General features: G+C 31.3%; 115 protein-coding genes, 1 tRNA gene and 1 pseudogene (1 of these 117 running past the window's edge). 40 read left to right on the top strand and 77 right to left on the bottom strand.

Features of this window, described 5'->3' with window-relative positions; translation table 11 throughout:
- The 19 genes from ELQ16_RS10375 to ELQ16_RS00495 form a co-directional block, all read right to left on the bottom strand.
- A protein-coding gene (locus ELQ16_RS10375) for a hypothetical protein (RefSeq protein ID WP_279586247.1) crosses the window boundary here: on the bottom strand, positions 1 to 62 show its 5' portion. 61 nt of this gene lie to the left of the window's left edge; only the first 62 of its 123 coding nucleotides appear in the window; its start codon is at positions 60 to 62; the stop codon falls past the left edge of the window.
- 747 nt (positions 63 to 809) lie between these two features.
- Positions 810 to 1547, bottom strand: a complete 738-nt coding sequence (gene pssA, locus ELQ16_RS00580) for a CDP-diacylglycerol--serine O-phosphatidyltransferase (protein ID WP_134237640.1) — start codon at positions 1545 to 1547, stop codon at positions 810 to 812.
- An 11-nt stretch (positions 1548 to 1558) separates the two neighbouring features.
- A complete protein-coding gene (locus ELQ16_RS00575; protein ID WP_134237639.1) occupies positions 1559 to 2176 on the bottom strand; it encodes a phosphatidylserine decarboxylase in 618 nt (205 codons plus the stop codon).
- Positions 2173 to 4119 carry an ATP-dependent zinc metalloprotease FtsH gene (gene ftsH / locus ELQ16_RS00570; protein WP_134237638.1) on the bottom strand — a complete coding sequence of 649 codons (1947 nt, stop codon included), beginning with the start codon at positions 4117 to 4119 and terminating at the stop codon, positions 2173 to 2175. Before ftsH ends, ELQ16_RS00575 begins: the two co-directional genes overlap by 4 nt.
- A complete protein-coding gene (locus tag ELQ16_RS00565) occupies positions 4112 to 4951 on the bottom strand; it encodes a 50S ribosomal protein L11 methyltransferase (protein WP_134237745.1) in 840 nt (279 codons plus the stop codon). Before ELQ16_RS00565 ends, ftsH begins: the two co-directional genes overlap by 8 nt.
- Before the next feature lie 22 nt (positions 4952 to 4973).
- Complete coding sequence (locus ELQ16_RS00560; protein WP_134237637.1) at positions 4974 to 5351, bottom strand: chemotaxis response regulator CheY; 378 nt, start codon at positions 5349 to 5351, stop codon at positions 4974 to 4976.
- Between the two features lie 86 nt (positions 5352 to 5437).
- Positions 5438 to 7225 carry a UDP-N-acetylglucosamine 4,6-dehydratase (configuration-retaining) gene (gene pglF, locus ELQ16_RS00555; protein WP_134237636.1) on the bottom strand — a complete coding sequence of 596 codons (1788 nt, stop codon included), beginning with the start codon at positions 7223 to 7225 and terminating at the stop codon, positions 5438 to 5440.
- Between the two features lie 2 nt (positions 7226 to 7227).
- Positions 7228 to 8388 carry a UDP-N-acetylbacillosamine transaminase gene (pglE, locus tag ELQ16_RS00550; protein ID WP_134237635.1) on the bottom strand — a complete coding sequence of 387 codons (1161 nt, stop codon included), beginning with the start codon at positions 8386 to 8388 and terminating at the stop codon, positions 7228 to 7230.
- 95 nt (positions 8389 to 8483) lie between these two features.
- Entirely contained in the window at positions 8484 to 9101 is a 618-nt protein-coding gene (locus ELQ16_RS00545) for a hypothetical protein (protein WP_243832555.1), read from the bottom strand.
- Positions 9102 to 9689: a UDP-N-acetylbacillosamine N-acetyltransferase gene (pglD, locus tag ELQ16_RS00540; protein ID WP_134237634.1), complete on the bottom strand. Its 588-nt coding sequence runs from the start codon at positions 9687 to 9689 to the stop codon at positions 9102 to 9104.
- Complete coding sequence (pglC, locus tag ELQ16_RS00535; protein ID WP_134237633.1) at positions 9676 to 10278, bottom strand: undecaprenyl phosphate N,N'-diacetylbacillosamine 1-phosphate transferase; 603 nt, start codon at positions 10276 to 10278, stop codon at positions 9676 to 9678. Before pglC ends, pglD begins: the two co-directional genes overlap by 14 nt.
- Complete coding sequence (gene pglA, locus ELQ16_RS00530) at positions 10271 to 11401, bottom strand: N,N'-diacetylbacillosaminyl-diphospho-undecaprenol alpha-1,3-N-acetylgalactosaminyltransferase (protein ID WP_134237632.1); 1131 nt, start codon at positions 11399 to 11401, stop codon at positions 10271 to 10273. Before pglA ends, pglC begins: the two co-directional genes overlap by 8 nt.
- Complete coding sequence (locus tag ELQ16_RS00525; protein ID WP_134237631.1) at positions 11398 to 13719, bottom strand: STT3 domain-containing protein; 2322 nt, start codon at positions 13717 to 13719, stop codon at positions 11398 to 11400. Before ELQ16_RS00525 ends, pglA begins: the two co-directional genes overlap by 4 nt.
- A 3-nt stretch (positions 13720 to 13722) precedes the next feature.
- Entirely contained in the window at positions 13723 to 14820 is a 1098-nt protein-coding gene (locus ELQ16_RS00520; protein ID WP_134237630.1) for a glycosyltransferase, read from the bottom strand.
- Positions 14808 to 15743: a glycosyltransferase family 2 protein gene (locus ELQ16_RS00515; protein WP_134237629.1), complete on the bottom strand. Its 936-nt coding sequence runs from the start codon at positions 15741 to 15743 to the stop codon at positions 14808 to 14810. The genes ELQ16_RS00520 and ELQ16_RS00515 overlap by 13 nt, the downstream gene beginning before the upstream one ends.
- The gene (locus tag ELQ16_RS00510) at positions 15740 to 16807 is read right to left on the bottom strand and encodes a glycosyltransferase (protein ID WP_134237628.1); all 1068 of its coding nucleotides are present in this window, start codon (positions 16805 to 16807) and stop codon (positions 15740 to 15742) included. Before ELQ16_RS00510 ends, ELQ16_RS00515 begins: the two co-directional genes overlap by 4 nt.
- On the bottom strand, positions 16804 to 18507 hold the full coding sequence (locus ELQ16_RS00505; protein ID WP_134237627.1) for an ABC transporter ATP-binding protein: 1704 nt from the start codon (positions 18505 to 18507) through the stop codon (positions 16804 to 16806). The genes ELQ16_RS00510 and ELQ16_RS00505 overlap by 4 nt, the downstream gene beginning before the upstream one ends.
- Positions 18501 to 19487: a UDP-glucose 4-epimerase GalE gene (gene galE / locus ELQ16_RS00500; protein ID WP_134237626.1), complete on the bottom strand. Its 987-nt coding sequence runs from the start codon at positions 19485 to 19487 to the stop codon at positions 18501 to 18503. Before galE ends, ELQ16_RS00505 begins: the two co-directional genes overlap by 7 nt.
- Before the next feature lie 52 nt (positions 19488 to 19539).
- Positions 19540 to 20340, bottom strand: a complete 801-nt coding sequence (locus ELQ16_RS00495) for a 3'-5' exonuclease (protein WP_134237625.1) — start codon at positions 20338 to 20340, stop codon at positions 19540 to 19542.
- A 66-nt stretch (positions 20341 to 20406) separates the two neighbouring features.
- On the opposite strand from ELQ16_RS00495, the gene waaC reads away from it, so the two are divergent.
- Together waaC and ELQ16_RS00485 are read left to right on the top strand one after the other, a co-directional pair.
- On the top strand, positions 20407 to 21432 hold the full coding sequence (gene waaC, locus ELQ16_RS00490; RefSeq protein ID WP_134237624.1) for a lipopolysaccharide heptosyltransferase I: 1026 nt from the start codon (positions 20407 to 20409) through the stop codon (positions 21430 to 21432).
- Positions 21425 to 22303: a lipid A biosynthesis lauroyl acyltransferase gene (locus ELQ16_RS00485; protein ID WP_134237623.1), complete on the top strand. Its 879-nt coding sequence runs from the start codon at positions 21425 to 21427 to the stop codon at positions 22301 to 22303. The genes waaC and ELQ16_RS00485 overlap by 8 nt, the downstream gene beginning before the upstream one ends.
- Here ELQ16_RS00485 and ELQ16_RS00480 read toward each other — a convergent pair.
- From ELQ16_RS00480 to acpP, 3 genes are read right to left on the bottom strand one after another with little or no spacing between them, the layout of a single operon-like run.
- Positions 22300 to 23241: an acetyl-CoA carboxylase carboxyltransferase subunit alpha gene (locus ELQ16_RS00480; RefSeq protein WP_134237622.1), complete on the bottom strand. Its 942-nt coding sequence runs from the start codon at positions 23239 to 23241 to the stop codon at positions 22300 to 22302. The genes ELQ16_RS00485 and ELQ16_RS00480 overlap by 4 nt on opposite strands.
- Position 23242: 1 nt before the next feature.
- Entirely contained in the window at positions 23243 to 24457 is a 1215-nt protein-coding gene (locus ELQ16_RS00475; protein WP_134237621.1) for a beta-ketoacyl-ACP synthase II, read from the bottom strand.
- A 33-nt stretch (positions 24458 to 24490) separates the two neighbouring features.
- The gene (gene acpP / locus ELQ16_RS00470; protein ID WP_134237620.1) at positions 24491 to 24724 is read right to left on the bottom strand and encodes an acyl carrier protein; all 234 of its coding nucleotides are present in this window, start codon (positions 24722 to 24724) and stop codon (positions 24491 to 24493) included.
- Positions 24725 to 24870: 146 nt separating this feature from the next.
- On the opposite strand from acpP, the gene tenA reads away from it, so the two are divergent.
- Entirely contained in the window at positions 24871 to 25536 is a 666-nt protein-coding gene (tenA, locus tag ELQ16_RS00465; RefSeq protein ID WP_134237619.1) for a thiaminase II, read from the top strand.
- A gap of 18 nt (positions 25537 to 25554) precedes the next feature.
- Here tenA and ELQ16_RS00460 read toward each other — a convergent pair whose 3' ends face one another.
- The 3 genes from ELQ16_RS00460 to gpmI form a co-directional block, all read right to left on the bottom strand.
- Entirely contained in the window at positions 25555 to 25962 is a 408-nt protein-coding gene (locus tag ELQ16_RS00460) for a pyridoxamine 5'-phosphate oxidase family protein (protein ID WP_134237618.1), read from the bottom strand.
- 8 nt (positions 25963 to 25970) lie between these two features.
- Positions 25971 to 26714, bottom strand: coding sequence for a 3-oxoacyl-ACP reductase FabG (gene fabG, locus ELQ16_RS00455; RefSeq protein ID WP_134237617.1), 744 nt, complete (start codon positions 26712 to 26714; stop codon positions 25971 to 25973).
- Between the two features lie 69 nt (positions 26715 to 26783).
- The gene (gene gpmI / locus ELQ16_RS00450; protein WP_134237616.1) at positions 26784 to 28262 is read right to left on the bottom strand and encodes a 2,3-bisphosphoglycerate-independent phosphoglycerate mutase; all 1479 of its coding nucleotides are present in this window, start codon (positions 28260 to 28262) and stop codon (positions 26784 to 26786) included.
- 79 nt (positions 28263 to 28341) lie between these two features.
- On the opposite strand from gpmI, the gene mraY reads away from it, so the two are divergent.
- Entirely contained in the window at positions 28342 to 29403 is a 1062-nt protein-coding gene (mraY, locus tag ELQ16_RS00445; protein WP_134237615.1) for a phospho-N-acetylmuramoyl-pentapeptide-transferase, read from the top strand.
- Positions 29403 to 30614 carry a UDP-N-acetylmuramoyl-L-alanine--D-glutamate ligase gene (murD, locus tag ELQ16_RS00440; RefSeq protein ID WP_134237614.1) on the top strand — a complete coding sequence of 404 codons (1212 nt, stop codon included), beginning with the start codon at positions 29403 to 29405 and terminating at the stop codon, positions 30612 to 30614. The genes mraY and murD overlap by 1 nt, the downstream gene beginning before the upstream one ends.
- Positions 30615 to 30766: 152 nt before the next feature.
- Here the strand turns inward: murD and rsfS are convergent, their stop codons facing one another.
- Together rsfS and nadD are read right to left on the bottom strand one after the other, a co-directional pair.
- The gene (gene rsfS / locus ELQ16_RS00435) at positions 30767 to 31093 is read right to left on the bottom strand and encodes a ribosome silencing factor (RefSeq protein ID WP_134237613.1); all 327 of its coding nucleotides are present in this window, start codon (positions 31091 to 31093) and stop codon (positions 30767 to 30769) included.
- 28 nt (positions 31094 to 31121) lie between these two features.
- Positions 31122 to 31667, bottom strand: coding sequence for a nicotinate (nicotinamide) nucleotide adenylyltransferase (gene nadD / locus ELQ16_RS00430; RefSeq protein ID WP_134237612.1), 546 nt, complete (start codon positions 31665 to 31667; stop codon positions 31122 to 31124).
- Between the two features lie 59 nt (positions 31668 to 31726).
- Here nadD and gap point away from each other — a divergent pair, with 59 nt between their 5' ends.
- Genes gap through ELQ16_RS00405 form a run of 5 tightly spaced genes read left to right on the top strand, consistent with a single transcriptional unit; the run spans position 31727 to position 36928 of the window.
- A complete protein-coding gene (gap, locus tag ELQ16_RS00425; protein ID WP_134237611.1) occupies positions 31727 to 32725 on the top strand; it encodes a type I glyceraldehyde-3-phosphate dehydrogenase in 999 nt (332 codons plus the stop codon).
- A gap of 2 nt (positions 32726 to 32727) precedes the next feature.
- Complete coding sequence (locus ELQ16_RS00420; protein WP_134237610.1) at positions 32728 to 33930, top strand: phosphoglycerate kinase; 1203 nt, start codon at positions 32728 to 32730, stop codon at positions 33928 to 33930.
- Positions 33927 to 34598 (top strand): triose-phosphate isomerase, encoded by a 672-nt coding sequence (locus ELQ16_RS00415; protein WP_134237609.1) that lies wholly within the window; start codon positions 33927 to 33929, stop codon positions 34596 to 34598. The genes ELQ16_RS00420 and ELQ16_RS00415 overlap by 4 nt, the downstream gene beginning before the upstream one ends.
- Before the next feature lie 3 nt (positions 34599 to 34601).
- The gene (gene fabI / locus ELQ16_RS00410; protein WP_134237608.1) at positions 34602 to 35426 is read left to right on the top strand and encodes an enoyl-ACP reductase FabI; all 825 of its coding nucleotides are present in this window, start codon (positions 34602 to 34604) and stop codon (positions 35424 to 35426) included.
- A 2-nt stretch (positions 35427 to 35428) separates the two neighbouring features.
- Positions 35429 to 36928 carry a hydrogenase small subunit gene (locus ELQ16_RS00405; RefSeq protein ID WP_134237607.1) on the top strand — a complete coding sequence of 500 codons (1500 nt, stop codon included), beginning with the start codon at positions 35429 to 35431 and terminating at the stop codon, positions 36926 to 36928.
- On the opposite strand, the gene feoB is transcribed toward ELQ16_RS00405, so the two are convergent.
- The 8 genes from feoB to ELQ16_RS00365 form a co-directional block, all read right to left on the bottom strand.
- A complete protein-coding gene (feoB, locus tag ELQ16_RS00400; protein ID WP_134237606.1) occupies positions 36925 to 38961 on the bottom strand; it encodes a ferrous iron transport protein B in 2037 nt (678 codons plus the stop codon). The two genes, ELQ16_RS00405 and feoB, sit on opposite strands and share 4 nt — an antisense overlap.
- A complete protein-coding gene (locus ELQ16_RS00395; RefSeq protein WP_134237605.1) occupies positions 38958 to 39188 on the bottom strand; it encodes a FeoA domain-containing protein in 231 nt (76 codons plus the stop codon). The genes feoB and ELQ16_RS00395 overlap by 4 nt, the downstream gene beginning before the upstream one ends.
- 84 nt (positions 39189 to 39272) lie before the next feature.
- Positions 39273 to 39635 (bottom strand): RidA family protein, encoded by a 363-nt coding sequence (locus ELQ16_RS00390; protein WP_134237604.1) that lies wholly within the window; start codon positions 39633 to 39635, stop codon positions 39273 to 39275.
- Positions 39636 to 39707: 72 nt separating this feature from the next.
- Positions 39708 to 41039, bottom strand: coding sequence for an MmgE/PrpD family protein (locus tag ELQ16_RS00385; RefSeq protein WP_134237603.1), 1332 nt, complete (start codon positions 41037 to 41039; stop codon positions 39708 to 39710).
- Positions 41040 to 41048: 9 nt separating this feature from the next.
- Positions 41049 to 42416, bottom strand: a complete 1368-nt coding sequence (gene purB, locus ELQ16_RS00380) for an adenylosuccinate lyase (RefSeq protein ID WP_134237602.1) — start codon at positions 42414 to 42416, stop codon at positions 41049 to 41051.
- Between the two features lie 9 nt (positions 42417 to 42425).
- Positions 42426 to 43589, bottom strand: a complete 1164-nt coding sequence (locus ELQ16_RS00375) for a PLP-dependent aspartate aminotransferase family protein (RefSeq protein ID WP_134237601.1) — start codon at positions 43587 to 43589, stop codon at positions 42426 to 42428.
- A gap of 12 nt (positions 43590 to 43601) precedes the next feature.
- Positions 43602 to 45041: a C4-dicarboxylate transporter DcuC gene (gene dcuC / locus ELQ16_RS00370; protein ID WP_134237600.1), complete on the bottom strand. Its 1440-nt coding sequence runs from the start codon at positions 45039 to 45041 to the stop codon at positions 43602 to 43604.
- 3 nt (positions 45042 to 45044) lie between these two features.
- Complete coding sequence (locus tag ELQ16_RS00365) at positions 45045 to 45407, bottom strand: RidA family protein (protein ID WP_134237599.1); 363 nt, start codon at positions 45405 to 45407, stop codon at positions 45045 to 45047.
- Positions 45408 to 45570: 163 nt separating this feature from the next.
- On the opposite strand from ELQ16_RS00365, the gene ELQ16_RS00360 reads away from it, so the two are divergent.
- Positions 45571 to 46245, top strand: coding sequence for a transcriptional regulator (locus ELQ16_RS00360; protein WP_134237598.1), 675 nt, complete (start codon positions 45571 to 45573; stop codon positions 46243 to 46245).
- Between the two features lie 2 nt (positions 46246 to 46247).
- Here ELQ16_RS00360 and ELQ16_RS00355 read toward each other — a convergent pair whose 3' ends face one another.
- The 23 genes from ELQ16_RS00355 to ELQ16_RS00245 form a co-directional block, all read right to left on the bottom strand.
- Positions 46248 to 46715, bottom strand: coding sequence for a Cj1386 family hemin-binding protein (locus tag ELQ16_RS00355; RefSeq protein WP_134237597.1), 468 nt, complete (start codon positions 46713 to 46715; stop codon positions 46248 to 46250).
- 59 nt (positions 46716 to 46774) lie between these two features.
- A complete protein-coding gene (locus tag ELQ16_RS00350) occupies positions 46775 to 48199 on the bottom strand; it encodes a catalase (protein WP_134237596.1) in 1425 nt (474 codons plus the stop codon).
- Positions 48200 to 48406: 207 nt separating this feature from the next.
- A complete protein-coding gene (fldA, locus tag ELQ16_RS00345; RefSeq protein WP_134237595.1) occupies positions 48407 to 48898 on the bottom strand; it encodes a flavodoxin FldA in 492 nt (163 codons plus the stop codon).
- Positions 48889 to 49626 (bottom strand): hypothetical protein, encoded by a 738-nt coding sequence (locus tag ELQ16_RS00340; protein ID WP_134237594.1) that lies wholly within the window; start codon positions 49624 to 49626, stop codon positions 48889 to 48891. Before ELQ16_RS00340 ends, fldA begins: the two co-directional genes overlap by 10 nt.
- A gap of 3 nt (positions 49627 to 49629) precedes the next feature.
- A complete protein-coding gene (locus tag ELQ16_RS00335; RefSeq protein ID WP_134237593.1) occupies positions 49630 to 49947 on the bottom strand; it encodes a DUF2325 domain-containing protein in 318 nt (105 codons plus the stop codon).
- A 142-nt stretch (positions 49948 to 50089) separates the two neighbouring features.
- Positions 50090 to 52855, bottom strand: coding sequence for a RecB-like helicase (locus ELQ16_RS00330; RefSeq protein ID WP_134237592.1), 2766 nt, complete (start codon positions 52853 to 52855; stop codon positions 50090 to 50092).
- Positions 52852 to 55227, bottom strand: coding sequence for a PD-(D/E)XK nuclease family protein (locus ELQ16_RS00325; RefSeq protein ID WP_134237591.1), 2376 nt, complete (start codon positions 55225 to 55227; stop codon positions 52852 to 52854). Before ELQ16_RS00325 ends, ELQ16_RS00330 begins: the two co-directional genes overlap by 4 nt.
- Positions 55227 to 55787, bottom strand: a complete 561-nt coding sequence (locus ELQ16_RS00320) for a FixH family protein (RefSeq protein WP_134237590.1) — start codon at positions 55785 to 55787, stop codon at positions 55227 to 55229. The genes ELQ16_RS00325 and ELQ16_RS00320 overlap by 1 nt, the downstream gene beginning before the upstream one ends.
- Positions 55780 to 56373, bottom strand: a complete 594-nt coding sequence (locus ELQ16_RS00315) for a hypothetical protein (protein ID WP_134237589.1) — start codon at positions 56371 to 56373, stop codon at positions 55780 to 55782. The genes ELQ16_RS00320 and ELQ16_RS00315 overlap by 8 nt, the downstream gene beginning before the upstream one ends.
- Positions 56370 to 56471, bottom strand: coding sequence for a hypothetical protein (locus tag ELQ16_RS00310; RefSeq protein WP_134237588.1), 102 nt, complete (start codon positions 56469 to 56471; stop codon positions 56370 to 56372). The genes ELQ16_RS00315 and ELQ16_RS00310 overlap by 4 nt, the downstream gene beginning before the upstream one ends.
- Positions 56468 to 56686, bottom strand: coding sequence for a DUF4006 family protein (locus ELQ16_RS00305; RefSeq protein WP_134237587.1), 219 nt, complete (start codon positions 56684 to 56686; stop codon positions 56468 to 56470). The genes ELQ16_RS00310 and ELQ16_RS00305 overlap by 4 nt, the downstream gene beginning before the upstream one ends.
- Entirely contained in the window at positions 56686 to 57564 is an 879-nt protein-coding gene (gene ccoP, locus ELQ16_RS00300; RefSeq protein WP_134237586.1) for a cytochrome-c oxidase, cbb3-type subunit III, read from the bottom strand. The genes ELQ16_RS00305 and ccoP overlap by 1 nt, the downstream gene beginning before the upstream one ends.
- Positions 57564 to 57827, bottom strand: coding sequence for a cytochrome c oxidase, cbb3-type, CcoQ subunit (locus tag ELQ16_RS00295; RefSeq protein ID WP_134237585.1), 264 nt, complete (start codon positions 57825 to 57827; stop codon positions 57564 to 57566). Before ELQ16_RS00295 ends, ccoP begins: the two co-directional genes overlap by 1 nt.
- 5 nt (positions 57828 to 57832) lie before the next feature.
- Positions 57833 to 58498: a cytochrome-c oxidase, cbb3-type subunit II gene (gene ccoO, locus ELQ16_RS00290; RefSeq protein ID WP_134237584.1), complete on the bottom strand. Its 666-nt coding sequence runs from the start codon at positions 58496 to 58498 to the stop codon at positions 57833 to 57835.
- Between the two features lie 9 nt (positions 58499 to 58507).
- The gene (gene ccoN, locus ELQ16_RS00285; protein WP_134237583.1) at positions 58508 to 59974 is read right to left on the bottom strand and encodes a cytochrome-c oxidase, cbb3-type subunit I; all 1467 of its coding nucleotides are present in this window, start codon (positions 59972 to 59974) and stop codon (positions 58508 to 58510) included.
- A 117-nt stretch (positions 59975 to 60091) separates the two neighbouring features.
- On the bottom strand, positions 60092 to 60778 hold the full coding sequence (locus ELQ16_RS00280) for a response regulator transcription factor (RefSeq protein WP_134237582.1): 687 nt from the start codon (positions 60776 to 60778) through the stop codon (positions 60092 to 60094).
- Positions 60779 to 60799: 21 nt separating this feature from the next.
- Entirely contained in the window at positions 60800 to 61456 is a 657-nt protein-coding gene (locus tag ELQ16_RS00275) for a sulfite exporter TauE/SafE family protein (protein WP_134237581.1), read from the bottom strand.
- Positions 61453 to 62571: a glutamine-hydrolyzing carbamoyl-phosphate synthase small subunit gene (gene carA, locus ELQ16_RS00270; protein WP_134237580.1), complete on the bottom strand. Its 1119-nt coding sequence runs from the start codon at positions 62569 to 62571 to the stop codon at positions 61453 to 61455. The genes ELQ16_RS00275 and carA overlap by 4 nt, the downstream gene beginning before the upstream one ends.
- On the bottom strand, positions 62568 to 63119 hold the full coding sequence (locus tag ELQ16_RS00265) for a DUF507 family protein (RefSeq protein WP_134237579.1): 552 nt from the start codon (positions 63117 to 63119) through the stop codon (positions 62568 to 62570). Before ELQ16_RS00265 ends, carA begins: the two co-directional genes overlap by 4 nt.
- A gap of 96 nt (positions 63120 to 63215) precedes the next feature.
- Complete coding sequence (locus tag ELQ16_RS00260) at positions 63216 to 63755, bottom strand: MotE family protein (protein WP_134237578.1); 540 nt, start codon at positions 63753 to 63755, stop codon at positions 63216 to 63218.
- The gene (locus ELQ16_RS00255) at positions 63748 to 64173 is read right to left on the bottom strand and encodes a flagellar export protein FliJ (RefSeq protein WP_134237577.1); all 426 of its coding nucleotides are present in this window, start codon (positions 64171 to 64173) and stop codon (positions 63748 to 63750) included. Before ELQ16_RS00255 ends, ELQ16_RS00260 begins: the two co-directional genes overlap by 8 nt.
- Complete coding sequence (locus ELQ16_RS00250) at positions 64170 to 65420, bottom strand: adenylosuccinate synthase (protein ID WP_134237576.1); 1251 nt, start codon at positions 65418 to 65420, stop codon at positions 64170 to 64172. Before ELQ16_RS00250 ends, ELQ16_RS00255 begins: the two co-directional genes overlap by 4 nt.
- A gap of 76 nt (positions 65421 to 65496) precedes the next feature.
- Positions 65497 to 65591, bottom strand: a tRNA-Sec gene (locus ELQ16_RS00245).
- A gap of 160 nt (positions 65592 to 65751) precedes the next feature.
- On the opposite strand from ELQ16_RS00245, the gene ELQ16_RS00240 reads away from it, so the two are divergent.
- From ELQ16_RS00240 to ELQ16_RS00220, 5 genes are all read left to right on the top strand, one after another.
- On the top strand, positions 65752 to 66927 hold the full coding sequence (locus ELQ16_RS00240) for a capsule biosynthesis protein (protein ID WP_134237575.1): 1176 nt from the start codon (positions 65752 to 65754) through the stop codon (positions 66925 to 66927).
- A gap of 85 nt (positions 66928 to 67012) precedes the next feature.
- Positions 67013 to 68158: a DUF829 domain-containing protein gene (locus ELQ16_RS00235; RefSeq protein ID WP_134237743.1), complete on the top strand. Its 1146-nt coding sequence runs from the start codon at positions 67013 to 67015 to the stop codon at positions 68156 to 68158.
- A gap of 5 nt (positions 68159 to 68163) precedes the next feature.
- Positions 68164 to 69543 carry a cytochrome P450 gene (locus ELQ16_RS00230; protein WP_134237574.1) on the top strand — a complete coding sequence of 460 codons (1380 nt, stop codon included), beginning with the start codon at positions 68164 to 68166 and terminating at the stop codon, positions 69541 to 69543.
- Positions 69540 to 69893: a hypothetical protein gene (locus ELQ16_RS00225; RefSeq protein ID WP_134237573.1), complete on the top strand. Its 354-nt coding sequence runs from the start codon at positions 69540 to 69542 to the stop codon at positions 69891 to 69893. The genes ELQ16_RS00230 and ELQ16_RS00225 overlap by 4 nt, the downstream gene beginning before the upstream one ends.
- 167 nt (positions 69894 to 70060) lie before the next feature.
- Positions 70061 to 71335, top strand: a complete 1275-nt coding sequence (locus tag ELQ16_RS00220) for a major outer membrane protein (RefSeq protein ID WP_134237572.1) — start codon at positions 70061 to 70063, stop codon at positions 71333 to 71335.
- Between the two features lie 16 nt (positions 71336 to 71351).
- Here ELQ16_RS00220 and ELQ16_RS00215 read toward each other — a convergent pair whose 3' ends face one another.
- Positions 71352 to 72536 (bottom strand): replication-associated recombination protein A, encoded by a 1185-nt coding sequence (locus ELQ16_RS00215; protein ID WP_134237571.1) that lies wholly within the window; start codon positions 72534 to 72536, stop codon positions 71352 to 71354.
- A complete protein-coding gene (locus tag ELQ16_RS00210) occupies positions 72536 to 73747 on the bottom strand; it encodes a DUF945 family protein (protein WP_134237570.1) in 1212 nt (403 codons plus the stop codon). The genes ELQ16_RS00215 and ELQ16_RS00210 overlap by 1 nt, the downstream gene beginning before the upstream one ends.
- 173 nt (positions 73748 to 73920) lie before the next feature.
- Between ELQ16_RS00210 and ELQ16_RS00205 the strand changes: the two genes are divergently transcribed.
- Positions 73921 to 75462 carry a class I SAM-dependent methyltransferase gene (locus ELQ16_RS00205; protein WP_166739631.1) on the top strand — a complete coding sequence of 514 codons (1542 nt, stop codon included), beginning with the start codon at positions 73921 to 73923 and terminating at the stop codon, positions 75460 to 75462.
- Between the two features lie 60 nt (positions 75463 to 75522).
- Here ELQ16_RS00205 and ELQ16_RS00200 read toward each other — a convergent pair whose 3' ends face one another.
- The 3 genes from ELQ16_RS00200 to ELQ16_RS00190 all read right to left on the bottom strand — a co-directional run bounded on the left by ELQ16_RS00200 (position 75523) and on the right by ELQ16_RS00190 (position 78941).
- The gene (locus ELQ16_RS00200) at positions 75523 to 76494 is read right to left on the bottom strand and encodes an iron-sulfur cluster assembly scaffold protein (RefSeq protein ID WP_134237568.1); all 972 of its coding nucleotides are present in this window, start codon (positions 76492 to 76494) and stop codon (positions 75523 to 75525) included.
- Between the two features lie 12 nt (positions 76495 to 76506).
- Positions 76507 to 77688: a NifS family cysteine desulfurase gene (locus ELQ16_RS00195; RefSeq protein ID WP_134237567.1), complete on the bottom strand. Its 1182-nt coding sequence runs from the start codon at positions 77686 to 77688 to the stop codon at positions 76507 to 76509.
- A 110-nt stretch (positions 77689 to 77798) separates the two neighbouring features.
- Positions 77799 to 78941, bottom strand: a complete 1143-nt coding sequence (locus ELQ16_RS00190; protein WP_134237742.1) for a hypothetical protein — start codon at positions 78939 to 78941, stop codon at positions 77799 to 77801.
- 159 nt (positions 78942 to 79100) lie between these two features.
- Between ELQ16_RS00190 and rpmI the strand changes: the two genes are divergently transcribed.
- Both rpmI and rplT read left to right on the top strand, forming a co-directional pair.
- Positions 79101 to 79292: a 50S ribosomal protein L35 gene (gene rpmI, locus ELQ16_RS00185; protein ID WP_002862434.1), complete on the top strand. Its 192-nt coding sequence runs from the start codon at positions 79101 to 79103 to the stop codon at positions 79290 to 79292.
- A gap of 93 nt (positions 79293 to 79385) precedes the next feature.
- Positions 79386 to 79742, top strand: coding sequence for a 50S ribosomal protein L20 (gene rplT, locus ELQ16_RS00180; RefSeq protein ID WP_134237566.1), 357 nt, complete (start codon positions 79386 to 79388; stop codon positions 79740 to 79742).
- A gap of 42 nt (positions 79743 to 79784) precedes the next feature.
- Here the strand turns inward: rplT and ELQ16_RS00175 are convergent, their stop codons facing one another.
- Positions 79785 to 80264 carry a cysteine permease gene (locus ELQ16_RS00175; RefSeq protein WP_134237565.1) on the bottom strand — a complete coding sequence of 160 codons (480 nt, stop codon included), beginning with the start codon at positions 80262 to 80264 and terminating at the stop codon, positions 79785 to 79787.
- A gap of 2 nt (positions 80265 to 80266) precedes the next feature.
- The gene (locus ELQ16_RS00170) at positions 80267 to 81139 is read right to left on the bottom strand and encodes an HDOD domain-containing protein (protein WP_134237741.1); all 873 of its coding nucleotides are present in this window, start codon (positions 81137 to 81139) and stop codon (positions 80267 to 80269) included.
- Between the two features lie 253 nt (positions 81140 to 81392).
- On the opposite strand from ELQ16_RS00170, the gene ELQ16_RS00165 reads away from it, so the two are divergent.
- The gene (locus tag ELQ16_RS00165) at positions 81393 to 83942 is read left to right on the top strand and encodes a hypothetical protein (RefSeq protein ID WP_134237564.1); all 2550 of its coding nucleotides are present in this window, start codon (positions 81393 to 81395) and stop codon (positions 83940 to 83942) included.
- Between the two features lies 1 nt (position 83943).
- Here the strand turns inward: ELQ16_RS00165 and ELQ16_RS00160 are convergent, their stop codons facing one another.
- Together ELQ16_RS00160 and ELQ16_RS00155 are read right to left on the bottom strand one after the other, a co-directional pair.
- Positions 83944 to 85284: an MFS transporter gene (locus ELQ16_RS00160; RefSeq protein ID WP_134237563.1), complete on the bottom strand. Its 1341-nt coding sequence runs from the start codon at positions 85282 to 85284 to the stop codon at positions 83944 to 83946.
- Positions 85284 to 85433: a highly acidic protein gene (locus ELQ16_RS00155; RefSeq protein WP_208335046.1), complete on the bottom strand. Its 150-nt coding sequence runs from the start codon at positions 85431 to 85433 to the stop codon at positions 85284 to 85286. Before ELQ16_RS00155 ends, ELQ16_RS00160 begins: the two co-directional genes overlap by 1 nt.
- Before the next feature lie 92 nt (positions 85434 to 85525).
- On the opposite strand from ELQ16_RS00155, the gene moaC reads away from it, so the two are divergent.
- Genes moaC through ELQ16_RS00140 form a run of 3 tightly spaced genes read left to right on the top strand, consistent with a single transcriptional unit; the run spans position 85526 to position 87382 of the window.
- The gene (gene moaC, locus ELQ16_RS00150) at positions 85526 to 85999 is read left to right on the top strand and encodes a cyclic pyranopterin monophosphate synthase MoaC (protein ID WP_134237561.1); all 474 of its coding nucleotides are present in this window, start codon (positions 85526 to 85528) and stop codon (positions 85997 to 85999) included.
- Entirely contained in the window at positions 85977 to 86240 is a 264-nt protein-coding gene (locus ELQ16_RS00145; RefSeq protein WP_134237560.1) for a DUF493 family protein, read from the top strand. Before moaC ends, ELQ16_RS00145 begins: the two co-directional genes overlap by 23 nt.
- A gap of 11 nt (positions 86241 to 86251) precedes the next feature.
- Positions 86252 to 87382, top strand: coding sequence for a hypothetical protein (locus ELQ16_RS00140; RefSeq protein ID WP_134237559.1), 1131 nt, complete (start codon positions 86252 to 86254; stop codon positions 87380 to 87382).
- Positions 87383 to 87410: 28 nt separating this feature from the next.
- On the opposite strand, the gene ELQ16_RS00135 is transcribed toward ELQ16_RS00140, so the two are convergent.
- Positions 87411 to 88163: a HugZ family heme oxygenase gene (locus ELQ16_RS00135; RefSeq protein WP_134237558.1), complete on the bottom strand. Its 753-nt coding sequence runs from the start codon at positions 88161 to 88163 to the stop codon at positions 87411 to 87413.
- 210 nt (positions 88164 to 88373) lie between these two features.
- Between ELQ16_RS00135 and ELQ16_RS00130 the strand changes: the two genes are divergently transcribed.
- The 5 genes from ELQ16_RS00130 to ELQ16_RS00110 all read left to right on the top strand — a co-directional run bounded on the left by ELQ16_RS00130 (position 88374) and on the right by ELQ16_RS00110 (position 94840).
- Positions 88374 to 90464, top strand: a complete 2091-nt coding sequence (locus ELQ16_RS00130) for a TonB-dependent receptor (RefSeq protein WP_243832558.1) — start codon at positions 88374 to 88376, stop codon at positions 90462 to 90464.
- Positions 90454 to 91431, top strand: coding sequence for an iron ABC transporter permease (locus tag ELQ16_RS00125; protein ID WP_134237556.1), 978 nt, complete (start codon positions 90454 to 90456; stop codon positions 91429 to 91431). The genes ELQ16_RS00130 and ELQ16_RS00125 overlap by 11 nt, the downstream gene beginning before the upstream one ends.
- Complete coding sequence (locus ELQ16_RS00120; protein WP_134237555.1) at positions 91428 to 92207, top strand: ABC transporter ATP-binding protein; 780 nt, start codon at positions 91428 to 91430, stop codon at positions 92205 to 92207. The genes ELQ16_RS00125 and ELQ16_RS00120 overlap by 4 nt, the downstream gene beginning before the upstream one ends.
- Complete coding sequence (locus tag ELQ16_RS00115) at positions 92204 to 93001, top strand: ABC transporter substrate-binding protein (protein ID WP_134237554.1); 798 nt, start codon at positions 92204 to 92206, stop codon at positions 92999 to 93001. The genes ELQ16_RS00120 and ELQ16_RS00115 overlap by 4 nt, the downstream gene beginning before the upstream one ends.
- A gap of 513 nt (positions 93002 to 93514) precedes the next feature.
- A complete protein-coding gene (locus tag ELQ16_RS00110; protein ID WP_134237553.1) occupies positions 93515 to 94840 on the top strand; it encodes an MATE family efflux transporter in 1326 nt (441 codons plus the stop codon).
- Between the two features lie 26 nt (positions 94841 to 94866).
- Here ELQ16_RS00110 and ELQ16_RS00105 read toward each other — a convergent pair whose 3' ends face one another.
- Entirely contained in the window at positions 94867 to 95073 is a 207-nt protein-coding gene (locus ELQ16_RS00105; protein WP_134237552.1) for a DUF2892 domain-containing protein, read from the bottom strand.
- A 125-nt stretch (positions 95074 to 95198) separates the two neighbouring features.
- Here ELQ16_RS00105 and ELQ16_RS00100 point away from each other — a divergent pair, with 125 nt between their 5' ends.
- The gene (locus ELQ16_RS00100; protein ID WP_134237551.1) at positions 95199 to 95888 is read left to right on the top strand and encodes an aspartate/glutamate racemase family protein; all 690 of its coding nucleotides are present in this window, start codon (positions 95199 to 95201) and stop codon (positions 95886 to 95888) included.
- 18 nt (positions 95889 to 95906) lie between these two features.
- On the opposite strand, the gene ELQ16_RS00095 is transcribed toward ELQ16_RS00100, so the two are convergent.
- The 7 genes from ELQ16_RS00095 to typA all read right to left on the bottom strand — a co-directional run bounded on the left by ELQ16_RS00095 (position 95907) and on the right by typA (position 103476).
- The gene (locus ELQ16_RS00095) at positions 95907 to 97706 is read right to left on the bottom strand and encodes a sodium:solute symporter family transporter (RefSeq protein ID WP_134237550.1); all 1800 of its coding nucleotides are present in this window, start codon (positions 97704 to 97706) and stop codon (positions 95907 to 95909) included.
- Positions 97707 to 97754: 48 nt separating this feature from the next.
- Complete coding sequence (selD, locus tag ELQ16_RS00090; RefSeq protein WP_134237549.1) at positions 97755 to 98777, bottom strand: selenide, water dikinase SelD; 1023 nt, start codon at positions 98775 to 98777, stop codon at positions 97755 to 97757.
- 9 nt (positions 98778 to 98786) lie between these two features.
- Complete coding sequence (yedF, locus tag ELQ16_RS00085; protein WP_134237548.1) at positions 98787 to 99389, bottom strand: sulfurtransferase-like selenium metabolism protein YedF; 603 nt, start codon at positions 99387 to 99389, stop codon at positions 98787 to 98789.
- Positions 99389 to 100147: a winged helix-turn-helix domain-containing protein gene (locus ELQ16_RS00080; RefSeq protein ID WP_134237547.1), complete on the bottom strand. Its 759-nt coding sequence runs from the start codon at positions 100145 to 100147 to the stop codon at positions 99389 to 99391. Before ELQ16_RS00080 ends, yedF begins: the two co-directional genes overlap by 1 nt.
- Positions 100140 to 100922 carry a formate dehydrogenase accessory sulfurtransferase FdhD gene (gene fdhD / locus ELQ16_RS00075; RefSeq protein ID WP_134237546.1) on the bottom strand — a complete coding sequence of 261 codons (783 nt, stop codon included), beginning with the start codon at positions 100920 to 100922 and terminating at the stop codon, positions 100140 to 100142. Before fdhD ends, ELQ16_RS00080 begins: the two co-directional genes overlap by 8 nt.
- Positions 100923 to 101023: 101 nt before the next feature.
- Positions 101024 to 101668, bottom strand: a complete 645-nt coding sequence (locus ELQ16_RS00070; RefSeq protein ID WP_134237545.1) for a poly(A) polymerase — start codon at positions 101666 to 101668, stop codon at positions 101024 to 101026.
- Positions 101668 to 103476, bottom strand: coding sequence for a translational GTPase TypA (gene typA / locus ELQ16_RS00065; RefSeq protein WP_134237544.1), 1809 nt, complete (start codon positions 103474 to 103476; stop codon positions 101668 to 101670). The genes ELQ16_RS00070 and typA overlap by 1 nt, the downstream gene beginning before the upstream one ends.
- Before the next feature lie 134 nt (positions 103477 to 103610).
- On the opposite strand from typA, the gene ELQ16_RS00060 reads away from it, so the two are divergent.
- The 11 genes from ELQ16_RS00060 to ilvD all read left to right on the top strand — a co-directional run bounded on the left by ELQ16_RS00060 (position 103611) and on the right by ilvD (position 114931).
- Positions 103611 to 103934: a PTS sugar transporter subunit IIA gene (locus ELQ16_RS00060; RefSeq protein ID WP_134237543.1), complete on the top strand. Its 324-nt coding sequence runs from the start codon at positions 103611 to 103613 to the stop codon at positions 103932 to 103934.
- Between the two features lie 8 nt (positions 103935 to 103942).
- Positions 103943 to 105868 carry a flagellar hook-length control protein FliK gene (locus ELQ16_RS00055; RefSeq protein ID WP_134237542.1) on the top strand — a complete coding sequence of 642 codons (1926 nt, stop codon included), beginning with the start codon at positions 103943 to 103945 and terminating at the stop codon, positions 105866 to 105868.
- 53 nt (positions 105869 to 105921) lie between these two features.
- Positions 105922 to 106800, top strand: a complete 879-nt coding sequence (locus ELQ16_RS00050; protein ID WP_134237541.1) for a flagellar basal body rod modification protein — start codon at positions 105922 to 105924, stop codon at positions 106798 to 106800.
- Between the two features lie 11 nt (positions 106801 to 106811).
- A complete protein-coding gene (locus ELQ16_RS00045) occupies positions 106812 to 108443 on the top strand; it encodes a flagellar hook-basal body complex protein (protein ID WP_134237540.1) in 1632 nt (543 codons plus the stop codon).
- Between the two features lie 88 nt (positions 108444 to 108531).
- Positions 108532 to 109023 carry a hypothetical protein gene (locus ELQ16_RS00040; protein WP_134237539.1) on the top strand — a complete coding sequence of 164 codons (492 nt, stop codon included), beginning with the start codon at positions 108532 to 108534 and terminating at the stop codon, positions 109021 to 109023.
- Positions 109023 to 109586 carry a ribonuclease HII gene (locus ELQ16_RS00035; RefSeq protein WP_134237538.1) on the top strand — a complete coding sequence of 188 codons (564 nt, stop codon included), beginning with the start codon at positions 109023 to 109025 and terminating at the stop codon, positions 109584 to 109586. Before ELQ16_RS00040 ends, ELQ16_RS00035 begins: the two co-directional genes overlap by 1 nt.
- A 116-nt stretch (positions 109587 to 109702) precedes the next feature.
- Positions 109703 to 110743, top strand: coding sequence for an N-acetyl-gamma-glutamyl-phosphate reductase (argC, locus tag ELQ16_RS00030; protein WP_134237537.1), 1041 nt, complete (start codon positions 109703 to 109705; stop codon positions 110741 to 110743).
- A 19-nt stretch (positions 110744 to 110762) separates the two neighbouring features.
- Positions 110763 to 111209, top strand: a complete 447-nt coding sequence (locus ELQ16_RS00025) for a GNAT family N-acetyltransferase (RefSeq protein WP_134237536.1) — start codon at positions 110763 to 110765, stop codon at positions 111207 to 111209.
- 6 nt (positions 111210 to 111215) lie between these two features.
- Positions 111216 to 112058, top strand: coding sequence for an acetylglutamate kinase (argB, locus tag ELQ16_RS00020; protein WP_134237535.1), 843 nt, complete (start codon positions 111216 to 111218; stop codon positions 112056 to 112058).
- A gap of 13 nt (positions 112059 to 112071) precedes the next feature.
- Positions 112072 to 113265: an aspartate aminotransferase family protein gene (locus ELQ16_RS00015; protein WP_134237534.1), complete on the top strand. Its 1194-nt coding sequence runs from the start codon at positions 112072 to 112074 to the stop codon at positions 113263 to 113265.
- Positions 113255 to 114931: a dihydroxy-acid dehydratase gene (gene ilvD, locus ELQ16_RS00010; RefSeq protein ID WP_134237533.1), complete on the top strand. Its 1677-nt coding sequence runs from the start codon at positions 113255 to 113257 to the stop codon at positions 114929 to 114931. Before ELQ16_RS00015 ends, ilvD begins: the two co-directional genes overlap by 11 nt.
- Positions 114932 to 114938: 7 nt before the next feature.
- Here ilvD and ELQ16_RS00005 read toward each other — a convergent pair.
- Positions 114939 to 115343: pseudogene (locus tag ELQ16_RS00005) on the bottom strand (hypothetical protein); the annotation flags it as partial.

Below are 115343 nucleotides of genomic sequence, written 5' to 3'. Positions count from 1 at the left end.
TTAATCATCTCATTTGTTAAAGTGAAGCCATTTTGGGCTTGAAGCATAATTGCATTTGCCATTTTTCTACCTTTTTGTTGTATTTTAGTATTCTAGTGTAGTTTTAATGCCTATGAATAAAATACTTAAATACCGATAAAAAACCAAAACTATTGCTATATTCCATTAAAACTTTCTCTATTAATTCACTTGTAGCTATTTATAACAATAATTCCACAAATAGCCATACTTATAATACCCAATAGAAGAAGACTAACAACAAAAATTCCCATTTTACTCCTTTTTAGTTTTTTCTATTTCTTGTATTGTTTTTTTAATCTTAATATGCAAGATTAAAATTAAAATCATCATAACGATGATACCTATAGCACTAGCAATAATTAAATAAATTTCTGTTTTTTTGATATTGCATTGCAATAAATGCAAATAGAGCAATAAAGATTGTGATGAAATAATTTTGCCATCACCTTAATTCTGCTAATTTTTCTTTTAACTCATCTAACTTTGCGATAAAGAAATTATGGCTAAAAATTTACAATTTCACTGTTTTAACTATTAAAACCGAGTAAAAATCTTTTTATCTTGCTTTTGTGTTATATGAAGTTAAATTCCTTTGGCTATTGAGTGCATACTCAATTCATCAACACACAAAGCAAATAGTATTTAAAAATATACAAAAACATAAATTTAATTTTTTTAAATTTATCTTATGCAATGCATAAATAAAACACCAAAAATTACAAAAATATATAGGCGTCTTTACCCATCAAAAACAAAAATCTATTAAATCCAAAAAAGAATATTAAAGTTTATTTTTTTAAAGTTTTATTTGTCTTTTTTAAAATCACACTACACATGGTATAAACTGCTCTTAAAATGCCATAAAATACATAACTTGTAGCGATAACAGCCACACTTTCCAAAGGATAAAGGTATAAAAAAGAACAAAAAACCATAAGTATCACCAAAACCCTTAAAACATTCGCTCGACCAAAATCAACCTTTTTAAAACTAGGATAGCGGATATTACTTACCATCAAAAGAGCTAAAATGGCTTGTAAAATAAGAAAAAAGACCCCATAAGGTTTTAAAAAATCATAACTTAAAAAAGAAAAAGTCCAAATAGCACTTACCACAGCCGCTGTAGGTATAGGGAGACCTATGAAAACAGAAGGCTCATAAGTGCCTGTAGTGACATTAAACCTCGCTAAACGGATTGCACCAAAAACAACAAAAAAAGCTGTGATTAAAGAACCAAGTCTTCCAAATTCAGAACCTATTGCCATATAAAAAAGCACAGCAGGAGCCACTCCAAAAGCTACCAAATCTGCTAAAGAATCAAATTCTACTCCAAATTTAGAAGTGGTGTTTGTAAGTCTTGCCACGCGTCCATCAAGTCCATCGCAAATCAAAGAAAAAATAATATAAAATAAAGCCGCGCCGTATTTACCCTGCACCGAAGCTAATATGGAAATCACACCTAAAAAAGCTGAAATAGCAGTGAAAAGATTAGGCAAAATATACGCGAAATTAAATTTAGTATCCATCACACTTTCTTTTATGAAAAATATCCAAGCAAAGAACAAGCTTTAATCTCATCGCCAAGTCCTGCTAAAATCCTTGTATCTTTTGGCAATAAAAGACAAACTTTACCATTGTGAGTAAAACTAAGCTCATTGCAAGCTTCAAGCTCTTTAGAAAAATCATACAATTTTAATTTTCTATCCAAAGAGCCCGCGTAAATAATCATAGCCATTTCTTTATCCAACACGCTTAAATTAAGTCTTATATTCTCATTCAAATAAGATGAAGACTTAATTTCTGAACACAAAAACAAACCATGATTTACCTTAACATTTTGAATTTCTGCTTTTGCGCAAGATCTTATGCTCCCTACATTATAAAAAGCATTTTTTATCACAAGGCTTACACACTCGCCCAAATTCTCATCATAAGCATTGCCTATATAGACAACGCGCCCATCAATTGGTGATAATATAGCCTTTTTATCCATGCAAAATCTATCGCGCAAAGGATTTCTATACAAAAAAATCAAAAACAAAGTCAATAAAAACAAAAACCATGAAAAAGTCCAAAAAATCAGCACCAGCAAAAACAATAAAAAAACAGCAATAACACTAAAATATCCTGCTCTTGCCAAAATCATATTTTTCATTTTTCTTTGTTTTCTTCTTTATTTTCTTCGCCAATAATTTGCAAACGGCTCGGAAGATTATTTTGCACTTCGTATTCTTTGATAATCTCTCTTACTTTTGTGCCTTCTATGGTTTCTTCTTCATAAAGTGCGCTAACCATAGTTTCAATCGCACCTTTATAAGTGCTAAGCGTTTCTTTAACATCTTTATAGCGCTCATCTAAAGTTTTTTTAACATAGTCATCTAAAGACTCTGCCATTTTTTCAGAATAATCTTTTATAGTTTGCCCACCACTTAAAAATGTATTTCTTTGTTTTTCAAGAACCATAAGTCCAGCGATCTCACTCATTCCATACATAGAAATCATTGCTTTAATGATATCTGTAGCTCTTTCAAGATCATTACTTGCGCCAGTTGAAATTTCACCGATAAAAACCTCTTCTGCAGCACGACCACCCAAAAGCACATCAACTTCAGCGATCAACTCATGTTTTTGCATTAAAAATTTATTTTCTTCAGGGGTATTTAAAGTATAGCCAAGCGCTGCAAGTCCGCGAGGGATCACAGAAACTTTACTTACGCGTTTTGCACCCTTTGTTGTTTCAGCAATTAATGCATGACCGCACTCATGATAAGTCACGATTTTTTTCTCTTTATCATTAATACGGCGCGATTTTTTCTCAAGCCCAGCTATAGCTCTTTCAACCGCTTCTACAAGATCATTTTGCTCTACATATTTTTTAGAATCCCTGCCCGCCAAAAGCGCTGCTTCATTAATGATATTAGCCAAGTCAGCCCCTGCAAGTCCGGCTGTAAGTCTTGCAATATCTTCAACCTTAACATTTGGAGAAATTTTAACATCTTTCATATGCACTTTTAAAATTTCACATCTGCCTTTAAAATCAGGCTTATCCACTAAAACTTGTCTATCAAATCTTCCTGGTCTTAAAAGCGCAGCATCTAAAACCTCTGGGCGGTTTGTAGCTGCTAAAACAATCACTGGAGAACTCTCAGTACCAAAACCATCCATTTCGGCTAAAAGCTGATTTAGGGTTTGCTCTCTTTCGTCATTTCCGCCCATCATACCACTTGCCGCACGACTCTTACCGATAGCATCAATTTCATCAATGAAAACAATAGCCGGTGCTTCTTTTTTTGCATTTTCAAACAAATCCCTCACACGAGATGCACCCACGCCCACAAACATTTCTATAAAAGATGAGCCTGAAACACTAAAAAATGGTACATCAGCTTCACCAGCAACTGCTTTTGCAAGCAAAGTTTTACCTGTGCCTGGAGGTCCTACAAGCAAAAGCCCTTTTGGAATTTTAGCACCAAGTTTGATATATCTCTCAGGAAATTTAAGAAAATCCACAATTTCTTTCACTTCTTCTTTAGCCTCTTCCACACCTGCTACATCATTGAATTTAACCTTTGGCTTTTCTGAATTGACAAGCTTTTTTGAACTTCCTATACCCAGTATAGAACTTCCCATATTTTTTTGCATACGACTTGCCAAAAACATCCAAATTCCAAAGAAAATAAATACGGGTAAAACCCAAGAAAAGAAAATATCACTTAACCAATTTGTCTCAGAATATGCTCCATAAGCAATGTTTTTGCTATCGAGCAAAGCCACAAGTTCTGGATCATTAACTTTTTTAGCAATATAAATTGTATTAAGAGAATTTGAAACCGCTTTAATTGTAGTTTGCCCTATGCTAACTTGATTGATCTGACCACTTTCAACCAATTTTTTAAATTCAGAATAAGCGATATTTTTACTCGTTTCAGTTCCATTCATTGCACTGCTTAAACCACCATCGCCATCTGAAAAACTCTTAAAAAGTATCACCATAATAATCCCAAAAATCGCAAAAATCAAAATAGGATTTTTATTGAAAAAATTATTTGGATTGTTTTTTGGGGTATTGTTTTTATTGTTGTTATTTGTATTATTCATTACCTTCCTTTTTATAAACTAAACTCAGCCACTCATTGACCTTTAAACTTTCTACCAATTTTAAATCCTTAAATTTATCCTTAACTCTCTCTTCGTATTTGTCTAAAATTCCTGAAAGAATAAGATAAGCACCATCTTTTAGACTATTTTTTAAATCTTTTTCAAGTATCAAAATCACATCTGCTATGATATTTGCCACAATAAAATCGTATTTTATCGTAGCTTTATCAATAGAACCTATCCAAGAATGATTTAATGATAAATGATTTAATTTTGCATTAGATAAAGTACTCGAAATAGCTAATTCATCAGTATCGCAAGCATCAACCTTAAGTCCTAATTTTGCTAGAACTATACTTAAAATTCCGCTTCCACAACCAAGATCTAAAACTTGCATATCTTTTTTAGCATATTTTTGCAATAACTTTATACAAGAATGTGTACTTTCGTGATGACCAGAGCCAAAGGCTAAAGCAGGATCGATTTGTATATTAATTAAATTTTGTTTTGGTTCTTGCCAAGTAGTGTGTATATAAAAATTATCAATTTGTATAGGATTAACACCTTTTTTATATTCTTCAATCCAATCTTTATTTTCTTTTTGTTCTAATTTTATATCAAAACTGATTTTTTGAGATTTTTGTATTTCTAATTTTTCTTTCAAACAATTTAAAGCCCAAAATAAATCTTCCAAACTCTCATCAGATCTAACATAAATTCCCCCATCTTTTTCTTCTATAGCTTCAATACCTAAATCAAAAACAACATCGACAAAAAAGGGCAAAAAACCAATATCTACTTTAAAAAAAAGTTCATTATAATAAGATTGCATTTTTAAATTAAAAACCCAAAAATTATCCCACATTAGTACCTAAAACATCTTCAAGTTTTTCTTTTAAAACTTGCGGAGTAAAAGGCTTTACAATATAATTATTCACACCTGCTTTTAAAGCGGTAATAACCTCGGCCTTTCCACCCTCAGTTGTAACCATAATGATAGGCATATCTTCAAATTTTTTATCCGCTCTAACCTTTTTAACAAGATCCAAACCATTCATTTCTGGCATATTCCAATCAGTAATTAAAACCTTAATTGTATCATCTTTTTCAAGAATTTCCCAAGCTTCAAGTCCATGTTCAGCCTCTAAAACATCATCATGTCCAAGTCTTGAAAGCGTATTTTTAATAATCCTTCTCATAGTTGAACTATCATCTACAACTAGCATTCTCACCGCTAATCCTTTCCATAAATTCAAAAATTTATTTTAATTTGCAATTTTATCTTTTTTAAACTTATTAATCAAGTAAATATAAAAATTTATCCTTGATAATCTCCGTCCTTATTGTGATTAAATTCAGGCACAATTGTTTTTAGAATTTGAGCCGGATTTTCACTTTTTACTAAAGCTTGAATTTGATCATTTAAAATCTGCAAATCTACCTTTTGACTTGTTGTTGCGAAAATACTTTCATATTGAGTTCTCACATCATTTTCGTTAATCAAAAGTTCTTCAAAAAGTTTTTCACCTTTTCTAAGTCCTGTGATTTTGATCTCTAAATCGTTTTTATTTGAAAGCATAAGCATTTTTTTAGCCAAATCTATAATCTTCACAGGCTCACCCATATCAAGCACAAAAAGCTCCCCACCTTTAGCAATAGCCGCTGCTTGTAAAACAAGCTGAACGGCTTCACTAACTAGCATAAAATAACGCACTATATCAGGATGAGTTAAAGTCAAAGGTTCGTTATTTGCAATCTGTGCTTTAAATTTAGGTATCACACTCCCACTAGAACCCAAAACATTGCCAAAACGCACACTTGAAACTTCAAAATTTTCATCACTTGAATTTAAAGTATAAAGCTCGCAAACCCTTTTAGTGCAGCCCATTATACTTGTAGGACGCACCGCTTTATCTGTACTTATCATCACAAATTTTTTAACCCCATTTTTCTTGGCCGCATCGGTTAAAATTTTTGTCCCCAAAATATTATTAAGCACGGCAGAATGTGGATTTTGCTCGCAAAGTGGGACATGCTTGTAAGCAGCAGCATGCAAGATAAGATCTGGCTTGTATTCTTTTAATACTTCATTTAAACTTTCTTCGTCTAAAATACTAAGCATTACAGGAGTGATTTTTTCTTTATGCAAACTTAAATCTTCATTGATTTTATAAAGATTAAACTCACTATGATCTAGCATTATAAGATGTTTAACGCCAAATTTAATGCATTGCTTGCAAAGCTCACTGCCTATAGTACCCCCTGCTCCACTTACCAAAACAACCTTATCCTTTAAAAAAGTTGCCACTACCCTATCATCTAAATCTTTTGGCTTTCTAGCAAGCAAATCTTCTATACTGATATCTCTAGCCTCATTTCTTGTGAAAGAAAATATTTTAACATCACTAATACCATACGAAATCAGTTCATCGAAAAGCTTTTTTAATTCTTCTTGTTCCAATTTTAAAGCAATGATAGCCGTTTTAATTCCATCTTTAGCATAATCTTTGATTTTTTCTTTTTCTTCTACAATGAATTTATCGCAATATGTTCCAATTAGCTCTTTTCTCTCATCAACCACTGCAATAGGAAAAAGCCCCAAAGATCCCTCTTTTGCACCTTTTAATAGATGCAAAGCCTTAGAGGTTGCACCCACAACAATGCAAGGATTTTCTTCATCAATCAAATTAGAATGTCTAAAATCAACAAACATTCTTTTTGAAATTCTTAAAGTTCCTATAAACATATAAGAAAGTACAAAATCTATACCAATTACACTTCGCGGAAAAGGATTAAAAAAATCTCCATAAAAATAAAAAATTCCCAAAAAACAAAGCTCTGCTAGGGCCAAGGCAAAGAAAATTTTTCTTGCCTCATTTAAAGAAAAAAACCTCCACGCTACTTTATAAATTCTAAAAATGAATAAAAAAGTTATTTTTAAAACAAGTAAAATAAGCCCAGCTTTAATCATACCTTCATAAAAAATATCAGGAATATCTCCACTAAAACGCAAAGAAAAAGCCAAAAAAATCGATAAAAGAAACAAGAAAACATCGCAGCAAAGAAAAAAAATCAATCTTTTGCTTTTATAAAAAGTTAAATTCATTCTTATCCTTCAATGCTTTTTAAAATCAAATCTGAAATTTCGCACACATCATCTTTACTCATCGCAGTACCACTTGGCAAGCAAATTCCTTTTTGAAAAAAGAGCTCACTATTGCCATTAACATAAGCTTTGGCACCCTTAAACACTTCTTGCATATGCATACTTTTCCAAAGTGGGCGCGTTTCGATTTGCTCCTTTTTAAGATCATCTATAAGTTTTGAAATTTTTGGATGCAAATTTAAATCTTTTTTTGAAATTTCTATACATTTTTGATAAGCATTCATTTCATTTTTATCAAAATCAATCAAAGCTGTGCTTAACCAACGATTGCTTCTTGAATTTGGCAGTTCATCTAAAAAGACTAATTTGTCCCCTAAAAATTCTTTATACCACTCATAAATTTCTCTTTTTTTAAGCACTCTTTGTTCTAAAACTTCCATCTGTGCTACGCCAATAGCGCCCAAAACATTACTTAAGCGGTAATTATAACCATAGTCTAAATGCTCATAATGCAAGTAATTTTCCCTTGCTTGGGTGCTATAAAATCTCGCTTTTTCGATTTTTACCTTATCTTTCCCCACAAGCATTCCGCCACCTGAAGTGGTGATGATTTTATTGCCATTATAAGAATAAGCTCCAAATTCTCCAAAAGTTCCCAAAGCTTTGCCTTTATAAAAACTTCCTAAAGCCTCAGCCGCATCTTCAATTAAAATAATATTTTCTTTTTCGCAAATTTGGATAATCTCGTCCATTTTAGCCGCATTGCCATAAAGATGAGTCAAAATCAAAGCCTTTGGTTTTTTTTCGCATTCCTTAATGGCAAGTTTTAACAAATCAACATCAATATTAAAAGTCTCATCACAATCTATAAAAATAGGTCTTGCCTTAAGATAACAAATAGGAGCTACTGAAGCAATAAAAGTAAAAGATGAAGCCAAAACAATATCATCTTGCTCTACTCCTGCCACTCTTAAAGCCAAATGCAAAGCTGCGGTAGCTGAATTTAACGCCAAAGCATTTTCGCATTTAGAATACTCTTTTACACTCTCTTCAAAACGATTTACAAATTCACCCAAAGGGGCTATATAATTACTTTTAAATACTTCTTCTATATATTTTAACTCATTGCCACCCATATGTGGAGGAGAAAGAAAAAACCTCATTTTTTATCCTTTATTATAAAAAGTGATTTTACTAAAATGATGTATTTTATCTAAAATAATTTACTAAGTATCAAACGCTAAAAATTCTTTTGCAATCAAAGTTTATTTTCATACCAAATTTTGAGTTTTTCTAAGTCTTCTTTTTTATACATATCTTCAAAACCCTTAAAGAGTGTTTTATTTTTTGATTTGACAATAAGACAAGTTTGTGCTTGATTTAAAAGCTTCATTTTTTCTACTTCAAAAAGTTCTAAATCTTCTCGTTTTATATAAGTTTTATAAAAAAGATTATATTTAGTGATGATATAAATTCCATCTTCGCAAACTATAATTATATTAATACAAAAAAACATCAAAGTAATAGCGATAGAACAGAATAAATTAAGAAATCCCATATTAAGCTTCCAAAGATCTTGTAAATTTTCATTTTCTAATTCAAAAAAATAAGGAAGTTTATAAATCGCATCAAAATAATGCCAAATAACAAAAATAGATCCTCCACACAAAAGAGGTGTTACAAACATTATTAAGCTAAGAGCTTTAGAACTTCGTTTCATTTTAACTTTGATTTTAAAAAGAATTTTGTGTTTAATTTTATTTTTAATAGGAAATAAAAGCATTAAAAATATCAAATATCCAGCGCCACAAAATGCCCACCCCAAAAATGAGGGATATCTTACAAAATCAATCAAAAAGGTATATTCAAAACCCACTTACATCCTTTTTGCAGGCACTCCTACAAAAATGCCTTTTTCAAATTGATCTTTAATCAAAGTCGCTCCACCGCCTAAAATACTATCATCTGCCAAACTTAAATTCGGTAAGACACAAGAATTAATCCCCAAAAAACAATTTTTGCCAATTTTCACATTTCCTGCACACTTAGCCCCAACGCTTACATGGGAAAACTCGCCCACCACGCATTCATGCTCAATCACACTTGAAGTGTTTAAAATCACACCTTTTTCAATCTTTGCCTTTGCATTAACCACTACCAAAGGCATTATTAAAATTCCTGCATTTTCTTTTATATCCGCACTTTGACTGATAATCGCACTTTTATGGATAAGATTTACAATTTTAAAGCCATTTTGCAAAAGCTTTTCGTAAATTTTTTTTCTTATTTTATTATCCCCAATAGCTACAAAAATATCGTATTTTGGCAAAGAACTTTCAAATTTTTTACCCTTATTATCATCTAAAAAAATACATTCTTCATAGCCCAAACTCATAGCCACATCAGCACAAACAAGCCCATGCCCACTCGCACCATAAATGTAAATTTTTTTAGTTCTTTCCATCAAATTTCTCCGTTGTCACGCATCCTTCTTTACTCACTCCACTTCTTTTTAAAACCTTTAACGCCGTTAAAAACATAATTTTTAAATCAAACAAAAAAGAAATATTTCCAACATAATACACATCAAGTTCAAATTTTTTCTGCCAAGAAATAGCATTTCTACCATTTACTTGCGCCCAGCCTGTAATGCCTGGACGCACTTTGTGGCGGAGTTTTTGCTCTTCATTATAAAGAGGTAGATATTCCACTAAAAGTGGTCTAGGTCCTACAAAACTCATATCGCCTTTTAAGACATTAAAAAGTTGCGGTAATTCATCTAAACTTAAGCTTCTAACGATTTTTCCAAAGGCCTTTAAACGCAATTCATCGCTAAGCAATTCCCCATTTTCGTCTTTTTCATCACTCATTGTTTTAAATTTATAAATTTTAAAGATTTTTTCATTAAGTCCTGGACGGTTTTGAGTAAAAATTACACTGCCTTGAGTAATTTTTAAAAGCAAAGCGGTAATAATAATAAGGGGTGAAAAAAGCATCAGGAGAATTAAAGCTAAGCAAAAATCAAGCATTCTTTTTAAAAATTTTTCATACATTTTTCATCACCTTTTCATAAAGTTTTAAATAAGTCTTTGCAATTTCGTTTTCATCGTAATTTAACGCATCTTTAGCTGCATTTTTACCCAAATTCATTCTTAAATTTTTATCGACCAACAAAAGCTCGATTTTTTGTGCTAAGTCCTTACTATCTTTAGTTTTGGCCCAAAGTCCATCATAAGCGTTTGAAATCGCTTCCACGCAGCCTTCACACTCACTTACCACAATAGCCTTTCCACAAGCCTTAGCCTCCAAAACGCTTACGGGAAAACCCTCTTTATAGCTTGGTAAAACAAAAATATCACAATTTTGCAAAAGCTCCACTATATCGCTTCTAGCACCCAAATAATGCGCTTTACCAGAAGTTAAAAATTTCAAACTCGCACAAGAAGGATTATCATCTCTTCCACCTACTAAAACAAAATTTGCTCTATCTTTTAAAAGCTCTGCGCTTTCATAAAATTCTTTTACACCCTTATGCCACAAAGCTCTTGCTATCATTAAAATAATAGGCTTTTCATCGATATTTAAATTACGCCAAAAAGCTTTTTTAGCTTCCTTTTCTACTCTCATAGGAAAGAATTTTTTAAGATTAATACCCACAGATTTAATCACACAAATTTTATTTTCCTTAAGTCCTAAATTTCGCATAAAATCAGCATTTGAAGAATTGACAAAGATAAAACAATCAGCGATTTTAAAGCTTAATTTATAAAGAGTATTAATGATAAAACGCACCAAATTTTCCTTAAAACCTTGCTCGATATAAAAAGATCCAAGCCCTTCAACAAGCCCAATTTTATAAGGAATTTTTGCAAATTTTGCTGCGATTAAACCAAAGGTATTGCTTTTATGTGCCCCACTTTGTAAAAGATCTAAATTTAAGCTTTTTAAAACATTTTTAAGATGTAAAAAATTTTTAAAAACCACAAAAGGATTCAAGCTCGCTCTTGAAAGATCATAAATGACAACATTTAAATTTAAATCCTTTAATTTTTGCGTGTATTCATCTTGCGGCACAATGATAAAAACCTCATCTCCTCTAGCTATCAAAGCCTTTATTATAGGCATTCTAAAATGATATATGCTTGCCCCTGCGTGAGATAAAAACCCTACTCTCATTTTTTTATTTTAAAAACCTTTGCATTTTTATCATTAATAATCAAATCATACAAATCTTTATCATAATTGTTAAAGAAAAACATTTGAACAAAAGCACTATTAAACATTTTTTCATCCATAATGATAAATTGACCTTGCGCGGTTTGAAATTGCTCTTTTAAGAAAAAGACATAAACTTTACCTTGTGTATCCATAGGAGTAACCTTATAATCGCCAGTTGTTACGGAATTTATCTCGATAATTTCTTTTACCGCATAAGTATTATTCTCATCGTTTCTCCAAATTCTAAAATCTTCAGAAAGCTTAGATCCATCACTAAGTATAAATTCTCCATTATTTTGAAGCACAGCTCTTGTAACTCTAAATATAAAAGGATTTACCTCTCCTGTGCTTAAATCAATATTTGAAAAAGTTGCAACAGTAGAAAAAATATTCATCATTCTTGCTGGCATATAAATATAGACATCTCGCGTTTTTGGTGTTGAAATATTATAATTCTTATCCCTTAAATCGTATAAAAATAAATCAACATTGCTAGCATTATAATCTTTCATCATAGCCCGCAAGAGATCATTTCTTAAAATATCATTTTGTGGAGCATAAAAACCTTTTTCTGTATATTCAACACTAAGTCTTGCCATATTTGCAGCCGAAATTTGATCTTTGCTTAAAACAAAAGAAGGAAAGAAATTATCCTTACCCAAATGCTTTCCCCCATCAACCAAAGTTTTTACATCGCTATAATAACGGATAGGATAACCATAATCCCACCAAGCCACAACATAATCTTCCCTATCCGCTATACCTTTAAGCCTATTAAGAATTTCGGTTTCACTTTGAATAAACACACTAGGAGCTTTGTATTCATAGATATGTTTTAAGCCAAATACTAAACCCAAACTAAAAAGAAACGATAAGGTAGCAATTTTTACTTGTTTTTGTTTTTTTTGAATCAAAAATTCCATAATCGCTACCATAAAACAAAATAATAAAATAAAGGCAAGCAATAAGGAATTAAAATAGGTGGTATAAAATAAATTCAATACTAAATAAACAACAGAACAAAGTGCAAACAAGATTAAAGAAAAAAGTTGATATTTTCTTATTTTTTCTTCTTTTTTAAGCTCTATATTTTGTATAAAATTCAAGATTTTAACACCAATATAACCATAACCCAAAGCCATAATAGGCACAGCATAAATCGTAAATCTAAGTCCACCTTTAAGTGCTAAAAATCCAAGTGCTAACATTGGCAAAGCTAAAATCATACTTTTATGTTCCCTTAAAAGCCAAATAAGACCGATAAAGGCAACAATAAAAGTAAGCTCGTTAGTGCTAATTCTTTGCATAAAAACCGTCCAATCAATATCCCCAACCTCTTGAATAGTTTCATTAACATTAAAATAAACGAAATTTTGAGCCAAACTTCCTATGGCATCATTTTTAAAAATATAAAACTGCAATTGATAAATAATAGGATCAAGTCCTCCGCTAAAAATCAATAATATTAAAGTCAAAGCCCCTAAAATAGCAATAAGTCTAATTTTAAACCACTCATTTTTAAAAGCAAATAAAGCAAAAATCAAAGCCAACAAAGCTAACTGATAGAACCAAGCAAAAGGCGCAAGAGCTATCATCATAAAAATAATTGCCAGATAGGCTATATTATCTTTTCGGTGAAAGACATAAGTGTAAATTAAAAAAAGCCCCATAAAAGCACAATTTAAAGTATAACTTGATGGATACCACCAAAGATAAAAAATCATCGTAATAGGAAGCAAAATGAGTGATAATAAATCCTTATGTATAACCAAACGAATAATAAAAAACAATACAAACATTGGTAAAACAATCACAAGCATATCCGTATCATAATACCCACTCATCGTGCGATTATAATAACTATTTGCAATACTAGCTAAAGTGGCAGCGATAAGTCCCATTAAAGGTTGTTTGTATTCATTGGCAATTAAAATAATAGGAATGACAATCAAAGAAGAGAAAAAAGTACTCATATACAAAATAATAGTTTCAAAGCTAAAAGGAGTAAATTTATAAATATAATAAGTCAAAGTCGAAAGCGAAGAACCATAATAACTTAAATCATTTGGCTGATGAAAGCCTGCTAACATATCTCTTGCACCTTCAGCAAAGACATAGCCATCATTAGACATAATCATTAATTGATGATTAAAATAAAACTCATCAAAATCACTTGCCCACCAAACCCAATAAAATCTACATAAAACACTAAACGAATATGCAAGAATGATAAATAAAAATAAATGATAATTTTTAAAATTTTCTTTTTTAAACATTTTTTATCCTAATAAATATTTTAAAGCATCGCGTGCGATTTTAACTTTATCAAAATCAAGTGCTCTAGTTTTAGCCTTTTGTTTATAAGTTTTTCTTAAATTCTCATCTTCAAGCATGATTTTTAAACCTTTAAACATAGAATTTTCATCATCAACTTCAACCAAAAACCCAAATTCATCATTGCCAAAAAGCTCTCTTGCTCCACTTTTATGGTCAGTGCAAACCACAGCACAACCACAAGCAAGACTTTCGATTAAAACATTTGAAAAGCCTTCAAAAACAGAGGCAAAAGCAAAAAATTCGCACTTGCTCATATATTTATAAGGATTATTATCAAAACCTAAAAGCAAAACCTTTTCTTCCAAATTTAATTCTTTAATTAAATTTTCCAACTCATTTTTAAGCACGCCTTCACCCAAAATCACAAGTTTTATATCGGTTTTTAATCTTGCATAAGCACGGATTAACAAAGCATGATTTTTGCCCTTATCAAGCCTACCCACACTTAAGATAAATCTATCTTTTAAGCCGATTTCTTCTAAGGATTTTTGTTCTATATTTTCTAAATCAATGGCATTATATAAAATTTCGCATTTATTCACATCGATTTTAAAATTTTTAACTAAATCTTCCAAATTTCCCTTAGAATTTGGCAAAATCAGATCTGCCTTTGGATAAAGTAAAGTTATTAAAAATTTATTCACCAAAGAATTAAAATTATTTTTTGCATACATCACGCTTGGAGTAGTGCATTCATTGATCACAAGACGAGTTTTGTTACCAAAAATTCTTGCCATTAAAGCGATATAATTGGGACGATTTAGAAAAACAAATTCAGTGTCAATGTTTAAATTTTTACAAAGTTTTTTGTATTTTAAAGCCAAAAAAGGCAGTTTTAAAAATTTAAAAATAGGATTTTCACTTGGGTGCGAATGCTCTAAAAAATGAATATTGCACTCAGGAATTTCATAAGAAATTTTATCATTCATTAAAATCACATGCACTTCAAATTTTAAACTCAAAATAGGCAACAAAGTCGCCACAACCCTTTCAGCGCCACCACTTCCCAAAGAATAAATAAAAATCGCTAATTTTTGCATGCTAATCTCACTCTAATTTTTGATAAAAAAATAATTAAGCTATTTGGCACTATGCTTAATGCTAAAAGAATCAAAGCAGGGGTATTAAATTTGATTTTTAAACTTTTAAACAAGCAAAAATACATTTTCTTAAATTCTTTTGCCAATTTTGCATAATAAGCAGCCATTTTATAATACATCGCACATTGGCTTTTATAGTCATTATCTTTAGAAATTTGAAGTTCTTTTTCTAAAATTTTAGCCAGTTCTAAATAACCAAGATAAACCCTAAAAGCATTTTTTGATGCAGCTTTTGTTACACTATCATCGCGGTTAATCCTATAAATTCTAAAAGCCTTATGAATATAAAAACTTTTGCTCTCATATAAATGTACCCAAAGAGTGGCTTCATTGCCATAAAAATTTTCATTAAAACGATGATTTTTAAGCAAAGACTTTCTAAAAACAGATAAAAATTCCCCGCTAAACTTTGCCATCAAAAAGTCTTTTTTGCTTACTTCGCAATCTTTTTCAAGACCTCTTCCGCTAAATTTATCACTAAGTTTTGAATTCTCTTCAATCAAACAATTGCCAAAAACATGATCGTATCCTGATTTTAACTTTTCAATTAAAATATCAAGTGTATATGGCAAAAGTTCATCATCATCATCTAAAATCATAACAAATTCGCCCCTAGCCTCATCAAGACCGTTGTTTTTATTACCATTAGGACCTTGCTTGTATTTTGTATTTAAAACATACCTAATGCGCGTATCTTCTTTTTGCAATTCTTGCACAAGTTTAGCACTTTCATCTTTAGAATGATCATCACTTATTATAATTTCTAGGTCTTTAAAATCTTGATTTTGCACACTTTTTATAGCTTTTTTTAATAAATTCGCACGATTAAAAGTAGGGATAATAACGCTTAAAAACACACTCATTTTCTAACCTCTTCAATGAGATCTAGCCATTGACTGGCTATAAAACCAGTATCAAATTCTTTGCATTTTTTACTAGCATTTGCAAGTATTTTTTCTCTTAAATTTTTATTTTCCATTACACGAGTTAGGCTTTGACTTAAAGCTAAATCATCATCCTTAGGCACGATAAAACCATCTTTTTCATCAGCAATTAAATCTCTTGCCCCATCCGTATAATCTGTGCTAATTCTTAATACATCAAAAAACAAACTTTCTATCAAAACTGTAGGCAAACCTTCCACAAAAGAACAAAGACAAAGAATTTCAGCCCTTTGATAAAGACTTTTCATATCCTCAACACGCCCTAAAAATTCTATATTCACACCAGCAATTTTTGCTTCATTTTCCAAATTTTGCCTTAAAACACCCTCTCCTGCAATGCAAAAACGATATTTTTGCCTAAGCTCTAAATTCAAATTCTTCACCGCTCTAATAAACATGGAGGCATTTTTATTCTCATCTAATCTTCCTACAAAAATAACCATTTTTTCCTTTTTTATATCCGTTTTATCACTCAAAGTAAAATGACAAGGATTTAAAAGAACTTTTACATTTTTAACAAATTTTTCATAATATTTTTTATCACTACTTCCCAAAACACACAAAGCATTGCAATACCCAAAGCTTATTCTTCTTAAAAAACGCCAAATTTTAGACTTTAAATAACTTTGATGACTATGCTCGCTGATAATCAAAGGGGTTTTTATACCCCATTTTGCAAAAATACAAGCAATATTTGTCGTATCCAAAAAAGAAATAAAAATATCTGCATTATCTTCTAACATTGCTTTTCTTAGGGCGAAAAACCTATAAATTCTAGCCAAAATTCTATCCTTTAAATTTTGGTTTTTAAAATAAGGTAGAGATTTTACTTCTACGCTTTCATTTAAAGGATAGAAAGATTTTTCTTGATTGAATTTAATAATTTTAACTTCATGATTTTTGCAAAATTCATTTGCTAAAGTAACCAAAACCCTTTCAGCTCCTCCCGAATTTAAAGTTGAAATGATAAAAGTAATTTTCATAACAAACCCTGTTCTAATGTTAATTTTCCATGCTCTATCTTATAAATTTTATCGCATTTTGTTATGGTAGAAAGTCGGTGCGCAATGATAATTACGGTTTTATCTTTTGAAATTTTATAAATTTCATCCATAATTTTTTCTTCACTTTGAGTATCAAGCGCAGAAGTGGCTTCATCAAGAACTAAAATTTCAGGACTTAAATAAAGCGCTCTTGCAATGGCAATGCGTTGTTTTTGTCCTCCGCTTAGATTATTTCCCCCATCGCCAACTTTTGTCTGCGCTTTGTGAGGTAAATTGTTTATAAATTTGTCTAAATTAGCTTGCAAAATAACCTTTTGCATTAATTTCTCATCTACTTCATCACCAAAAGTGATATTTTTAGCAATGCTATCATTGAAAAGATAAATATTTTGCGGAATATAACCTATTTTTTGGCGATATTTTTTAAAGGTGTTAGAATTTAATTTTTTATCATCAATTAAAATTTCTCCCGAACTTGGATTTAAAAGCCCAATGATTAAATCAACCAAAGTACTTTTCCCACAACCACTCTCGCCAATGAAAGCTATTTTTTCTCCTTTTTTTATCTCTAAATTAATATCTTTTAATAAATTTGGCTTACCCTCATAAGCAAAAGAAAGATTTTTTAATTTAATATGCTTTTTAAATTCTATATTTTCATTACCTAAATGCTCTTCTTTCTCTTTTAAAACATCATAAATTATATCAAGTGAATTCCTATAATATAACAAGTCATGATAAGCATTAATGATGCGATTTGCACTTGGCATCAAACGATAAAGTGCTAGAACAAACATAGAAATCATAGCCAAAATACTTGAAATATCACTCTTAGTCTTTAAAACCAAAAACACAACAATAAACACCAAAACACAAAAACCCACACCTTCAAGATAAATTCTAGGCATAGCATTAACACTTTCATTGGTAATATTTGCCCTTGAAAAATCCATACTTTGATTTTCAAAGAGTTTTAATACCCCATCTTCTTTGGTTTTTAATTTGATTAATTTAAAATTATTTAAATTTGTTGCTAAAATTTCAAAAAAATTTCTCATAGCCTCTTCGCGTTTTTTACCTGCTTTTTTAATCATAGGAGAAAGCACTTTTACTAAAATAAAACCATTTAAACCCAAAAAAATGCTTAAAAATAAAGTGATTTTATAATCAATCAAAAGCATTAAACTATAGATCAATAAAATCACAAAAATTTCACTCATCATAAGCAAAAACGATGCTATCATCGTGCTTAAATTATACGCTTCTTGAGTGATGGTTTTTAAGAGATCAGAATGATTTTTTTGTGTGAATTTTTCATAATCAAAATGCAAAAATTTAGCAAAAACCTTATGAGCAATAGTATGATATCTACCCTTAGAAAATTTAGCCAATAAATGAAAATAATAAGCATTCAACAAAGCTCTAAAAATATAAAAAACAATTAAAGCGAAGCCAAAATACACCACAAATTCATAAATTGGCACATTAAAATGAGAATAAAAAGCTTTTAAATACTGATTTTTTTCAAACAAGGAAAAATCACTTGCTATGGACACAAAAGGCATAACTAAAGAGATCGCAAAGCTTTCCATAAAAGAAATGAGTATAGAAAAAAGCAATAAAAAAAATAAAAATTTCTTATCTTTTTTACTTAAAATAAAAAATAATTTTTTTAGCACTGCTTCTCCCACTCATAAGCACTTTTACAAATTAATTCCAAATCATCGTATTTTGGTTTCCACGAAGTTTTAGATCTTATTTTCGAAGCATCAGAAATAAGTACCGATGGATCTCCTGCACGACGCGGAGCAAGCTCAACCTTAAAATCTACCCCGCTAACTTTTTTCATCGTTTCTATCACTTCTTTAACGCTAAAACCATGACCATAACCGACATTAAAAATATCGCTTTGATTATTTTGTAAATATTCAAGCCCTGCTAAATGCGCACTCGAAATATCATCAACATGGATATAATCTCTAATACAAGTGCCATCTTTAGTATTATAATCATCGCCAAAAATAAACAATTTATCCCTTTTGCCTGCAGCACACTCAGCAGCTACTTTAATGAGTAAAGTCGCCTTAGGATAGCGTTGGCCAATAGGATAAGTATTACAAGCTCCTGCGACATTAAAATATCTTAAAATACAATACTTAAATTCAGGATGTGCCATATTAGCATCTTTTAAAACTTTTTCACTCATCAATTTACTCATACCATAAGGATTGATCGGCGCTAAAGGACTATTTTCATTCACAACAGAATTCTGTGGCTCGCCATAAGTGGCCGCAGTAGAAGAAAAGATGAAATTATTAGTATTATTTTCTATACAAGTTTGAATTAAATTTGTAGTATTAACAGTGTTATTCATATAATATTTCAAAGGATTTTGCATACTTTCAGGCACTTCAATGCTTGCTGCAAAATGCACAACAGCATCAAATTTTTCTTGCTTAAAAATTTCTTTAACACCCACAAAATCACTTAAATCTTGTTCGAAAAATTTAAATTTCTTTATTTTTTGCAAATCATCTAATGCGATTTTAGAACCCTTAGATAAATTATCCAAAACACAAATTTCATGATTTGTTTCTAAAAATTGTTTTAAGGTATGCGAGCCTATATAACCTGCTCCGCCTGAAATTAAAATTTTCATAATTAAATCCTTGCGATAATAAAGATAAAAAAAATATTCTATTATATTTTTCTTAATCATCTTTCTTTAAAATAAATTTCTCAATCTCATTTTGAACACAAGTAGAGAAAATCTCGACATAATTTCTATGTTTTTTTTTCTTTTTTAAGTATTCAACCATTAAATTTAAAAAATCCACATAATCACTTTCACATAAATTTCCCTTAATTAATTCATATTTTAAATACAGCATATAAGTATTTAAAACATCACTTTCGCAGTATTCATGAATTTTTTCATATTCTTCATTATAAAATAAAGTCATCACTTCATCGCCATGCACTTCATACTTCCCAGGAAGCCCTGCCATAGAACAAATCAAATCAAGCCTTAAACCCCTTGTACCGCCCAAAGATTCAAACAAATCACAATGCTTAAGCTCTGAAAAACGCGTTTTGTAATTATTCCATTTATCGCTTATTGTATCAAGATAGGTGCTTGCCTTAATATTGTATTTTAATGCCCTTAAAACCAAAACAGGCATATCATAATTTTTACCATTAAAGCTTACAAGCTTGGGTTGTTTTTCGATGAAATTGAAAAAATTCCTTATCATGCTCTCTTCATCATCGCCATCAATTTTATTCACCTTAATAAATCTACCAAAACTATCACTCACAACAGCACAGATGCTGACAATTTTATGAAAAGGCAAAGGTAAAAATTCATTTCCGCTTTGTTCTTTTTGCCACTCAAGCGCCTTTAAACTTACTTCTAAATCACTACCTTCAAAAGCTAAATTTTTTCTAATGAGTTCAGTATCAGGAATGCTTTCACAATCAAACACACAAATATATCCTTCATTTTTTGCCATTTTTTACCTTTCTTTAAAATATTTTGTTAAAATCATAACAAAATTTCAAGACAAAGTTATCAATTAATGAAAATAGCAATTATTCGACTATCTGCTCTAGGCGATATTATACAAACGAGTATAGTTTTACAATTTATAAAAAAAATTAATCCAAAAGCTAGCATTGACTGGTTTGTTGACGAAAGATTTAAAGATTTATTGCAAAATCATTCTCTTATCGATCATATTTACGCTTTACCTTTGAAAGATAAAAAAATTCAAAAAACTTTAGCTTTGATTTTAAAAGCACGAAAAAACCATTATGATATGATCTTAGATTTTCAAGGGCTTATCAAATCAGCACTTAGTGCAAAAATGCTTGGTTCAAATATCTTTGGATATGATAAAGTAGGTCTTAAAGAAGCATTCGCGAGCAATTTTTATGAATATAAACTAGATATTAGCTATAATGAAAATGTTTTTATCCGCTATCTTTCTTTAACTTCTTTTGCCTTTAATCAAGAATTTACTCTACAAGATATCAAATTTAAAAACCCTTGTTTTAAAGCAGATGAGGAACTTAAAGAAAAACTTTCAACAACACTAAAGCTTTCAGAAAATCAACATAACATTCTTATCCATGTGGGCTCAAGCGAGGAAAATAAAATTTATCCTAAAGAAAAATTAGCCATACTTTGCAAACTCATTATTGATAATTATCCCGAGTCAAAAATTTTCTTAGCTTGGGGCAATGATAAAGAATTAAAATTTACACAAGATCTTGTTGCTTTTAATCTTATTGCACAAAATCAAATTTCTATCTTGCCAAAACTCAATTTACAGGAATTAATAGCTGTTACAAAAATAATGGATCTTATTATTGGCAATGATAGTGGTCCTACTCATCTAGCCTTTGCTATGAATAAGCCGTCAATTACCATTTTTGGTGCAACTCCAAGCCAACGCAATGCTTTTGCAACACCCACCAATAAAATCATTGATTCTGGTAAAAAAATCCCCAATGCTAAATATCTTGATAAAAGTGATTTTTGTATTTCGCGTATTGATGAAGAAGATATCTTAAAGCTTGTTAAGGAGCTTTTAAATGGATAAAAATTACTTATACTTAAGTCTTTATTGTATTTTAAAATTCTGTGTGAATTTTTTTCCTGATTTTATTTTAAATTTCATTGCCAAAACCATTGCTAGAATCACCTTTTGGTGCAATAAAAAACACAGAAAAATCATTGATACAAATTTGCAATTTTGCTTCCCTGAAAAAAATAAAAAACAAAGAGATGAAATCGCGTTAAAAATTTATCAAAATTTCGCTGATTTTGGCATTGATTTTATTAAAAATCAAAATATCAGTAAAGAAGAAGTATTAAAAAAAGTTATTTTTGAAAACGAAGATTTTCTAAAACAATCTTTAGAAAGCAAAAAACCCATCATTTTAATAACAGCTCATTATGGAAATTGGGAATTAAGCTCTTTGGCCTATGCAGCCAAATTTGGTGCTATTTCCATAGTTGGGAGGGCTTTAGATAGTAAAATTATGGATAAAATTTTAAGCAAAAATCGCACCCAATTCAATATTGAACTCATTAATAAATTTGGTGGATTGAAAAAAATGTTTTCTTGTTTAAAAAATAAAAGAACTTTGGGAATTTTAACCGATCAAGATGCGACGGATAATGAAAGCATGGTGCTTAATTTTTTTGGTCATAAAGTTAATTTTATAGTTGGTGCTAGTGTTCTTGCAAAAAAAACCAATGCCTTAATCATTCCTTCTTTTATCTATAAAAACGAAAATAAGGGTTATAATATCAAATGTTTTAAGCCTATGGACGCGAATAATCATAGTATTGAAGAATTAACTTTATACCAAGCAAAATGCTGCGAAGAAATGATTAAATTTAAACCTGACGAATACTTCTTTTTTCACAAAAGATTTAAAAGATTTCATAGTCAAGCTTATGATTAATCTTCTTCTTTAAAAGCTCCAAGTTTTAAAATTTTTTGCATTCTATTGGCAACCAATTCTCTTTTATCTGTATTTTCTAATTCTTCGATAGCTTTAACAACATAATTCACTATAGCCACCGCTGCTCCATCTTTATCTCTATGAGCTCCATTTATAGGCTCTTCAATCACATCATCAATCAAACCTTGAGTTTTAAGATCATCAGCTGTAACTTTCATTGCCTTAGTTGCAGCTTCACTTTTTGTCGGATCATTCCAAAGTATAGCCGCACAACCCTCAGGAGAAATGACAGAAAAAACAGAGTTTTTCATCATAGCGAGCTTATCAACAACCCCAATAGCCAAAGCTCCACCACTTCCACCTTCGCCAATAACAACTGCGATAGTAATGGTCTTAAGATCACTAAGTTCATATAAATTTGTTGCGATAGCCTCACTCTGCCCACGCTCTTCAGCTCCAACACCAGGATAAGCACCTGGAGTGTCAATTAAAAACAAGATAGGAATTTCAAATTTTTCGGCAAGTCTTGCAACCCTTAAAGCCTTGCGATAGCCTTCAGGATGAGGCATACCAAAGTTTCTTGCAATTTTCTCCTTGGTTCCACGCCCTTTTTGCTCTCCTATAACTATAATCTTTTTTCCACCCAAATAACCTGCATAACAAACTATAGCGGGATCATCTCTATAAGCTCTATCTCCATGTATCTCATAAGCATCAGTTAAAATTGCATTAATATAATCCAAAGCATAAGGGCGATCTGGATGTCTTGCGAGTTGCAAACGCCCAAAATCACTTAAATTTTTATAAGTTTTTGCAATTTCTTTTTCTAAATTTTTCTGCAAAATTGCAACCGCTTCAAAATCTCCTTTGATTTGAGCATTAATGATATCTTCATCAATTTGTTTAATATTTTTTTCAAAATCTAAATAAGAAGCCATATCAATCTACTTTTTTAAATACTACACAACCATTTGTGCCACCAAAGCCAAAAGAATTACTCATCACCACTTTTAAATCTGCTTTTCTTGCTGAATTTGGCACATAGTCTAAATCACACTCTTCATCTTTAACAAATTGATTAATAGTTGGAGGAATCAAACCTTGATCTAAAGCCATAATACTAATAATAGCTTCAATAGCACCAGCCGCACCTAAGCAATGCCCTATTTGCCCTTTAGTCGAACTTATGGCTGGAATTTCACTTCCAAAAAGCTCCTTAATGGCTGCTGTTTCATTTTTATCATTCACCGGAGTTGAAGTTCCGTGCGCATTGATATAGTCTATTTTTGGATTTCCTGCCATTTTTAAAGCTTTTTTCATAGCTCTTAAAGGACCATCTAAAGTTGGTGCGGTAATGTGGTGCGCATCTGCACTTTCACCAAATCCAACAAGCTCAGCATAAATTTTAGCCCCTCTTTTTACTGCCGCTTCATATTCTTCAAAAACTAAAGCACCAGCACCCTCGCCCATTACAAAACCATCTCTTTCCTTATCAAAAGGTCTTGAAGCGCGAGTAGGATCGTCATTTCTTGTTGATAAAGCCTTCATTGATGCAAATCCACCAATGCCAACTGGACAAATAGCTGCCTCTGCACCTATAACTAACATTTTTTCAGCATTGCCTAAGGCTATGCTTTTGTAAGCTTCGCCTATAGCATGAGTTCCTGCTGCACAAGCAGTTACGCAAGAAATATTTGGACCCTTAAGTCCATGCTCGATAGAAATGAGACCTCCGAGCATATTTACAAGAGCTGAAGGGATAAAAAAAGGTGAAATTTTACGCGGTCCTCGTTCAGAGCAAATAATTGAATTTTTTTCTATATTTGGCAAGCCACCGATTCCAGCGGCCGAAACAACACCAAATTCTTCTTTATCTAATTTCTCATCAAATTTAGCATCTTCCATAGCTTCCTTAGCAGCTTTAATGCCAAGCTGAATAAATCTATCCATTTTTTTAGCTTCCTTAGGATCAATAAATTCCAAAGGATCAAAATTGCTAATTTCGGCAGCAATTTGTACTGGAAAATCACTTGTATCAAAAAGAGTAATTTTTTTCACGCCACTTTTGCCTTCGCAAATTGCGTTAAAAGAAGTATTTTTATCTAAACCCAATGCATTAATCATGCCTATGCCCGTAACAACAACGCGTCTCAATCAGCTCTCCTTAAAACAATAAACAAGTAAAAATTATTTTTGAAGATTATCGATATAATTTACCACATCTTCGATTTTAACTAATTTTTCAGCATCGCTATCTGGAATTTCCACATCGAATTTTTCTTCCAAAGCCATTACAAGTTCTACAACATCTAAAGAATCCGCACCTAAATCTTCAATGATTTTAGATTCCATTTTTACAGAATCAGCATCTACGCTTAATTGTTCTACTACTACAGCTTTTACATCATCAAAAGTTGCCATTTTTTCTCCTTATATAAAATAAACGAAATGCCATTTTACTAAAAAAAAGCTAAAAATTATATAATGGAATAAAAAATATTTTATAATTACTCAGTAATTATATGTATAATATAATTATTATCAATTTTATTTTTAAGGACAAAATAATGCTTTTTTCACAACTTATAAAAGAAAATTCAAAAATTTGGGATGAATATTTACATCATGAATTTGTAAAAAAATTAGAAAATGGAAGTTTAAATAAAGAAAATTTTCTTTTTTATCTTAAACAAGATTATATTTATCTGATCAATTATGCAAAATGTTATGCAAGACTTGCACTAAATGCAAATACGGCAAAAGAATTGCGTTTTGCTATGAAATTTCAAAACTATATCATAGAAGGCGAAATTGAACTTCATAAAAGCATTTTAAATTTAGGCATTGATGCGGATAATTTAAGCGTCAAAGATGAAAGTATAGTAAATATTGCTTATACGCGTTATATGTTAAGTGTGGGCGAAAGCGGAGATTTTTTAGATATGTTAGTGGCTCTTAGTGCTTGTGCCATAGGTTATGGTTATATAGGAGCTGAAATTTATCAAAGACTTGGAGAGAAAAATTTAGCAAATCATCCCTATAAGGAGTGGATCTTAACTTACGCAGGCAAAGAATTTCAAAATGAAATTCAAGAATTTGAGGAATTTTTAAATTCTTATACTCAAAAAATATCACAAGAAAAATTTAAAAAGTTAAGTGAAATTTTTTACAATGTAGTGCGTTTAGAAAGTGCTTTTTGGGAGCATGCTTTAAAAATGCAAATTGAAATTTAAAGCAAGGAATTCCTTGCTTTAAGCTTTAAAAAGTTTAAACTCTCCATTACTAAATTGCATTCTAGCACTCAAATTATCAAGATAAAAAACTTCAAATTTAGCATTTAGCGGATTTTCATATAAATCCGCTAAATAAGGATATTTTTCAAACATCATCTTTTTTACTTCTAAATTTGATTCAAAAACCGCATTGGCTCTAAGTCTTAAAAAAGTACCATTTTTCGCACAAGAACAAAACTCAATCCCATTATAATTTTTTATATGTTTAAAAAGTCCTTTAGAATTTGAAGTGCAAAAATAAATTTTATCTCCTGCAAGTAAAGGACTTTGCATAGGACGCACTCTAGGATTTCCACAAGTACCTAAGGTAGCTAAAAATGCCGGCGCATTATCATCTAAAAATTGTACAATTTCCTTTAAATCCATCTTTTTCCTTACATATATAAACCGCCATTAATCTTAAGTACATCGCCTGTTACATAAGAAGCATAGTCGCTAAGTAAAAATGCCACACAATTTGCCACTTCTTCAGGTTCTGCAAAGCGTTTTAAAGGGATATTATCTTGATAAGCTTGTTTAATTTCATCGCTTAAAACTTCAGTCATATCGCTTTTAATAAAACCTGGGGTTACACAATTAAAACGCAAATTTCTGCTCGCACCTTCTTTAGCAAAAGATTTAGTCATCGCAATCATTCCACCTTTGCTCGCAGAATAATTAACTTGTCCAGCATTTCCCATCTCTCCTACGATTGAAGCGATATTTACCACCGCACCAAAGCGTTTTTTACTCATAATTTTTAAAGCTTCCCTGCAACCTAAAAATGCTGAATTTAAATTCGTATCCACAACGCCACTAAAATCTTCTAATTTCATTCTTAAAGCGAGTTTATCATTGGTTACACCTGCATTATTAACAAGATAACTAAGCTCTCCATCGCTTTCTACTATAGTTTTTACCCCATTTTCAATTTCATCTTCTTTACTTGCATCAAATTTAATCACAGCAGCCTCGCCACCATTTGCAATAATTTCATCTTTTAAAGCATCTGCAAGCTCCGGCTTTGAGCGATAATTAATCCAAACTTTAAGCCCAAAACTCGCTAAAGTTTTTGCTATAGAAGCACCAATGCCTTTACTCGCACCCGTAATCAATACATTTTTTCCACTAAATTTCATCAACATTCCTTAAAAATTAAATTTTAAAATTGAGATTTTATCTTTTTTATCTCACAAAAAGCAAACAAATTAAAACAAAGCCTCATTCATTTCTTTTGGAATTTCTAAGTCTAAAATTTTAAGCACACTTGCGGCTATATTACTAAGTCCCATATTTTCTTTGATTTTAGAAACTCCTTTTGCTTCAACAAAAACAAAAACATCAAAAGTGGTATGATTTGTCAGCAAATTTCCTTTTTCATCTTGCATAGCTTCACAATTTCCATGATCGCTTGTGATAATAAAAGCATAATCATGTTTTCTCGCACACTCCACAACTTCACCCAAGCAACTATCCACTGCCTCAACGGCCTTAACCGCCGCATCAAAATCACCTGTATGTCCTACCATATCACCATTTGCAAAATTTACAACTATAAAATCCTCACCTTTTTCTATCCCTTTTTTGACTGCTTCGCACACTTCAAAAGCACTCATATCAGGCTTTTCATCGTAAGTTTTTACCTTTGGACTTGGAATTAAAACCCTTGTTTCATTTTCCAAAAGCTCTTCTTTTCCACCATTAAAAAAGAAGGTTACATGGGCGTATTTTTCAGTTTCTGCAGTGTGAAGTTGGCTAAGTCCTGCTCTAGAAATCACCTCAGAAAGCGTGTTTTTAATCTCTTCTTTTTCAAAAAGCACACCAAGTTTAAATTTATCATCATAAACACTCATAGTGAGTAAATTTTCAAAGACTTTTTCTTGCTTGAATTCTTTAAATTCTTTAGAATTTAAAACCTCTATGAGTTGTTTCATTCTATCATTTCTAAAATTGATAAAAATCAATCCATCTTCTTCCCTCATACCCTTATAATTCTCATTTTGAGCTGCCCCAATGAATTCATCAGTAATATTTTCTTGATAGCATTTTTCTAAATACTGGACTAAATTTGGCACACCTTTACTTTTACCCAATAAACAATCATAATACTCCTTAACCCTTTCCCAACGCTTATCCCTATCCATAGCATAAAAACGCCCACAAAGCGTAGCAAAATGCACACCCAAATTCTCGCAATGCTTTTCTAATTTTTTAATAAATTCTAAACCAGTCGTAGGGCTTACATCACGTCCATCAGTAATAGCGTGTGCGAAAACTTCATTGCCATTTTTGGCACAAATTTCAAGCAAAGCGTTAAAATGCGTATCCATAGAATGCACCCCACCATCGCTATAAAGCCCTATAATATGCACTCTTTTGCACTTTTGCAAAAGTTTTTTTAAATTGTCATTTTTTTCAAGCTCTTTATTTTCTATAGCCTTATTGATACGTACCAAATTTTGATAAATAATCTGACCGCTACCTATACACATATGCCCTACTTCGCTATTTCCCATTTGTCCTTCGGGTAAACCTACCGCTAAACCACTAGTTTTAAGTAAAGAATTTGGCACCTCTTTAAAAAGCCTTTCGTAATTTGGCTTTTTAGCTACTTCAAAGGCATTAAATTCTTTATTTTCATTAAAACCAATTCCATCTGTAATCACTAAAATACATTTTTGTTTCATTTTCCACTCTTTTATAAGAAATTTTTTGGTTAAATTTTACTAGAATTAAACTTTTAAAAACCAAAAATAAGGCTAACTTTTGTATTATCTCTCTGAATTTAGTAACTATGCTTTTTTTACCTATATTAGCGTGCGTGCTGGTTTTGCGTTTTTTATAGCATTAGGTTTGACTTTATTTATTATGCCAAGATTTATTACTTGGGCAAAAGCAAAAAAAGCAAATCAACCTATCTATGAACTTGCACCCCAAAATCACAAGGTTAAATGCGACACTCCAACAATGGGTGGACTTATCTTTATAGTCTGTGCGGTTTTTACAAGTTTAATTTGCGCTAAAATTGATAATATCTTTGTTATTACCGCCCTTTTATGTTTAATTTCTTATACACTTATAGGACTTATCGATGATTTGGGAAAAATTTTAAAAAAGAACAATCACTCAGGCTTAAGCCCCAAAGTAAAACTTATAACGCAAATTGGAGCGGGATTACTTTGCGTAACACCTTTGTACTTTAGTCCAGAATTTAATACGCAATTTTATATTCCTTTTTATAAATATCCACTTTTTAATATGCAAATCTTTGCCATAGCTTTTTGGATTTTGGTTTTGATTTCAAGTTCTAATGCTGTAAATTTAACCGATGGACTTGACGGACTTGCAACCGTTCCTAGCATTTTTTCTTTGGCAACTTTAGGGATATTTTTATATTTAAGTGGAAATTTAAACTATAGCGAATATTTACTCCTGCCAAAATTTCAAGGCTTAGGCGAAGTTGTGATTATTTGCGCGGCTTTAATTGGTGCTTTGATGGGCTTTTTGTGGTATAACTGCTATCCTGCACAAATTTTTATGGGAGATAGTGGAAGTCTAAGTCTTGGAGCTTTTATCGGTTTCTTGGCTATTATCAGTAAAAATGAAATATTGCTTTTACTTATAGGTTTTGTTTTTGTTTTAGAAACCATTTCGGTTATTTTACAAGTGGGTAGTTTCAAGATTTTTCATAAAAGGGTGTTTAAAATGGCACCAATCCATCATCATTTTGAAAAAATAGGCTGGGTAGAAAATAAAATCATCGTGCGTTTTTGGATGATTGCCTTACTCACAAATTTACTAGCCCTTGCTTCACTAAAGATAAGATAATGAGAAATTCACTTTTTGGTTATGGAAAAACTACTCGTGCTATCGCAGAAATTTTGGGAAAGAAATTTGGTGGTTTTGATATTTATGATGATAAATTTCAAAACCAAGACGAAGATGAATTTGGTAACCGTCTTTTAAATCCTAAAGATTTTAATGAGAATTTAAGCAAGCTTGAAATTCCAAGTCCTGGTTTTCCAAAAGATCATATTTTGATTAAAAAGGCAAAAAATTTACAAAGCGAGTATGATTTTTTTTACGATGCAATGCCAAAATCTGTTTGGATTAGCGGGACTAATGGTAAAACCACAACCACACAAATGACACAACATTTATTAAAGCATATTGGTACACAAATGGGTGCAAATGTAGGTACACCTCTTGCTAAGCTTGATCCTTATGCTAAACTTTGGATCTTAGAAACCTCATCCTTTACCCTGCATTACACTAAAATAGCAAAACCTGAAATTTACGCACTTTTGCCTATCACGCCTGATCATCTTTCATGGCATGGAAATTTTGATAATTATGTTAAGGACAAATTAAGCGTTTTAGAAAGAATGAATGAAGGTAATGTAGCTATACTGCCAAAAATTTACGCTAAAACACCGACAAAAGCTTATGTTATAACTTATGAAGATGAATTTGAACTCGCTAAAAGATTTAGTATTGATACGCAAAAAATTAATTTTAAAACCCCATTTTTACTTGATGCTATCATGGCTTTGAGTATAGAAAAAATTTTACTTGATCGCGCTAGTATTGATTTTTTAAATACCTTTGTGATGGAAAATAATAAATTAGAAGAATTTAAAGATAAAAAAAATAGACTTTGGGTCAATGATACAAAAGCTACCAACGAAAGTGCCGTAATGGCGGCTCTGAATCGCTACAAGGATAAAAAAATTCATCTCATTATAGGTGGTGATGATAAAGGGGTAGATTTAAACCCCTTGTTTGAATTTATGAAAAATTTTGATATAGAACTCTACGCCATAGGAACTAGCACTAAAAAAATGCTTGATTATGCTTTAAAAACGAATTTGAAAGCTCACAAATGTGAAATCCTAGAAAAAGCCGTGCAAGAAATTTCTAAAGTTTTGCAAGAAAATGAAGTAGCCTTGCTTAGCCCAGCTTGTGCAAGTTTGGATCAATTTAGCTCATATTTAGAACGCGGAGAAACTTTTAAAAAGGAAGTGGCAAAAATTCAATAATTTTTAACTTTTATAAAACAACGGTTGTAAAAACAAAGTTTTCTAAAAAATTCAGCAAAAAGAATCTTTCAAAAAATATCCAAGCAATAAAGATCTTTAATAAGTAAAAATTTATCAAAAATCTTATTTATTTCAAATTTTATATTTTAAAGTTAAGTCTTGCTTTTTTTAAGGCTTTCTAATAATTCTTCTATATTATAAATTCCTCTATGTTCTGGGGTTAAAAGATGGATAAGTATGTCACCTAAATCAATCACACTCCATTCTTCGCTGCTTTCTATGTTTAAAAACTCTTCGCCCTTGGCTTTTAGCTTGGTTTTAAGCTCATCGATTAAGGATAAAGCGTGCCTTTCACCCAAAGTTGCAGCAATGATAACATATTTTACAAAGTATTCTTGCTCGCTCATATCGAAAGTTTTTATATCTTCTGCTTTTTTTTCATCTAAAATTTTAACGATTAAATCTACTCTTTCTTGCATTTTTTTCCTTTAAATTTTTGAAATTGTATCAGTTTTTTTGTAATTTTTCATAATAGCTTTTTACCTCATCTTTAATCTCATCACAAACTTCATTAGTATCTAAAGTACTTCGTATAAAAGATGAAGCAATTTTTATATCGGTTTTTAAATCTTTAAAATTCTTTGGAATTTCTATACTATTGCGATTTGCAATGATAAATTCCACTAAAGAATTTAATTTTTCAAATTCGTGCCAAAGATGAAGTTTTTCTAAATGATCTGCACCGATTAAAAGATAAAATTTACTAGGATGATAAATCTTATAAAGATATTCCACGCTTTCAATGCTTGGTACAGGGCGTTTTTGCTTGATTTCAAAGTCGCAAATTTCTACTTTTTCTAAATTCCCCCAAAGTTTTTCCACCCAAAAAAATCTTTGCTTTTCATCGGCAAAAAAGCCTTTTTTAAAAGGATTAATAAAAGTAGGCATGATCACAAGCTTATCAATATCAAGTTTAACTAAAGCTTCTGTTACAATAGCGTTATGTCCTTTATGTGGCGGATCAAAACTACCACCAAAAAGTGCGATTTTCATTAAATTTTTAACCTTTTTTTTGTAGAATAGTAGCATTTTATTTTGCAAAAGGAAATTAAATGGCTATAAAAGTTGCTATAAATGGTTTTGGACGTATAGGAAGATGTGTTGCAAGAATTATTTCGGAGCGCGATGATATCGATCTTGTGGCAATTAATGATACCACAGATATTGAACTTACAAAATATCTTTTTAAATATGACACGGTGCATAAGGAATTTAAAGGTGAAGTAGATAGCAAAGGTAATGATTTAATCATCAATGGCAAGTTAATCAAAGTATTTAAAAGTCGCGATGTAAAAGATCTTGACTTTGCAAAATACGGTGCACAAATTGTTTTAGAATGCACCGGTGCACATTTAACGAAAGAAAAATGTCAAGGCTTTTTAGATATGGGAGTGCAAAAAGTGATCATGAGCGCTCCGGCAAAAGATGATACACCTACTTATGTTTTAGGGGTAAATTCACAAAATTATCAAGGTGAAAATATCATTTCAAATGCAAGTTGTACTACAAACTGCTTAGGACCTGTGTGCCGTGTTTTACAAGATAGTTTTGGCATAGAAAAAGGTCTTATGACGACCATACATGCTTACACAAACGGACAAAGCATTATTGATGCAAAAGCCAAAGATAAACGCCGTTCTCGCGCTGCAGCACAAAATATCATCCCAACTTCTACAGGTGCTGCAAAAGCTATGAAACTTGTAATGCCAGAACTTAATGGCAAACTTCACGGACAAAGCATGCGTGTGCCAGTGATTGATGTTTCAAGTGTGGATTTAACCGCACAACTTAGCAGAAAAGTTAGCAAAGAAGAGCTTAATGAAGCTTTTAGAAAAGCTGCTAATGGAAATTTAAAAGGCATTTTACTAGTAGATGATGATGAGAGAGTATCAAGCGATTTTATCACTTCGCCTTATGGGGCTATTGTAGCAAGTGATTTAACTCAAGTGATTGCAGATGATTTTATCAAAGTGATTGCTTGGTATGATAATGAGTGGGGCTATTCAAGTCGCTTGGTAGATATGGCTGTGTATATTTCACAAAAGGCTTAATGATGAGTGATATTATTTCCATAAAAGATATTAATTTAGCAGGTAAAAAAGTTTTTATAAGATGTGATTTTAATGTTCCGCAAGATGATTTTTTAAATATCACTGATGATAGACGCATCAGATCGGCAATTCCTACGATAAGATATTGTTTGGATAATGGTTGTAGCGTGATTTTAGCCTCACATTTAGGTCGTCCAAAAGAAATTAGTTCAAAATATTCCCTAGAACCTGTTGCGAAACGCTTAGCAAGACTAATGAGTAAAGATGTGATTATGGCTAAGGATGTTATAGGCGAAGATGCAAAAAATAAAGCTGCAAATTTAAAAGCAGGCGAAATTTTATTGCTTGAAAATTTGCGTTTTGAAAAAGGCGAAACTAAAAACGATGAAAATTTAGCTAAAGAATTAGCTTCTTTTGCAGAAGTTTATATCAATGATGCTTTTGGTGTGTGTCATAGAGCACATTCTAGCGTGGAAGCTATTACTAAATTTTTTGATGAAGAACATAAAGGCGCAGGATTTTTACTTCAAAAAGAAATCGATTTTGCTCAAAATCTTATCAAATATCCTACTCGTCCTTTTGTAGCCGTTGTAGGCGGATCAAAGGTAAGTGGAAAATTACAAGCTTTAACTAATCTCTTACCAAAAATCGACAAACTCATCATCGGTGGTGGTATGGCTTTTACTTTTCTAAAAGCACAAGGTTATGATATAGGAAATTCACTTTTAGAAGAAGGATTGATAGAAGAAGCAAAAAATATTCTCACAAAAGGCAAAGAACTAGGGGTTAAAATTTACCTACCTGTTGATGTGATCGCAGCACAAACTTGCTCCCAAGAAGCCGTGATGAAATATGTGCCAATTCAAGAAATTCCTGCAGGTTGGATGGGGCTTGATATTGGTCCTGCAAGTGGAAGGCTTTTTAGGGAAGTTTTAGCTGATGCTCAAACCATTTGGTGGAATGGACCTATGGGCGTTTTTGAGATCGATAAATTTTCAAAAGGTAGCATTAAAATGAGCCATTATATTAGCGAAAGCAATGCCACAACCGTTGTGGGTGGTGGCGATACTGCTGATGTTGTAGCTCGTGCTAGAGATACAGATGAAATGACTTTCATTTCTACAGGTGGTGGTGCCTCACTTGAGCTTATCGAAGGTAAAGAACTTCCAGGTGTTAAGCCTTTAAAAGCCAAGGTTATAGAATGATATTTGCCGCAAATTTAAAATGCAATCATACAAGATCAAGTTTTAAACTTTATGCAAATACCTTAAACAAAGCCCTTGAAAGCACAAACGATGAAATCATTGTTTTTCCACCAAGCATAGCTTTCTTAGAAGATAAGTGCAATTTCATACAAGGGGCGCAAAATTTTTATCCTTGTGTAAATGGTGCATTTACGGGTGAAATTGGCAAAATGCATTTAGATGAATTTGGTATAAATTGCGTTTTAATAGGACATTCTGAAAGAAGAGCTTTGGGTGATGAAAATCTTATTAAAGCTAAATTTGATTTTGCAAAAGAGCATGGTTTTAAAATTATTTTTTGCATAGGCGAGGATTTAGAAATCAAAAATCAAAATAAAACCTTAGAATTCTTAGAAAAACAATTAAAAATAATTGACTTAAATTATGAAAATTTAATCATTGCTTATGAACCTATTTATTCCATAGGAAGTGGAGTGAGTGCTACAAAAGAAGATATTAACAAGGTGCTTGAATTCATTTCTTCGCTTAGCAAAGCACCTTTACTTTATGGCGGAAGTGTGAATGAAAATAATATTAAAGAAATTTTAGCTATTAATCATTGTAGCGGGGTTTTAATTGGATCTGCTGCTTTAAAAGTAGAAAATTTTATAAAATTAATTAAAGGATAAAAAATGATAATGAAAGGTAAAAAAGGTCTTATTGTAGGTGTTGCAAATAATAAATCCATTGCTTATGGTATAGCAAAAGCTTGCTTTGAGCAAGGGGCGAGTTTGGCTTTTACTTTTTTAAATGATGCTTTAAAAAAACGCGTTGAGCCTATCGCAGAAGAGTTTAATTCTAAATTTGTTTATGAACTTGATGTGAATAATGAAGAACATTTAGCAAGCATAGCCGATAAAGTTAAAAAAGATTTAGGCGAGATCGATTTTATAGTTCATGCAGTAGCTTACGCACCAAAAGAAGCCTTAGAAAATTCCTTTTTGGAAACTTCAAAAGAAGCCTTTGATATTGCAATGGGAACTTCTGTGTATTCTTTACTTTCTTTAACAAGAGCAGTGCTTCCAGTGCTTAAAGAAAATGGTTCAATTTTAACACTAAGCTATCTTGGTGGTGTTAAGTATGTACCTCATTATAATGTTATGGGTGTGGCAAAAGCAGCACTTGAAAGCTCTGTGCGTTATTTAGCAAGAGATTTGGGCATAAAAGGAATTCGCGTTAATGCAATTTCAGCAGGACCTATTAAAACTTTAGCAGCAAGCGGGATAGGCGATTTTAGAATGATACTAAAATACAATGAAATCAATGCCCCATTAAAACGCAATGTAAGCACTGAAGATGTAGGAAATTCAGCAATGTATTTACTTAGCGATTTAGCACGAGGGGTAACTGGCGAGGTGCATTATGTCGATGCGGGATATAATATCATGGGTATGGGCGATGTAGAAAAAGATGAAAATGGAAATACCATACTTTGCTGGGATAAACAAAAAGGATAAAAATGACAAAACTTAGCAATGAGGAATTAAAAGAAATACTCACAAAACGCATTGAAAAAATCAAAAATTCAAATTTAGTAGATGAAAAAAACATCAACGAAGAAAGCGTTAAAACTCTTGCTAAGCATTTATCTTTAGGCAATGAAATTCCGCCTTTAGCAGCGAAATTTTTTCAAATTGCACCGAAAATGAAAGTCGTTTGGCTTCATCTTTGCGAATGCACGGGGTGTAGTGAGAGTTTGTTGCGTTCAGAGCTTCCTAGTTTTGATGAATTTATTTTTGATTTTTTTTCTTTAGAATACCACGAAACCTTAATGGCTGCAAATGGGACTAAGGCTGAAGAACTTTTAGAGGAAGTTTTAGAAGATGAATTTGTTTTGGCTGTAGAAGGCGGCGTTGCAGCTATTGATACCTTTTTTCTTACTATCGGATCAAAAGGCGAAAGTGGCTTTGAAATTCTTAACAAACTAGCTACTAAAGCTAAAGCTATTTTTGCAGTAGGTACTTGCTCAAGCTATGGTGGAATCCAAGCTGCTTATCCAAATCCTAGTAAAACTTGCGGTATAAGCGAAGTTTTAAGCCAAAAGGTAGTTAATATCCCCGGTTGTCCGCCAAGTGATGTTAATATCATAGCAAATTTAGCTTTTTATGCACTTTTTGATACCTTACCAGAGCTTGACGCACAAAATAGACCTGTATGGGCTTATGGAAAATGTTTGCACGATTTATGCGAAAGAAAAGCGAAATTTGAAAGTGGCATTTTTGCGGATACTTTTGATGATGAAAAGGCTAAAAATGGAGCTTGTTTATTTAAAATAGGTTGCAAGGGACCTTATACTTATAATAATTGTCCCAAAGTAAAATTTAATTCCAAAACCTCATGGCCAGTAGCCGCAGGGCATGGATGTATCGCTTGTAGTGAAAAAAATTTCTGGGATGAATTTGGAAATTATGAAAAACCTATGGCAAATATTTTTTCTTATGCTAAGCTTACAAATGAAAAACAAAATATAGAATTTACGCTCAAAGAGCAGATTGAAATTTTATCAACTATGGACTTTGAATTTGAAAGCAATGTTAAACTTATTTTACAAAATATAGCTAAAAATAAACTTGGGGCATCATTGATAGAAAATTACAAAAAAGCATTTGAAAAAAATTATCATTTTATAGAACAAAATTTTGATGAAAATTCTCAAATTTCAAATGATATTTGGAAATATTTTGAAATTAATTTTATTTTAGCCAAGGGTGAATTTTTAAAAGATAAAAATGACTTTTTAAATGCAGCAAAAAATTATGCTTTTAAACATGCAAGTCCTTATGATTTTAAACTCACTCTTGCCGAAAAATCAAAGCTTGATATTAGCAAATCCTTTCGTATGCCTTTAATTTATCTTTGCGGTGGACTTGATTTTGAAGGTATTGCTTATAGCGCTTTAAAAGCTTTTGAAAAAAGCATTCAAAGCGTGGTGGAATTTAACAAGCAAAAAGTAGGTTAATTTAACACAAATTTTGTAATATTTAAACCCACAAAAGCGACTATATAAGCCACAGTGCAAGTAAAGATAAAAAGATATAAAGTATATTTAGCTTTACCGCTTTCTTTTGAAAAGACTATAGTAGCTGCAAAGCAAGGATTGTAAATCATTACAAATAAAATATAAGCTACCGCAGTTGGAAATGGGATAGTCTTTGCAATGGTTTCTCTTAAAGCTAAATTTTCTTCATCTACTTCAGAACCCAAAGAATAAAGCACTCCCATGGTTGAAATCATCACTTCTTTTGCCGCTAAACCGCTGACTAAAGAAACGCTTAATTTCCAATCAAGCTCAAGCGGAGCAAACACAGGCTCAATAGCCTTGCCAAACTGTCCTAAATAACTATTTTCAATAGCAAGCTCTTGTTTTTCTAATTCACTCAAATTTACATCAGCAACATTATTTTGCGGAAAGTTACTCGCAAACCATATAAGTAAAGATGCTAAAAGTATGAAAGTTCCAGCCTTTTTAAGATACATTTTAGCTTTATTGTAAACCATAAACCAAACTAAATGCCAATTTGGCATACGGTATTTTGGCATTTCCATTACAAAAGGCTCATCAAATCCACGAAAAGCTGTCATTCTTAAAAGTTTTGCCGCACAAAGTCCTAAAATCGCACCTAAAATGTAAATTCCAAAAAGATAATTTCCTGCTTTTTCGCTTGGAAAAAAAGCACCGATGAAAAGTACATAAACAGGAAGTCTCGCACCGCAACTCATAAAATTTATAACAAAAAGAGTTAAAAGTCTATCCCTTTTATTTTTTAGCGTTCGTGTAGCCATAAAAGCCGGCACAGAACAACCAAAACCAGTAATAAGTGGAATAAAACTTTTTCCATGCAAGCCAAATTTATGTAAAATTCCATCAAGCAAAAAAGCGACTCTTGACATATAACCTGTTGTCTCTAAAAGTGCGATGCCAAAAAACAAGATGATAATATTTGGCAAAAACAATACCACAGCACCCACACCACCTATTATTCCATCAGCCAAAATAGAAGCTAAAAGTTCATTAGAAATATACTCTTTGCATAAATTACCAAAGGCGGCAAATCCACTCTCTATATAATCCATAGGAATTTGTCCTAAAGTAAAAGTTAGCTGAAATAAAGCCCACATAAAAAATAAAAATATAGGAATTCCTAAATATTTATTTGTCAAAATAGCATCAATATTTTTGGTGAGATTTTTATTCTTTTTTTTGCTTTGGCTTAAAACCTTCATCGCTACCGCTTTTGCAAAAGCCATTAAATTTTCTCTAAAAATCATATTTAAATCTTGAGTGTCGTACTCCATAAATAACCTATTACGCGCACTATTAATAAGTGAATTTAACTCATCAAATTCACTTTGCTGTTTTCCTAATAATAAATCAAAAGCAAATTGCCTATTAGAAAGATCATGGTGATTTAATTTTTTATTATTTAAAAATTCAGTGATTTTGTCAAGTTCATTTTCAATAACATCGCTATAAATTCTTTGCGGAGCGATGAACTGTTTTTCGTGATTTTGGATAATAAGTTCTAATAAGCTATTTAAATTTTGCTTTGTTTTTGCAGAAACACTAATACAAGGAATTTTTAAAAGCTCTTCTAGAGCCTTGTCATTAATCCAAACACCTTCATTGTGCGCCTCATCTTGCATATTTAAAGCTAAAATCATTTTTTTATTTATATCCAAAAGTTGCATACTTAAAGCAAGATTGCGTTCTAAATTTGTAGAATCTAAAACATTAACAATAATATCGTAATTTTCATTTTCTATGTAATTTTTTGTGATTTTTTCTTCTTCAGAATAACCATCTAAGGCATAAGTTCCAGGCAAATCAATAAATTTAATTTCATAATCTTTATAATATGCCTTTGCCACAGCCTTTTCAACGGTTACACCTGGGAAATTTCCCACTTTCATATTAGCTTTACACAAAGCATTAATCAAAAGACTTTTACCCACATTAGGTTGCCCTACAAGTACAACATTAATTTTTTTCATTGCGTTATCTTTTGTATTTTAATTGTTTTTGCTTCATTGGCTCTTAAAATCACGCAACTATTTTCGAGTTCCACCATTAAAGTAGATTTTCTTAAAGATGATGAAATTTTTTTAATTTTTCTCCCTTTGATAAAACCAAAACTAAAAAATCTATTTTTAAGCTCATCAGAAGCATCAATATCAATAATTAAAGCTACTTCATCATCTTTTAAAACATCAAGCGTCATTTTGCATCCTTAAGAAACAATAAATAAAAAATTGTAACATTTTTAAGATAAATCATATCTTAATTTTGATAACGATTAGCAAATTTATTTTTTAAATGCTATAGCTTCAATTTCAACCTTTACACCCTTAGGAAGATCTTTAACGGCAATAGCTGAACGCGCAGGATAAGGGGCTTTAAAAAACTTGGCATAAATTTCATTCATTGGAGTAAATTCATTAATGTCTGCTAAAAAAACCGTTGTTTTCACTACATTTTCAAAACCAAGTCCATTTTCTTCTAATATAGCTTGCAAATTCTTTAAAACTTGAGTGCTTTGCTGGGCAATATCTCCATTTACAACTTCACCATTTTGCGGATCAATAGGAATTTGACCTGATATAAAAATAAAACTATTCGCTTCTCTATAAGCCGAATATGGACCAATAGCTTTTGGATATCTTTGCATAAATTTTCCTTTCAAAATACAATAAAATCAAATTTTAGCAAAGATATGTAATTTTTAAGTTTTTATTAAAAACTAAAAAGAAAAAGTTTGTAAATTTTCTAGATCTTGAATTTGATTTATTATATTTTGTGCTCTTTTTAGTTCGACACTTCTTAAGGCATTATCTAAAAATTTAGCCTTTAGCTCTTCAAAGCTCAAAGGATTATCGAAATTACCTTTATTTATAAATACATCCTTTTTAATCACTCTTCTATCTTGCAAAATAGCTTCTATATGCCCTGGGAAATACTTTGGAAAGCCGCTTGATTTTCTTTTTTCATAAGTGATTTTTTTAGCAAATTCTAGCACTTCATCTCTTTTTAAATTTTCATAAGAAGTCAAAGTAATTTTGCCATCAAAAAAACCTAAAGCCATCAAAAAAGGCATGGAAAATTTAGCCGCGTAAGCACTATTTGGGGTATATTTTGCTTCTAAAGGATCGCAAATAAAAGAAATAGGCACCTCATCTACAAAACAATGTATGCTTTTAATTTCGTCTGCTTTTAAGCCGTCATTTCTTAAAGCAATAGCACAATCAATAAGCCCATGTGCAAAATGACAACTCGGATAAGGCTTTATAGAAACTTGCATAACTTGCCAAATTTCACCCAAAGCTTCACAAAGTTTAGCTTTATCGCAATCTTGCTCTATGCCAAAACATCTAAAGATATTATCCCTTCCTTCAAAGATACTAAGAGGACCACTCATACCATTTTTAGCGCAATTTGCAACAAAAATTCCATTCTTTATAGCATTGGCAATATGCAAAACTTTTGAATTTGATCCATTCGATAAAAATTCATTTACCCCACTTGCAAAGCTTCCTGCAAGCCCTAAAGCATTAATAATTTGCTCTTTATTTAAATCAAGCATGACACAACTCGCACTCACGCTTCCAAAAATTCCAGCAATAGCAGTAGTATGAAAACCGCGTTTGTGAAAACTTCCCTTACTTGCAATGCCAACTCTAGCAGCTACTTCCCAGCCTATGATAAAAGCTTTGATGATTTTTTTAGCATCTTTACTCACACTAAAACCATAACTCAAACAAAGCGGAGTTAAAATAGCACTTGCATGTAAAATAGCTTCTGTGTGCGTATCATCAAAATCAAGCGCATGGGCTGCTATACCATTAAGCATAGCAGCGCTTATAGCGTCAATTTTTTCCTCTTTGCCCCAAATTTGAGTATCACCTTTAGTATTAAAAACTTTTAAAGCATTATTAACACATTCTTCATTACTTGCAGCCAAAGCTGTCCCAAGGCTATCGAGCATTAATTCCTTAGCCCTTTGCACTACACTTGATGGGATATCTTTAAATTTAAGCCCTACGATAAAATCAGCTAAAATCTCGCTATAAAGCATTTTTATTTCCTATTTTAAAATTTCAGATGAAGCGATTTTTTCTAAAAATTCATCTACAAGTTTTGGCGCATAACCCACATAAGTAGTCGCATCAAGCAAGGCATCAATGTCTTTTTCATTTAATACTTTACTTACTCTTTCATCACTTAATAATACTTCTTTAAATGTTTTATGACCTTCTATGCCTCTCATCGCATTTTCATAAACAATCTCATGTGCGTGTTGCTTTCCATAATGATCACTTAATGCAAACATAACGCGTTCTGCTAAAACAAAGCCATCTAAAATATTTAGATTTTTAAGCATTTTGTCTTTTTTAACTTCTAAATCACTAAAAACAAATTTCATATTTGCCAAAACCACTGAAAGCATTAAGAAAATTTCAGGTAAAAGTTTCCATTCCATTTTCCAAACTTGTCCATCTCTTTCATGCTCATGTCTTTCAATATCACTTAAAATCGCAATATTTGCTCTTAAAGCATTGCTAACAGTTACTGCATTTTCACTTACCGCAGGATTTCTTTTGTGTGGCATAGTGCTTGATCCAACTTGTCCTTTACCAAAAGGCTCTGCTATTTCATCTATTTCATTGTGTGTAAGGATTAAAAGCTGATGTGCTATTTTGTTAAAGGTTGCATTAATATTTCCTAAAACATAACCAAGCTCTATAAAACGATCTCTTGCAGGCTGCCAAGAAATATCAGGTACATTTAAATCTAAATTTTCCAAAGTTAGCTTTTCTACTTCATTACACTCATCACTTAAACTTGCTTTAGTTCCTACTGCACCTACGATTAAACCTACATATAATCTTTTTTCAAGCTCCATTATCCTATCATAATGGCGGTTTAATTCACTAAGCCAAATAGCAACTTTGTGTCCAAAAGTTATAGGTAAAGCTTGCAAAGCTAAAGTTCTTCCCATCATAGGGGTGTTTTTATGTGTTTTAGCAAGTTTTGCTAAATCTTTTGCTATAGCCTTTAACTCGCTTTTTATGATTTGCATTGCTTCTTTAAATTGCAAAACAAGTCCAGTATCAATAATATCTTGAGTAGTAACTCCAAAATGCACAAATTCGCCCAAACCATTTTCACAAGCCTTTTCTAAACCACGAACGGTCGGCACTAAAGGATGTTTGGTTTTTTTAAATTCAGCATAGATAAAATCCATATCCATAAATTCATAATGAGCTTTTTTTGCTATCTCTTCTGCGGCATCTTCTGGTATGATTTTAAGCTTTGCTTGTGCTTTTGCTAATGCTGCTTCTACATCAAGCCATTTTTGTATGCGGTTTTGTTCGCAAAAAATAGCACGCATCGCAGGCGTGCTCCAAGAATCTGCTAATAATCTATGATCAAATACACTAATTCCTGTCATTTTATCCCCTTATTTTTTAATACTATCAAAAGCCTGTGTTAAATCAGCAATTAAATCTTTTGTATCTTCAAGCCCTATATGAAATCTTACAAATGGACCTCTTGCACTCCAATCGGTTGCAGTTCTAGGTGGAGTAGTAACGGTTGCTAAACTTTCGTATCCACCCCAACTAGCACCTATTGAAAAATACTCTAATTTATCTACGAATTTAATAGCATCTTCTTTGCTATACCCATTTGCAAATTCAATTGTAACCATACCATTTGCACCTTTATGATCACGCATAAAAATTTCATGATTTGGATGAGTTTTAATTTTTGGATAAAAAATAGTTTTTATTTCTTTTCTTGTTTGTAAAAACTCTACGATTTCATCTGCACTTTTTTCATGAGCTTTCATTCTAACATCTAGCGTTCTCATACCGCGAAGTACTAAATAAGCATCATCAGGACTTGTTGTAAAACCTAAAGCTTCAGGAAGTTTGTCAAAATTCTTCCATTCTTTTTCATTAATCACTACTATACCCATAGTAACATCTGAATGTCCACTTAAATATTTAGTTGCAGCAATCACTGAAATATCCACGCCAAGCTCAAGTGGATTTAAAAAATACCCACTAGAGTATGTATTATCAATAGCTACAGGAATATTGTGAGCATGTGCTATTTTGCAAAGTTTTGGCAAATCTATGATTTCATAAAGTATAGAACCTGGACTTTCACATAAAATAAGTTTTGTATTTGGTTTAATTTTTTCTTCTACATCAGAAGCATCTGCTTTTAAGAAGTCAATTTCTACACCCATTTTTGCTAAAAATAAATCACAAATAGTTCTAACAGGTCCATAAATAGCATCAGTAATTAAAAAATGAGCATCTTTACTAGCATAATTTAAAAGCACCATAGCTAAAGCTGCAAGTCCTGTTGGGAAAAGTTGCGCTCTATGTCCGCCTTCTAGCTCACAAATTAATTTTTCTAACTCAAAATTTGTAGTCGTTCCTCTAGCACCGTAACTTAAAACACGCTGAGTTTTTCTTAATTCTCTGTATTCTTGCCAAGTAGCGTGATCTTTAAAAAGTATGGTTGATGCACGCATAAGTGTAGGGTTAACCGATCTTACAGGAACATTTTGATCTCCTCTACCACAATGGATAAGTTTAGTTTTTGAATTCATTTTTTCTCCTTTTTATAAATAAATATAAGTCATAATAATATTAGTAATCGCAGCCACCAACATAGGAATAGCTGTTCTTTTAACCACTTGCAAAGGATTTACTTTTGCAATAGCTGAAATTGCCAAAATTGCCGGTGCTATAGGACTAACACATCTTCCAAAACCTGTCATAATTTGAATTGGTGCTATCATGGTAATGGTTTCAACACCAAAATGTTTTGCTATGTTTGGAATTAATGGCGCAAAAGAAAAAAATGCTGCATTTCCAGAACCCATCAAAAAAGCACAAACTGCAAGTAAAATAGATACTGCAATAATAATAGCAAGCACGCCAAATCCAGCACTTTGGCAATATCCTATCAAAGTATCCACAAAACCAACCGATAAAAGTCCATTTGCAAAGACCTGACCGCAAACTATCAAAGAAACTGTGATTACAAATAAATGCCCCATTCCTTTAAAGAAAATCATAATAGAATTAAGAGTTTCTACTATACTTTTATAGCGTATCATTTCAAAAATAATAGCCACAAAAGTTGAAATTACCATTGCTACTGGAACATTCATTTTAATTGCAGTGCTAGCAGCTGCTTCAACCTCTTCGACACTACTAATTCCAATCAAAACTAAAAAACTATCTAAAACCGAACTAAAACCTAATATTAAAACTAAAGGGATTATAGGCAAAATAGCATAAATTCTTGGTGGTTTTTTTAATTCTTTTTCTTTGTCCTCATTTTGACTTAATTCTTTTTCTACTTCTTGAGCGTTGAAAACAAAATTATCTCTTTTATCAAAGAATTTATTGCTAAGATAAATCGCAAGTCCCACTGCTAAAATGATTGGTAAAGTTGTAGGCAACTGATAATTTACAAAATAGATCGCAGGATCAATATCAGCCACTTTTGAAGCCATGATAACATTACCACTTCCAGGTCCATGATCTATGTATTGACAAATTGCAATCACGCTTAAGGCAGATAGTTTTGAAACACCCGAACGCACCAAAATAGGATACATGGTAACCATAAGCAAAAGTCCAAGTCCTGCATGAGATGGGATAAAAAGAACTAAAAATTGCACGATAAAATATGCAATTATAAGCAAAACATAGGGAGATTTTACCATTTTTAGAGGTTTTTCAAAAACCTTAAAAAGTGCATAGGAAGCCCCAACATGATCCATATAAGCAGAAAATCCAGCAATACACATTAAGGTAAGACCAAGACCTGCTAAAGTACTTGACATTGTTTGGTTAAAAACTTGAAAAATATCAAAAAAGGCTAAATTTAAAGAGCCTTTTTCAATAACATGTGGAGAAAGCCCAAAAATAGCAGCCAAAGAAAGCAACAACAAACCACTTAAAAGCAATGCCATGTGAGCATTGACTTTTTTATAAAGCATAAAAACAAGTAAAATTACGCTTAATAAAGAAAAACTAAGACCTAGCATGGCTTATCCTTTTGAGGCTATGACTTCTATTTCAATTTTTGCTCCTTTTGGTAGATCTTTTACCGCAAAAGCGCTTCTAGCAGGATAAGGAGCTTTGAAAAACTCGGCATAGACTTCATTAAAAGCTAAAAAGTCAGAAATTTCAGCTAAAAAACAAGTCGTTTTAACAACTTTATCGTAAGAAATTCCATTCTCTTCTAAAATAGCACCAATATTTTTTAAAGATTGTCTAGTTTGTTCTTTGATATCCAAACTTTCAATCTCACCTGATGTAGGGTTTATAGGTAACTGTCCCGAAATAAAAAGCATACCATTTGCTTCTCTATAGGCCGAGTAAGGACCGATAGCCTTTGGATAATTTGTCATTTTGTCTCCTCTATAAATAAAATTACAATAAAATATTATCAATTTAATAATAACTTGTCAATATTTTTTTATTACAATAATAAAATATTATTTATTAAGAATATTTTTAAAAATTTAAAGTTAGAATAAAATCTTAATTTCAATCTAAACTTTGGGGTATGTTATGGATGAAAAGCAAAAAGAACAATTTATCAAACTTACAAATTTTTTAGGACAAGTTTTAGGCAAACAATATGAAATAGTTTTTCATGTAATTGACGAAGAAGGTGCTTATATCGCAGCCATTGCCAATAATCATATCAGCGGTAGAACTTTAAAATCTCCACTAAGTGCTTTTGCAAGCGAACTTATACAAAATAAAGCTTATTTAAAGGAAGATTTTTTATATGACTATAAGGCTTTAATTGGAAAGTCAAAACTTGTTAGAGGTTCAACTTTTTTTATAAAAAATACCGATAAACTTGTGGGAATTTTATGTATAAATCACGATACTAGTGCGATAAGAGATGCGGTTTGTAAAATCATAGACATAGAAAAATTAGATGATATGAGTGAAATTTTAAATCCAAACAAAGAAAATAATGAAAACAATATTGAAATAAATGATTTGGGAAATATAGAAACTTTAAGTCATTCCATAGAAGAAATTTTAGCCCAAAGTATTGATATGAATTATTTAAACGCTAATTATCAATTAAGTATTAGCCAAAAAGAAGAGATAGCAAAAACCTTATACGAAAAAGGTATCTTTAACATTAAAGGTTCTGTACCCATAGTAGCTAAACTCTTAAAAATTTCAGAGCCTAGCGTTTACAGGTATTTAAAAAAATTTAAATAAAATCATTTTTTAAATAACTGCAAAATTTTTAACGAAATCTTTTTTGCTAAACTTTTTTTGGAATTTTTACTTAAAAACTCTGCTACATCTTTACGGCCAAACATAATAGCAAAAGTATAAGGCGTCATCCCTAAACCATTATTTTCATCAATATTTGCTCCATATTTCACCAAAAGCTCACACATAGGCAAATAACCTTTAAAACAAACCCCTGCAAGCGGAGTTTGACCGCGATCATTTTTCTCATCAACTTTTGCACCTTTTTCTAAAAGCATTTTAGCACACTCATAAGAATTATTATAAGCGGCAAGCATTAATAAAGTATCGCCTTTGTGTGTTTTTAAATTAACATTAAGTCCTGCTTCTATCATGGTTTTTAGGTTTTCGCATTCATCATTTCTAGCAAAATTAAAAGCCATTTTGCAAAGCTCGGCAAATCTTTTTTCTTCTTCTAAACTCAAAGTCATCATCACTTTTCCTTAAATATTTATAATCTTTAGTTTGCCACTTTTAAAGTGGCAAGTAAAAATTATTTTCCTAAAGCTTTTTTTACTCCATTTGCATAATCACTTGAAATTTTTTCAAAATGATTTAAAGCTCTAGTGATAATTTTTTCATCTACTCCTTTCATAGAGGCAGCGATATTGTTAAAAAGTTGTGCTTTTTGACTATCATTCATAATGTTAAATAAAGCCCTTGGTTGAGTATAAAAATCATCATCTAGTGGGGCAAATCTTTGTGCAACATTATCTATGGCAAGATCGGGCTCAAGATAGCTTTTATCTTCTTTTGGACTATAATCATAACTATTTGGCTCATAATAAGCTGCTTCATTTTTATAAGTGTCAAAATTCATAGCACCCGCTACATTATAAGTATTTACTTCGCTTTTAGCACGATTTACAGGAAGTAAATGGTAATTTGTTCCTATGCGATATCTGTGCGCATCAGGGTATGAAAAAATTCTAGCTTGAAGCATTTTATCAGGACTAAAACTAATACCTGGAACTATATTGCTAGGGCTAAAAGCTGCTTGTTCAACTTCATTGAAGTAATTTTGCGGATTTTTATTTAAAACCATTTCACCAACATCCATTAAAGGTACAATGGAGTGTGGCCAAATTTTAGTTAAATCAAAAGGATTAAATCCAAGTTTTTCTGTGTCATTTTCGGCTAAAATTTGCACTTGTACTTTCCATTTTGGAAAATCTTTATTTTCAATAGCTTCATAAAGATCTCTTTGGTGACTTTCTCTATCATCTGCGATGATTTTTGCTGCTTCTTCATTAGTGAGATTTTTAATACCTTGCATAGTTTTAAAATGAAATTTTACCCAAAATCTTTCATTTTTATCGTTGATGAAGCTATAAGTATGGCTTCCAAAGCCGTGCATATGACGATATGACGCAGGAATTCCTCTATCGCTCATAAGTATGGTTACTTGGTGTAAGCTTTCAGGGCAAAGTGTCCAAAAGTCCCAAGCAGCATTATTGCTTCTTAGATGAGTTCTAGGATCTCTTTTTTGAGTGTGAATAAAATCAGGGAATTTGTAAGCATCACGGATGAAAAAAGTCGGGGTATTGTTTCCCACTAAGTCCCAATTTCCTTCTTTGGTGTAAAATTTAATTGCAAAACCTCTTACATCGCGTTCTGCATCAGCTGCACCTGCTTCACCTGCAACGGTTGAAAAACGCAAGAAAAGTGGAGTAATCTCACCTTTTTGAAAAATTTTAGCCTTAGTATAAGCACTTAAATCTGCAGTGATTTTTATCTCACCATAAGCTCCACTTCCTTTTGCATGAACAGTTCTTTCTGGAATTCTTTCTCTATTTTGATGAGCAAGCTTTTCAAGCAAAATATAATCTTGCATAAGTAATGGTCCCTTAGCACCTGCACTTAATGAATTTTGATTGTCAGCAATAATATTGCCAAAATCATTAGTTAGTTTTTTCATTGTCTTCTCCTAAATAATAAATTTTATTAATTGATAAATTATATTATTTTAAAAATAAAAATAACATTAAATAATAAAATTTATTATTTAATAAATACAAAATATTTTTGTAGATGACTAAACATAAACTAGAATTAAAAAATAATTTTTAAAAAAGCAGGAAAAGGATAAAAAGAGTAATGCTAGAAAAATTTCTAGCATTAAAAATTAAGAAAAATGAGGTTTAATTTGTGCTATCCAAGCATCAATTCTTGACTCAGTTTGATCTTCTTGGTTGTCATTATCAAGTGCTAAACCTACAAATTTACCATCAACAACGGCATCACTTGCTTCAAAATTATAACCATCAGTCGAAATCTCACCTACTAAATTTGCTCCAGCATCTTTTAAATTTTGTGCAAGTTTTCCCATACCACCGCAATAAGTATCAGAGTAACTTTCACTATCTCCCATGCCAAATACAGCTACTGTTTTACCTGAAAGCGAAAGTCCTGAAAAATCAAAACCATCCCAATCATCTTGCAAATCACCACTTCCCCAAGTTGAAGTTCCGCAAATCAATTTATCATAAGAATTGATTTTTGCTGCATCTACATCACTAACATTCAATACATCACTAATCCCTAGTTTTTCAGCGATTGTATTTGCCGCACCTTCAGTATTTCCCATTGAACTACCATAAATAACTGCTACTGACATTGTTTTATTTCTCCTTTTAATTTATTTGTAATTGAATACGGAACTAATTTTAGCATAGTTTTGTTTTTTTCGGATAAAAAATGTTTGATTTCTATGTGTCTTTTGAAATTTTTATTCTTAGGAAAAATAATATAAAACCTTGAAAATTCTTGGTTTTGTATCATTTTTAATGCTTGATTGACTTCTAAAGCAAAATTTGACTTTTGATTTATATCGCAATTCTTCGCATAAATTAACACAGCAAAATGTCCATCAATAAGCAAAAAATTATCTTTTAATTCTAATTGTCTTTTTGGATTTTGTTTAGCAATTTTTTCATACACATAATTGATAAAAAATTCCCTTGCATTAAAAATCAATTCCTCATTTTGATAAAGCATTTGTATCATTCTTGCTACTGGCATTTTTGGTGTAAAAAAAGCATTTTTGAGTGCTGAAAAATCCTTGTATTTATACGCTTTGATCCATAAATGAGAAAAAATACAAAATTTTTTCAAAGGACTTTTGTGCTTAGCCTTTAAAAATGAAAATTTTAAAATATCTTGAATTCTTTTTTCAAAAATCATTCTAAAATTTCTAGCATTTTTTGCATAAGCTATAGGAATCACAAGTTTTTCATCAACAAAAGCATTGTACTGATGTAAAAAAGTTAAATTTAAATCCTTCCTAGTCAAATCCTTAAAAACATCAGGAATAAATTCTTGTTTAAAATTAAAACCAAATAGCATCGTTTAATCCTTATTTTTGCAAGAAAAATTTTGATCAAGATTAAAAACTTTGCAATACTCACAATACACACAACTCACACTTCTTTTCGCGCAAACCAAAGGAATATTTCTTTTTTTAGCCTCGCCTTTAATTTTTTTCATCGTATTGTGGTTTAAAAAACTTGTCAGCATAACAATACATTTTGTATCTTGAGGAATAGGTTTTTTATTAACTCTGTTTTCATTTCTAGCATCCCAGTGTTCGATTTTTTTAGCCCCCAAATCATATAAAACCGCCTTAATAGGCGTTATTTCATCAGCACCTATAACCAAAACAGACATTTTGCTCTCCTTTTATATAATTATTTTGAGAATTATTATTAATAATATCATAAAATATATTAATTTATTTTGAATTTTATTATCAAAATAAATTAATCGCGAGATACTGCTAAAAATAAAAAATGATTTACTTAGATTTTAATCACACTTCTTGAATTTTAATTTCATCTTCTAAACAATACACCAAAAAGGCAGAAGTTTCTTTTTTAAGAATTTCTCGCAAGGAATCTTTATAAAATTTCACTTGCTCTATATGCTTAGTTTGCATCAATAAACTTGTCTTATAATCCAACACACAAGCGCTTTTTTCATCTAAAGCCAACAAATCCACTCTTTTAATTTCACCATTAAAACTAAAATCCTGCTCTTTTAAAAGCTGTTTATTGGCAATAAGCTTGGAAAAATCATCGTTTTGCAAAAGCATTTTGATTCTTTTAAAAAGTCTCGTAAAATCCTCTTCGCTTAAAAAATGCCTAAATTTTCCTTTCGTTTTCTCACAAAGTGTTTCAAAATTTTCTCCATAAGGCAATTTAAGATTTTGCATAAAAAAATGAAAAGCATTACCAAAATAAATTTCAAAGGAATTAAGATACTGCTTATCTTCGACTTCTTGCAAACCCACTTTGACAAATTCTAATAATGCTTGTTGTTTTTCATTGGAGTTAGTATCGAGTTTTTCTTCAGCTATAATCTCACCTCTTTCCTCACAAGCCAAATTTAAATATCTATCGCTGCTAAAATAACTTGGATAACTTCCATTAACCAAAGCTTCATTTCTTTTGATGATAATCAAAGATTTTTTAGCCCTAGTCATAGCCACATAAAGTTTATTAATATCATCTTCTAGCTCGGCTTTTTGTATGGACTCTAAAAAAGCATTATATTTTTCATCTTGGGTGTTTTTGCGAATTTTATCCCTAATTTTAAGCTCCCAACCCATTGAAATATCATACTCTAACAAAATTTTATCTGTATTATTTTGCGGCTTTGAAAGACTATCAAGTAAAATCACATGATCAAATTCTAAACCCTTGGACTTATGCACACTCATAATGCTAATACCCCAATTTTGCTCATTAAGAATTTTTAAATTACAAGGCTCAAACAAAAGTTCTAAAAAATTATTTTTACTTCCGGCGTATTCGATAAATTGTATCAAAGCAATATCGCTTAGATTTAATTTTAATTTTTTTGCCAAATAAAGCACATTTTCTATAGCGCTTTTACTTAAATCAAGCTCTAATCTTGGAAATTCTTCACCTAACAATTCCTTTAAAAATACGCCATAAAATTCATCCCCAAAAATGCAAAATTTAGCATATTCTAACACTGCCTTTACGCTGGCTTTATTTTCTAGTAAAACATTGCTTTGCGTAAAAGCAGAAATTTCATTTTGATGTAAAAATTCCAAAACAAGATCTGCATCATCATTCTTCCAACACAAAATGCAAATTTTTTCTAAAGCGATATTCTTACTTTGCAAAAAGCGAATTTGCCCTAAAAGTGTTTCTAGGGTTTTTTCTTTGATTTCTCTTGATTGTTCCTCTTTAGGTTTCTTTTCTTCATTTGACTGGATAACACGCACAAAACCACCTTTTTTGCTCTCATCATTAGGGGTTTTTTGAGCTATATAGTTTTGAAATTTATTTTCAAAAATTTCATTAACAAAATCAACTAAAATCTTTTGTGAGCGATAATTTGTGTCCAAATTTTCTTTTTGAATTTGCACAAAATCTTTTTGCAAAAGATCAAAAAGCTCTTTTTTGCCTTTGCGAAAACGATAAATACTTTGTTTTTTATCACCCACATAGAAAAAACTTCTATTCTTTTTCACACCTTCACCAGAAACTAATTCTGAGATAATAGGAAGTAAAATTTGATATTGTATCACACTTGTATCTTGAAATTCATCGATTAAAAGATGGGAAATATTGCCGTCAAGTCTAAAATATATCATATCCTTTAAATCGCTTTGCATCAAATCAAGCACTTTTTTACTGACATCACTAAAACTTAAAATATTTTTATTTTTATGGATAATATTTTTAGCCTCACCAAAATGCTCTAATAAATTCATCAATTTAGCGATTTTAAATTCTTCAAGCTCGTTAGCATAAACATTTAAAATTTTTAAGAACTCATCTCTTTTTTTAGAAAAAATTGCATCTTCACTATAAAGATCTCGCAAATATTTTGTGCTTTCAAATTTAGACATAAAAGGTTTTTCTAAAAACTCGTTCAGTTCAAGCTCTTCATTGTCAAAATTAGCACTTAAATTCTTATGATTTAAACCTAAAGCATAAGATCTAAGATCTCTATAGGCTTCATTAAGTTTTGTTTTATCACAAAAGCTAATTTTTAGATTATCTTTAAAATAAGCATTCTCATAAAGCCTTTCAAGCTCTTTAAAAAAGGCTTCTTTTTCATCAAATTCACAAATATAATAAGCCAAGTCCCTAAGCTCTTTCGTGCTTAAAATTTTTAAAAATACTGCCTTAACATCAAGCTCTTCTTCGCTGATCTCAAAATCACTCATAAGCCCCAAATTTAAAGAAAAACTCCTTAAAATTCGACTAAAAAACGCATCAAAAGTTGAAATTTTTAAATTTTGCCTTAAAAAATCTTGCTTCTTTTGATCCCTTAAAGCAATAAGCTCGTCTTTAGAAAAGTCTAAAAGCTCACAAAGAGCTTTGCATTCTGCATTTTTACTGTCTTGCTCTAAATACAAAAAAGTATCAATAACGCGTTTTTGCATTTCATTGGCTGCTTTTTTTGTGAAGGTTAATGCTAAAATTTCATTGATTTTTGCACCCTGTAAAATCAAAGCCACAAAACGCACACTCAAAGCAAAAGTTTTTCCACTTCCAGCACTGGCTTCTAAGGCTAAAAAAGGCTTAAATTTACTCATTTTAACTCCTTTTTATAAAGAAGCTTATAAGGACAATACTCATCTTTTGTATTTTCAAATTCTATCTCTTCTTTACTTTGCAAAACAAGCTCTTCAAGTAATTCTTCAAGCTCCAAAACATCTTTGGTGTTTTTGCCATTTTTAATTTTAAAATCATTTAAATCATAAAATTTTGCGGCACAATTCTTGCCTATTAAAAGCTTATAAAAAGCCAATTGATATGAATTATCTTCTATTTTTCCGCTTTTATAATCAAGAATCAAACGATTATTATTTAAGTTATCAATACGGTCAATAGTCCCTATTAAATCCACGCTAAAACCATTTTTTAATTTATATTTCTTAGGAGGCTTTATCTCAAATTCAGTTTTTTCTACCCTATATCCTTGCGAAAAACGCTCATTTTCTACCTTTGCAAAGCGTGCGAATTTTAATTTCAAAATTTCAACATCAAGTTCTGAAATTTTCGCAATTTTTGCTTGTTTATGCAATAAAAACATAAATTCATCTTCATCAAAAAAATTCTTATTTTGCTGATAATAGAGTTCTAAAATTTTATGTATAAAAATACCTAAATTTTTAGCACTTTTTTGCTCCTCTAAGGCACGAGGTTCTAAAAGATTTAAAATATAACGATAATAATAAGTTCTTTTTTGCTTCAAAAATAAATTCAAACGACTAAAAGATAAAGGGGTGGCAAAAATATTATGCCTTAAAATAGGTGCCTTAAGAGGCTCTAAATTGGGTTTTTTTTCTTCATAATCTAATTTTAAAGCATCTAAATAAGCTTGGGGACTGATTTTATTATCCTCTTCAAATTCAAAATCCAGCTCGTCTAAAAAACGCGATTTGCAACTTTGCTCATTTTCCACATAAGAAATGCTAACTTTTTTCGCTCTTGTCATCAAACTTTCATAATAAAATCTTTGTAAATTTTCTCTTCTTTCATAACTTATAAGTCCTGCTTGTTTGCGAATATCATTGTTTAAAAAAAGCTCATTAATACTTCTTTTGGGAATAATATCATCATTAAAATCAACCATTATTACCCCATCAAAACTAAGCCCCCTACTTTCCAAAAGCCCCATAACAGTAACTTTTCCACCACCAACATCGCTTAAAGTGAGTGAAGAAATTTGTATAAAAAAAAGCTCTAAAAGCTCTTTTAGTGTTAAAGTTTGATTTTTTAGCAAATCCTTAATAAAATAAAGCTCCTTTTCAATCAAAACAATCAGTTCTTTTTTTTCATTCAACAAAAATACTTTTACAAGATCTTCAAAAAAATCTACTTCACACTTTTCATTAAAACGTGCCTTAAAAGTATTAAAATCAAGTTTAAAATAATGCAAAAGCGTATTATGATAGTCAAAAACACTCTCTTTATTTTCAAAATAATCAAGGCTTTTATTAAATTCAAAAGACTCCAAATTTGCACTATCATAAAGCGCTTTTAATTTCTGATAAAAAAAGCTTTCTTTAATGCTAATTCCACTTGCAAAATTCAAAACATTGTTCTTATCCCAAAGCCTTAAAGTATTGCAAAAACATTCATCTGGAGTAATAACAACTATATTTTCAGGTTTTAAACCCGCACGAATGAAATTTGAAATTTCATCCATAACAAAAGAAACTTGCAAGGTTCTTATTTCAAAAGCTCGCAGTTTAACACTTATCTTCGTTTGTGGAATTTTTTCTTGTTTTACAATAGTATGAGTTTTAATATTAAATTCATAATAACAATTTTCATTTAAAGATAATTTTCTTAAAAAATCAAGGTTCGAAAGATATTCTAAATTAAAAGCACTCGTTCTAAAGCATAAAATAAAATCTTTATATTGCGAAATTTGCACAAACAACTCTTCTTCAAAACGACTCAAAAAACCTTGTAAATCATATTTAATACTTTCATATTCATCCAAAAAATCTAAATTTAAACTATAGTTTTTTACCAAAGAAAGCTCATCATGCAAATTTGCCCTATCAAGCAAAGAAAGATAATTTTGAAAAACCTCTTCTAAAATATCCAAATGTTCATTATAAGCAGCATAATAGTCATTATTTTTAAGATCGCAAATACTTCTTTTTTCCAAAGCCAATTCTTTAAAAAAAGAAAAAAGATATTCGTTATTTTTCAAAAAAGCAAAAAATTCAGTCGAAATTCCCAACTTACTTTCCAAATCCTTACTTTTCTTGCAAGCTTCTTGCATCAAAAGCAAAGTCTCATAAGAACTCGCTTTATGAGTATTAAGCAAACAAACTCTATCCAAAAAATCACTGATATGAAGCACAGGATCGAGCAAAGAATTGGCATTTTTATTTTGCCTATAATACTCTTTAATTTGTCTTGTGGAACTAAAAATATTAAGCTTCATTAACGAACAAAAATTTCATAAGTATAAAAACCTACAGCCTGAGTATTTATCCCATCATCTTTATCTGCAATGATTTTAAGCTGAAGTTGCCATCTGCCTTTTTCAAGTCTAGGCAAAACCACATTTATAAAATGTTCTTTGACATTTGAATTTATACCTGTATTTTGCAAAATTTCAAGTCCCAATTTCGCATCTTGCTCATTAGTATGCGGACGCGTTAGCAAAAGCTCTGCGCTAAATTTCGATGATATATTTTCAATTTTATCTTTAAGCACAAAACGCAAGGTATTTTGATCTTGATTTAAATCATAAACTACGCGTCCCTTTTTATCTTTACTTGAGTTTAAATCCAAACTCACGCTAAAAAATTTCTCAAAAATTTCCTGTTTAGCTCTAATTTCATTGATATTTTCATCCACTTCTTGATAAGTTTGAAAATAAACTTTATCTTCATAAACAGGATACTGACTAGCAAAAACAATAGTAGCAATACAAGCAAGAACTATTGCAAAAAGCGAAAGCAAGATTCCATAAGGCCAAAAAGTTTTCTTTTTAGACATTCTTTTTTCTCCTCATTTTTTTCTGAATGTATAGTAAAGCCATAATACAGATAAAGCCGTAAATTCCAATTCTTAAGACATTTAAAGTATCTCTATTTGCATTGCCTATAGAATGAACGAGTTTAACATTAAAATAACTTGCCACCTGATCAACAATATCAGAATAACCATTCAAAACCGCAGCATTAAATTGATCTTTTGCCTTATTTGATGAAAGTAAAGGAAGTATAGAACCACTCCATGGATAAGGACTTAAAACCTTTTCTTTATCAAAAAACACTAAAGCTTCTTTAGTAGCTATAATATCAAGTTGATGAGATTTTTTAGAAAGAACTAGCAAAATAAAAGGACTTGGGAGTTTATCTTTAAATTTAAGCAATTCGTTAAAATCAGTCTTATCACTAATTGCAGCAGCTACAAATACCCCTGTTTTTTCATAGAGCTCATTTCCCATTAAATTAAGCTCATTCACAACTTTATCATTTAAAACATTTTCATTAAAAACAACATGAGAATTGCCTTGCGCTAATAAAGAATTTATAAAGAAAAAAGCAGCTAAAAAGCCGCTTTGTATTAAGAATTTCATCCTATATTAAGATGATTTGCAGTTAAAACAGACCAAGCAGTTACAGCAGCTGCAACAATCAAACCTATAACAATTAAATATTCTAAAGCTTTGCTCATTGTCCATCCTTTACTATCATATGTTTATTGGCATCAGCACCTTTCATAGGAACACTTTGAGGATTATTTAAAGTATAAGGTTTTTGCATTACATCTTGCTGTGCTTTAATACCCCAAATCGTAAGTCCTACCAAAATAGCAAGTAGCAAAACCGTAGCAATTAACATTCCTGTTACGCCCGAAAGTGAAAATACATTTCTATTCATATTTTCCATTACTCACCCCTTGAAAGAGAAATCACATATTCGCCAACAGCTTGTTTTTGAATATCATTTAAAATTCCGCTATTAAACATAGGCATCACACCAATAGCACCGCTTTTACCCCTATTTAAAACTTCTACCACAAATTCAGATTGTCCATACTTGGTAAGATCGGGTGCTAAAACTTCTCCACCTACTATTCCGGTCCCATCTTCACCATGACAAGCAACACAAGTAGCAAAAACCTCTTTGCCGCGAGCTACTAAATCTTCATTTGCTGTTTTTTTAATCGCTGAAATTTCCTTTGCAACATAAGCAGCAACCGCTGGAATATCTTCTTCCGCAACACCAAGTTCAACTGCTGGAGCCATCTCACCCATAAGATAATTCATACCCTTAGAACCTTTTTTCAAAACATCAATAAGCCCTTCTTCAGAACCCCACATAGTAAGATTTTGTGCTTTTCCATTAATCCCATCAGCAGTGATTCCATGGCATTGAGAACATTGGACTAAAAAGATATTTTCACCCATAGCAACTTTATCTTCAGCAGAAAGATTTTTGAATTTTTCTTCAAATTTAACCGTATGAGCCATTACCTCTTCATTGTATTCACCTATTCTCGAATAACCATTTAAAGGATACCCCCAAAGAAAATACCAAATAGCCCAAACAATAGTAAGGAAAAACACAACAGCCCAACCTGTAGGAATAGCATTTTTATACTCACCTATACCATCCCAACTATGCTCACTAAGCTCCGCATCACCTCTTTTTTCTTTCATTTGTTTAAACATTCTACCCACAATTACAAGTGTGATTAAAATGATAAGAATAGCTCCAATTAAAGATAAGAGATTGATATTATCTTCTAAATTTAACCATTGCATCAAATACTCCTTTTATTTTCTAAAATGCTATCATCAATATCATCTTTTAAGGCAAGATTAGCGTATTTTTCGTAATTTCTCTCACCTTTTTTTTCTGCTCTATAAAGATGATACCAATAAGCATATAAAACAACTACCAAAAAAACAACAAAAGCAAAAAAACCATAACCTTGGAAAAGTTCCCATTCTTGTTTTGTAATGGCATCAAAATTTAGCGTGATGATATCTTTAATCACGCCAAATACTATTTTTAAATCTTCCATAAATCCTACTTTAAGCTATTTAAATAAGCAATTAAAGCAACAATTTCTTTAATTTCACCTCTAGCAAAAGCATCTTTTACTTCTTGATTTTTCATTTGATCAACAATGGCTTGTGCTTCAGCTCTTACTTCCTCGCTAGCTTCCTCCCAAGTGCCAAGTTTGGTTTGTCCTTCAACATCATAAGGAACATTAAACACTTTCTTTACAGTCAATGCCTCGGCATAGGCGGTTTTAATATCAGCGTTATTGCTAAACATGTGTTTGTAAGCGGGCATTACCGATGCTGGAACTACAGAAGTTGGATCCCACATATGATTTTCATGCCAATCAGCTGTCCTATAATTTCCTACACGTGCTAAATCAGGACCTGTTCTTTTTGAACCCCATAAAAATGGTCTATCATAAGCAAATTCACCACTTACAGAATACATTCCATATCTATCAGTCTCTGATTTAAAAGGACGAATAAGCTGAGAATGACAAGCATTGCAACTATCTTTAATATAAACTTGGCGTCCCGCAAGCTGTAAAACAGTATAAGGCTTTTTACTTTCAAGCGGTCTTGCATTATTTGCAAAATCTGGCAAAACTTCAACAATACCTGCATAAGCAATCACAACAAAAACTGCTACCGCGAAAAAGAATGGATTTTTTTCTAACCAACTAAACATTTTCTCTCCTTATGCTGCCATAGGTGAAGCACTTTGTGGTTCTTTGTCAAGTACTTTTCCATTAGCAATTGATTTATAAATATTATAAGTAAACATAAAAAAGCCTACAAGATATAACAAGCCACCAATTGCTCTAATCCAATAATAAGGAACAATAGCCGTAACCGTATCTATGAAAGTATAAAGAAGAGTTCCGTATTCATCTGTAGCTCTCCACATCATACCTTGAGTGATTCCTGCAATCCACATAGATGCAAAATAAAGCACTATACCTGTAGTTTGAATCCAAAATTGTGCTTCCATTAATGATTTACTATAAAGCTCTCTTTTAAACATTCTAGGAGTCATATGATAAAGCGCTGCCATAGTCATAAAACCAACCCAACCAAGAGTTCCATCATGCACATGCCCTGGAATCCAATCCGTAAAGTGAGCTAGAGCATTTACAGACTTAATAGAAAGAATTGGTCCTTCAAGAGTTGAGAACATATAAAAAGTTGATGCCAAAATCATAAATTTAATCAATGGACTTTCTCTTAATTGACTCCACTCACCTTTCATAGTAAGTAAAATATTAATAGCTGAACCCCAAGAAGGCAAAATAAGCACAATTGAAAAAACAGAACCCATTGTTTGCATCCAATCAGGCACAGTCGAGTAAATCAAATGGTGTCCACCTGCCCAAAGATAAACAAACATTAAACCCCAAAATGCAAATAAGGAAAGTTTATAAGAAAAAATTGGTTGTCCACTTTCTTTTGGAAGAAAATAATAAATTTGAGCAATAATACCTACGGTGAATACAAATGCAACTGCATTATGTCCATACCACCATTGCACCAAAGCGTCATTGGTTCCTGCATACATTGATACACTATGCCACCAATTTCCCATACCGCTTACAAAATAAGTCGGAACAGACATATTATTAAAAAGATAAAGCATGGCTATACCTAAAAATGTAGCTATATAATACCAAAGCGAAATATACAAAGTTTTTTCACGACGAATTCCAATGAGTCCAAAAATACTTATACCCCATAAAATCCATACAAGAACTACAAGTATATCTAAAGGCCATTCAAGCTCTGCATACTCCTTTGAGGTGCTAACTCCTATAAACAAAGAAATCACAGCCAAAATCATTGTGATCATATAGAGCCAAAAGTGAATTTTTCCTATAGCCATCAAAAATGATGACTCTGCCATGCTTACTTTTAAAACGCGTTGGCCTATATAATACCAAGTAGCCCAAATTCCTGAAAGCATAAAACCAAAAATCACACCTGAAGTATGAAGCGGTCTAAGTCTTGAAAAAGTTCCGTACTCACCAGCTAAATAGTTTAAATCTGGATACGCAAGTTGAAAGGCTATAAGCGTGCCAATGGCCATACCTATAATACCAAACAATATGGTAGCAAACATAAAGTATTTAGCAACCGTATAGTCGTAGTTTAATGCATTACCTGGGTGCATTTCCTCTCCTTATTTTGGAATTAACAAGCTAATATTATAAAATAATAATTATAGAATTTTTCTTAAAAATAACATTTTTGTTAATCGTTTGTTATTTTTTATATTTTAAGGTATTTCTTATCCTAAATTATCAAGACTAATCTTATAGCCCAAACCTGGAATATTTTTAATAAATTTATCATCTGTTTTATCACGAATTCGTTTTATAAAAGTTCTAATTGCCGCATTACTCACACACTCATCTGCCCAAATATTTTTTTTAATACTCTCATGAGACACTAAAACTCCAGGCTGCTCGGTAAGTAAATCAATAAAGGCAAATTCTTTTTTTGTTAAATTAATCTCTTGATTGTCTTTTAATAGAATTTTTTTAATTTTATCAAAACGATAATGCTTGGAAATAACCACAATACTAGAAGGTTCTATTTTGCTATCCGCTAATAATGTAAAAATTTGTAACAATTCCTTAATATCTACGGGTTTTATTAGGTATTTATCTACACCAACATCAATAGCTTTTAAAAGCCTATCCTTCTCAGAAAAAGCTGACATAATAACAATAGGCACTTCTTTTGAAATGCTTTTGATTTCTTTTGCCATATCCAAACCGTTCATAATAGGCATACTAATATCCGAAAGTACCAAATTGGGTTTAAATTTTTTAAATTTTTTTAAACCCTCATTGCCATTTTGTGCGATCAAAATTTTTAAAAAATATGGCTTTAAAGCATCAATCAGCGTTTCTCTAATGCTTTCTTCATCCTCAACGATTAATAAGCTTAATTTTTTAAAATTCGTTTTCATTAATACCCTTATCACTTTAAATTATAAATATAAAAATCCTAAATAACAAAGATAAAATCCATATAATAATATAATAATATAAGATAAATTATTAAATATTTTTTTATAAGTCATATTAATCATTTCTATTAAACTTGATAAAAGCATCATAGCGGGTAAAGTAGAAACACCAAATACTAACATAATTAGCACTGCTTCATATACATTGGCTCTGCTCATTGCACTTGCCAGAAAAAAATACACTAGACCACAAGGCACAAAACCATTTAAAAAACCCAAAATAAACGCGGCCTTAAATCCCTTAAATTTAATGTATTTTTTCATTATTTTTTTAATATAAAAATCAAATATAAAATTATTCTCCAAAGCGTAAAGCAATTTTGTTCTAAAAAATAAAGAAAAAGCCAAAATAATCATAAATAAGCCCAAAACAAACATTAATAAAGATTTTGTCAAAGGAGTAAAAGCCAATAAACCCCCAAAAATTCCAAATAAAATTCCCAAGCAAACATAGGCTAAAATTCTAGCACTATGATAACTGAGATTAAGTAAAAATAAATTTTTTGCTCCTGAGTTTGAACGATTAAAAGCCAAAGCAAAGCCTCCGCACATTGAATAACAATGACCAAAACTTGATAATAACGCTGTGCTTATGATGGTTAAAATATCCAAACTCATAATAAAGCCATGAATTCCTTAAAAATATATTTGCTTTCATGAGGACCTGATGAGCTTTCTGGATGATGCTGTACCGAAATAATAGGATAGTCTTTATATTTAACCCCTTCAACATTATCACCAAATAAATTTCTATGAGTGATTAAAGCCACTTCGCAAAGCTCCTCTGGGACATTATAATTATGATTTTGTGCTGTGATTTCAACTTGTTTTGTAATCTGGTTCAAAACAGGATGATTGGCTCCATGTTGACCAAATTTCATTTTATAAGTTTCATAACCAAAGGCATTGCTTAAAAGCTGATGGCCTAAACAAATTCCCAGCATAGGAATTTTAGCTTGAGCTAATTTCTTAATCTCTGCAATTTCTTGTTTTAAAATTCTTGGCTCTCCTGGACCATTAGAAAGAAAAACACCGTGAATTTTTCCTTCTTTGTATAATGAAATTAATAAATCTGCTTTGGTATTATAAGGAAAAACTTCAACTTCAAAGCCTACATTTACTAATTCATTTAAAATATTTCTCTTCACACCATAATCTATCACGGCAACTTTTTTAGCACTTTTTTTAACACTTGCGTAATTTTGACTTTTTTCGTCCCAAACGCTTTGTTTGTGGATATAAGACTTTTTAGTACTTACTTTTGCAACATAATTAACCTCATCAATTTTCGCACTCTTTAATAATCTTTCTTTTAATTCTTCTTTGCTTGAAATTTCAGTAGAAATAACCGCTCTTAAATTTCCACAATCTCTTATCATTTTGACTAAAAACCTTGTATCAATATTATAAACCCCTATTTTTTGGTGCTTTTTAAGATAAGTGCTTAAACTTTCTTTGGCTCTAAAATTTGAAAAATTATCATTTAATTCACGCATCAAAACGCCGCTTGCAAAAACTTCCTTGCTTTCATTGTCATCATCATTTGTCCCTACAATGCCAATTTCTGGCATAGAAAAAACAATAAATTGTCCAGCATAAGAAGGATCTGAAATGATTTCTTGATAACCAGTTAATGAAGTATTAAAAACCAATTCACCAAAAAAAGTTCCTTCTTCTCCAAATGCATCAGCACTAAGAAAAATGTCATTTTCTAAGTAAATGAAAACTTTCATAGCATACCTTTTTTTCTAAGCTCTTCTTGATAAAGTTTTTCGAATACAAGTTCGTATTCCTCAGATCCTGGAATAAGCTTTTTCTTGTAATTTAAAATTTTTTCCAATACCTCATCTTCTAAATCTTCATAAATTTTAAGATAGCTTTCAATGCTTAAAAAAATAAGATTTTTTACTCTATTTTCTGATACATTGAAATTAATATAATCATTTTCTACAAAATTCTCTAAAATTTTATGCGCTAAATTATTATAGCGATCTTCAGAATTTAAAATCACACCAAAATCTGGAGCAAGTTTTTTCTTCACAAGCCAAAACATATTTTTTCTATCAACTTGCATCAATTCCATTTCTTCTTCTTGTTCTTGCAAAAGTTCTTTGGCTTTCTCATCAAGCTTTCTTTCTTGCGCTAAATCCTGCTCTAAAATTTCTCTTGCACTTTTGTTTAAATTATCAATATTATCTTTGATTTCTATGAAAGAAGAATTTACCATATCTAAAACTATTTTATTGCAAATATAAGGCACATGGGGTAATTTGATACGCATTTTTAACCTTTCTTTATAAATTCACAAATCTTATCTCATTTTTGATAAAATAAGGGTTAAATTACAAAATTCATAACAAAAATTATTTAAAATTTTTCAAGGCGAAGTTATATTCTTATCTTTTGCCTCATCTTCAAAATTTTTAAGCACTAAAGTTAATTCTCCAGCCTTTTTAGGATCCATTTTTGAAAGCACACCTGAAATTTTTCGTGGTTCTAAAGAAAACATAATTTTTGAAGCCTCTTCATTATCCATTTGACTTAATACATCTGCGATAGCTACATCTTTCATCTGAGAATAAATTTCTTTAATGCGCCCTGTGGTTTTTTCATTGATAGATTTTAAAATTTGTTCTTGTTGAGCTAATAATCTTTGATTTTCATCTTTTAAGCTTTGTATCTGAGCTAAAGTAGCATTTAATTCTTTTTCTTTATTTAACAAATAATCCGACTTTTCTTTTTGCAAAGCTTCAAAAGATGCCCTATAAGCTTCTAAAGCCTGTTTTGCTTCATCAAATTCTTTTATTTGTGCTGCAAGTTCAGCTTTTTTAGCTTCAAAATATAATTGACATTCTTGTTCATTTGCCCCTAAAATTACCCCGCACAACGCTAAAAAAACACAAAATTTTTTAATCATTTATCTTCTCCATAAAATACCTACTAACAGCCAATTCATCTATAAATTTTTCTTCACTTTTTTTGAGTTGAATTTGAATTTTTTTGAGTTCTTCACTTTGCAAATATTTCATTTTTTCATAATCTAAATGCGCCTTTTTATAAAGATGTTGATAGTGCACCATTTCTTTTTTAGACAATTCCACCTTTCGCAAAGCCTCATTCTTAACACTTCTTGCAATATCAATAATTGTTAAATTTGATTTTAAAAGTTCAATACTGCCAGATTTTGGCAAGCTAAATTGCTCACACTCTTGTTTAGCAAGCACATAAGCCTTCTCATGTTCCATTTGCCTTGCCCTTGCTTTGTTTAAATTATTTTCAGCATTATCCAATTGTCGTTTTTTAACTTTTAATACCGTTTCATATTTTGTTTTCATAAAACAATAGTATCATCTCTTTCAGGGCTTGTAGAAATATATTTGACTTTTACGCCACTTAACTCTTCTAAACGCTTGATATATTTCTTTGCATTTTCAGGCAACAAATCATAATCTCTTATACCAAAAACTTTGTCCCACCCATCCATTTCTTCATAAATTGGCTTTACATTTTCCAAATCACTTGGTATATAAGTAATTTCTTCTCCTTTGTATTCATAAGCTCGACAAATTTTCACTTTCTCAAAGCCATCTAAAACATCAAGTTTCATTAAAGATAGGCTATCAAGTCCGTTAAGTCTTGCAGTATATTTCACCGCTACGGCATCATACCAACCACAACGCCTTTTTCTGCCTGTACTAACGCCAATTTCTTTGCCAATCTGTGCAATTTTTTCGCCATACTCGCCTTTATCTTCCGTTGGAAAAGCACCATTGCCTACGCGGGTCGTATAAGCTTTTACTATGCCTATAACTTCGCCAATTTCCTTAGGATTTAATCCAAGTCCTGTTAAAGCTCCAGCTGAAATAGTATTAGAACTTGTAACATAAGGATAAGTCCCATGATCAATATCTAGCATAGAACCTTGTGCGCCTTCAAGTAAAATTCTCTTATCTTCATCCAAAGCTTTCCATAGCATTCTTGTGGTATCTGTAATATAAGGACTTAAAATTTCACTAAAACGCTTTAAATCTTTCAATAAGCTTTCGTATTCAGGAATATCAATCTCCAAAATAGAAAATAAAATTTTATTTTCTTCAAAATCTTTAAATAAATTCTCGCATAATCTCTCAGGCTCTAAAAGCTCACCCACTCTGTGTCCTACGCGATTAATTTTATCAGCATAAGAAGGTCCTATACCCTTACCTGTTGTACCAATGGCTTTATCGCCTTTTAATTTTTCTTTTGCAATGTCTATTAAAGAATGATGCGCCAAATTTAAATGCGCTCTATCGCTGATATATAATCTTCCTTTTAAATTCTCAAATTGTGCCATTTCGGCAATCAAAACTTCAGGTGATACCACAACGCCATTACCTATAACATTTATACATCTTGGATGCAAAACCCCACTTGGCATTAAGTGAAGTGCGTAACGAATTCCATTTACCCAAATAGTATGCCCTGCATTATGCCCACCCGCACTACGACATACAAAATCATAATTTTCACATAATTTATCTACAACTTTACCTTTGCCTTCATCACCCCATTGAATTCCGACGACAATATCTGCTTTACTCATTTATTTATCTCCATTTTATGAATCACGCTTATTTTACAAAGAAAACTTAAAACTAAGCTAAAACACGATTTTACGGCGAGAAGATGAGAGAATCGAACTCCCCAAAGAATAGCCAGCTACCCTTTCATCTGATTTGAAGTCAGTGGCGATCACCAGATACGCTAATCTTCCAAAAAAGCTTTATTATATCTTTTTTTCAATAAAAACAAAGAAAATTCTAAAAGTTTCTATATTTTAAATCATTAAAAATTTATACGAATTGAAGTTAAATTGAGATAAAATACAAAAATTATTTTAAATGAAACTATAATGAATTTAAAGATAACTTAAGATGAATTTTAATGAAAAAATAGAAAAAGAATTAAGCAATAAAAACGTAACTCTTTTACAAGGTCCCATAGGTAATTTTTTTACCCACCTTTCTAAAAGATTGCAAAAATATAATGCTAAAGTCAGCAAGATTAACTTCACAGGCGGGGATTTCATTTTCTATCCAAAAGGAAAAAAATATAAAGGTTCTAAAGAAAATTTGGCTTTGTTTTATGAAAATTTCTTTAAACAACACAATACTCAAGCCATTATTATGTATAATGATTGTCGTTTTGTTCATAGCACAGCTATTGGGGTGGCTAAAAAATTAAATATCGAAATTTGGATTTTTGAAGAAGGCTATCTTAGACCATATTGCATTACTTTTGAAAAAAACGGAGTCAATGCAAATTCGCAAATTCCTAGAAATAAAGAATTTTATCTCTATAATCATTTCAATGACGATTTAAAAATCAAAGAAATTCCAGGTGCGTTCAAATTTATGGGTTTTTACGCGTTTTTATATTGGCTTTTTTCTTTTTTACTTGCACCATTTTTCAACAACAAACTCCACCATCGCACGCTAAATCCTTTAGAATGCTTGATTTGGTTGCGTTCTTTAATTAGAAAATATTATTATAAAATCAGCGAAAAAAAATTAAACAATAAAATTGCAAATTTAGAAAAAAAGTATTTTCTTGCCATTTTGCAAGTTTATAATGACACGCAAATTTTATTTCATTATCAAAAAAGCATTGAAGATTTCATTGAAGAAACCATACTTTCTTTTGCAAATCACGCAAGAGCAAAGTCTTATTTGATTTTTAAGCATCATCCTATGGATCGTGGTTATAGAAATTACGCTAAATTAATCACCGAACTCAGTGAAAAATACCGTGTTGAAGGAAGAATTTTATATGTACATGATAGCTATCTACCACGTCTTTTAAAAAATGCGCTAGGCTGCATTACCATAAATTCAACAGTAGGTCTTAGTGCTATTTTAGAAGGTTGTCCGACTAAGGTTTGTGGAAAAGCATTTTACGATATAGAAGGTTTAAGCTATCCTAAAAAACTTCATTCTTTTTGGAAAGAAGCACATGCTTATAAACCAAATCCAAAAATTCAACATAACTTCAAACAATATCTCTTAAAAATAAATCAAATCAATGGAAATTTTTATAAAAACATTTTTTAAAATTCAAAAAAAACGCTTGACAAAATAATCTTGCTTAGGTAGCATTTTTGAAAATTTTTATCTTAAACAATGGTGTTTTATGAATATAACTCGTGATACTTTTTATATAGCTGGATATGATCCTAGAGGCTATAGACATTATTTTTCTATGTTTAAAAAAAATATTAATGAGCAAAATAAAATCTCATCTTTCACATATCAAACAAGTAAAGCCGAAATAAAAAAATACCCCACATGGAAAATTTCAACCCCAAATTCAAACACAACTTATACTTTTCTAGCTTGGAATGATGTCGTTAAAAAAAACTGGTCTGAAAATTTACTCGATGCGCTAAAAGATTGGTGGAGTTTTTTTCGAATTTATACCATTACAGGACTTTTTATTAAATTTGGTAAAGAGTCTATTTATCAGCTTATCACTGGATATTACCCTTTTTTTTATGTGCTTTTTTCTTTTTTACTCACTTTTTTCATTAGTGCATTTGGGTTTTATGGGGTAAGATTTTTAATGGATTTTAATTCCTTAAGCTTGATATTTGCAAGTTTTATTTTCATTGCACTTTTTTATTTTAGCATTAAAATACTATTTGAATTTGGCAAAAAAATCGGCGCCTTTTGGATTTCGCGAATTTGTTCTTTTTGTGCTAATTGGGAAAAACGCAGACAAGGGGTGCTAGATCTTAGAATGAATGAATTTGCAGATACTATTTTTAACACTTTAAAAAACAATCAAAATACAAAAAATTATGAGTTAATTTTATGCGCCCATAGCGTTGGAACTATACTTTGCGTTAAAGTTTTAGCCTTGCTTGTTAAAAAGTGTTTAAAAGAAAATGTTAAATTTCACTCTTTGAAAGTTTTAACTTTAGGAGAGTGCATTCCTTTGGTAAGTTATCAAAAAATATCTGAAAATTTCAGACAAGATTTAAAATTTTTGATAAAACAAGATAAAATTTTATGGTATGATTTTGGCTCGATAATTGATGGAGCTTGTTTTGCTGGAGTTGATTTTATAAAAACAAGTGGGGTAAAAGAAGATAAAATTTTTACCTATCCTAAGTTTTTATCCCCAAAATTCCATACCTTATATAAAAAAGAAAATTATAAAAAAATAAAAAGAAATAAATATCAAGCGCATTTTTTATATCTTTTTGCCAATGAAATCAAAGGCGATTATGATTTTTTTGATTTCGTTGCAGGAGAAAAAATGCTTGAAGAAAAGATTAAATAGGAGTTATCATGCCATGTCCTTTTCATCCTAAACCCTATAAAAATAAAGCTTCTACACTTCTAACCTTCTTACTTAAACGCAGATCTTGGCTTGATGGTTTATATGAACGCAGCTACAAAATGCAAATGGGTAGAGTCAAAATGCCAAATTTTGATCTTTATGTTGTAAATGACCCTAAAGAAGTTAGACGCATTATGGTAGATGAAGTAAGGGATTTTCCAAAAAGCGAATTGCTTCATAGACTTCTAAGCCCTTTGCTTGGCGAGAGTATTTTTACTACAAATGGCAGAGTTTGGGAAAAGCAAAGAGAGCTTTTAAGACCTTCTTTTGAGATGACAAGGATTTCTAAAGTTTTTGATTTGATGAGTGATGCAGTACAAGATTTAATGCAAAAATTTGAAAAATACCCTGATAAAAGCATCATCGAAGTAGATGAATATATGACTTTTGTCACTGCTGATGTGATTTTTAGAACTATAATGTCTGCCAAGCTTGATGAAATTAAAGGAAGAGAAGTTTTAGAAGCCTTTGTTAGCGTGCAAGAAGAAACTGTAAAAACCGCAATGAGGAAAATGTTTCGCTTTCCTGAGTGGCTTTCTTATATTTTAGGTGAGAGAAAAAGATTAAAATCAGCTGCACTCATACGCCAAGTTTTATCAGATATCATAAAGCCTCGTTATGATGCCGTGAGCAACGGTAAGCATGAAGGGTATTCAGATATTCTTTCTTCTTTACTTGAAGTTATTGATGCAGATACCAATGAGCGTTTTTCTTTTGAAGAAATTCTAGATCAAGTTGCTATGCTTTTTTTAGCCGGTCATGAAACTACAGCAAGTTCTTTAACTTGGACACTTTATCTTTTAAGTCTTTTTCCAGAGCACCAAGAAAAAGCTTATGAAGAAATTATACAAATTACTGGCCAAGAAAAATTCAAAATTCAAGATCTAAAAAATTTCAAATACCTTACTTGCATTTTCAAAGAATCCCTAAGACTCTATCCGCCAGTAGGATTTTTCGCAAGAGAAGCCAAAAAAGAAACCAAAATACGTGACAAAATAGTAGCACAAGGCTCTGGTGTCGTTGTAGCACCTTGGCTAATACACAGACATGAACAGTTTTGGAAAAATCCAAATGGCTTTGATCCTACAAGACACGGAGATAAAAATAATATCAAAAAAGATACTTATATGCCTTTTGGCATGGGTGAGAGAATTTGTATAGGACAAGGCTTTGCAATGCAAGAAGCGATTTTGATTTTAGCAAATATTTTAAGAGCATATAAACTTGAACTTGAAGAGGGTTTTGTCCCTGATATCATCGGTCGCTTAACCATAAGATCAGCCAACGGTATGCGTATAAAATTTACCAAAAGAAAGTCGCAATGAAAGAAAGATTAGCTGGAACAATTTTACTTTGTGCCTTAGTACCTTTAGCAATACTTGGATATTTACTCATTGTTATCGTTGGAACTTTTGGAAGCGTTAAACGCGTAAGACAAGGAGTAAGAGCTTTAGATCATTTTGTCAATGCAACGATTTTCAATGGCTATGCTTGTGAGTCTATCTCATCTCATGCTTGGCGCAATCGCCACAAAAAATGGGCAAAATTTGTTATAAAACTGACTGATTTTTTTCAAAAAGATCATTGCAAAAGAGCTAATCGCAGAGAACAGCCTATAGTAGATCTTTATCTTTCAAAAAAACTTGATAAACAAACAGTAGGAAAACAAATTTAACCTAAATTGATGGGGATGGGTATGTCAAGTTTTATTTAAAAATATACCTAGACTTAAGAGAAAATTTTGAAAATTTAAAATTCAATAAATGATAATAAAAATCAAAAATTTACAAATTTTTAAGTTTATTTTCATATAATCAGAAAATTTAAAAAACAAGGAAAAATATGAAAAAATTGAAACTTAGTTTATGTGCCACTTTGGTTTTATTTACAAATTCTTACGCCCTGCCTTTAGAAGAAGCTATAAAAGATGTTGATATATCTGGGGTTTTAAGATATCGCTATGATAGTGCTAGCGGGGATTACACAAGAGGTTTTACTGACGAAGTTGGCGCAGGCTATATCAAAGATAAACAAACTCATAACTACAAAGCACAAATAAATTTTGGTGCTAGTATAGCAGATAATTTCAAAGCTTTTATCCAACTTAGTTATACCGCAAAAGATGGTGGTTTTGGAGCAAATAGCGTAAGCAGTACGCAGGATACTTTAAATGTGCGTCAGTTATACTTAACTTACACCAATGAAAACCTTGCTACAAGCATAATCGCTGGTAAGCAACAGCTTAACACCATTTGGACAGATAATAGCATCGATGGTCTAGTTGGAACAGGTATTAAGGTGTTTAATAATAGCTTTGATGGACTTACCTTAAGTGCTTTTGTCTTTGATAGTTTTGGTATCGATGAGCAAGAAGGTGATTTATGGAATGATGGACACGCTGTTTTTAATGCGAATGGCAAAATTTTAGCTGATTTATTTGGAGAAAATCTCTACGGCGTGGCAGCCTTAGGAAGTTATAAATTAGGCGAAGGTTCTTTAAATTCACAAATTTGGCTTTCGTATTTAAATGATAATGCTTTATTTTATGCTGCCGATATAAGCTATGATACTTTATTATTTAATCATGTAAATTGGAAATTAGAAGGTGCTTATCTTGGTAATCACATTGATAATTCCCTAAAAGATCATCTTGGTTTTGATGATGGAAATCTTTTTGTGCTCAAAGGCTCTATCGAAGTTTATGGCTGGGATGCAAGTTTAGGTGGCGTGTATTATGGTGATGATAAAGCATTAACGATACAAGTTCTTGAAGATAAAGGCAATTTAGATCTTGGCGGAGAAGAAATTTTTTATACCGATGGCTCTAAGTTAAATGGCGATGTGGGAAGAAATATTTTCGGTTTTATAAGTGCTGGATACACTTTCAATGAAAGCTTTCGCTTGGGTGCTGATTTTGTTTATGGCGGAACAAAAAGCAGCGATTTAACTACTCTTCGTTATAGAGGAGGTGAGAAAATGGAAGCCGTTGCAAGAGCAAGTTATCAATACTCGCCAAAACTCTCTTTTGAAGCTTGGTATTCTTATGTAAGTACCGATGCTAAATATGAAAACGGGGACAAAAATACAGTTAGACTTGAGGCAAATTACCATTTTTAAATTTTAAGAGATAATTTCATCTCTTAAAACAATTTTTCATTTTATTTAAATTTTCCAAAAGCCTTTTTTCATCACCCAAACCATCGCTATGATAAAATTTCAAATCCCTACTAAGATATTTTTGCTCTACCCAACCACCAAAATCATGGGGATAAAGATAGTTTTTCCTTTCTATGTGATTGTTGTTTAGATAATTTGGTATTTCAAGCGGTGGATTGTTTTTGACAAAACTAAGCGCATCATTAATAGCCATATAGCTTGAATTTGATTTAACCGCACCGGCTAAATACACCACGCATTGTGCAAGTATAATTCTTGCTTCAGGATAGCCTATATTTTTTACCGCATTTAGGGTTGAAACCGCTAAATTTAAGGCATTAGGATCAGCATTTCCCACATCTTCACTTGCAAAAATCACCAAACGCCTAGCGATGAAATCAGCACTCTCTCCCCCATCAATCAGCCTTGCAAGATAATAAATCGCCGCATCCACATCACTTCCCCTAAGACTTTTTATCATCGCACTTGCTAAAAGATAATGCGTATCTTTAGAACTCACACCCTCGCTATTTACCCCATTGCGAAGTTTTTTTAAATTTGCCAAAGTAATATTTTGTTTATCCAAAACCAAAGCAAATTCCAATAAATTTAACATTGCCCTAGCATCAGAACTTTTAAGCAAAAAATTCCTAGCCTCATCTTCAAGCTCAAATTTTAATTTTTCTTGCACTCTTGAAAGTAAAATCTCTAATTCCTTTGCTCCCAAAGGCAAAAATTCAAAAAGCATAGAACGACTTCTAATGCCAGAACTTAAAACAAAATAAGGATTTTCGGTGCTTGCACCTATAATAATACATCGATAATTTTCCATAGGAATCAAAAGCATTTCTTGCTGAGTTTTGCTAAGACGATGAATCTCATCGATGAAAATTAGGGGCTTGTAAAGACTATTTTTGTAATTATCCAAAATCTTTCTTAATTCTTCAAGCTTAAAATTACCTCCATCGAATTCAAAAAAATCTAAGCCAAATTCCTTAGCTACCGCCCTTGCAAAACTCGTTTTTCCAGAGCCTGCCACGCCATAAAACAAACTATGTGGCAGTTTTTGCATGGTAATGAATTTTTTAAAAACCTCAACGAGTTCATATTGTCCTAAAATTTCGTTTAAATTTTTAGGCCGAAATTCTAAAGCCAAACTCATCAATCAATCACCAAACCTTCCAAAGCATAGCTTTTGCCATTAAGTTCCATACTCTCTTCACCTCTAATCATAGTATTAGCCTTTAGATCAAGATAAAATTTCCCATCTTTTTCGATAAAAAATCCTTCAGTTAAATTTAAAATAGGGAAAAATTCTCCCACCCCAACATCACTTTGTGCATGAACATTGACCTTATAACCATCTAAACTTAATTTTGCATCCGCCTTTGATATGAATTTATTCTCATTTTTAGAAAAGCTGAAATTATTAAGTTTAACAAAAGGATTAAAAGACAAAAATTCGCGGATCAAAACCTTTATATCCATAGTTTTTTGCATAATAAAATCTTCATAAGCTTTTTTTGAAATTTTATCAATTTCCAAATTTAAAAATATATTTTGAAAATTTCCTTCAAACATAGGAAAAATATCATTTTTAAGTATCAAACTTTTTATTTTTAAATCCAAATTTAAATCAAAAGTCGGCGCACTGATATCATTTTTACTACTAGAAAAACTAATGAGCAAATCCTCTATCTTACTCTTTTGTATCTGTATTTGCTTTAAAGATAAACTTGAATTTCCAAATTTTAAATCTTTACCAAAATTATTAATTTCGATACCTTCTTTAAATTTTTCATCATAGGATAAATCAGTTAAAATAATATCATCTTGATTGCTTGAAAATTGTAATTTATTAATTTTAAGTCCTAATGTATAGATTTTAGTTTCATCTAAATTTATTACAATATCCATTTTATCAAGCTTTAAAACCGCCATATCATCTGAAAAATCAATACTTGGAAGAGAAATCAAAATATCATTTTTCATAAAAGGAAAAAATTTAGCATTAATTTTCGCAATTATATTATCCTCTAAAATAGCTTCAAAATCTTTAGAAGTATTTTCTAAAACACCTAAAAAAGTATTTTTAGAAAAGATATTATGTGAAATTTCTAATTTCATATGTAAGGGATAATTTTCTAAATTTGGACTTAAAAAATCAAATTCTTCCTGTTTTAAAAAAATATCAAATTCTAAATGAGAATTAAAAAAACCTTTTTGATAATTTATATTTTGAACTTGAAAAAAACGCTTTTCATTAAGTATTTGCGTGACAATTTTTTCATTCATCAAACCCATAAAATAAATTTGTATGAAATATAATAAAATTAAAACAAAAATTATCATACCAAAAAGTTTTTTTCTCATAGGCATAAACTCCTTAAAAAGCTGCAAATAAAGCATTCTAATAAAAAAGATATAAAAAAGATATAAAAAAGATATAAAATAAATCAAAAATAAAAAAGAAAATTATTTTATTTATGTTTAATTTCTTATTGGTTATACTTTTGAGCGTAGATTTTATTCAAAAAGGAATGATTATGAATTGGAATCAAGGATATGTAACAGATATCAACTACACTAGAGGATACTGTAAAATGCTTAATCCACTTAGGATTAAACTTTGCTTTTTAGCACATAAACTTTTACCACCAAAAATAGAAAATGCTTGCGAATTAGGTTTTGGTCAAGGTATTAGTCTTAACTTTAATGCTGCAAGCACAAATGTAAATTGGTACGGAACAGACTTTAATCCTTCTCAAGCGGCTTTTGCAAAAAATATGGCCGATATTTCAGGAGCTTCTGTCAATATTTTCGATGATTCTTTTGAAGAATTGCTTCAAAGAGATGATTTGCCTAAATTTGACTTCATCGCTTTACATGGAATTTATAGCTGGGTTTCTCCAAAAGTTAGAGAGCAAATTACTGCTTTCATTCACAAAAACTTATCAATAGGCGGAGTTTGCTACATTAGCTATAATTGCCAAGCAGGATGGGGTTCTGTAACTCCTTTTAGAAATTTATTAAGAGCGTATTCAACCAATCTAACAGCTGGCGGAAAAGCAAGTTCGATTAGAGCTAGAGAAGGACTTAATTTTGTTAGCGAACTGGTTTCTCTTCCATCAACAGAAGTTATTAAAAGCCCAAGAGTTATAGGAATGCTTCAAACTTTACAAAGAATGGATGATAACTATCTTGCTCACGAACTTTTAAATGAGCATCAATATGCTTTTGATTTCTTGGAAATATCAAAAGAACTTGGAAATAACGCGAAACTTAATTTTGCATCTTATGCAAATTTTAACGATCATTTAACAAATATCCAACTTTCTAAAGAAGAAAGAGAATTATTAGCAAAAGTAGCTTATAATCAAGAGCTTTACGAAATGTTAAAAGATTTAATTTTTGCTAACAATTTAAGATCAGATTATTGGGTAAAAGGTGCCGTAAGACTTAATGATGCTGAATGGGAAAGAGAAATGCTTGATTTAAGAATTGTGCTTACCATTCCATTATCCGAAGCAAATTATAGCATTCAAACTTATAAAGGTACTTTGGATCTTAATAAAGACTTCTACACTCCATTATTTGAAATACTTCAAGATAATGAACCTAAATTGCTTAAAGATATCAAAGTAAGTTTGGAAAAAACTCTAAAAAGAGAAGTAAACTTAATTGAACTTCTTGAAGCTTTAATTGCACTTAGCTCAAAAGACTATATCAAACTTGCACAAGATGAGGCAACTATAGAAAAAGCACAAAACCATACTCAAAAGCTTAATAAATATATCCTTGAAAGAAGTACAGAAACTTTTGGATTTATTAATCACCTTATCAGTCCAGTAACAGGAGAAGCAATTTCATTAAATCAACTTGATCTTATGTTTGTTTATGCTTCAACTCTAAAAGACAAAGAAAAAGATTGGGTTGAATTTGTAGCTAATGTTCTACAAGAGAAAAATGAAGGTATCATCAAAGATGGTAAAGAAATTCCAAAAGAAGAAATGAAAGCTGAACTTGAAAAACAAGCTAAGAAATTAAAAACTTGGTTGGCTGTATTTAAAAAGCTAAAAATTATTTAATCTTCAATTCACCGGTAGCTTTCCGGTGAATTTTTACTCAATTTAAATTAAATCAAAAAATCAAACAGGCATCACACGGATATTAGGGCTAAGTTCTTCTTGTAAGACAGTTTCAATAGCATAAAGTGTCGCACCGCTTCCACTAGAACACCCACTACAAGCACCAAGATATCGGATATATATATCAATTGCCGCACCTTCAGCCTTTTGTATATCAATAACCTCTAAATCCCCACCGTCTCCATGAAGCATAGGGCGAATTTCAGCATCTAAAACTGTCTCTACCGCCTTTAACTGACCTACTAAAGTCATCTCATCAAAAGCTACATCGTTTTTACTTGCATTTTTAAGTTTTTCTTTATCCATTTCAGCCCTAGTTTGTGCCAAAATATCTACAAGATAATAATCTCTTTTTTCATGTCCGCCAGGCTTAACACAAGATTTACAAAAAGCCCCTGCTTTAGTGTATTGAGTGATTTCTTCTACTGTGTGTAAATCATTTAGTCTTATTACTTCTTTAATTGTTCCAAGGCTTACTCTAGCACACTCACAAACCATAATTTCATCTTCAAAATGTTCTGGATCAACACCTTTATAATGTGCTGCAGCTTGTTTAATTACATCATAAGCCATAACAGAACAATGCATTTTTTGTGGTGGAACGGCTGGAGTTTCAGGGTTATCACGCATCGCAAATTCTACATCTAAATTAGTAATTTTTACCGCTTCATCTACCGTTTTTCCTATACAAAGATCAACCATTGTATCGCTACTTGCTATAGCAGTGCCACAACCAAAGCTTTTAAATTTCGCATCGATGATTTTATCGGTTTTTTCATCCACAAGCCAAAAAAGTCTTACCGCATCACCACAACTTTCTGCACCAAAATCAGCTACTATAAGCTTAGCGTTGCGATTTTTAGCATCTTCTTCGGTAAATTCTCCCATATGTTGTGGATTATTCATTCTATCTTGAACCTTTTGTGAGTATTCATCCCAAATGGAACCACCTATTAAATTATTTTTTGCCATATTTTTTCCTTATTATTTGTAATTATTTGGATTATAAGCGTAAGTACAAGAAATTGCCCTTAAACGCTCTGTCGCAGCTTTGATTTGTTTTGCTGCATAATCAATCTCATCTTCTGTATTAAAACGCGATAAAGAAAGTCTTAAAGCTGTATGAGCCAAATCGCTTTGTGCGCCGATTGCTTCCATGATAGGATTGCTTTCTAATGCCTCACTTGCACAAGCTGATCCTGTGCTTGCTGCAATGCCATTTTTGTTTAAATCCCAAAGCATTGCTTCGCCTTCTACGCCTTTAATACTTGCCAAAATTGTATTTGGTACGCGGTGCTCTCTTTTCCCCACCACTGTTGTATCAGGTAAAGCTAAAATTTGATCTTCTAATTTATCCCTTAAACGGCGTATATGAGAATCTTCAAATTCGAGCATAGTATTTGCGATACGCAAAGCTTCGCCCATTGCTACGATATAAGGCACATTTAAAGTCCCACTTCTTCTACCGCCCATATGCTCTCCACCGTGTAAAAGCGGAGTGAGTTTTAAGCCTTTTTTAATGAAAAGCCCACCTACGCCTTTTGGTCCGTGGAATTTATGAGCCGAAAATGAGGCAAAATCCACACCCACTTGGCTTAAATTCACTTTGATTTTTCCAACAGCTTGGGTAGCATCTGTGTGAAAAAGTGCGCCAAATTCGTGAGCAATTTCTGCCATTTCTTTTATATTGAAAATCATTCCGGTTTCATTGTTTGCCCACATTACACTTACAAGTGCAGTTTTATTGCTTATAACTTCTCTTAAATCTTGTGGGGTTGAAATTCCTTCTTCATTGACAGGAAGCTCTATGACTTTTACTCCAAGGCTTTTTAAAAAATAAGCCGCCGCAGTTACTGCAGGGTGTTCTACACTTGAAATGATAACTTCATTACGATCTTTGTTTAAAATATGATCAAAATAAACACCCTTAAGTACCCAGTTAATACTTTCAGTCGCACAGGAGGTTATAACTATATCATCTAAGTCATTTGCTCCAAGCCCAGCATAAAGCTTATCCATTGCTTCTCTTAAAGCAGGGTGCGTTGCACTTCCCCATTGATGAAGGCTATTTGGATTGCCATACATATCTTTCAAAAAAGGCAACATTAACTCGTAAGCATTAGGATCAAGCATGGTTGTTGCGTTATTGTCTAAATATACTTTCACTTTAATTCCTTAACTTATCCTTAATTAGGATATTTTTTATCTTTTTTTGGGGATAATAACAAAAAAATATAAAAATAAGTTTAAAAATTATAATACAAAAAACTTAAGTTTTATGCCATAGCTTGAAGATAAGAATTTAAAATTTTATTTAACCCTGCTTGTTTTTTTCTGTGATTTAAAAAATAATCCATCGCTTGACTTTTATTTTCATTAGCTTTAATAAGTTTTTCTTCATCATTTTGAGTGGAATATTCTTGCTTGATTTGAGAAAAATTTTCCAAAGATTCTTGCATATAAAGTCCAAAAATGGAGCTTGAATTTGCAAAATCTTGTAAATTAATATTATGTTGATAATTAACATATTGTTGAAATAATAAAGCAAGCTTATCATCAGCAACACTATTTTTATCCACACCATTAACATAAAGATAAAGATCAAAGCTCATTTTTTCCTTATTTTGTTCCTTGATAAATTCTTCGAAAGAATTTTTATTGTCAAGTAAATTATAAAAATCTTTATGTGCGTTAAGACTTAATTCAACAGGATTCATAAAAAAATTTGCTTTATTTTCATTTTGACTTTTTAAATCTTGATAAATAAAATTTAAAAAAAGACCTGATTTGGCAACACTAGAATTTTTTGACAAGTAAGGCTTGATAAAATTATTATCGGCTGTATTGTTAATAGCTGAATCAAAATTAAAATTAATGATTTTATTATCCAAATTTAATACATTAAGATTTCTGGTTTGTTTAAGTGCTGTTTTTAACTCATTTAAATCATTATAAATTCGCTTAATTTCAGAATTTTGCATCCCATCTTGAGTTGAAAAACCTTGCACTAAAGAAGAAATTTGCTCACGAGTTAAATACTGCTCGCCATTTTGTTCAAATTCAGAATTTAAAGCTTTTAAGCTAGAATAATAATGATTTAAAATTTGAGGAAGATCAATTTTATTATAATTGAGCATTTCATCTTGCTTTAAAAGTTCTTTAGAAATAAGTCTAACACTCTTTATATCCAAATCATAGCTTTGCGGAATTTGAGAAATTTTATTTAAATCTTTATCAAAAATTCCATTTTCATCAGTTCGAAAACCAAATTCGCTTGCATAAGTGATTTTATAATTATGAATAATAAAATCAGATGTTTGCTCCACTTGATTTTGTTTGTTTTGGCTGCTAAAATTATAATTTTGTGCAAAATTAATAGAATTTAAATTTGTATAAGAATTTTTTGCTTCTAAAATCATAAAATATTCACTCTTTTTTTTCAAAAATATTGCTTTCAAGCTATAAGCAAAAGTTGTGCCAAAAATAACATCTTAAATTCAGAATTTAAAAAGCAAAAATTTGCTAGTATTTAGCTTTTCTTTTTGAAAAAATTTAAAATTTATCCGAAAGGAAAGCGTATGCCAAAGATGAAAAGCGTTAAAAGCGCAGTTAAACGCTTCAAAGTGGGTAAAAATAAAATCAAAAGAGGCTCTGCTTTTAGAAGCCATATTTTGACTAAAAAACCTGCAAAAAGAATGCGTGATCTTCGCACAGCTAAATATGTGCATAGCACAAATATAAAAGCTGTTGAAAAAATGCTAGGAATTTAAGTTTTTGACAAAGTCATTCAAACTCCCCTTAAATTTTAAAGTTTTTAAGGGCAAGCTCCAAATTTGGACGCCACTTTATGAAAGGAAATAAAAATGGCAAGAGTAAAAACAGGTGTTGTAAGACGCCGCAGACATAAAAAAGTTCTAAAGTTAGCACGTGGTTTTTATAGTGGACGCCGCAAACATTTTAGAAAAGCAAAAGAACAATTAGAAAGAAGTCTCGTTTATGCGTATCGTGATAGACGCCGCAAAAAAAGAGATTTTCGCCGTCTTTGGATCGTGCGTATCAATGCTGCTTGCAGGCTAAATGATTTAAGTTATTCTAAATTCATTAATGGGCTTAAAAAAGCAGGTATTGAACTTGATAGAAAAATTTTAGCAGATTTAGCTATGAATGATGCTATTGCTTTTGCAAAAATCGCAGAAGCTGCAAAAAAAGCTTTAGCTTAAACTATAAAAGCGAGATTTTCTCGCTTTCTTCTTTTAGATACTTTAATAATACCCCACACACATACTGTCAGTGATTTTAATGCGTTTTTCAAATGGAGTTGGACTAAAAAAATGGCATTTTTCTATATAAATATATTTATCGTATTCAAGCCCTAAAAAATCATAAAATGCCTTAAGATTAACAAATTTTATCCCACATATTTCTTGAATGTCTAAAAGCTGATAAATTTGTGAATTATTACTCTCAACCAAATGAGAAGGCGCAAGTGTAGTAAATGAGCAAAAAGCACTTGCCAAAACATAACCATTTAAATTTGCACATTGTTTTACAATATCTTGATATTTACTCAAAATATAATTTTTATGCAAAAAAATCGTTCTAGTTCCTTGATATTTCGCCACTTGTGCATTTTTCCAAAATTTATAAGCATTTTTAGAAATTCCTGCAAGCTTGTAAAATTGAATATTTAAAACATAATCATCCAAAAATTCATTTGGTGGAAGTATGGTTGATAACATCAAAACTAAATTTCATCATCAGTGCTATTAAGATTTACTTTTGCAAATTGCGGAAGTTTAGCAATGAAATGATCAATATTAAAATTCATTCCTTGCCCATTGGCTTCTTTAAGTAAAGAAATTGCTTTTTTAGAATTAAAAACCGAACCTCCGTTATAAGGTGCAAAAATACAATTTACTGCAGCTAATGCATAAGCATTTTTTTTAATTTCATCTGAAGCAGAATGTGGGGTATTAGCAAAACAAATGCTCTCAATTAAAATTTCATCAAAATCCCAACGATAAAATAAAAATCCCAAAAAAGACAAATGATCAACGCCCAAAAATTGATTTTCTATCATTGTAATATCGCGAAAATTATTTTGTTTTAAAGTTTCTAAAAATTCCTTATCCTTATGATTTTGAATGAGAAAATTAGAAAAAATAATCATTCCAAGTCTTAAAAGCATAGCACAAGGCACAAGCAAATAAGAAAGCTGCTTATCTTCTTCTAAAAGCCATTCTGAAATAAAACCGGCTTCTTCATTGCAAGTCTGGATAAATTTTTGAGTATCAAGTCCATAAGGAGAAACATCGATGGTAAAATTACTTCTTATAGAGTCTGCCAAAATGATATTTTTAATATTATTAATCCCAAACAAAGTCACAACTTGATTGATGGTTTTAACTTCCCTTGAAAAACCATAAAAGGGAGAATTTGCAAGCTGTAAAAGCTTTGCTGTAACCAAAGGATCAGCTTGTATGATTTGAGCGACTTTATCTGTTTGGATATTTGTTCTTTCTTCATCTATATATTTTTTTAATTTATGGATAGTTTCTGGAAGTGGTGGTAAGGTTTCGACGCTTTTGAGTAATTTTTCATTCATATCATGGCGAATTTGTTCCATTAAGTTCTCCTTCAAAATTTTAATTTTTATTATAGCTGAAAAATCATATTTTTCAGAAAAATTAACACAATCAAACATTTAAAAAAAATCTTTATATTTGCAAAATGCTTTTAAAAAAATTATATATAAAAAATATTATATAAATATTTTAAATAATTTAATATATATTTAAAGTATTTATATATAGAATTTTTTGATAAGAATAGCATTAATTAGCATTAATTGGTCATAAGGAAAAAATTCTATGAAAATATATAAAAACACTAAAATTTTATTTACAATAAGTTTAATAAGCTCCATAACTTATGCAACACAAGCTATAGAAAAAAACGAACAAGAATTTTTTATTCCAAAACACTCATTTACAAATCAAGAAATTTATGATAACACACTCAAACAATTCAAAAAATTAAATGGCACAAATTACTATGCGATTAAATCAAATACAGATATTAATGACATCACTTTATTTCTCAACAATTCACAAAATACTACACCCAATATGAATGAGCAAAATGCAACCATAGAGATTTTAACTCCTGATTTTACTGAAAATTTTAAAGTTACAAGCCAGCATGGATTTAGCGTTCTCGAAAAAGAATTTAAAGATGCAATTTTTATCCCTTTTATAACCACTGCTTATGTGCAAAACGCTAATGCAAATAACAACAAGCTGATTTTAGAAGAGGGGGAATTGAGTTCAGAAATTTATTTTAAACCTCAAAATATAAAATTACCTGATCCTAAAGCAAAAAATTCAGAAATAGCACATAATTTTATCATTACGGCAGCCTTAGTCAATGGCGGAGAATATGCGCAAAATAACCAAACCATCATTAAAAATGCTTATATTAATATAGGAGCAAATGATGATTATACCGTCTCTTTAAACGGTGCACCTTATATTTTAGGGGCGATGGGCATAAATGCTGATGTAATTTCTAACACTCTTTTGCTTGAAAGTGGTTCAATGATAGATATTCATGCATCTATTTTCAAAAAAGATCGTTATGAAAATATCATTGAAGATGAAAAAATCACACATCTTATAGGCGGATTTACAATCAATGGCTTAGCAAAAAATAATAAGTTAATTTTCAATGGAACTAATTTAGTCACACATGGTACTTATAAAGCGTATTCGGCAAATTCAGCTGCACATATCATTGCAGCTTATGTTGATGTTAATAATAATGCAAATTACGATGCGACCAATAACACCCTAGAAATCAATAATTTAAATTTGGGACTTAATTTCTCAAAAGCTTCATTAACTTACAGTTCTGTTTTCTTTGCAGAATTTTGGGGCGGAAAAACCGAGCAAGGTAACGCGCTACAAAATAAAATTTATATAAAAGATTTACAGACTCTTCATTCTTATGATGATTCTACTTTTATACAAGGTTCTTATAATTTTTATGCAGGAGAGGCAAACAAGGGAGAGGCAAATTCTAACGAAATTCACATAAAACTCGATCAAGCTTTTTTTGCACATGAAAATTTCACAGGAGAAAATATTTTTGGTTTTTATGGTGGCTATGGAACAAAAGGCGCAAATTCAAATATCATAAACTTAGAAAATGATTTAACTCAACTTGATATAGCTCAAAATTATAAAGATAAAATCAACATTGTTGCTGCAAAAACCTTAGAAGGAAAAGCTAACTTTAATGAAATTCATATCAAAAATTCCCTTTCTTCTTTGCCACTTTTCATCTATGGTGTGCAAAAGGCAGAATTTAAAGACAAACAGTATTTTGCACAAGAAGCGAATCATAACAAAATTTATTTAGATACCCTAATTTCAGCAAGAAATTTAAGCATAATCAACGAAGCACAAAATTGTAATAATAACCTCATATCATACAATAATGTTCAAAGCTTAAGCGAAGCTAGTAACATTTCTTTTGGTTCAAAAACCATCATCAAAGCACTTAAAAACGCAAATTCAAATACTATTATCTTAAACAACTATTCTTCAGCCACTCCATTTAACGAACATTATATTATTGCCAATGAAGAAAGTGCTTATAATAATATCTTTATTGATACTATTGCAATGGGAACAGCATCAGATAAAAGAGAGGGAAATATCAATATTATTGCAGGACTCTCTAAAAATTCACATCATAATACTTTAAGTATTAAAAATTTAAATATTGATGAGTATAAAAACGATAACGCTATTTTTATTGCCCCTTCGGCACTAAATTTACAAAATAATGCAAAATCTTATGATAATACCTTATATCTTGGTGGAGAATTTAACACCTTTGAAAACACGCTTGTTGATGCTATTTCAGGAGCTTTAATGTATAGTGAAGATGCGTTAAAAGTTAAGCTTAATATTGCCCCTTCTTTGCAAGAATTTTCCAAAAACAATCGTCTTATCTTGGACACTAATGCTAAAGCAAAAATGGTAAATAATTTCGAGCACTTTACTTTCATTATATCAGATATGACAATGTTTGACTCTGCATTATTAGACGCAAGAGATTTAGCCATCAATCTTTCAAGACAAGGAATTTTACAACTTTTTGCAAAAGATGGTTTTAAGGTTAAAAAAGGAGAAAAAATTGCCCTTATACACTCCAATCACGGCTTTGTGGATGAAAATGGTAATTTTATAGATTCTGAATTAAAATTTAAAGATTTTTTCAAACAATTCAAAAACAATAAAGATAATTTTGATTATAAAAATTTTCAAAGTCTAAAAGGAAATAAATTAGAAAGCATAAATTACGAACTTGAAATTTCAAAAGATTTTACAACAATTTATGCTTTGATAAAATAAATTAAATTTTAAATTTATAAAATCTAATCATTAAAATACTTGCAATTAACGCAACTAAACAAACTAAAAATACATATAAACTTGGTCCATAAATTCCAAAATAACTTTGACCAGAACTTGCTTTGGAATGCAAATATACAAAAAGTTGTGGAGTAAAACCTCCTGATATAGCATAAGCAATATTATATGCAAAAGAAATCCCGCTGTATCTAATATGAGGTTTAAAAACATCACTCATAAAAATAGGGCAAAAATTTGCAACTCCTGCACTAAAGCAAGTCAAACCATAAAGAATAATAATCAACACTTCATCTCTAACTTTAGGCAAACTATAAATTTCTTCAAAAAATAAAAAGCTAAATAAAGCAAAAATAAAAATAAAAGCAATGCTAACTTTATAAGGTTTAATTTTATCTGCCAAATAACCGCTTAAAATCAAAGCACAAGCCAAACAAAGCAAACCAAAAATTTGCAAGTAAGTCTTTTCAAAAACATCAAAATGAAGTATTTGATGACCTAAATTGTCTTTAATTAAAAAATCAGGCATCATTAAAATAAAAATTAAAATACAAACCGTTAAAATCCAAGTCATTAGCATAGAAATCACAATGCCAATTTTTGAGCTTTTAAACACTTCCTTAAGGGGAAATTTTACTAAAACACTATCATTTTTCATTTGTTTGAAAACTGGGGTTTCTTCTAAAAATTTTCTTAAATAAACAGAAATAATCCCAAAAACACCGCCCAAAGCAAAAGCTATACGCCAAGCCCATTCTTGCACTTCTTTTGTATCAAAAATCGCATAAATTCCAAGATAAACCAAAGCTCCAAGTAAAATTCCTGCTGTTACCGAAGCGGTTAAACAACCCAAATAAAGATTTTTTTGATTTTGCGGGGCATGTTCGTGTACAAAAATCCAAGCCCCAGGTAACTCACCACCCACAGCTACACCTTGACAAATTCGCACAAAAATTAAAAAAATCGGCGCAAGATAACCTATGCTTTCAAAAGTTGGCATAAAAGCTAATAAAAAAGTAGGAATCACCATAAGTAAAATGCTTAGCATAAACATATTTTTACGCCCAAATTTATCCCCAAAATGCGCCATAACCACACCACCTAAAGGCCTTGCAAGATAACCTGCAGCAAATATACCATAAGTGTTAATATCCCTCCAAAGCGGGCTTAAGGCGCTAGGAAAGAAATGTATAGAAATGATATTTGCAAAAAATACAAAAATGATAAAATCATAAAATTCCAAAGTCCCGCCCAGTGAGGACAAAGCTAAGGTTTTAATATCTTTAACATTTAAAATTTTGCGTTTTTTATAAGAATTTTTCATTAAGGCATTTCATAGGTATCTTCGTTGGAATCATCATCATCGTAAGAATAATCATCCTCATCATAATTGTAATTTGTTTTAGAATAATCATCATCAAACACATCATCTTCATAATCATCAAATTCTAAATCATCGTCATTATAAGCCATTATTTATCCTTTTTATAATTAATTTAAAAGTTTATTTTAGCTTAAATTTTATTGTATTTGATATAATTTTTAGAATTTTTTAAAGGCAAATTATGAATTTAACTCATTTAGATGAAAAAAATCGCCCTAAAATGGTTGATGTGAGTCAAAAAAATATTACTCAAAGAATAGCTAAAGCAAGCGGAATGATTACAATGAGCAAAGAAGCTTTTAAGGCAATTAAAGAAAATTCAGCTAAAAAAGGTCCAGTACTTCAAACAGCTATTATAGCAGCGATTATGGGCGCTAAAAAAACAAGTGAACTCATACCTATGTGCCATCCTTTGATGATTTCTAAGGTTGAAACTGATATTGAAGAATTTAGCGACGCTTGCACTTTCAAGCTCATTGTTTGCGTTAAATGCGAAGGCAAAACCGGAGTGGAAATGGAAGCATTAACAGGCGTTAGCATAGGACTTTTAACCATTTATGATATGGTAAAAGCCATTGATAAAGAAATGACTATACACCAAATCATACTTGAAAATAAAGAAGGAGGAAAAAGTGGTAAATTTGTGCGATCTTAAAAAAGAACCTATAGTTAATTATCCTACTTTTTGGGATTATAAAGTTATTTTTGAAATAGGTGTTAATGCAGGAGAAATTTTTGAAGAACTTTTAGGACAAAGAGAATTTAAATACCAACACTCCAACGCTAGCACAAGCGGAAAATACCACAGCTACTTACTTAGCGTATATGTGGATAGCAAAAAAGATAGACTAGATATTTTTGAAAAACTTAAAAATAAAGCCAAATTTGTATTATAAAAGGATAAACAATGCTTAATTTAATAAATATTTTTGAACAAACCCTATCAAATGCCAAAAATGAAAATATTTCTTTGCTCATAGAAGATTGCGTTTTTAGTCTAGTTTATAAAAAAACCAAAGAAGAAAGAGTTCGATTTACTCTTGATGTTTTATTAGAAGAATTTCTAAAAACTCTAAAAAAACTTAATATGCTTAACCAAAATAACGCTACTAGCGTGATTAAAGCTCTCATTAAAGCACAAATTGCACACGAAGAAAATAAGCTTTATCAATACATCGACGAACTTTCCCTCATTCAAAGCAAAATCGAACGCCAAAAAGAACATATCAAAAACGAAATTAGCCAAAATTTTTTCGAACTTGAAAAAAGCATACAAAATTCTGATTTTAAAGAAGAACTTCAAGATTACATCAATGAGGCGATTTTATTTGAAGTAGAAACGCTCGATATTTTAAAAGAAATCATCCAAAGTGCTTTAATCACCACTTTAGAAAAAAACGAAGATATCGAATTTACTGCAACCACTATCACTAAAAATCTTATGTATAACGCAATTTGTGAGAGTAATTTTGAAAAAGAACGCATTTTAAGTATTTCTAAAACTATTTTGCACGAAACTTTTGAACTAGCCAATGAATCTAAAAATTACGCTAAAGATCTATGTATAGGAGTTGTAAAAGGTATAGAGCAAGGTATAGAGCAAGGTATAGAAAAATTTAAAACGAGTTTTAAATATTGTGTTTTGGAAGAAGATTTAAGTGCAAAAGCTAAACAACTTGTCCATCTTGAAGATGAATTTATTGAACTTTTAAGATATGAAATTCACAAAAACCCTGATCCGATTAAAAGTATTTTACAAGATCTGCTGAATAATGAATTTAATACTTTATTCTCTAAGCTCAAACGCCTTGCCACAGAAAGCAGAGAACAAATCTTTTTAAGCCTAAATGATTTAAAGAAAAACCCAAAAATCAATGATTTTAACAAACTCGCACAAAGTAAAATCAATTCCTTCAAACAAGAAATTTCAGAACTTGAAAAATTCAGTAGCTATAAATACAAAGATTTTAATTCTAAAAAAGCAAAAAATATAGGCATAGCCTTGTGGAAAAAGGCAAAAAATCTTATTAAAAAATAAAAGCTAGTGGATAATTCCACTAGAAAAATCAATGTTTATGCGGGAATTGATGCGGATTACCTGCACCTGCACCAATGTGAGTAAGCTCACCATTTTTTACATTATAAGCCTGACCAAATCCTTTAACAAAGCGCCCTTCTTCAAATTCAAGTTTAATCAAATGAAAATCAAGCATATTGCGTATCATCTTAACTGCTTTATCTGCTCTTTTCTCAAAAATATCATAAATTCGATCAAAGCTTTCATCTCTTGGCATAAATTTGGCCACAGCTTTAAATCTTACTCTTTTTCTAAGTATCACAGAAGCAGCCTGACTTTCATCTTCTAAAAACATTACTTCTATATTATTTGGATGCTCTTTGATATTAGCAAAATGTTCTGAAACCTCACTAATATAAATAAAATTTCCCTCTTCGCATTGTATAAGTGGCGCATATGAGCAAACAACACTTCCGCTTGGACTAAGTGTAGCTAGACACACAGAGTTAAATTCTCGCATAAACTCAAGCATTTCTTGCTTTACACTATCAAGATTTGCACTGGGTTTTGCATCTTTACAAAGCTCGATAATAGCGTCTTTTAAAGAGTTTTCATCGGCTTTTTTTACAAATTCAACTCTAAGCTTTTCATTATCATTATAAACAATGTCAAGCCCTTCAAAATCCACGCTTACAAGCTTGGCATTTTTAACTTCTTTAGCCCCACCAAATTTAACACATAAATCAACCAAATTACTCCCATGATGATCATTCATATGAGTGATAATATTTTCAAAATTCATTGCCATCCTTTTAAACAAATTTTTAAGAAAATTAATGATATCTATTATCGTATTAATATAAACTTAAAATCTAACAAATATGATATTAAATCAAATTATTAAGATATTTAAGTAAAATTTAATTAAATAAGAGATAAATTTACTCTTTTATTTTTAATGATATAGATTATCATTTCTGATTTTAATATAAAAGGATAAAATTTGAATTCAATTCGTTTTTTAAAATTTTCCCTTCTTGCTTTCTTATTTATTAATGCTTACGCAGAAGACAAAGCTGTACTTGATAAGGTTATCGTTTCAGCTAGTGGATTTGAGCAAGATGCGGACAGTAATTTAAGAAATGTTGTTGTTGTTGAAGGTAAAGACTTGCAAAACAAAGGCTACACTTCAGTAGAGCAAGCCTTGCAAAGAGTGAGTGGAATTTCTTTTGTGAATTTTGGTTTAGGGCAAAATATCGATATACGAGGACAAGGCGAAAAATCAAATATCGCAGTAAAAGTTATGGTTGATGGTCGTGCTATAAATGTGCTTGATAACTCACACGGAGTAACCCCACTTAACACCATAAATTTAGACAATATCGAACGCATAGAAATTATTCCAGGGGGCGGAGCTGTGCTTTATGGTAACGGAACAAGAGGTGGGGTAATTAATATCATCACTAAAAAGCAAAAAAATGACGCCCTATCTTTTAGCGTAAAAGGCGATAGTTATGATAAAGGCAATTTGGGCGGAAATTTCAATGTGAATTTAGCTAAAAAATTAAGTGAAGATTTTTCTTTAAGTCTTGATATAAACAGCTTTAACCGTGATGGCTATCAAAAAGGCTATAATGAAAAGGGTTATTTTATGAATTCAAAAGCTTATCTTGATATAGGAGATGATAGTGATTTAAGCTTTGCTTATAATTATTTTGAAAGCAAAAACACAAGCAGTGGCTATCTTACCAAAGAGCAAATAAAACAAGATTCCACACAAAGAGGCGATGGGGATAATATCAGCAAAATCATTCGTCCGGAGTTAAGTCTTGATTTTCATCATGCCTTAAACGATAATTGGGAGTTTAATCTTGGAGCTTTTTGGCAAAATCAAAAAATACACTACCTAAAAGATGAAATTGCGATGATGGGAACAACAGCCTATCAAGATGGTAGTGGCTTTGAAGATACACTAACGGGGATAAATTTAAAGAGTAAATTTAGCTACGGCGAAAATTCTTATCTTAGTTTTGGTTATGAATTTATAAATCACGACGCAAAAAGAAAAAGCTTGGTATTTTATAGTGTACCAGGCATGATAACTTATCATAGAATGACAACAAATATGACAATGCAAAAACAAAGCCATTCTCTTTTTGCTCTAAATTCTCATCAAATCAATGAAAAATTCGGTATTTTCAGTGGGGTAAGATACGAATATGCCTCTTATAAAGGCGATAGAAACTATCGCAATGAAATGGATATGGCTTTTCCAATTCCTGGATATCCAAAAGATGAACTCACACTTTTTAGTATAGACAAGCAAGATACAAACAATTTCGCATTCGAAATCACTCCAAATTTTAAATATTCTGATACAGGCAGTATTTATGCAAAATTTGAACGGGGTTTTGTTTCGCCAACTCCAGCGCAATTTGTCAATAAAGATCAAACAAAGGGTTATTACACCGCGAATTTAGAACCTGAAATTTTTGACACCTTTGAAGTGGGTATAAAAGATTTTTGGTGGGATTTTTATGAGTGGAATTTAACACTTTTTTACACCCAAAGCAAGGATGAAATTTCTTATCTTGGCGATCCGCACGCTACAAATGGCGCTTTTTGGAAGTATTATAATATCGATCAAACAAAGCGACTTGGCACAGAACTTAGTTTAAGTCAAAATTTTTTAAATGACACTTTATTTTTAAAACAAAGCCTAACTTATATCGATGCTAAAATTTCAAAAGGCGTAAATGATGGACTAAGAATTCCTTATGTTTCAAGCATAAAAGCAAGTGCTGGGCTAGAATACACCTTTAACTCATCTTTGTCAAGCTTTATTGATTTAACTTATTATTCAAGAGCAAAAGATGGTGGCGTTATAGATGCAAACACAGGAAAAATGAGCCAAAATGAGTGGATAAAAGATCACTTTATCACTGATATTGGCGGAATTTATCGTTATAAAAATTTGCAAATTCTAGCAGGTATTCGCAACCTTTTTGATAAACAATACTACACCTATCAAAACTCAGCAAGCAACCAATACACCCCAGCTAGAGGTAGAAATTATTACATGGAGTTTAAGTATGTATTCTAAGCGTTTTACAATCAGCCTTGTTTTCATCATCTTGGCTTATATTTTTATGAGCTTTCTTGCACTAATGCTCGGTGATGAATTTTTAAATTTAAATGCCATTTTTAATGCCTTTGCAAGCGATGATGAGCTTTTAAAAACAGTGCTTTTAGATATTCGTTTGCCTCGTATTATTATGGCTATTTTAATCGGTATGCTTCTTGCCTCTTCAGGAGCCATTACTCAAAGCGTTTTTACAAACCCAATCGCTGATCCTTATATCATAGGTATAGCCTCAGCAGCAACCTTTGGTGCAGTAATGGCTTATGTGTTCAAACTTGGGGATTTGTATTTTGGAATTTTAGGTTTTATTTTTTCTTGTGTATTCTCCTTAATTGTCTTTAAAATTTCAAACAAATCCTCTATCGCCGCCCTACTCATCATAGGCATAGCTATTTCTTCTTTTTTAGGGGCTTTCACTTCGTTTTTTATGTATTATATAGGCGAAGATTCCTTTAAAATAGTCGCGTGGCTTATGGGATATTTAGGACTTTCTTCTTGGTCTAAGGTGGCAATGCTTTTTATCCCTTTGGTTTTTTGTTTGGCTTATTTTTATGCTTATAAAAACGAATTAAATATCATTTTAAGCGGGGATGAAGAGGCAAGAAATTTAGGCGTTGATGCCAATAAACTCAAAAGAAACTTACTCATAGTTTCTTCTTTAGCGGTTGCTTTTGCTGTGGCTTTTACAGGACTGATTGGGTTTGTAGGCTTGATAATCCCTCACATTGTAAGATTATTCATCAAAAATTATAATAATACTTTAGTTTTGCCTATTTGCACTTTGCTTGGCGGACTTTTTTTACTCATTTGTGACACTCTAGCAAGAGTGATTTTAGCACCCATTGAAATTCCAATAGGTATCATAACAGCATTTTTTGGCGCACCTATATTTTTATTTTTGGCACTAAGAGCAAGGAGCTTTCTATGAGTATAAAAGTAAAAAATTTACATTTTTCTTATGGTAAAAAAGCCTTACTAAAAGATATTAATTTTGAAGTTAATTCGGGTGATTTTTTAGGAATTTTGGGTCCTAATGGCTCGGGCAAAAGCACTTTAATGAAAAATATGCTTCAAAGTCTAGAATACAATAAAGGCGAAATTATCATTTTTAATAAAAATTTAAAAAACTACTCTTTAAAAGAACTAAGCCAAATTTTGGGTTTTGTACCTCAAAAATCAGGACTAAACACCCCTTTACTTGTCATTGATGTACTTTTAATGGGAAAATTTTCAACTCTTAAACATTCTTTTAGTACTTATTCTAAACAAGATATTGACGAAGTGCAAAATTTAGCCAAAATTTTAAAAATCGATCAATTTTTACAAAGAAATATTCTCACTTTAAGTGGTGGAGAATTTCAACGCGTTTTGCTTGCAAGAGCTCTTCTGAAAAAGCCCAAAATCTTATTTTTAGATGAACCAACTTCAGCCCTTGATCTAAACTACGCCATAGAACTTTTAAGTCTTTGTGAGCATTTACTAAAAACAAGCGATATTGCCATCGTAGCCATTTTGCACGATCTTAATCTCGCCGCCTTATTTTGCAACAAAATTCTTTTTTTAAAAGAAGGAGTTTTGCGTTATCAAGGAAGCGTAGAAAAGCTTTTTAAAGAAGAAATTCTTAAAGAAATTTATGATTTAAACTGCAAAGTTTTATTTCATGAAAACAAACCTTATATCTTAACTTTAAAGGAGAAAAAATGAAAAAAATTTTATTTTTATTAATGCTTTTTACAAGCTTATATGCTAAAGAACGCCTTGTGGTGTTAGATCCTGCAAGCGTTGAAATTATCTATATGTTAAATAGCGAAGATAAAATCGCAGGCATTGCAAAGCTCGAACACTCAAGTATTTACCCAGCAGAAGAAACCCAAAATTTGCCAAGCGTTGGCACTTTTTCAAATCCATCCTTAGAAAAAATCATCGCTCTAAAACCCACTTTGGTGATTTTAAGCTCATATTCTACCGGCTTGGAACAAAGTTTAAAAAATTTAAACATAAAAACAATGTATCTTAAAGGCGAAAGACTAAACGATCTTTTTACCAATATCAACACTCTAGCTACCTTACTTGATAAAGAGAAAGAAGGACAAATGCTCATAGAAAAAACAAAGCGTACATTACAGGATTTAAAACAAGACCCCATCAATAAAAGCGCGATTTTTCTCTTCTCTTCTAATCCCTTAATGGCATTTTCGCAAAATTCCCTAGTTGCTGATATTTTAGAACTCATAGGCGTAAAAAATCTTACTCCACAAAGTGAAATTAAACGCCCCATCATTTCAAGCGAATTTTTAATCAAACAAAACCCTGATATCATCATACTAGGCATTAACGCAAGCACTCAAAATCTTATACAATACAACCCCGCTATAAGCAAACTAAAAGCTTACAATACCGATCAAATTTTTAACTACAAAGATACCCATACCCTACTAAGACTTAGCCCAAATATCACAAATGAGATTTCAAAACTTAAAAATTTATTGCGAAATTAAATTTAAAAACCAGAAGTTTATGCTTTTGGTTTTTTTATTTGTATAAATCCAAACATTTGGCACTTTCTATACTATTAGTTAATTAAAAAACTTATGTGAAATATTTCTTTAAGAATATACAAGGGTTTGCCAAATTTAAAAGATATAAAAAATCAAAAAAATCTTAAAACTACTCCTAAAAATGTAATGATTGTGAATTTAAGAGATTATAAAGTCTTAATTAAAGAGCTTCAATATCATCCATTATTATACTTCCAAAATGAATACTCACGATGAAAGATTAATAGAACTTTAAAAAGATAGTAAGAAGTGTCAAAGTTAATGTTATGAGTGTGACACAGAAATTTGCAAATATAACAAAATTTAGATAAAATACTTAAATTACATTAACTAAAATTTAAATTAATTTATGAAAAAATATATTTTTACTCACTTCATTTTAGGATTTCAAAGCCTTTATTAGTGGCATTATTATTTTTATTAAACATATAAAAAAATTAATAAGGATAAAAAATGTCAAATTTATTCCACACTTTAAGCCCTGCAAAGCTTTTTGTAAAATGTGCCTTGCCAAATGTTATCAGTATGGCTTTTATGTCACTTTATTATGTTATTGATGGAATTTTTGTTGGAAAATACTTAGGAAGCAATGCTTTAGCTGCACTTGGACTTATTATACCTTTTGTGATGATGAGTTTTGCACTTGCTGATATGATAGCTCTAGGCTCTGCTGTGCAAATTTCTATGAAATTGGGTATTAAGAAATTCAAACAAGCAAGACAAATTTTTAGTGCTTGTGTTTTGATCATCTTCCTTTTATCTTGTTGTATAGGAGTTTTGGAGTATTTTTTAGCGCCATTTTTGATTGATTTTCTCAATGTAAGCGAAGAGGTGAAAAACTTAAGTAAAGAATGTATGCTTGTTTTTGCTATTTTTGCACCCATCACCATGCTTTCTTTTGCTTTAGATAATTACTTAAGAATTTGTGGAAAAACAACTTACAGCATGATGATAAATATTATTATTGCCCTAAGCAATATCTTTTTGGATTATCTTTTTATTGTTGTTTTTGGCTGGGGCTTGTTTTCAGCAGCACTTGCAACTTGTATTGGACTTAGCTTAGGCGGAATTTTAGGAATTTTGCCTTTTTTAATACAGGATTTAGACTTAAAATTCACTCACTTTTTCATTCCTCTTAAACTTCTTAAAAATATCATTTATAATGGTAGTAGTGAATTTTTTAATAATATCTCCGCTTCACTTTTTAGTATTTTTGCAAATTTAATCTTACTAGAGCTTGGCGGAACAAATGCCGTAGCTGCATTTTCAATTATTTTATATATCGATAGTTTTATTGTCGCTTTAATCATTGCCATGAGTGATGCAATGCAACCTGCTCTTAGTTATAACTATGCTAGAAAAGACTTTAAGCGCATTAAAGCCTTGCTTAAAATCACCTTTGTTAATGCCTTTATTTTCTCACTCATTAGCCTTGCAATTTTACTAAGTTTTAAAGAAAATCTAGTCGGACTTTTTGCTAAAACTGGCGATGATGAATTTATTCAATTTAGCGCTTATGCTTTGATGATTTTTACTTTTAATTATTTTTTTGCATGGTTTAATATACTAAGTGCTTCTTTTCTTACTGCTTTTAATAAACCAAAATTATCACTTATTTTGAGTCTTAGTGTTAATCTTTTTGCACCACTTTGTTTTTTACTTATCTTGTCTTTATTTTTTGGTTTAAATGGAATTTGGATCAGTTCTTTTGCGGCTGAGCTTTGTATGTTATTTTTAGCAGTATTTTTTCTTAAAAAGTGTTTTGGAGATAAAATTTAAAAAGCCAAAAAATTGGCTTTTTATGATTAATCTTTTTTTGGTTTTTTGGAGATAGGGCAAATGCCAAGTGGGCAGGTTTGTTTGCCTGTCCAAACTCTTATAGGGCATACTCCAAAAACTCCTGTTAAAAGTGGGATAAGTCCAATTAAGCCCCACCAAGAAGCAAAATACACTCCCAAACCAAAAATAGCCAACGCAAGAATAATTCTTACAACTTTTTCTGTTAAACTCATTTGTTACTCCTATTATTTTTTAGTTAATTGTATTTGATAAAAAATAAAAACTCAGTAACAAAATCACGCAATAAATTTTTAAGTGCTTTTAAGCTAAAATCACCAAAAATCAAAAAAGGTAAAAAATGAAAACCATAGGAATAATTGGCGGTATAAGTTTTGAAAGCACTATAACTTATTATAAACTCATTAATGAAGAAATTGCTAAAAAACTTGGGGGTTTAAATTCAGCTAAAATCATCTTACACAGTGTGAATTTTAAAGAAATTGAAAAATATCAAAGCCAAAATTTATGGGATGAGAGCGCGAAAATTTTATCGCTTTGTGCTAAAAAACTCGAAAATGCTGGAGCTGATTTTATCATCATTGCCACAAATACTATGCATAAAATTTATGATGATGTGCAAATGCAAGTTAAAATCCCCATTCTTCATATCGCCACAAGCACTGCAAAAGCTCTACAACAAGCCAATATCAATCAAGTGGGCTTAATAGGCACAAAATATACCATGAATGAAAATTTTTACAAAGAAAAGTTACTCGATCAAGGCATAAAAACTCTTATTCCTTGTCAAAAGGATATGCAAATTGTCAATGAAATTATTTTTGATGAGCTTTGTCGTGGAATTTTTAAAGAAAGCTCGAAAAAAACTTATTTAGAAATCGTTGATAAATTACGCCAACAAGGAGCTTTAGGCATCATTTTAGCTTGTACTGAGATAGGACTTTTAATCAAACAAGAAGACACACAAATTCCGCTTTTTGATACAAGCATCCTTCACGCTTTAGATGCAGCAAATCAAGCTTTGAGTTAAGCTTGATTGTATCGCGATTTAAAGGTGTTTTAGCATATTTTTATAAGATTCTTTAACACTTGCTTGTGTTTTGGTTACAAAACTCACAAAAACAATCATCAGAGAAGCAAACAAAAACGCAGGCACAAGCTCATACAAGGCAAAATACTGTGCTATGAAATTTTTCCAAATCACCACACCAAGCGCACCGCTAATCATCCCAGCAATAGCACCTGCTTTTGTCATATTTTCCCAAAACAAAGAAAAAAGCATCACGGAACCAAAACTTGCTCCAAAACCAGCCCACGCATAAGCGACTATTTCTAAAACACTTGAATTTTTATCCGTAGAAATCAAAAATGCCACTACAGCGACAATCAAAACTCCAGCGCGCCCTAAATTCATCACAGTTTTATTCGGTGCATCTTTATGCAAAATTCTTTTATAAAAATCTTCAGCTATCGTTGCACTAGAAACTAAAAGTTGCGAACTTGCCGTGCTCATAATCGCCGCTAAAATCGCTGAAAGCAAAATACCAGCAATCCAAGGATTAAATAAAAGTTGCGACATCACGATAAAAATTTTCTCAGGATCATGCAAGCTAAGATTAAATTTATTCACATAAGCAATGCCCAAAATTCCCATAAAACAAGTGCTTATCAAACAAAGGCTCATCCAGCTTATCCCAACAAAAGTTGCCATAGGAATATCCTTAACCGATCTTATCGACATAAAACGCACCAAAATATGAGGTTGTCCAAAATATCCAAGTCCCCAAGCAAGTGCTGAAATAATACCCAAAAATGAAATACCCTCAAACCACTCCAAACGATTTTTATCCATTAAAGAAAGCTTACTAAAGGCATCTAATAGATTATAAAGCTCTTTTGTATCTTTTTCTTTCTTTTGCATTGTTAAAGCAGAGTTTAATTTATTGGCAAATTCTGAAAAAGTAAGTGAATTTTTTAAATCATTATTAAAAAGCTTTAAAATATTTTCATCATTTTTAAATTTTTCTTTGATATTTTTAGTACTTAAAATTCCATCTTTGCTATGATTTAAATCTTGAACTAAAGATGTAATTTCTGTTATGTTTTCTATGGAATTTAAATTGGATAAAATTTGTGGAATTTCTTTTTGAATCTTTAAAATATTTTGACTAGCATTATCAGAAGTAAAAATATAATTTTTAGCCTCTTTAAAACCACCTAAATGCATAAGCATAACCACAGGAACGACAATCAAAGCTCCAAGCATCAAAAGTCCTTGGATCATATCCGTCCAGCAAACCGCCTTATAACCGCCAAAAAAAGTGTAAGCGACTATGATTAAAGTCCCAGTTGTTAAAGCATAATCATAAGCTATACCAAAAGTTTCTTCAAAAAGCTTTGCGCCACTTACAAGTCCTGATGAAACATAAAAGGTAAAAAATATTAAAATTACAATTGCACAAACCACTCTTAAAATGTGCTTATCATCATGAAACCTTGCTTCAAGATAATCAGGTATGGTGATAGAATTTGCAATAATTCCTGTATAAATTCTAAGCCTTTTAGCCACAAAAAGCCAATTTAAAGTCGCACCCACAACCAAACCTATAGCAATATATCCTTCGATAAAACCGCTCACATATAAAGCACCAGGCAAGCCCATCAAAAGCCAACCACTCATATCAGAAGCCCCTGCACTCAAAGCAGAAATTACCGGTCCTACCTCACGCCTGCCTAAAAAATAATCTTCCGTGCTTTTGTTTTTTTTGAAAAAATAAAATCCTATATAAAGCATCAAAGCAGCATAGGCTACAAACATTAAGGCGATTTCGATATTTAAATGAGGCATTAGATTTTCCTATTAAATTGATTTAAAAGCTATAAATATAACAAAATTTTACTTCAAATTCAAAGCAAAATCGCCTTTAGCGACGCAAGTAGCGATAATTTGCGCAGGGATATTTTCATTTTGTAAATGCTTTAAACAAGGTTTAACATTATCGTGACTTAAAGCAATCAAAAGTCCACCTGAAGTTTGAGGATCACAAAGTAATAAATGGTCATCTTCTAAATAAGAACAAAATGGCTTAACAAAATCAAAATTTTTATAAGCACCCGCAGGGATTAAACCCATATCAAAATACTCTTTTGTCCCTTCTAAAAAAGGCAAATCTTTAACAAAAATTTCCAAAGAAATATCATCATTTAACATCTCTTTTAAATGCCCTAAAAGTCCAAAGCCTGTAACATCACTCATCGCATGTACTTGGTATTGTAAAGCGATTTGACTGGCTTTTAAATTTAAACTCATCATACTTTCAAGCATATTTTTTAGATATTTTTCATCTAAAATTCCACCCTTTAAAGCCGTGCTTAAAATCCCAACACCCAAAGGCTTAGTGAGTATAATCATATCGCCTATTTTGGCCTTGTTATTGGCAATGAATTTTTTAGGATGCACCTTGCCCGTAACACTTAAGCCAAAAAATAATTCTTCGCTTTCTATAGTGTGTCCGCCAACGATTAATGCACCACATTCACACACCTTATCATTTGCACCCCTTAAAAGCTCGCTAAGTATGCTTATATCGTGATTTTTGCTATCAAAGCCGACTATATTTAAGGCATTAATCACCTCTGCTCCCATGGCAAAAACATCACTTAAAGCATTGGCTGCAGCTATAGCACCAAAATGATAAGCACTATCCACAACAGGTGTGATAAAATCAAGCGTTTGCACTAAAGCCAAATCAGGGCTAAGCGCATACACACTTGCATCTTCATTATTACCGATATCGCTAAGTAAAGCTGGGGTTTTTTGCATGAAATTTAAAATTGTTTTAAGACCACACGGGCTTAATTTCGCTGCTCAACCTGAAGCTTTTACAAATTGTGTTAAATTTTGTTTTTTGTATTCCAGAATTTTTCCTTATAAAGTAATGATTTTTGCTTTACCAAAAAGCTCACTTAAAATTTCATAAGCATTGCCTATAGTGCCAATTTTAAGCTCTTTGCTTTTCCCAAAATACTCCAAACAAGCACCACAACTAATAATTTCAATACCCATTTTTTCAAGCTCTTTCATAGCCGCATATGCTTTGTGCTCTTCATCGCAATTTAGCAAAACGCTTTCATTAACACAAAGAATTTTGTATGGAGGATTTTCTAAATTTTTCAAAGTATTTAAAAAGCCAACAAATAAATTCTCTCCAAGCTCGCCCTCGCCTACTTTAAGGGTTTTTAAAAAAAGCACATTTTTTTGCCTAGTATCATTATTATCACAACTAAAGTCATCAGGATTTAGATTTAGATTTTTCATTTCTTTTTTAATGGTTTGAATTATAAATTCTTCACCTTTTTGTATGAGTGTAGTTTCCAAATTTAAAGAATTTAAAAATTTTAAAACATTATTTTTTGATACTTCAGAATTTAAAAAAATCTCCAAACTGTCACCAACTTGCAATTTTTCAATAGCTTGTTTTGTTTCTATAACTGGCCTTGGACAAGCTAAATTCCGACAATCAATTTTCATTATTTTTCCTTTATTTTACTTTCTTTTTCAAGAGGATTTTTTTCCTTAAAAAATAATTCTTTAAAGCGTTTATTAGCGTATTCTTCAATATCTTTTTGCAAAATAGAATAATTATGCATTAATTCTAAAGCCTTGGGAGTAAGTTTTGTTCCAGAATCTTTTGATCTGCCTTGTCTTGTAGCAACCAAATCTTCTTTGGTATTTTTTTGCAAAATTTGCAAATGCATCCAAGCTTTTTTATAATTTATCCCCATAAGTTTTGAAGCCTGCAAAATACTTCCTGTTTGCCCTATAAGCTCTAAAAGCTCAGTTTTGCCTTTGCCAAAAAGCAAATCGCCATCGGCATTTTCTATCCAAGTTTTAGTTCTTACAACAAGCTGTTTGCCTTTTTTTTCTTTAAAACAACCAAGTTGGCAATATTTCACATCGATTTTATAACTTTTCAAAGCCGAACGCACAGACTTTAACCCACAACCCTGCTTAGCAATATTTCTTGCATCTTTACAAAAAATTCTGCGTTTTTCATCTAAATTTGGTTCAAGTTCTTTTAATACTTCTATTTTAGCTTTCTCAAAATCAAGATGACCAAATTGTCCCAGTTCGCAATTATCAATACGAATTCCATTTACATCTGCCATATTTCCCACTTCTTCCACGCTAATATTAAATTTTTTAGCGATCTTAAATGCCGTACCACAATCAAGCTTTTCATTGCTATTTAAAAGCTCTTTCATATAAGCTAAAATTTCTTTATCCATTTATTCTAAATTCTCCGCTATAAATATTGATATTTTCGCCCCTTGCAAAACCACAAAGCGTGAGTTTAAATTTTCTTGCTATCATCACACCCAAACAAGTAGGAGCCGTGCGTGAAACAAGTACTGGGACTTTATGCATTACCGCCTTAGCCACCATTTCAGAGCTAAGCCTTCCACTGACCATTAAAAAACATTTACTAAGATCAACTCCAGCAAGTCTTGCCTTGCCTAAAGCCTTATCTATGGTATTATGCTGGGCTATATCCTCGCCTATAAAAAAAGTATTTTCATCAACAAAAAGCTTAGCCGTATGCACGCAACCTGTCTTTTCATAAAGATCACATTGAGTATAAAATTCGCTCATTTGTTTTAAAATCTCATTTTTACTGAATTTTTGCAAAGAAGTGATTTTACTTGCTTCTATGCTTTGCGGATCAATATTTGCCGTGTGTGCCCTGCCACAACCACTTATCACCACACCTTCAGCATTTAATTTGGCTAAATTTTCTTTATCAATTTTTGCATTAATATGCACACTCATTCCATCATCTTTACTTTCGACGCTTTTTATATCATCAACCCTAGCAATGATATTTTCGCTCATCAAATATCCTACCGCCAAAGCCTGTTCATCAATAGGAGTTGCCATTAAAGCACCTACTTTTTCATTATTAATAAAAATTTCAAGTTTAATTTCACGCACTAAAGTATCATCGCAAGTTAAAAGTTCATTGCCTTTATATTTTTGAATTTGTGTTGTAAATAAGGGTTCCATCAAAAGCCTTTTTTGAAAAAATTATAAAATTATATCAAAAAAGATATAAAATCAAATGGCTTTATTTAAGCTTTTTAATAGTTTTTATTTAAATGGTAATTTTAAGCAAAAAGCGTTTGTATCTTTATAAAATTTTGCTCTAAATTTTTAAAATTACTTTCTAAACTTAAAGAAAAATCAATAAAAAAAGGATTACGAAGACTTGCAATAAGTATAAAATTCTTATAATAAAAACAAAATTGTGTATCAAAATTTTTATGTTTTAATTTGGTAAAAATGAGTTCTATATCATTATTAGGCGGATTTTTTATATTATTTTTACATTCAAGCAAAATGCCACAAAAAAAATGATTTGAGTGCGTTTTAAACCATATATCATAAATTTCAAAATCTTTAAATATAAAATGATTTTTGCTCTTAAATTCTTTTAAATTTTCAATCAAAGCAAGTTTTTTAAATTCTTCTTCACTTAAACCTTGATTTTGAAATTTGGCTCCTTGGCGTCTTAAAAAAAGATTTAAAACTTGAATTTGAAGTTCTTCTTTAGATCTTAAAAGCTTCCTGCTGGTTAAACGAAAGAAAAAAATACCCACAAGCACAGCACTTGCAAGACAAATAATAGCATCTCTTGTAAAAACAAAGGCTAGAAAGCCTACAAGTAAGGCTTCTATAACGCTTAGGAGTTTTAAAATTCCCAAGCGTTTGAGTATATAAAGCCTTCTATTTTCTAAACTTTTTAAATCCATTAAGATTTCGCTTTTTCCATTCTTTTTCTTTGAGTTGGATCAAGATAGCGTTTGCGAACACGGATATTTGCAGGAGTGACTTCTACAAGCTCATCTTCTTCTATCCATTCTAAAGCCCTTTCAAGGCTTAGCTTTCTAGGTGGCACGAGTTTGATCGCATCATCGCTTCCACTAGCCCTAACATTGGTTAAATTTTTTCCTTTGATAGGATTAACATCTAAATCATTTGGGCGTGAGTGTTCGCCTATAATCATACCAGTATAAACTTTAGTTTGAGGCTCTATAAAAAGCACTCCGCGTTCTTGGAGATTAAATAAAGAATACCCTAAAGCCACACCATTTTCCATAGAAATTAAAGCGCCGTTATTGCGTTTTTCAACTGCACCACTAAAAGGACGGAATTCTAAAAAGCTGTGATTCATCACACCTTCACCTTTGGTATCGGTTAAAAATTGAGATCTAAAGCCTATCAGTCCTCTTGCTGGAATTTCAAATTCGAGTCTTGTTTGACCATCGCCTGTTGGTGCCATGGTTTTCATTTCAGCTTTTCTTTTTCCAAGCTTTTCTATAACCGTTCCACTAAATTCTTCAGGCACATCAATAACCAAATGCTCAAATGGCTCTGTTTTAACCCCATCTTCAACCTTTACAATAACTTCGGGTCTTCCCATGCAAAACTCAAAGCCCTCTCTACGCATATTTTCAGCTAAAATTGTAATTTGAAGTTCACCTCTACCGCTTACTTTAAATTTACCTTCACCACTGCTTTCATATTTCATCGCGATATTAGTTTTCATTTCAGCTTCTAAGCGTTCTGCTATTTTATTACTAGTTACATGCTTTCCTTCTGTGCCAGCTAGCGGACCATCATTTACTGAAAATACTATACTTAAAGTTGGCTCTTCAATGTGTAAAGGATCAAGTGGCATAGGATTGTTTGGATCTACTACGCTATCGCCCACATCTAAAGCTTCAAAACCGGCAATTGCTACAATATCTCCACTCCCAGCTTCTTCAATATCCATTTTTTCTAAGCCCATAAAGCCTATAAGTTTTGAAATTCTACCATTTACTTTAGTGCCATCAGCCTTTGCAAGCATTACATTTTGATTTTTCTTTACAACACCATTAAAAATTCTAGCAATTCCTATTTTTCCTACGAAATTATCATAACCTAAAGTGAAAACTTGAAGTTGTAAAGGATTATCATTGGTGCCACTTGGCGCAGGAACTCTTTCGAGTATGGTTTTAAAAAGTGGCTCCATATCCTTACTTTCATCATTTAAATCAAGCTTAGCATAGCCATTTTTCGCAGCAGCATAAACGATAGCAAAGTCAAGTTGTTCATCATTCGCATCTAAGGCCACAAAAAGATCAAAAATTTCATTGATTACTCTTTCAGGATCAGCGGCTGGTTTGTCGATTTTATTAATCACTACTATTGGCTTAAGCCCTAAAGATAAAGCCTTTTTTACCACGAATTTAGTTTGAGGCATTACACCTTCTTGCGCATCTACTAAAAGCAAAACTCCATCAATCATTTTCAAAACACGCTCAACTTCCCCACCAAAATCAGCGTGACCTGGAGTGTCTATGATATTAATTTTTGTGCCTTTGTAATTAATCGCCGTGTTTTTTGAAAGTATGGTGATACCGCGTTCTTTTTCTATATCATTACTATCCATAACGCGTTCAGCTATTTGTTCTCTTTCGCTAAAAGTGCCTGATTGTTTTAATAACTCATCAACCATAGTCGTTTTACCATGATCAACATGGGCAATAACTGCGATATTTCTAATGTTTTCCAAGTTTTTCTCCGATAGTTTAAAATTTCAAAAACTAAGATTATATACAAAAATTGCTTAAATTTTTTAAAACACTTTTTTGGAATAAATTTTGCTTTTATACTCGTAGATTAACTTCAAAAACAAAAGGAGTCAAAATGTCTAAGCCTTTACAAGAAGAAATTTTTAAGGAACAAAGTTTAATACAAGAAAGCAAATTTGCAGAACCTTTAATGCAAATTTTGTCTTTATTAGAAATTCTTAAATCTAGCACAAATGAAAAAATGGCAAGAATTTCGAGCGAATTAAGCGAAATTTTATCCGATGAAAGCAAGTTTGAAAAAATTCAAAACGCAAAAAATTTAGAAGAATTATTACAAATTATAGAAAAATTTAATTTTTCACAAATGTTAAAAATTTATGATTTAAATTCATTAAGAATGAATTTTCCACTTTTAGCCAAACAAAATTTCCTAGCTTAGGAGAAAAAATGTCAGGACTTAATTCCCAAAATGATATTTTGAATCTTGCTCCTACAAAAAGTCAAACAAAGCAAAATAAAGGTGCAAATTTAAAAGACGATGACAAACAAGAATTTTTGAGCTCTTTAATACAGGCTATAGATGAAAAAAATGAAATTTTACCTCAAAAATTAAATAATGAACAAAAGCAAGAACTTGCAAATGAAGTTTTTAAACAATTACAAAATGGGACTTTAAGTCAAGATGATCAAATTTCGATTTTTGAATCGGCTAATTTTATGCAAATTTTAGGCTTATTAGATGCGTTAAAAATGGATTCTAAGGCTGTTAATTTAAACCAATTTTCCCAAAAAACCAAGCAAATTTTAAGTATAGAGAAAAATTTAAATATTTTAAAAAATGCTAAAGATTTAAACGAGCTTTTAGACTTGGCTAAAAAGCTTGATTTAAATATAGAAAAAATTAAAGTTGATCGCTTAGTTGAATTAAAAAGCACTTTTCCAAATTTAGACAAAGCGGGATTTTTTAACAACAATATAGAAAGTGTTTTAAAAGATTTTATCAACCAAAAAATCGCCAATCTTATCAAAGAAATTCCACAAAAAAATCAAGATTCTTTTACAAAAAAGCCACAGAAAGAAAACATACTTTCTAAAGCTTTGCAAGATATAAATTTAAAACAAAAAGCTCAAGATGATAAAGAAAACGATGCAACACTTTTAAATCAAAAAGATAAAATAATAAGCACTGATAAACAAAATCATTTAGAAAATTCAAAAAAAATTAATTTAAATAATTTGCCAAAAGAAAGTGTACAAGAGCAAAAAAACAAAATTTTTTTAAAAAATGAGGCGGATTTAAAAATTCAACAGACCACACACAAAGATATAGAAAAAAACATTCAAAACACAAAAAAGAATGAAAATGAAATTCTAACTCTAAATTCTGATAAGTTTCATAAAATGCAAAGTGTGAATAAAAAAGAAGAAAATTTACCTAAAAATACGACAGAAATTTTAAATAAAAATGAAATTTTCAAAAATTCAGAAGATATACAAGAAAATATTTCAAAAAATAAAGACAATATTTTAAAAGAAAATATTTTGGAAAATCCTACTAAAAATTTAAAAAATACAAATCAAGAAATACCACAAAATGCAAAAAATATCGTTAAAGATTTAAAAGATCTTGAAACAAAAACAAATTCCTTAAACAATACAAAAAATGATACAAATGCCAACAAAACACACACAATAAATGAAAAAAATCCTATTTCGCCTTTGCAAGAATTTTTCAAAAGTGAGCAAAGAGAAAATAAAAACACACAAAATCAAAACATAAATCATACGTTAAACAATACAAATTCCACAATTCAAAATATCCAAACCAAACAAAATTCAAATCAAACTTTAGATTTTACCCAGCAAGAAAAAAATACTGATTTAAAAAATGAAAACAATAATACCAAAGACCTACAAAACGATGCCTTTCACAATGAATTAAATAACACCTTAAAAGAACTCTCAAAAGTGAGTCAAAATCAAATTAAAAATCCTATCAAAGAAACTTTTTCACATTTTAGCGAGGATTTAAAAGAACAAATTCAAAACTATAAAGCACCCATTACAAAAGTAAATATAACGCTCAATCCTTCAAATTTAGGTGAAGTAGAAGTTACTTTGATGCAAAGAGGTAATAATTTACATATTAATTTTAATTCCAATACCAACACCATGAATTTATTTATCCAACACCAAGCAGAATTTAAAAATTCTCTTGTAAATATGGGTTTTACTGGACTTGAAATGAATTTTAGCGATCAAGGCAAAAAAGAACAAAACGGACAGCAAAAAAGTAAACATTCATACAAAAATGATTTTGAAATTGACAAGCAAGATAAAGAATTAGAGCTTGTTTTGGCAAAATATTTTTAATTGGAACATTTTTTGCTTTTTTATTAAAAAAGACATTAAAAAAGGAGTTTTAAATGGCAGTAGGGGCGGTAAATAATTCATCAAGCGATTTACTTAATAGCTTAAATAACCAAAATCAAAACACAAAGGCAACAAGTAACACAGACACCGTTGTGCAAAATAACAATGGTATAGTCAGCAATCCTGGTGCAGAACTTGATAAAGACGCGTTTTTGCAATTACTTCTTGTAGAACTTCAACACCAAGATCCAACTGATCCTATGGATACAGATAAAATGCTTACTCAAACTTCTCAACTTGCAGCACTTGAAATGCAACAAAATACAAATAATACAATGCAAGCTATGGTTGCAACCATGGAAAAACTTTCTGCTTCAATTAGTTCAGGTATGAGCATGCAAGTGGTTGGTGCTATTGGTAAAATGGCTTCAGTTGAAAATAATTATGTTGAGCTTAAAACAGCCGATGAAGTTGTATATCTTAAAATGTATCTTCCTGCCAAACCAAAAGAAGGCGAGGCAGTTGAGTTTAAAATTTATGATGAAAATAATAACTTAGTCAAAACCTTAACCGTTGACGAAGGTTTAAATGAAGGTTTATATAATCTTGCTTGGGATGGAAGAAATGATAATGGTGCTTTTGCTGGAGCTGGAAAATACACAATTAAAGCAGAATACACTAACGAAAGTGGCGGGACTTCAAAAACAAGTTATGGTTCTTATCCTATTGAGGCAATTAAATTTATTGATGGGGTACCTTATGCAAAAATGGGGGGACAATATGTATTATTTGATGATATTGCTGAAATTACCGATCCTAGTATCCCAGGTACAGGAAATCCAGAAGATCCTGAAGAACCAGAAGAACCTACAAAACCAGATAATAGTTTACCTGAAGTGCCCGAAAGACCAGACAAAAAACCTGAAGAATAAAGGATTAAACCATGATGCAATCATTTTATAACGGAGTTGGCGGGATTACCTCCCAAAATTTTGGTATTGATTTAACAGCAAATAATATTGCTAATGTTAATACTGTGGGTTTTAAATATTCCAATTCAGAATTTAGAGATGTATTTTATTCCACTGTTACTTCTCAATCAACCAATCCTGCACAATCTGGTGGAGGAGTTGGAGCACAATCAAGTAAAATTGTCTTTTCTCAAGGCACACCTGTGGCAAGTGAAGGAGAATTTGATGTGGCTTTACTTGGAAAAGGTTTTTTTGGAGTTATGGGAAGTGAAGGGGTACCTTATTACACAAGAAACGGTGCTTTTTACCGTGATGCAAATAACCATCTTGTTGATGGCTATGGCAACTATGTGCTTGGCACAATGAGCCCTTATTTTACTGAAATTCCACTTAGTGATAGAGTATCAAATGAATTTGGTAAAGATAATAATGGCAATCCTATAAAAAATGGTTATACTATTTCTTCAGGAGTTTTTGATTTAGGTGGAGTTAATGCTCAAGGACCTATTAGTGTACCTAAAAATTTATATCTTCCGCCTGTTGTTACGCAAAATATCAAATGGAGTGGAAATTTAGACACAGGCACAAAAACTAGCATTGTAAATGTAGATTTAGATCCTAAAGATATCACTCTGACAAAAAATGAAGATGGCACCATCACTTTAAGTGGAAAAGTGGATCAAAAAGACATTTATAGCGCTAAAGAAGGAGATAGGGTTATATTCACCTTAACTGATGCAAATGGGGTAAAAAAAGATTTTGAGGCAACTTTAGATGAAAATTTAAATTTTAAAAGCAATGATTTGGACATCGCAGGATTTGATGTCAATAGCCTTAGCATAAATTCTGCTTTCTTAGCAACAGAGCAAGAACAATCTTCCACTCAAACATTAAAAGCAGAAATTTACAACGCCGATGGCAGTAAAAGTTGGCTTGAAATAAAACTTGATAGAGTCTTACCTCAAGTAGGAGATAATATCGAATATAAAGCCACCGCACAAGTTTATGATATGAATGGTAACGCCATAGGAGAAGAAAGCGGAGGAAGTTTAGTTTTTAACAAAAATGGTGCATTATTGCAAAATAATATAAAAAGTATTCCAAATCCAAACGGTGGCAGTATTAATATAGACTTAGGAAGCACACTAGATCCTAGCAAACCTGGTTCAGGATATGATGGCTTACATATTTTAAAAGATAAAGAAAGCAGTATTGTAACCAAAACAGATGGTTTTCCCGAGGGTTTTTTTGACAATTACACCATAGGTACAGATGGATCTTTAATTGCACATTTTTCTAATGGCAGAAATGGAGTTGTAGGTAAAATAGCTCTTTATAATTTCATCAATGAAGAGGGTTTGATGGCCATGGGAAATAACTTATTTGCCGCGAGTGCAAATAGCGGAGATGCGTATTTTGTTGTCAATAATGGCAATATTACTCCAACGGCAGACTTTAAACACGGCTTTTTGGAACAATCTAATGTCGAGCTATCTACAGAATTAACCAATCTTATCACCATGCAAAAAGCTTTTGATGCAAGCTCAAAAAGCATCACCACAAGCGATGAGATGATACGAAATGCTATCAATATGAAAAAATAATTTAGGTTTTTCCTAAATTATTTTAAATTCACAAACACTTCACAAGCAAGCTCTACAATAACATAAAACTTTTTACAAAGGAGAAAAGATGAAAGTTAAACTTTTAGTATTAGCACTTGGTAGTGCTTGTGTTTTAAGTGCGGCACCTTTTGAAGGTATGATGAATGAATGCGTAAAAGGCGATAGAGATTGCCCTAATTTTCATCATAAAGGACCAAAAAGAGGTGGAGAATTTAAAGGGAAACATTATAGAATTGATCCTGTGATTTTTGAACGTGCTAGCTTTGAACAAAAACAAGCTCTAGTAAAATCTTACTATCAATTTAAGCTTGAAAGACATAAACAAAACTCTAGCACAAGACAAGAAATTCTTAAACTCGAAGAAAAGCTTGAATTATTAAGAATTGAATTTGATGAGCTCAAAAAAACCAATGCTGATAATGCAAAAATCAACCAAACTCTTGCAAAAATTAACTCCACTCAAGAAGAACTTAGAAAAAGTCATGAAAATTTAAGAAATATGCACTCAAAAGCTCTTGATGAAAAATTTAAAAGAGATAATAAAATCTTAGGTTTTTAATGCAAGAAACTTCTTTAGTAGGGATTGATGAAGCCGGAAGAGGTGCTTTAGCAGGACCACTATTTATGGGGGCTTGTAGGCTTTATAAGCCCCTTGAAAATTTAGCAGATTCTAAAAAACTTAGTGCTTTAAAACGAGAAAAACTCTATAGTCAAATCATACAAAATTCTGATTATTTAATCCTTTCTTTTTCCAACAAGCAAATTGATACTCTAGGGCTTAGTTATTGTTTAAAAACAGGACTTTTAATTATTAAAAAACATTTTAAAAATACTAATTTTTTATACGATGGCAATACTAATTTTGGGGTTTTGGATATAAAAACCCTCATTAAAGCAGATGATAAAATTCAAGAAGTCAGTGCAGCAAGTATTTTAGCTAAAGTCAGTAGAGATGAATTTATGCAAAATATAAACTCTTTATATCCAGCATATGAATTTGCTAAACATAAAGGATATGGTACAAAAACACACATTGAAATTTTGAAAAAATTGGGACCTTGTCCATTGCATCGCACAAGTTTTAAACTCAAAGAAAATTCATCTTTATTTGACGAAATTTAAAAAACTTGCCAAGTTTTACTCACATTTATCCTAGACTGATGAAATTTTGCTCCTTTTAAGCTTTTTTTGTTTTTAAAAGTAATACAATTTATTTTTATCTTTAGCGAGGCTGTGAAATGAAAATAAAAGCAGGTATTTTAGGTGCAACAGGTTATGTGGGAAATGAGCTAGTGCGAATTTTGCTTAATCACCCTAAAGTAAAACTTTGCTATCTTGGTTCAAGAGCTTATGCTAACGAAAATTACTCAAAAATTTATCCCAATACTTTAAAAAATCTTGATTTAAATTGTCAAGATGAAGATATCAAAACTCTAGCTAAAGATTTAGACATTCTCTTTACCGCTACCCCGCAAGGGTTTTGCTCATCGATTATGAATGAGAATTTACTTAAAAATACAAGAGTGATTGACTTAAGTGCAGATTTTCGTTTTAAAGACGCTGCAACTTATGAAAAATGGTATAAAATCGAACATAAGGCTAAAGAATTTTTAGGTGAAGCTGTTTATGGGCTTTGCGAAATTAATAAAAATGAAATTAAAAATGCCAGATTAATAGCCAATCCAGGCTGTTACACCACTTGCTCCATACTGAGCCTTTATCCTTTGGTAAAAGAAAATTTGATTGATTTAAATTCCATCATTATCGATGCAAAAAGTGGCACAAGTGGTGCAGGACGCGCAGAAAAACTAGAAAGTCTTTTTTGTGAAGTCAATGAAAATATCAAAGCTTATGGCATCACCACGCACAGACATACGCCAGAAATCGAAGAACAACTTGGCTACGCAAATAAACAAAACATCACTTTACAATTTACTCCGCATCTAGTGCCTATGCAAAGAGGAATTCTAACTACGGCTTATGCAAAACTTAAAGAAAAACTTGACTATGATGAAATAAAAAAACTCTACGAAAAATACTATCTCGACAAGAAATTTATCAGGCTTTTACCGCCGCAGTCGTATCCGCAGACTCGGTGGGTTAAAGGCAGTAATTTTGCGGATTTTAATTTTATTATCGATGAGAGAACAAATAACATTATCGTTCTTGGAGCCATTGATAATTTAATCAAAGGTGCAGCAGGACAAGCTGTGCAAAATATGAACTTAATGTTTGATTTTGAGGAAGATGAAGGACTTAAGTTTATAGCAATATTATAAAAATTTAAAGGTTTGATAAATGTTAATTCGAGCAATGAAAAAAGAAGACTATAAACAAGTTTATGAGCTTTGGTGTGAAATTAAAGGTTTTGGGATACGCAGCATTGATGATAGCGAAGAAAATATTCATAATTTTTTAGAAAGAAATCCTAATCTTAGTGCAGTAGCCGAAATTGATGGAAAAATCGTTGGAAGTATACTTTGTGGACATGATGGCCGAACAGGTGGATTTTATCATGTATGCGTGGGACAAAACTACCGAAAAAGAGGTATTGCGCACAAAATGACAGAATTTTGTCTTGAAGCTTTAAAAAAGGAAAAAATCAACAAAATAGCACTCATTGCTTTTAAAAGCAATGATTTAGGTAATGAATTTTGGAGTCATTATGGTTTTACTTTAAGAGAAGATGCAAATTATTACGATCTATCCTTAAACGCTTCAAATTCCACGCATTTTAACGAGTAAAAAGCCATGAAAACGAATTTAGAAAAAGCAAATATTTTAATCGAAGCTTTGCCTTATATAAGAAAATTTTCATCGAAAATCATTCTCATTAAATATGGCGGCTCAGCTATGGAAAATGAAGAACTAAAACACTGCGTTATGCAAGATATCGCACTTTTAAAATTGGTAGGTTTAAAGCCTGTTATCGTGCATGGCGGAGGAAAAGACATTTCTAAAATTTGTGAACAACTAGGCATTAAAAGCGAATTTAAAAATGGTTTAAGGGTAAGTGATGAAGCTACCACGAATGTTGCTGAAATGGTACTAAATCGCATTAATAAAGGTCTAGTACAAAATTTGCAACATTTAGGAGTAAAAGCCATTGGAATTTGTGGCAAAGATGGCTCTTTATTAGAATGCGTTAAAAAAGATGAAAATTTAGGCTTTGTCGGAGAAATCAAACGAGTTAATACTCAAATTTTAAAAGAGCTTTTAGAAAAAGATTTTCTACCCATCATCGCACCTATTGGAATGGATGAAAATTTAAACACTTACAATATCAATGCAGATGATGTAGCTTGTGCGGTAGCTAAAGCCTTAAATGCAGAAAAACTTGCTTTTTTAAGCGATATCGAAGGACTTTATAGAAATTATGAAGATAAAAATAGCTTGATTTCAAGAATTTCTGTTAATGAGGCTAAAAATTTACTCTCAAATATTCAAGGTGGAATGCTTGTAAAGCTAAAATCCTGTATTGATGCTTGTGAAAACGGAGTTAAGAAAGTGCATATTTTAGATGGACGCGTTAAGCATTCTTTGTTGCTTGAATTTTTCACCAATGAGGGCATTGGGACGCTAGTAGGCTCTTAAAAAGGAAAATAAAATGGAAATTAAAGATCAAACTCATATCATACAAACTTATAAACGCTTTGATATTGTTTTAGAAAAAGGCGAAGGCGTGTATTTGTATGATGATAAAAATAAACAATACCTAGACTTTTCAAGTGGCATTGGCGTATGTGCCTTAGGCTATAAACACACTAAATTTAATGCAGTCATTAAAGCACAAATTGATAAAATCTTACACACTAGCAATCTTTACTATAATGAAAATATTGCAAAAGCAGCCACAAATTTAGCCAAGGCTTGCGGACTTGATCGCGTTTTTTTTACAAATTCTGGCACAGAAAGCATAGAAGGAGCGATGAAAGCAGCTCGCAAATACGCTTTTTCAAAAGGTAAAAAAGGCGGACATTTTATCGCTTTTAAGCACTCTTTTCACGGACGCACCTTAGGGGCCTTATCACTCACTGCTAATGCAAAGTATCAAAAGCCTTTTAAGCCCTTAATTAGCGGGGTAAAATTTGCAAATTATAATGACTTAGAAAGCGTAAAAAAACTCCTTAGCGAAAAAACTTGCGCTATTATCCTTGAAAGCGTGCAAGGAGAAGGAGGTATCAACCCTGCCTCAAAAGAGTTTTATCAAGCTTTGAGAAAAATTTGTGATGAAAAAGATATTTTATTAATTTCTGATGAAATTCAATGCGGAATGGGAAGAACGGGTAAATTTTTTGCTTATGAACACGCTAATTTAAAGCCTGATGTAATGACCTCTGCAAAGGCTTTAGGATGCGGACTTAGCGTGGGAGCTTTTGCTGTGAGTGAAAAAGTGGCTAAATATTCTTTAGAAGCAGGAGATCATGGCAGCACTTATGGGGGAAATCCTTTAGCCTGTGCGGGCATTAATGCAGTATTTGAAATTTACAAAGAAGAGAAAATTTTAGAAAATGTCAGCAAACTTTCACCTTACTTGGAACAAAAACTTGACTCTATCGCAAAAAAATTCACTTTTTGCAAATCAAGAAAAGGCTTAGGATTTATGCAAGGTTTGGCAGTAGACAAAAGCATTAAAGTCGCTGATGTGATTAAACAATGCCAAAAAAATGGGCTCTTGCTTATAAGCTGCGGAAAAAATGACTTGCGTTTTTTACCGCCTTTAATCATAAAAAAAACCCATATTGATGAAATGGCAGAAAAACTTGAATTCAGTTTAAAGGAAGTGGTTAATGAGAAGTGATGCGATCAAAAAAGGGCATTTAAAAGCACCTAATCGCTCTTTGCTTAGAGCTTGTGGATTGAAAGATGAAGATTTTGATAAACCTTTCATAGGCGTGGCAAATAGTTATATAGACATTATACCAGGGCATTATTTTTTAAATGAATATGCAAAAATCATCAAAGATGAAATTCGCAAAAATGGCTGTGTGCCTTTTGAATTTAATACCATAGGCGTTGATGATGGCATTGCTATGGGGCATGAGGGTATGCTTTACTCATTGCCAAGCCGTGAAATTATCGCAAATTCAGTTGAAAGTGTGATGAATGCACATCAGCTTGATGCTTTAATCTGCATTCCAAACTGTGATAAAATCACCCCTGGTATGTTAATGGGGGCTTTAAGAGTCAATGTGCCAACTATTTTTGTAAGTGGTGGTCCTATGCGTTCGGGTACAACTAAAAAAGGTGAAAAAATAAGCCTTAGTTCTGTTTTTGAAGCCGTAGGTGCATATGAAGCGAAAAAAATTAGCGAAGAAGAATTTAAAGATATAGAATGCTCTGCTTGTCCTAGCGGGGGTTCGTGTTCTGGAATGTTTACTGCAAATTCTATGAATACTTTATGCGAAGCTATGGGTATAGCACTAGAAGGAAATGGCACGATTTTAGCGCTTAGCAAAGAAAGAGAAGAGCTTTTAAGAAAAGCAGCAAAAAGAATTTGCGAAATTGCACTCGATGAAAGATTTAAGATTAGAAACATCATCACGCAAAAAGCCGTGCGAAATGCTATGGTTGTAGATATGGCAATGGGCGGAAGCACTAATACTATTTTGCATATGTTAGCCATTTCAAGAGAAGCAGGAGTGGCGCTTGATATTAAGGATTTAAATTTCATTTCAAGCAAGGTTTCGCACATTGCAAAAATCGCTCCATCTTTAAATACCATTTATATGGATGATATACATAAAGCCGGCGGAGTAAGTGCGGTAATGGCAGAAATTGCAAGCAGAGAGGGGCATATCTTAGAGCTTGATGCACTAATGATTACGGGTGAAAATTTGAGACAAAGACTAAAAAACGCTAAAATCAAAGATGAAAATATCATAAGAAAGCTTGATAATGCTTACTCAAAAGTTGGCGGACTTGCGGTGTTGTTTGGAAATTTAGCCGAGCAAGGTTGTGTGGTAAAAACCGCAGGTATCACAGGAGAAAGGAAATTTAAAGGCAAAGCGGTTTGTTTTAATTCTCAAGATGAAGCCATTAAGGGCATTATCAAAGGCAAGGTTAAAAAAGGCGATGTGTGTGTTATACGCTATGAAGGTCCAAAAGGCGGACCAGGTATGCAAGAAATGCTAAGTCCAACTTCGCTTATAATGGGAATGGGACTTGGTGCTGATGTAGCATTAATCACTGATGGGCGTTTTAGTGGTGCAACAAGGGGTTTAAGCATAGGACATATTTCCCCAGAAGCTGCAGAAGGTGGGCTTATAGGGCTTTTAAAAGATGGTGATGAGATAGAAATCGATGTCGATGCTTATACTATAAATGCAAATTTAAGTAACAAAGAAATTGCAAAACGCAAAAAAGAATTTGTAATACCTAAAAAAGAAGTCAATTCAAGATGGCTTAAAATGTATCAAAAATTAGTTTCAAATGCCAGCAAGGGTGCAGTTTTGGATATGGAGTGAAATTTACTCACTCCTTGATATTATGCTCTTTAGCATAAGCTTGTATCTTCTCTCTTAGACTTTGCGGAAAATTATATCTATATATAGCAGGAATTCTTGGATCAAGGAGTTTATCAAGCTTATGTCTTTTATAATACCATTCTAGTTTTTCAGGGGTAAAATAATAAGGTGCATTAGGATAGCCTTGTGGAGGAGTGAGGGCTGCTAGTTTGGCATGAAGTATTAAAGTATCATTAAAAAGTTGCGCCCTTTCTTCACTCCAATCATTAGGTGTATCGGTTTCATAACCTTGCCTCATACCCTTTCTATATCCAACCATATAACGATCAAATTCCCTTCTGCTTTCATAAGTAGAATCTACATCCCTTGGATCTTTTATCTTACCCTCAACTATATCACTTCTTAAGGCTTT

This window comes from Campylobacter sp. US33a, assembly GCF_004378855.1.
Classification (GTDB): Bacteria; Campylobacterota; Campylobacteria; order Campylobacterales; family Campylobacteraceae; genus Campylobacter_D.
This window is presented reverse-complemented; position numbering and strand designations above follow the sequence as displayed.

Coding starts and splice junctions, on each gene's coding strand:
- ELQ16_RS00210 (WP_134237570.1), bottom strand. CDS start 73,747: ATGAGAAAAAAACTTTTTGGTATGATAATTTTTGTTTTAATTTTATTA.
- ELQ16_RS00025 (WP_134237536.1), top strand. CDS start 110,763: ATGTTAATTCGAGCAATGAAAAAAGAAGACTATAAACAAGTTTATGAG.
- ELQ16_RS00125 (WP_134237556.1), top strand. CDS start 90,454: ATGTATTCTAAGCGTTTTACAATCAGCCTTGTTTTCATCATCTTGGCT.
- fdhD (WP_134237546.1), bottom strand. CDS start 100,922: ATGGAACCCTTATTTACAACACAAATTCAAAAATATAAAGGCAATGAA.
- ELQ16_RS00460 (WP_134237618.1), bottom strand. CDS start 25,962: ATGGATTTAAAGGAAATTGTACAATTTTTAGATGATAATGCGCCGGCA.
- ELQ16_RS00255 (WP_134237577.1), bottom strand. CDS start 64,173: ATGAAAACAAAATATGAAACGGTATTAAAAGTTAAAAAACGACAATTG.
- fldA (WP_134237595.1), bottom strand. CDS start 48,898: ATGTCAGTAGCAGTTATTTATGGTAGTTCAATGGGAAATACTGAAGGT.
- pglE (WP_134237635.1), bottom strand. CDS start 8,388: ATGAGGTTTTTTCTTTCTCCTCCACATATGGGTGGCAATGAGTTAAAA.
- gpmI (WP_134237616.1), bottom strand. CDS start 28,262: ATGAAACAAAAATGTATTTTAGTGATTACAGATGGAATTGGTTTTAAT.
- ELQ16_RS00265 (WP_134237579.1), bottom strand. CDS start 63,119: ATGCGTATCAAATTACCCCATGTGCCTTATATTTGCAATAAAATAGTT.
- ELQ16_RS00280 (WP_134237582.1), bottom strand. CDS start 60,778: ATGAAAACGAATTTTAAAAAATTAAGCTTATTAATCGTTGAGGATGAA.
- ELQ16_RS00565 (WP_134237745.1), bottom strand. CDS start 4,951: ATGCAATCTTATTATAATGAACTTTTTTTTAAAGTAGATATTGGTTTT.
- ELQ16_RS00050 (WP_134237541.1), top strand. CDS start 105,922: ATGGCAGTAGGGGCGGTAAATAATTCATCAAGCGATTTACTTAATAGC.
- ELQ16_RS00485 (WP_134237623.1), top strand. CDS start 21,425: ATGGATAAAAATTACTTATACTTAAGTCTTTATTGTATTTTAAAATTC.
- ELQ16_RS00100 (WP_134237551.1), top strand. CDS start 95,199: ATGAAAACCATAGGAATAATTGGCGGTATAAGTTTTGAAAGCACTATA.
- ELQ16_RS00375 (WP_134237601.1), bottom strand. CDS start 43,589: ATGAATTCAAAAACTAAACTTATCCATTGTGGTAGAGGAGATCAAAAT.
- fabI (WP_134237608.1), top strand. CDS start 34,602: ATGATAATGAAAGGTAAAAAAGGTCTTATTGTAGGTGTTGCAAATAAT.
- ELQ16_RS00325 (WP_134237591.1), bottom strand. CDS start 55,227: ATGAAGCTTAATATTTTTAGTTCCACAAGACAAATTAAAGAGTATTAT.
- ELQ16_RS00095 (WP_134237550.1), bottom strand. CDS start 97,706: ATGCCTCATTTAAATATCGAAATCGCCTTAATGTTTGTAGCCTATGCT.
- ELQ16_RS00385 (WP_134237603.1), bottom strand. CDS start 41,039: ATGCTTTATAGCGAGATTTTAGCTGATTTTATCGTAGGGCTTAAATTT.
- ELQ16_RS00395 (WP_134237605.1), bottom strand. CDS start 39,188: ATGACGCTTGATGTTTTAAAAGATGATGAAGTAGCTTTAATTATTGAT.
- ELQ16_RS00015 (WP_134237534.1), top strand. CDS start 112,072: ATGGAAATTAAAGATCAAACTCATATCATACAAACTTATAAACGCTTT.
- ELQ16_RS00330 (WP_134237592.1), bottom strand. CDS start 52,855: ATGAGTAAATTTAAGCCTTTTTTAGCCTTAGAAGCCAGTGCTGGAAGT.
- ELQ16_RS00295 (WP_134237585.1), bottom strand. CDS start 57,827: ATGGAAGATTTAAAAATAGTATTTGGCGTGATTAAAGATATCATCACG.
- dcuC (WP_134237600.1), bottom strand. CDS start 45,041: ATGCTAGGTCTTAGTTTTTCTTTATTAAGCGTAATTTTACTTGTTTTT.
- ELQ16_RS00390 (WP_134237604.1), bottom strand. CDS start 39,635: ATGCAAAGATATCCAAAAGCTATTGGTCCATATTCGGCTTATAGAGAA.
- ELQ16_RS00160 (WP_134237563.1), bottom strand. CDS start 85,284: ATGAAAAATTCTTATAAAAAACGCAAAATTTTAAATGTTAAAGATATT.
- moaC (WP_134237561.1), top strand. CDS start 85,526: ATGAATTTAACTCATTTAGATGAAAAAAATCGCCCTAAAATGGTTGAT.
- ccoO (WP_134237584.1), bottom strand. CDS start 58,498: ATGTTTAGTTGGTTAGAAAAAAATCCATTCTTTTTCGCGGTAGCAGTT.
- ELQ16_RS00105 (WP_134237552.1), bottom strand. CDS start 95,073: ATGAGTTTAACAGAAAAAGTTGTAAGAATTATTCTTGCGTTGGCTATT.
- ELQ16_RS00525 (WP_134237631.1), bottom strand. CDS start 13,719: ATGTTTAAAAAAGAAAATTTTAAAAATTATCATTTATTTTTATTTATC.
- ELQ16_RS00165 (WP_134237564.1), top strand. CDS start 81,393: ATGAAAATATATAAAAACACTAAAATTTTATTTACAATAAGTTTAATA.
- galE (WP_134237626.1), bottom strand. CDS start 19,487: ATGAAAATTTTAATTTCAGGCGGAGCAGGTTATATAGGCTCGCATACC.
- ELQ16_RS00310 (WP_134237588.1), bottom strand. CDS start 56,471: ATGAGCAAAGCTTTAGAATATTTAATTGTTATAGGTTTGATTGTTGCA.
- ELQ16_RS00080 (WP_134237547.1), bottom strand. CDS start 100,147: ATGGATAAAGAAATTTTAGCTTATATGAAAGAGCTTTTAAATAGCAAT.
- nadD (WP_134237612.1), bottom strand. CDS start 31,667: ATGAAAATCGCACTTTTTGGTGGTAGTTTTGATCCGCCACATAAAGGA.
- yedF (WP_134237548.1), bottom strand. CDS start 99,389: ATGAAAATTGATTGTCGGAATTTAGCTTGTCCAAGGCCAGTTATAGAA.
- ELQ16_RS00190 (WP_134237742.1), bottom strand. CDS start 78,941: ATGATTTTAGAAGCAAAAAATTCTTATACAAATTTAAATTCTATTAAT.
- ELQ16_RS00480 (WP_134237622.1), bottom strand. CDS start 23,241: ATGGCTTCTTATTTAGATTTTGAAAAAAATATTAAACAAATTGATGAA.
- gap (WP_134237611.1), top strand. CDS start 31,727: ATGGCTATAAAAGTTGCTATAAATGGTTTTGGACGTATAGGAAGATGT.
- rplT (WP_134237566.1), top strand. CDS start 79,386: ATGGCAAGAGTAAAAACAGGTGTTGTAAGACGCCGCAGACATAAAAAA.
- ELQ16_RS00205 (WP_166739631.1), top strand. CDS start 73,921: ATGAATTGGAATCAAGGATATGTAACAGATATCAACTACACTAGAGGA.
- ELQ16_RS00575 (WP_134237639.1), bottom strand. CDS start 2,176: ATGAAAAATATGATTTTGGCAAGAGCAGGATATTTTAGTGTTATTGCT.
- pglA (WP_134237632.1), bottom strand. CDS start 11,401: ATGAGAGTAGGGTTTTTATCTCACGCAGGGGCAAGCATATATCATTTT.
- tenA (WP_134237619.1), top strand. CDS start 24,871: ATGCTTTTTTCACAACTTATAAAAGAAAATTCAAAAATTTGGGATGAA.
- ELQ16_RS00510 (WP_134237628.1), bottom strand. CDS start 16,807: ATGAAAATTACTTTTATCATTTCAACTTTAAATTCGGGAGGAGCTGAA.
- pglD (WP_134237634.1), bottom strand. CDS start 9,689: ATGGAAAGAACTAAAAAAATTTACATTTATGGTGCGAGTGGGCATGGG.
- murD (WP_134237614.1), top strand. CDS start 29,403: ATGAGAAATTCACTTTTTGGTTATGGAAAAACTACTCGTGCTATCGCA.
- ELQ16_RS00520 (WP_134237630.1), bottom strand. CDS start 14,820: ATGCAAAAATTAGCGATTTTTATTTATTCTTTGGGAAGTGGTGGCGCT.
- ELQ16_RS00045 (WP_134237540.1), top strand. CDS start 106,812: ATGATGCAATCATTTTATAACGGAGTTGGCGGGATTACCTCCCAAAAT.
- ELQ16_RS00120 (WP_134237555.1), top strand. CDS start 91,428: ATGAGTATAAAAGTAAAAAATTTACATTTTTCTTATGGTAAAAAAGCC.
- ELQ16_RS00115 (WP_134237554.1), top strand. CDS start 92,204: ATGAAAAAAATTTTATTTTTATTAATGCTTTTTACAAGCTTATATGCT.
- ELQ16_RS00515 (WP_134237629.1), bottom strand. CDS start 15,743: ATGAGTGTGTTTTTAAGCGTTATTATCCCTACTTTTAATCGTGCGAAT.
- ELQ16_RS00355 (WP_134237597.1), bottom strand. CDS start 46,715: ATGATGACTTTGAGTTTAGAAGAAGAAAAAAGATTTGCCGAGCTTTGC.
- ELQ16_RS00135 (WP_134237558.1), bottom strand. CDS start 88,163: ATGAATTTTGAAAATATTATCACTCATATGAATGATCATCATGGGAGT.
- ELQ16_RS00350 (WP_134237596.1), bottom strand. CDS start 48,199: ATGAAAAAACTAACTAATGATTTTGGCAATATTATTGCTGACAATCAA.
- ftsH (WP_134237638.1), bottom strand. CDS start 4,119: ATGAATAATACAAATAACAACAATAAAAACAATACCCCAAAAAACAAT.
- ELQ16_RS00365 (WP_134237599.1), bottom strand. CDS start 45,407: ATGACAAATTATCCAAAGGCTATCGGTCCTTACTCGGCCTATAGAGAA.
- ELQ16_RS00070 (WP_134237545.1), bottom strand. CDS start 101,668: ATGGATTTAAAAAGTTTAGAAAATAGAAGGCTTTATATACTCAAACGC.
- ELQ16_RS00340 (WP_134237594.1), bottom strand. CDS start 49,626: ATGCTATTTGGTTTTAATTTTAAACAAGAATTTATTCCTGATGTTTTT.
- ELQ16_RS00220 (WP_134237572.1), top strand. CDS start 70,061: ATGAAAAAATTGAAACTTAGTTTATGTGCCACTTTGGTTTTATTTACA.
- rpmI (WP_002862434.1), top strand. CDS start 79,101: ATGCCAAAGATGAAAAGCGTTAAAAGCGCAGTTAAACGCTTCAAAGTG.
- ELQ16_RS00250 (WP_134237576.1), bottom strand. CDS start 65,420: ATGAGTAAAGCAGATATTGTCGTCGGAATTCAATGGGGTGATGAAGGC.
- ELQ16_RS00240 (WP_134237575.1), top strand. CDS start 65,752: ATGAATTTTAATGAAAAAATAGAAAAAGAATTAAGCAATAAAAACGTA.
- acpP (WP_134237620.1), bottom strand. CDS start 24,724: ATGGCAACTTTTGATGATGTAAAAGCTGTAGTAGTAGAACAATTAAGC.
- ELQ16_RS00320 (WP_134237590.1), bottom strand. CDS start 55,787: ATGTCTAAAAAGAAAACTTTTTGGCCTTATGGAATCTTGCTTTCGCTT.
- carA (WP_134237580.1), bottom strand. CDS start 62,571: ATGAAAGTTTTCATTTACTTAGAAAATGACATTTTTCTTAGTGCTGAT.
- argB (WP_134237535.1), top strand. CDS start 111,216: ATGAAAACGAATTTAGAAAAAGCAAATATTTTAATCGAAGCTTTGCCT.
- ELQ16_RS00215 (WP_134237571.1), bottom strand. CDS start 72,536: ATGAGTTTGGCTTTAGAATTTCGGCCTAAAAATTTAAACGAAATTTTA.
- fabG (WP_134237617.1), bottom strand. CDS start 26,714: ATGAAATTTAGTGGAAAAAATGTATTGATTACGGGTGCGAGTAAAGGC.
- ELQ16_RS00060 (WP_134237543.1), top strand. CDS start 103,611: ATGTCTAAGCCTTTACAAGAAGAAATTTTTAAGGAACAAAGTTTAATA.
- pssA (WP_134237640.1), bottom strand. CDS start 1,547: ATGGATACTAAATTTAATTTCGCGTATATTTTGCCTAATCTTTTCACT.
- ELQ16_RS00040 (WP_134237539.1), top strand. CDS start 108,532: ATGAAAGTTAAACTTTTAGTATTAGCACTTGGTAGTGCTTGTGTTTTA.
- ELQ16_RS00305 (WP_134237587.1), bottom strand. CDS start 56,686: ATGGAAAATATGAATAGAAATGTATTTTCACTTTCGGGCGTAACAGGA.
- ccoN (WP_134237583.1), bottom strand. CDS start 59,974: ATGCACCCAGGTAATGCATTAAACTACGACTATACGGTTGCTAAATAC.
- ELQ16_RS00260 (WP_134237578.1), bottom strand. CDS start 63,755: ATGATTAAAAAATTTTGTGTTTTTTTAGCGTTGTGCGGGGTAATTTTA.
- pglC (WP_134237633.1), bottom strand. CDS start 10,278: ATGTATGAAAAATTTTTAAAAAGAATGCTTGATTTTTGCTTAGCTTTA.
- ELQ16_RS00275 (WP_134237581.1), bottom strand. CDS start 61,456: ATGAGTTTGGATATTTTAACCATCATAAGCACAGCGTTATTATCAAGT.
- ELQ16_RS00140 (WP_134237559.1), top strand. CDS start 86,252: ATGCTTAATTTAATAAATATTTTTGAACAAACCCTATCAAATGCCAAA.
- ELQ16_RS00315 (WP_134237589.1), bottom strand. CDS start 56,373: ATGAAATTCTTAATACAAAGCGGCTTTTTAGCTGCTTTTTTCTTTATA.
- feoB (WP_134237606.1), bottom strand. CDS start 38,961: ATGAAAAAAATTAATGTTGTACTTGTAGGGCAACCTAATGTGGGTAAA.
- pglF (WP_134237636.1), bottom strand. CDS start 7,225: ATGAATTTAACTTTTTATAAAAGCAAAAGATTGATTTTTTTTCTTTGC.
- purB (WP_134237602.1), bottom strand. CDS start 42,416: ATGACAGGAATTAGTGTATTTGATCATAGATTATTAGCAGATTCTTGG.
- ELQ16_RS00035 (WP_134237538.1), top strand. CDS start 109,023: ATGCAAGAAACTTCTTTAGTAGGGATTGATGAAGCCGGAAGAGGTGCT.
- ELQ16_RS00200 (WP_134237568.1), bottom strand. CDS start 76,494: ATGGCAAAAAATAATTTAATAGGTGGTTCCATTTGGGATGAATACTCA.
- ELQ16_RS00335 (WP_134237593.1), bottom strand. CDS start 49,947: ATGTCTGTTTTGGTTATAGGTGCTGATGAAATAACGCCTATTAAGGCG.
- ELQ16_RS00055 (WP_134237542.1), top strand. CDS start 103,943: ATGTCAGGACTTAATTCCCAAAATGATATTTTGAATCTTGCTCCTACA.
- ELQ16_RS00495 (WP_134237625.1), bottom strand. CDS start 20,340: ATGGCAAAAAATGAAGGATATATTTGTGTGTTTGATTGTGAAAGCATT.
- ELQ16_RS00405 (WP_134237607.1), top strand. CDS start 35,429: ATGACAAAACTTAGCAATGAGGAATTAAAAGAAATACTCACAAAACGC.
- ELQ16_RS00155 (WP_208335046.1), bottom strand. CDS start 85,433: ATGGCTTATAATGACGATGATTTAGAATTTGATGATTATGAAGATGAT.
- ELQ16_RS00415 (WP_134237609.1), top strand. CDS start 33,927: ATGATATTTGCCGCAAATTTAAAATGCAATCATACAAGATCAAGTTTT.
- ELQ16_RS00110 (WP_134237553.1), top strand. CDS start 93,515: ATGTCAAATTTATTCCACACTTTAAGCCCTGCAAAGCTTTTTGTAAAA.
- ccoP (WP_134237586.1), bottom strand. CDS start 57,564: ATGCAATGGTTAAATTTAGAAGATAATATCAATCTCTTATCTTTAATT.
- argC (WP_134237537.1), top strand. CDS start 109,703: ATGAAAATAAAAGCAGGTATTTTAGGTGCAACAGGTTATGTGGGAAAT.
- ELQ16_RS00360 (WP_134237598.1), top strand. CDS start 45,571: ATGGATGAAAAGCAAAAAGAACAATTTATCAAACTTACAAATTTTTTA.
- ELQ16_RS00420 (WP_134237610.1), top strand. CDS start 32,728: ATGAGTGATATTATTTCCATAAAAGATATTAATTTAGCAGGTAAAAAA.
- ilvD (WP_134237533.1), top strand. CDS start 113,255: ATGAGAAGTGATGCGATCAAAAAAGGGCATTTAAAAGCACCTAATCGC.
- waaC (WP_134237624.1), top strand. CDS start 20,407: ATGAAAATAGCAATTATTCGACTATCTGCTCTAGGCGATATTATACAA.
- ELQ16_RS00225 (WP_134237573.1), top strand. CDS start 69,540: ATGAAAGAAAGATTAGCTGGAACAATTTTACTTTGTGCCTTAGTACCT.
- rsfS (WP_134237613.1), bottom strand. CDS start 31,093: ATGCAAGAAAGAGTAGATTTAATCGTTAAAATTTTAGATGAAAAAAAA.